Consider the following 114,470-nt stretch of genomic DNA (forward strand, 5'->3'; position numbering starts at 1 on the left):
GCATCGCCCGGCACGAAAGACTTGTGAAAACCTTGCGCCGCCTGCGCGGCGCGCACTCAGGTGCCGGTGAAGACCGGCGTGCGCTTCTCAGCGAAGGCACGCTTGCCCTCGCGATAGTCATTGCTTTCGAAGCACTCGAGCACCAGCCGCGTCATGGCATCCATGTCGACCTCCGGTCCGAGCGCCTGCATGGCGCGAATCATCTTCTTGCCGGCCCGCAAAGTGAGCGGCGCATTGGCCGATATCTGCGCCACGTACTCATCGAGCGCGGCGTCGAGGCCGCCGGGAGCGCAGACTTTGTGCACCAGGCCGCGCTTCTCGGCCTCGGCGGCGGTGTAGCGCGCGGCCGTCAGAAAGATCTCCAGCGCCCCCGCGGGCCCGGCGGCATGCACCAGATTGCGGATGGCGGTCATGCGATAGCCGAGACCGAGCTTGCCGGCCGGAATGGCGAAACTGCTGTCTTCGGAGGCCAGCCGCAGGTCGCAGCACAAGGCAATGTTGAGTCCGCCGCCGATGCAATAGCCCTTGATGCGCGCCACCGTGGGCTTGTCATAGTCGTAGAGCGCAAGCTGGGCGGCCTCGGCGACTTTTTCGTAGGCCTGCACCGCTTCTTCGCCCGAACGCAGCGTGTCGAACTGCGAGATGTTGGCGCCGCTCACGAAGGCCCGTTCGCCCGCGCCGGTCAGCACAACCACGCGGATCCGCGGATCCGCCGCCAGCGCTTCCAGCGCCAGCGGAATGCCTTCCCACATCGCGTACGACACGGCATTGTGGCGAGCAGGGTCGTTGAAGGTGATCCAGCCCGCGCCGTCGCGCTTCTCGACGATGAGGTGTTCGGTGATGCGATCCTGCAGAATGCGTTCGGCGGTCATCGGTGCTGTCCTGAGCCCGGCGCCAGTGCGCCCGGGCGGTTCGGTGGATCAATCCGGGCCTGGGCCCGCTCGAGGTGAGGTCGCGGCCGCCGGCGCGGCGGCGCCGGTCTGCTGCAGCTGCGCCTGGCGCCGCTGCATGCCGTTGGTCAGATGCTCGCGCATCGCCGCGCGCGCCGCGTCGGCGTCGCGCGCCACGATGGCATCGAAGATGCGGTGGTGTTCGAGCTCGATCTGCGCCACGCGCTCGGTGCCGGTGCTGCAATAGCGCAGCGTGCGCACCGCATCGCCGATGGCACGGCCGAAGAGCGACAGCAACCGCAGAAAATACGGATTGTTCGCGGCCTGACAGACCGCCATGTGGAAGTCGAGCGCGCGATCCGCGCCCATGCGCCAGTCGTCGCTGGCCGCGTCCACCCGCGTCAGCGCGACACGCAGCTGCTCGATCTGCGCGTCCGTGCGGTGCTGCGCGGCCAGCGCGGCCGCCCCCGCCTCGATCTCGACCCGCAGCTGATAGACGTGTTCGAGTGCTTGCGCCTGCAACAGATCGGCCGGCAACAGCTCGAAGGCCTGCTGCCCCGCATCGGTGGCCACGAAGCTGCCGACCCCGCGCCGCGTCTCGATGTAGCCCGATAGCTTCAGGCGCGCGATGGCCTCGCGCACGACGTTGCGGCTCACGCCGAAACGCTGCGCGAATTCCTGTTCGGTGGGCAGACGCTGCCCCGGCTCGAACGCCTGGCTGACGATCTTCTGCCGGATCTGCTGCGCGATTTCGTCGGGCAGATTGTCGGGCCGGGCGAGGCTGCCGAACAGCGCATCGGACACGGGTTCAGGATGGGCCATGGAATTTCCGAAGGGTGGCGGGGAAGGCCACGATGGTGTCACACCGCCCCGGCGGCGCGCAAACGCTGGCGCGCCGCTTCATCCAGGCCCAGCCAGGCCAGGATGTCGTCGGTGTGGGCACCGGTCTCGGGCGCGGGCGACACGGGCGGCGGCTCGCCGCCGCCGAACGTCACGGCGGGCGCGATGATGTCGACGTCGCCACGCTGCGGATGCGTCACGCGGCGCGTCATGCGCAGGTGCCGCACCTGTTCGTTCTCGAAGGCCGTGTCCATGGACAGGATCGGCCCGCATGGCACACCGGCCTGGTTCAGGCGCTCGATCCAATCCGCGCTGTCGCGGGTCCGCGTGCGGGCAACGATCTCGCGATTGAGTTCGCCGCGGTTTTCCACGCGCAAGCCGGCCGACGCGAAGCGCGCATCGTCCTTGAGCTCGGGCATGCCGAGCACATCGCACAGCCGGGCGAACATGCTCGAGCCCATCGCCGCGATATTGATGTAGCCATCGGCCGTGGGGTAGACGCCCGTGGGCGAACTGGTCGGATGGTCGTTGCCCGACTGGCCCGGCACCTCGCCATCGATGAGCCAGCGCGTCGCCTGGAAGTCCATCATCCAGACCTGCGCCTGCAGCAGCGACGTGTGCACCCAGCGCCCCTGCCCGGTGCGCTCGCGGTCCAGCAAGGCCGTGAGGATGCCGATGGCGGCGAACAGGCCGGCGCTCAGATCGGCGATCGGAATCCCGGCGCGCATCGGCCCCCGGTCGGCTTCGCCGGTCACGGACATCAGGCCGCCCAGGCCCTGCGCGATCTGGTCGAGGCCGGGGCGGTCGGCGTAGGGGCCGTCCTGGCCGAACCCCGAAATGCTGGCGTAGACCAGCCGCGGGTTGACCTTGGAGAGCGACTCGAAATCGATGCCGAGCTTGGTCTTGACCGACGGCCGGTAGTTTTCGACCAGCACGTCGGCGCGCTTGACCAGCTCCATGAACACCGCCCGCCCTTCCGGCTGCTTCAGATTCAGCGTGAGGCTGCGCTTGTTGCGGTGGGTGTTCTGGTAATCGCTGAACTTGGCCGCGCCGCCCGGCTTGTCGTCCTTCACCTGAGTCGGCTCTTCGATCTTGATCACGTCCGCGCCCCAATCGGCAAACTGCCGCACGGCGGCCGGCCCGGAGCGCACGCGGGTGAGGTCCAGCACGACGAAGCGGTCCAGCGGCGCATAAATCATGACGAGGTGTCTCCGAATCGTTATTGGCGGGCGGACGTGGCCGCGACGCGACCGGCCGCGCGGGCCGGTCGGCGCACCCATCACCGCGGTGCCCGTCCATTTGTAGGATGTTGGACATCCTATGACTTGAAAGACCCCTCGCCTATCATCGGAAACCCCAGGTGGGGCCGGCCCTCCCCGCGCGGCCGGCGGCGGCGTCGCGCGCCAGCCTCTACAACACCTAAAACCGCCCCTGTCCTGTCAGCGGCCCGGGCGGCGTGGCAGCCACCCCTACAACACCAGAAACCGCCCTATCTTGTCGGCGGCCGCCTGCGCCGCCGGCAGGATTTCGCCGATCATTCTTTCCCGCGGCAGCCGCGACGCCTTCACGCTGACGTTGATCGCGCTCACGACCTGACCGCTGGCGCTGCGCACGGGCACGCCGATGGCGCACACGTTGAGCTCCAGCTCCTGATCGCCGATGGCGTAGCCGCGCTGCCGCACCTGTTCGAGTTCGGCGCACAGCTGCGCGCGTTGCGTGACGGTGTATTCGGTAAACGGCGCGAGCTCCACGTCGTCGAAGTAGCGCGCCAGCGCGGCGGGACCGAGCTGCGCCAGCATGACCCTGCCGATCGACGTGCAGTAGGCGGGCAGGCGGCTGCCCAGACCCAGCGAGGTGGCGAGGATGCGGTGCACCTCCGAGCGCGCCAGATACATCATCTCGTGGCCGGTCATGATGCCGAGCGCGCAGGTTTCGTTCACCGTTGCGCTCAGGTCGTCCAGCACCGGCTGCGCGAGCGACACGAACGGCGTGGATGCGAAGTACGCATGGCCCAGGCTCAGAATGCGCGGCGTGAGCACATAGTGACGCTCGTGCTGCTCGGCATACCCGAGCGCGACCAGGGTGTAGAGGCAGCGCTGCGTCACCGCGCGCGACAGCCCGGCGCGCCGCGCCAGCTCGGCCGCGGTCTGCGGTTGGCGGCGTTCGCCAAAGGCGCGGATCACATGCAGACCGCGTGCCAGGGTCTGCATGAAATCGGGATCGCCGCGCAGTTGCTCGGGATGCGCCTGCGTGGGCAGCGGCGCGGTGTAGGCCGGGGCAATCGAAGGCGGATAGATCATCGGTGATGGGCTCCAGGCGTAGAAACCTCGCAAGCCGGCAGGGCCGCGGCATCGGACGCGGGCGCCGCGTGCAGCGGCGCGTCGCTGAGCGCCTGCAGGCTTTCCAGCGTGACGCCGGGCGCCATGGCGCGCACGCAAAAGCCGGCGGGTGTCACGTCGATCACCGCGAGGTCGGTGTAGATGCGGTCGACGACGCCCCGTCCGGTGAGCGGCAAGGTGCAGCGGCGCAGCAGCTTGGCCGCCCCGCTCTTGCTGTTGTGTTCCATCAGAATGTAGACCCGGCGCGCGCCCACCGCCAGGTCCATCGCGCCGCCCACCGCCGGCGCCTCTCCGGGCCGCGCCAGCGACCAGTTCGCCAGGTCGCCGTTATCGGCGACCTGCATGCCGCCCATCACGCACAGATCGAGATGGCCGCCCCGCATCATCGCGAACGAGTCGGCGTGGTGAAAGTACGCCCCGCCGGGCACCAGCGTGGCGGGCAGTTTTCCGGCGTTGATCAGATCCGGATCTTCCTGGCCGGGCGCGGGTGGCGGGCCCATGCCGAGAATGCCGTTTTCGCTGTGCAGCACGACCTCGCGCTCCGGCGCGAGAAACCGCGCCACGTGCACCGGCATGCCGATGCCGAGATTCACGTAGCTGCCATCGGGAATGTCGCCGGCCACGCGCGCGGCCATCTCGTCACGCGTCCAGGGCCGATGGGAAGAGGATTTGGCCTGCATCGATACTCCTTCAACTCGAAAAGCCCGCGTGCTCGACGCGCGCGACCCGCTGCACGAAGATGCCGGGCGTCACGATCGCCTCGGGCGACAACGCGCCCAGCTCGACCTGTTCGCGCACCTGCACGATGGCGGTGCGGGCCGCCATGCACATCACCGGACCGAAATTGCGGGCGCTCATGCGGTAGGTGAGATTGCCCCAGCGATCGGCCTGATCGGCCTTCACCAGCGCGAAGTCGCCCGGCAGCGCGTGCTCGAACACGTACTCGCGGCCATCGATCACGCGGGTTTCCTTGCCCCGCGCCAGGTCGGTGCCCGCCCCCGTCGGCGTGTAGAAGCCGCCCAGGCCCGCGCCCGCGGCGCGCAGCCGTTCGGCGATGGTGCCCTGCGGCACGCACTCGAGCTCGATGCGCTGCTGACGATACAGCTCGTCGAAGACCCATGAGTGCGAGGCCTTCGGGAACGAGCAGATCACCTTGCGCACGCGCCCGGCCTTGATCAGCGCCGCCAGGCCGGTCTCATGGTTGCCGGCGTTGTTGCTCACCACCGTCAGATCGCGCGCGCCCTGTTCGATCAGCGCATGCAGCAGCTCGGTGGGCATGCCGGCGCCGCCGAAGCCGCCGACCAGGACGGTGGCGCCGTCATGCACGTCCGCCACCGCCGCGGCGGGATCGGCCACGAATTTGTCGATCATCGCCACCCTCCCCTCAGTTCACGGTGATGCCGGCATCCTTGATGATGCGAGCGTAGCGGGACGAATCGGCGCGCATGAGGGCATCGAACGCCGCGGGCGTGCCGCCGGCGGGCAGAAAGCCCACGTCCATGAACTTCTGTTTGACGTCGTCCTCTTTGACGATCGCGCTGATCTCGGTGGCCATCCGGTTCACGATGGCGGGGTCCGTGCCGCGCGGCGCCAGCAAGCCGACCCAGGAGGCGGTGACGAAGCCCGGCATGCCGGCCTCTTCGAGCGTCGGCACATCGGCCGCGGTGGCCCAGCGCGTCTTGCCGGTGAAGGCGAGCGCCTTGAGGCGGTTCTCCTTCACGTACTGCATGGGCACCAGCACCGGGTCGAACACCATAGACACCCGGCCGGCGAGCAGGTCGGTGAGAATCGGCGCGCTGCCCTTGTAGGCGACATGCGTCATCTTCAGCTTCGCGCGCAGCGCCAGCTCGGCGCCGGTCAGGTGCGCGCTCGACCCCGTGCCGCTCGAGGCGTACGTGAGCTTGTCGGGGTGAGCGTGACCGTAGTCCACCAGCTCCTGCAGCGAATTCACGGGCAGATCCTTGCTCACGAACAGAAAGAGCGGCAGATCCGCCATGTGCACCACGGGCACCAGGCTTTCCTGCGAGTAGGTCAGGTCATAGAGATGCGCATTGATCACGTAGGCCGGCAGGATGCTGAGAAAGGTGTAGCCGTCGGGCTCGGCGCGGGCCGCCGCCGCGGCGCCCACATTGCTGTTCGCGCCGGGGCGGTTCTCGATGATGATGGTCTGCTTCAGGCGGGTGGACAGCTTTTCCATCACCACGCGCGTGACGGTGTCGGTCGCGCCGCCCGGGGTATAGGGCACGATCACGCGCAGGGGTTTCTCGGGCCAGTCGGAAGCGGCTTGCGCGCCGCTCCAGCCGGCCGCCATCAAGACGGCGAGCGCCATCGTAGCCAGCGCGCGACGGCGCGGGCGGGTGTGCTGCTGTGCCATGGATTGTCTCCTCCATGAGTGGGCCGTTGCCGCCGCCGCGTCGTCTCCGGAAGACGCCGCGATGGCGGCCGATGTCAGTTGTCCTGACTATTGGTCGGTACCGTGGAAAAAGTATGGCACGCCACCCGGCGGGCTGAGACAGGCCTCACTGGCGATTGTGTTCGCTCATCGGACGCGGCAGCGCGCTCGTGACGCCGCGCCCTCCGGGGAGCGCTGGCCGATCATCGGCGGGGACGCCATGCTGCCGCCGGGACGAAAAAAAGCCCCGTGCGGGGCACGGGGCAGCATCATGAAAGCGAAGCAGCGTGAAGCGCCCGCGCCAGCGGCGGACGCTACGCATCACAGTCAGCGGGGGCGTTTGTCGATCACGCGGCGGGCCTTGCCCGTCAGGGTGCGCTCGACGAAACCCGCCTCGGCCACCTGCACGCGAGCCGACACGCCGATGTAGGACTTCACGGCATGCTGCAATTGCTTGCCGACGTTGGCGCGCTCGTCGTCCGAGAGGGCGCCGAACTCGGGCCGCAGCTCGGTGAGGATCTCGAGTTCGTCGAGATTGCCGCTGCGCGACAGCACCAGCTGATAGTGCGGCGCGAGCTGCGCGATCTTGAGCACCAGCTCCTCGACCTGCGTCGGGAACAGGTTCACGCCGCGCACGATCAGCATGTCGTCGCTGCGGCCCGTGATCTTGCCGATGCGGCGCATGCTGCGCGAGGTCGGGGCCAGCAGACGGGTGAGGTCGCGGGTACGGTAGCGAATGATGGGCATCGCCTCTTTGGTGAGCGAGGTGAACACCAGCTCGCCCTGCTCGCCATCGGCCACCGGCTCGCCCGTTTCCGGGTTGATGATCTCGGCGTAGAAGTGGTCTTCCCAGACCACCGGGCCATCCTTGGTCTCGACGCACTCGCTCGCCACGCCCGGGCCCATCACCTCGGACAGACCATAGATGTCGACCGCGTCGATCGCGGCTTCGTTCTCGATGTCGGCGCGCATCTGACCGGTCCAGGGCTCGGCGCCGAAGATACCGATGCGCAGCGACGTTTGACGCGGATCAATGCCCTGGCGGCGCTGCTCTTCCAGAATATTGCAGAAATAGGAGGGCGTGACCATGATGATGTCCGGACGGAAATCGTTGATCAGCTGCACCTGCTTTTCGGTCTGCCCGCCCGACATCGGGATCACCGTGCAACCCAGGCGCTCGGCACCGTAATGCGCGCCCAGGCCACCCGTGAAGAGGCCATAGCCGTAGGCCACGTGCACGATGTCGCCCGGCTTGCCGCCGGCCGCGCGGATCGAGCGCGCCACGAGATTGGCCCAGTTGTCGAGGTCGCGCGCGGTGTAGCCCACCACCGTCGGCTTGCCCGTGGTACCGCTCGAGGCGTGAATGCGCGACACGCGCTCGCGCGGCACCGCAAACATACCGTAGGGGTAGTTGTCGCGCAGGTCTTTCTTGGTCGTGAACGGAAACTTCGAAATATCCGACAACTGCTTCAGGTCGTCGGGATGCACACCCTTCTCGTCGAACGCGCGCTTGTAGTGCGGCACGTTCTGGTAGGCATGGCTCAGCGTCCACTTGAGGCGTTCGAGCTGCAGGGCCTGCAGTTCGTCGCGGCTGGCATGCTCGATCGGGTCCAGCCCCGGCTTGCTCATGGTGTTGGACATGGTGTCTCTCTCCTAAATTGCGGCGTGCACGCGCGGCGCGCACGATCCTGATTCCGTCCGGCAGTGCTCACGCCTCTTCGGGCGTGCCCACCACTTGTCCTTTGATGCGATACGAGCGGCCGCGGAACAGCGCCACGGTCTTGCCGTGCTGATTGGTCACGGTCACGTCGTACACGCCGGTGCGCCCGGCCAGCGAGCGCTCCTGCGCCTCGGCCGTGAGCACGTCGCCCTCGAAGCCCGGCGCGAGATAGTCGATCACGCAGCCCGAGGCCACGGTCGCCACATTGCGCGAGTTGCACGAGAAGGCAAACGCACTGTCGGCCAGCGCGAAAATGAAACCGCCATGGCAGGTCTTGTGCCCATTGAGCATGTCGGCCCGGATCGTCATGGTGAGCCGGGCAAAGCCCGGCGCGATGTCGGTCACGGCCATGCCGAGCGACTGCGTCGCCGCGTCTTCGGCATACATGGCCGTGCGCACGGCGTGGGCCAGCTCCTGCGGATCGGTCGGAACCGTCTCTACGGTGGCGTTCATCATTGCCCCTTGAACGACGGTTCGCGCTTGTCGAGGAACGCGGCCACGCCCTCGGCGTAGTCGGCGCTGCGGCCGAGTTCGCGCATCATGTCGCGCTCCAGATCCAGCTGCGTCGCCAGATCGTTCTGCAGGCTTTGCTGGATCGCGCGCTTGGTGAACGCCAGGCCCTTGGTCGGCGCCTTGGCGAAGTGCTGCGCCAGACGGTCGAGCGTGGCATCGAACTCGGCGTCGGCCACGCATTGCCAGATCAGGCCCCACTCCTGCGCCTGTTTGGCGGAGAGCTTATCGCCCAGCAGGGCCAGACCCAGCGCGCGAGCGCGCCCTACCAGACGCGGCAGCACGAAGGTGCCGCCGGTGTCGGGAATCAGGCCGAGCTTGCAGAACGACTGGATGAAATTCGCCGATTCCTTGGCGATCACGAGGTCGCCCGCGAATGCCAGGTTGGCGCCGGCGCCGGCCGCCACGCCGTTCACGCCCACCACGACCGGCAGCGGCAGCGCCTGCAGGCGCTTGACGAGCGGGCCGTAGAACTTCTCGACGGTCTCGCCCAGATCGGGCGGCGATCCGTCGGCGGCCGGCCGCCGCTCGCTGAGGTCCTGACCGGCGCAGAAGCCGCGGCCGGCGCCGGTCAGCACGAGCACCCGCGCGCCTTCGGTCTCGACGCGCGTGATGGCTTCGGCCACTTCGCCGTGCATGCGCGCGGTGAAGCTGTTGAGCTTGTCGGGGCGGTTGAGCGTCAGACGTGCGATGCCGCCGTCGAGCTCGAACAAAATATCCTGGAAGGCCATGGTGTCGCTCCTCAGACGTGACGGCGGGTCTGCACCACGCGGAAGCGGTTCGACACGAACGCGGTGTCCGACAGCGCGGCGTTGGCGGCCGGATTGGCGCCGGTGCCGTGGAAGTCGCTGAACGCGGCGGTCTGGTTCACGAACACCGCGCCGGTGAGGTTGAGCGAGAGCGACACGCCCGCCACTTCGGCGGCGTCCTGCACGGCCTCGGCCACTTCCGGACGCGTGGTGTAGGCCGAGAAGCTCAGCGCGCCATGACGGCTGACCGTGTCACGCGCGATCTCGATGCTCTGCTCGGTCGAGTCGGTCGCGACCACGAAGGAGATCGGGCCGAACCATTCACGCGCGATGGCGGGGTTGCCGGCTTCGGCGCGCAGCATCAGCGGGGTACGCACGCGGGCGCCCGCGAACTGCGGGTGCTCGAGCTCGCGCGAATCCGCCACGACCGGCAGGCCCAGCTTGCGGGCTTCGTCGATGCGAGCCGCGGTGGCCTCGCTCTGGATCGCGCCGGTGAGCTCGACGGCCTTGGCCGCATCGCCCGAGAGCTTTTCGACGGCCGTGCCCAGGGCCGCGACCACCTCGTCGAAGCTCTTGTGGCCTTCGGCCGTGTCGATGCCGCCGCGCGGCACGTAGATGTTTTGCGGCGCCGTGCACATCTGGCCCGAGTAGAGCGCCAGCGAGAACGCCAGGTTGCGCGCCACGCCCTTCAGGTCGTCGGCCGAATCGATGATGACCTGGTTGACGCCGGCCTTCTCGGTGTAGACCTGGGCCTGGCGCGCATTCTGCTCGAGCCAGTCGCCGTTGGCGCTGCTGCCGGTGAAGTCGATCAGCTTGACGGCCGGATCCAGCGCCAGCGTCTGCGCGGTGTCGTCGCCCGCGGCGTGCGCGGCCAGTTGCACCACATCGGGATCGAAGCCGGCTTCGGCCAGCACCTCGCGCGCCACCTGCACGGTGATCGCGAGCGGCAGGATCGCGCCGGGATGCGGCTTGACGATCACGGTGTTGCCGGTGGCCAGGCTGGCGAACAGGCCGGGATAGCCGTTCCAGGTCGGGAAGGTCGAGCAGCCGATCACCAGGGCCACGCCGCGCGGCACCACGGTGAAGTGCTTCTCCATCTTGATCGGATCATTCTTGCCCTGCGGCTTTTCCCACAGCGCCACGCCGGGGATGCGGGCCATTTCCTGCCAGGCGTAGGCCACGGCCTCGACGCCGCGGTCCTGGGCGTGCGGGCCGCCCGCCTGGAACGCCATCATGAAACCCTGACCCGTCGTGTGCTGCACGGCATGGGCGATCTCGAAACTCTTGCGGTTCAGGCGCGACAGGATTTCGAGCGACACGCCCACCCACACCTGCGGACCGGCGCGGCGCCATTCCTGCAGCGCCTTCTGGGCATTGGCCACGAGCTTGGCGGCGGAGAGCTTGGGATAGGTGATGTCGAGCGCGAAGCCGAACGGCGACACCTCGCCACCCACCTGGCCCTCGGCACCGTTCTGCTCGAGCGCGAACGGCTTGCCGCGCAGCGCCTCGAACGCGGCCTGGCCATCGGCCGCGGCGGTCTCGCCGTAGTTGCGCGGGCTGGGGGACTCGGCGAACGGGCTCCAATAGCCGCGTTCGGCGGCGGCCTTCACGGCCTGGTCGAGCAAAGGACGGTGGCGTTCAAAGAAATCGTTGGACACGCTGTTCTCCGATATATTTTTGAGATTCGCAAATAGGAATGAAACGGCAGCCGGACCGGGCCGGATACGGACATCGACGACTCAGGTTTCCTGGTCGAAATCCAGTACCAGCCGGTCGCTGACCGGAAAGCTCTGGCAGCTCAGCACGAAGCCGCGCGCCACTTCATAGTCTTCGAGCGCGAAGTTCGCATCCATGTCGACCTCGCCCTCCACCACCTTGCAACGGCAGGTGGAGCACACGCCCCCCTTGCACGAGTAAGGCAGCTCCACGCCCTGGGCCAGCGCGGCGTCGAGCACGCTGTCCTTGTTCTTGTCGATCGTGAAGGTGCGGCTGTGGCCGTCCTGCACGACGGTGACTTCGCATTGGCCCTTGCCCGGCGCCGTGGGCGCCTCGCGGCCGGTGCGCAGCGCACGCGGGCCCTTGGGCGCGCCGAACAGCTCGAACTTGATCTGGCTCTTTTCGAGGCCGCGGGCCTGCAGGTGCTCGACCACGCTTTCGATCATGGTCTGCGGACCACAGACGAAGGCATAGTCGATGTCGTCGGGGCTCATCCAGGCCCGCATGAGCTGCTCGACCTTCTCGCCGTCGAGACGACCGTTGAAGAGCTCGATGTCCTGGGTTTCGCGGCTCATGATGTAGACCAGCGAAAAACGCTCCATGTAGCGGTTTTTCAGGTCTTCGATCTCTTCGCGGAACAGCACCGACGACGACGCGCGGTTGCCGAAGAACAGCGTGAAGCGGCTGTCGGGCTCGGTGGACAGCGCCGTCTTGACGAGCGAGAACACCGGGGTGATGCCGCTGCCGACCGCGAAGGCCACGTAGTGGCGCTTGTTGCCCGGCGCGAAGTCCACCGTGAAATTACCGGCGGGGGCCATCACTTCGAGGGTCTGGCCGGGCTGCAACTCGTGATTGGCCCAGCTCGAGAACACGCCCTCGTCGACCTTCTTGATCGCGACGCGCAGCACGCCGTCGGTCGGCGCGGAACAGATCGAGTACGAGCGGCGCACTTCTTCGCCGTCCAGGCTCGTGCGCAGCGTCAGGTACTGGCCGGGCCGGAACGAAAAATCGTCGCGCAGGTCCGGCGGCAGATCGAAGGTCACGACCACCGCGTCGCGCGTGTTGCGTGCGACCGATGCGACCTTGAGCGTATGGAATTGGTTCTGGCTCATGATGTCACCAGCTTCAGTGAGGCTTGAAATAATCGAAAGGCTCGTGGCAGGCGGCGCAGCGATAGAGCGCCTTGCACGAGGTCGAACCGAAATGGCTGACCAGACGGGTGTTGTGCGAGCCGCAGCGGGGACAGGCGATGGCGGGCGCCGCGTGACGGCGGCTGATGCCCGAAATATCGACCGCGCGCTCGGCGGGCGCGGCGATGCCGTAGCCCTTGAGCGCCGTGCGGCCGCGTTCGGTCATCCAGTCCGTGGTCCAGGCGGGCGACAGGCGCGTCTCGATGCGCACCTCGTCCAGACCATGGGCCTGCAGGGTGCGCGTGATGTCTTCGCTGATCTCGCGCATCGCCGGACAACCGGAATACGTCGGCGTGATCGTGACCACGCAGGCGGCCTCCTCGAAACGCACCTCGCGCACCACGCCCAGATCCACCACCGACAGCACCGGAATTTCGGGATCGGGCACTTCCTGCAGCCAGGTCATGACCTGGGCGGGTTCGACGGAAACAGGCGTGGCGGGCGCGGACGTATTCACCATTTGGCTCCGGGGTAGGCACGCGGCAGGTGCTGCATTTCGGCCAGCAGAAAGCCCAGCGCCTCGGTGTGCCGCCCGCTGCGGCCGCCGCGATGCGCGGGATGGAAGGCGGCTTCTTCGGACGGCTGCGTCAGCGTGGCTTCGTCGAGCACCTCGCTCACATGCGCGAGCCAGGGCTGGCGCAGCGCGGCGAGCTCACAGCCGATGCCGCGGGCCGCGAGGTCCGTGTCGACCGCGTCGTCGACGAACAGCTCGCCGCTGTACGGCCAGATGGCGTCGAGCGCGTCCTGCATGCGGCGGTGGCTTTCGTCGGTGCCGTCGCCGAGCCGCACGACTAGGTCGGACGAGCGGCGCACGTGATACGTGACTTCCTTTTGCGCCTTGGCGGCGATCGCCGCCACGCGCTCGTCGCTCGACTGGACCAGCCGCTCGAGCAGGAAGTAGTGCCAGACGTCGAACAGGAACTGGCGCGCCATGGTGTCGCCATAGTGGCCGTTTTCGCGTTCGACGAGCAGCGGATTGCGGAATTGATGCGCGTCGCGCAGGTAGGCGAGCTGGTCCTCGTCGCGGCCGGCGCCCTCGATCTCGGCGGCCAGACTCAGCCACATGCGGGCCTGACCGAGCAGGTCGAGCGCGGTGTTGGTGAGGGCCAGGTCTTCTTCGAGGACGGGCCCGTGGCCGGTCCATTCAGACAGACGCTGCGACAGCACCAGCGTGGTGTCGCCCATGCGCAGCGCGAACTCGAACAGATTCTTGTCCATGGTGCCCACGCTCACATGTGCTTGATTTCTTCCGGCATCGGGAAGAACGTGGGATGGCGGTAGACCTTGCTATTGGCCGGCTCGAACAGCGGCTCTTTGTCGCTCGGGCTGCTCGCCACGATGTCGGCGGCGCGCACGACCCAGATGCTCAGACCTTCATTACGCCGCGTGTAGACGTCGCGCGCATGGTTGATCGCCATCTCGGCGTCGGGCGCGTGCAGGCTGCCGACGTGCTTGTGCGCCAGACCGTGCTGGCTGCGGATGAACACTTCCCAGAGGGGCCATTCTTTGCTCATGATGCGTCTCCGGCCCGGCGCGGCGGCGGCCGCGCGCGAGGGCGTAAGGGCTAGGGGCGATATCGGAATCGAGGATCGGGCGGCATGGCCGCCGGCGCCGGGCTTGGAAGCCCCTACCGGCAGGCCGCTCGCCTCAGGCGGCCTTGCGGCGGGCCTGCTTGTCGGCGTAGGCGGACAGGCCGTCGCGCACCCAGGCGCCGTCTTCGTGGGCCTTGACGCGCGCGGCGAGGCGGTCGCGGTTGCAGGGGCCGTTGCCCTTGATCACCGCATAGAACTCCGACCAGTCGATCTCGCCGAAGTCATAGTGGCCGCGCTCGGCGTTCCATTTGAGATCGGGATCGGGCACCTTCAGGCCCAGGTACTCGGCCTGCGGCACGGTCTGGTCGACCATCTTCTGGCGCAGCTCGTCGTTGGTGAAGAGCTTGATCTTCCATTGCATCGACTGCGCGCTGTTGGGCGAGTCGGCATCGGACGGGCCGAACATCATCAACGCGGGCCACCACCAGCGGTTGAAGGCTTCCTGGCACATGGCCTTTTGTTCGGGCGTGCCGTTCAGGCACATCTCGATCAGCAGGTCGTAGCCCTGGCGCTGGTGGAACGACTCCTCCTTACAGACCCGCACCATCGCGCGGGCGTAGGGGCCATAGGAACAGCGGCACAGCGGGATCTGGTTGATGATGGCCGAGCCGTCGACCAGCCAGCCGATCATGCCGATGTCGGCCCACGACAGCGTCGGGTAATTGAAGATGCTGGAGTACTTGGCCTTGCCGCTGTGCAGGTCGTCGATCAGGTCGTCGCGCGAGACGCCGAGCGTTTCGGCGGCGCTGTAGAGATACAGCCCGTGACCGGCTTCGTCCTGCACCTTGGCGAGCAGGATGGCCTTGCGCTTGAGGCTGGGCGCGCGGGTGATCCAGTTGCCTTCGGGCAGCATGCCGACGATCTCGGAATGCGCGTGCTGCGAAATCTGGCGCACGAGCGTCTTGCGGTAGGCATCGGGCATCCAGTCCTTGGCCTCGATGCGCACGCCGTCGTCGATGCGCTTCTGGAAGGCCGCTTCGGGGCCAGTGAGCTGATCCACGCCTTTGACCTGCTTGACGCCGGTCTCGACCAATTGAGCGTACATGGTTTGTCTCCTTGCGCGGCGGCGATCCCGGGGCCAGTGCGGCAGCCCGGGCGCAGTCCGCTCTCATAGATCCATTATTTAATACAGAAAAACCATTGTCAAACCGATTTCTGTATCACGTCGGATTTATGTATCATGTCGCACCCGCGATTTTTTCCTTGTGTCACAGGAGCTTAGCGCTGCACAACCAGCGCAGCTGCGCGACCTGGGATTTACCCTGATCCGACCCCATTCGCTGATATGGCCACCCTTTCCGACCCGATGGACCGCTTCATCGCCAAGCTCCTCAAACAGGACCCGCCGCGCGCCAAGTCGCTGTGCGTGAGCCTGCTGGGCGACGCGCTGGGTCCGCACGGCGGCGCCATTTGGCTGGGCGATCTGATCGAGCTGCTCGCCCCGGTCGGCATCAACGAACGGCTGCTGCGCACGAGCGTGTTCCGGCTGGTGTCACAAGGTTGGCTGCATTCCGAACGCCACGGGCGCCGCAGCCTGTATCTGATGTCCGAACAGGGGCAACGCAACACGGCGCGCGCGTCGCAGCGCATCTACGAAGGCCCGGCCTCCGAGTGGAGCGGCGAGTGGACGCTGGTGGCGCTGCCGCGCACCGGCGGCAACGGCCTGGCCGAACGCGCGGAACTGCGGCGCGAGCTCGAGTGGGAGGGATTCGCGCTGGTCGCGCCGGGCCTGTTTGCCCATCCGGCCACCGAGGCCCGCGCGGCCCACGACATCCTCGAGAAGCTCGGCATTCCCGACCGCGCGCTGGTGCTGTCGGCCCGCGATCTGGCCGGCGCGGGCGGGTTGCCCATCGCCAGCCTGGCGCCGCAGTGCTGGAATCTCGACGCCGTGGCGGAGCAATACCGCCTGTTCATCCGTCATTTCGGCCCGCTCGAAACCCTGCTCGACGCGCCGGACGCGGCCGAACCGGCCCAGGCCTTCGCCCTGCGCGTGCTGTTGCTGCACCACTGGCGCCGGATCGTGTTGCACGATCCGCAGTTGCCGATGCCGATGCTGCCGGCCCAATGGCCGGGCATTCCGGCACGCGAAATGTGCCGGCGGCTCTACTGGCGTCTGTTCGACGCCTCCGAAGCCCATCTGGACACGGTCGCGGGACGCGAGAACGCCGGCTATCGTCCGCTATCGCCGGAGATCATGGCGCGCTTCGGCGGGCGCCCGGGCACCCTGCCCGGCTGAGCGGCGCGGCAGGCGGCGCAGGCCCGCGCACCGGTGCGTCAGCGGCTCGCACTGGCCCTTTTATAAGGGCTGTTCGCAGCATGCCGCTGTCAAGTTTTCCACGTAAAATCAGACCGCCGCCGCGATGTATCGGCGCAATGCCTTTACGTCCTGGATGTACGTCGACCTCATCACTCTTTACCTACTCGCAGTCGGAACCCTGCTCGCCAGTGCAGGCATGACATTCTGGGAGCACAGGTCCAATCCCAAGCGCAGCCTGTCCCTGCGGATTCTGTCCGCCGGGTTTGCGACGCTGGCCGCCGGCTGCGCGCTGGCACTGATCCGGCGCGACTTTCCCGGCGCCCTCGGCTCGGCCATCGCCAACCTCACCGTGCTGTCGGGCTATCTGCTCATCTTCACGGGCGTGGCCTCGCTGAGCGGGCGCACGCACAAACGCATTTCGCTCGCCCTGCTCGCCGTGATGGCGCTCACCTGGCTCATCGGCGGCGTGCGCTACCAGGAAGTGATCTGGAATTACCTCAGCTCGATCCCGATCGCGCTCGCCAGCGGCCTGACCGCCTGGGCCATGCTGCGTTGCGACGCCATGAAGTCGATGCAGTCGCGCTATATCGTCGTGGCCCTGAGCAGCATCCACGCGCTGTGTTACGCGGGCCGGGCGCTGGTGCTGCCCTGGCTGGTGGGCGAACAGGGTCAGGCGATCCAGTCACTGGCCAGCAAGATCACGGTTTACGAGGGGGTGCTGTATTCGGTCGTGCTGCCGATGACCCTGCTCAAACTCATCCGCGACGAGTCGCATGGCCATCTGCTGCGCGAGTCGCAGACCGACTACCTGACGCGGCTGGGCAATCGGCGCTGGTTCTTCGAACAGGGCGTGGCCGCGCTCGAGGCCACCGCGGCCCGTTCGCCGATCGCCGTGCTGGCCTTCGATCTGGATCGCTTCAAGGCCATCAACGATCGATATGGCCATCAGGCGGGCGACGAGGTCTTGAAGTCGTTTGCCGACATCGCCCAGGGTGTATTTGGTCCGAACGCCATCCTGGCGCGCATGGGCGGCGAAGAGTTCGCCGGCCTGCTGACGGGCGACGACGCGCGCCGAGCCCAGATGTTGGGCGAGGCGATCATCGCGCGCTTCTCGCAGACGAGCGCGCTGCATGTGCGGCAGAACGGCCTGTCGGCCACCGTGAGCATCGGTCTGGCGCAATTCGACGAGCGCGCCCCGTCGCTGGTGGAGGCGCTGGCGGCCGCCGACCACGCGCTCTACCGCGCCAAATCGCAGGGCGGCAACCGGCTCGAGCTGGCCTCCTCGCCCGAACGCGGCTCCGTCGCGGCCTGATCCCTGATCTCTTACGCTTTGCACTGCCGGCTGCCTGACGTGAGCGGGCGTGGGCGCGCGCCCGCGCGGCGCGGGTGGCGAGCCTCGCGCGCCCCGGGCAGAGGTCAGGCGGCCGGGTCCGGCGCGGCGAACTCGCGCGACAGCCAGTCGGGCTCGAGCCCCAGCGTGTCGAGATGGGTTTCGCCCGCGGCGAGCCGTCCGGCGCCCTGAGCGAGGCCGGGCGACGTGGCGATGAACGACAGGGTCCAGCGCGCCCGCACCGGCTGACCGAGCGCCGCGCCATTGACGGCGGAGATTCCGCTGGGGATGTCCAGTGCCAGGACGGGCACCTGCCAGGCGTTGACGGCATCGACCGCGGCCTGCCACTGCGCGGAAAGCTTGCGGTTCAGCCCGATGCCGAAGAGCCCGTCGATCACGACCTGCGGCGCCCGCAGCGGCAGTGCACGATCTTCGATGCCCCCGGCCGCGCGCCAGCCCGCGTAGGCGTGCGCGGCGTCGGCCGGCAGCGCCGCCGGATCGCTCAGCATCACGACCTGGGTCTCGTAGCCCCAGCGGCTCAGCCAGGTGGCGGCAACCAGCGCATCGCCCCCGTTGTTGCCCGGGCCGGCCAGCGCGAGCACGTGGGTTTCGGGGCCATGGCGGGCCGCGATGAAATCGGCGGCGGCGCGTCCGGCGCGCGCCATCAGGTCCAGGCCTTCGGCGCGGGCCTGCGCTTCGGCGCGCCGGATGCCATCGAGCAGAAATGAACTCACGGGGAGAACGGCGGGTGCCGCCTGTGCAAACAAGATGTCCCAGCGTAATGCACGCCGGGACCCCGCGTCACCCGCCGGGTTTTACACCTTGAGGAAATGCTCGCGGTAGTACTTGAGCTCGTCGATCGACTCGTAGATGTCCGCCAGCGCCTCGTGGCGGCTCTTTTTCTCGAAGCCCTTCAGGAGCGCGGGCGACCAGCGGCGGGCCAGCTCCTTGAGGGTGCTGACGTCGAGGTTGCGGTAGTGGAAGAAGCGCTCGAGCTCGGGCATGTACGCGAACATGAAGCGGCGGTCCTGGCTGATCGTGTTGCCGCACAGGGGCGACTTGCCCGCCGGCACGTGCTGCGCCAGGAAGGCGATCAGCTGGGCCTCGGCCTCGGCTTCGGTCAGGGTGGACGCGCGCACCTTGTCGATCAGGCCGCTCTTGCCGTGCGTGGACTTGTTCCAGTTGTCCATGGCGTCGAGCAGGCTGTCGGGCTGATGGATCACCAGCACCGGGCCTTCGGCGACCACGGTAAGATCGGGCTCGGTGACCACCACCGCCACCTCGATGATGCGTTCTTTCTCGGGATCGAGCCCGGTCATTTCCATATCGAGCCAGACCAGGCGGTTTTCGTTGGCAGCCATATAATTTCGTTTGCTGTGTAAAACCGCGATTTTCGCATACCAGACCCGTGCCAGACGCCGCCTCCGCCTTTGCTGTCCTGTTCGTCGTGTTGCTGCTGGCCGATACCGGTCTGCGCTTGTGGCTGGCCGCGCGCCAGATCCGGCACGTAGCCGCCCATCGGGGTGCCGTCCCCGACGAGTTCGCGCAGCGCATCAGCCTCACCAGCCATCAGCGCGCCGCCGACTACACCGTGGCGCGCATCCGCCTGGGCATGCTCGAGCGCGTGTTCGACGCGGTCGTGTTGATTGCGCTCACCCTGATGGGCGGGCTGCAGGCGCTCGACCTGCTGGTGAGCTCGCTCACCGATCACGACATGCTGCGCCAGCTGGGCCTGCTGGTGGCCCTGCTGCTGGTGCTGGGGCTGCTGAGCCTGCCGTTCACGCTGTATCGCCAGTTCCGCCTGGAGGCGCGCTTCGGCTTCAATCGCATGACCCCCGGGCTGTTCGCGGCCGACATGGTGAAGGGCATCGTGCTCAGCATGGCGCTGGGCCTGCCGCTGGCGGCCGCCATCCTGTGGCTGATGGCCAGCGCGGGATCGCTGTGGTGGCTGTGGGCCTGGGTGGTCTGGAGCGCGTTCCAGCTGCTGATCAACTACATCGCGCCGGTCGTGATCGCGCCGATGTTCAACAAGTTCACGCCCCTGACCGACGCGCAGCTGGCCGGCCGCATCCGCGCCCTGGGCGAGCGCTGCGGCTTCACGGTCAATGGCATGTTCGTGATGGACGGCTCGCGCCGCTCTGGCCACGGCAACGCCTATTTCACCGGCTTTGGCCGGACCCGCCGCATCGTGTTCTTCGACACCCTGCTCAACAAGCTCAATGCCGACGAGATCGAAGCGGTGCTCGCGCACGAGCTCGGTCACTTCGCGCGCCGCCACATCGTGCGCCGCCATGCGATCAGCATCGTGATGGCGCTCGCCTTCTTCGCGGTGCTCGGCTGGCTGGCCAATCAACCCTGGTTCTACGTGGGCCTGGGCGTGCTGCCGCAACTGGGCGCCCGCAACGACGCGATGGCGCTGATTCTCTTCTTCCTGGTCATTCCGGTCTTCACTTTCATGTTCACCCCCCTCGCAAGCTGGTTTTCGCGCCGCGACGAGTTCGAGGCCGACCGCTATGCGGCGGGCCAGAGCTCGCCCGCGTACCTGATCTCGGCCCTGGTCAAGCTCTACGACGACAACGCCGCCACCCTCACCCCCGACCCGGTGCACTCGGCCTTCTACGACAGTCATCCTCCGGCCGCGATCCGGATCCGCCACTTGCTGGCGGCCGCATGACGGGCGCGCTCGAAGGCCGCATCATCGCGGCGCACGGCCGCCATTACACGGTGGAGCTGCCCGATGACAGCGTGCGCAAGTGCTTCCCGCGCGGCAAGAAAACCGGCCCGGCCGTGGGCGATCTCGTGCGCATTTCGCCGCAAGGCAAGGACGAAGGCGCGATCGACGCCGTCCTGCCGCGGCGCAATCTGCTGTTCCGCTCCGACGAAATGCGCTCGAAGCAGTTCGCCGCGAATGTGGATCAGCTCCTGATCGTGATCGCGGTCGAGCCCACGTTTTCCGATGACCTGACCGGGCGGGCCCTGACCGGCGCCTGGAGCGCCGGCATCGAGCCGCTCATCATCCTGAACAAGATCGACCTGGTCGCCGGCCTGCCAGCCGCCCGCGCGCGGCTGGCGCCGATCCAGGCGCTGGGCGTGCCGGTGGTGGAGCTGTGCGCGCAGGATCACGACAGCGTGCGCGAACTGCTCGCGCCGCGGCTGACCGGCCGCGTCAACCTGCTGCTGGGCCAGAGCGGCATGGGCAAGTCGACCCTGCTCAACAGCCTGATCCCCGATGCCCGCGCGGCCACGCGCGAGCACTCGACCGCGCTCGACATGGGCCGGCACACGACCACCAGCACCCGGCTCTATCACCTGCCCGCGCCGGGCGGCGACCTGATCGACTCGCCCGGATTCCAGGCCTTCGGCCTGCAGCACCTGAGCGGCGAGGACATCCTGCGCGGCTTCCCGGAGTTCCAGCCGCACATCGAAAGCTGCCGGTTCTACAACTGCACGCATCGGCACGAACCCGGCTGCGGCGTGGTGGCGGCCCTGTCGGCCGGCAAGATCGACCCGAGCCGCTACGCGCTCTACGAACGGCTCCTGGCCGAAAACGAAGCGACTCGTCACCGGTACTGACAAGTCGCTTGCGCACGGGCGCTACACTGGAGGCCATGCGCGTCTCGTTATGAGACATATGTCATAAGGACCGCGCCCGCCATGCCGGGCCGCGGCCATGCCTCAGAGGACTGTTGCAATGCCTCGTTTTGCCGCCAATCTGACCACCATGTATGGGGAATTGGAATTGCCCGAACGCTGCACCGCGGCCGCGCGCGACGGCTTCCGCGCCGTCGAGATGCAGTTTCCCTATGCGCACCCTGCCCGCACCTGGCAGGCGCAGTTGAACGCGTCGGATCTCGAAGTCGTGCTGTTCAACACGCCGCCGGGCGACGCCGAGCGCGGCGAACGCGGGCTGGCCTGCCTGCCGGGCCGCGTGGATGATTTCCGGGCCGGCCTGGACCAGGCACTCGACTACGCCGCGGTGCTGCTGTGCCCGCGCATTCACGTGATGGCCGGCTGCCCGCCGGCGGACGCCGATCCCGCGGCCGTGCGCGGCACCTACATCGAGAATCTGGCCTACGCGGCCGAGCAGGCCGCGGCCATGAATGTCGACATCATGATCGAGCCGATCAACACCCGTGACATTCCGGGCTACTACCTCAATCATCAGCAGGTCGCGCACGACATCGCCGCCGCCACCGGCGCCGACAACGTCAAGGTGCAGATGGATCTGTATCACTGCCAGATCGTCGAAGGCGACGTCAGCACCCGGCTGCGCACCTACATCCCGCAGGGGCGCGTCGGTCACGTGCAGATCGCGGGCGTGCCGCTGCGCCAGGAACCCGACCACGGCGAGCTGAACTACCGCTATCTGTTCCAGATCCTGGACGAGCTGGGCTACAACGGCTGGGTGGGCTGCGAATATCGGCCCCGCGCCGACACGCGCGCCGGCCTGGGCTGGCTGCACGCCGCCCGCCGCGCCTCGTCGCACTGAAACGGGCGCGGCCCGTCCAGGGGCTCAGGCGCCGGCGGGCCCGTGCGCGAGGGTGCGGTAGAGGTTACGCAGAATGCCCGCCGTGGCGCCCCAGATGAAGCGGTCGCCGAACGGCATGGCGTAGTACTGGCGCACGCGGCCATCGGGCAGCTGCGCCTGGTAGAGGCGGTGGTTGGCCGGGTCCATCAGAAACGACAGTGGCACTTCAAAGAGCTCGGCGACTTCGAAGGTGTCGATGGACGGCGCGAAGTCCGTGCGGACCAGCGACACCACGGGCGTGATCGAAAAGCCGGTCGAGGTCAGGTAGTCGGGCATGCTGCCCAGGACTTCGACGCGGTCGACAGGCAAGCCGGTTTCTTCTTCGGCCTCGCGCAGCGCCGCCGCGACCGGCGTGCCATCGCTGGTCTCCACCCGGCCGCCCGGAAAACTGATCTGCCCCGCGTGGTCATGCAGATGCGCCGCGCGCTGGGTCAGCATCACGCTGACGCCCTCGGGGCGCATCATCATCGGAATCAACACGGCCGCCAGCACGGGCGCCCCGTCGCGGCCCGGATAGGGATCGACCTCGAGGTTGAGCGGATCGAGCGTCCAGCGGCCGCTCGCGAACTCAGGCCGCCGCAGTTGGTCGCGCAGCCGCTCGGGCGTCAGCACCGATGCGGGCAAGGCCGACAGGCCGCGATCGGCGGGCTGCCAGGGTTGTGCCATCGGGTCGAAGAGCGGGCGCACTGCCGGACGGCGGGCCCGCGGCGGATTGGATTCGGGCATAGTCCCAATAGATACAAAAAAGGCACCGTGCAGTGACCTGCAGGTGCCTTTCTTTTAACCCGGAAAACCGTTCGGGGATGCAACCATGAGCGTACTCATGAGACCGCTGTTCCCCGGAACGGCTGCCGTCTGCGATCAAGCCGCCTTGGCTTGCTTGCTGACGAGCTTTTCCTTGATGCGCGCCGACTTGCCCGAGCGGTTGCGCAGGTAGTACAGCTTGGCGCGGCGCACGTCGCCGCGGCGCTTGACTTCGATGCTCGCGATTTGCGGCGAGTAGAGCTGGAACGTACGTTCCACGGCTTCACCCGACGAGATCTTGCGCACGATGAAAGCAGAATTCAGACCGCGATTGCGCTTGGCGATGACCACGCCTTCGAAGGCCTGGACGCGCTTGCGGGTACCTTCCACGACGTTGACGTTGACCACCACGGTGTCGCCGGGGGCGAACGAGGTAACGGTCTTGTCGCCGGTCAGGCGGGCGATTTCTTCCTGCTCGAGGATAGCGATGAGGTTCACATGAACTCCTAGATCATCTTGCCTTTGCGGGGTGAAGCTTTGCCGAGAGATAAATCCGCAGCAGACAGAGGCCAGACCCGTGGGATCGAAAACCACGCACCAAAGCGCGGGCCCCGACCTCACCGGCTGCCGAGTCGGCCGCGGCGTACATTGTTGTACTCGTGCCGCAAGCAGAGGATGAGATTTGGCAAACCCAGCATTCTACATCAGGGTGCGATGCTCGGCCAGCAAAACTGCGCATTATTTGCGCAGGACCGGCAGCCATGCCGGGGACAACGCCAGGCGAAAAACCAGGGACGCAGCTGGGTGCGCGGCAGCACGAACGCAACCTGCCCGCGATCCAGCCCGGCATGGCCGTAGCCCCTGACTCACCGAGACCGATCATAGCCGCGGCCGGAGCCCCTATCTGCATCGAGACCGCTCGTAGCCGCGGCCGGCCCCCGTATCTGCATCGGGACCGCTGATAGCCGCGGCCGTAACCCCTATCTGCACCGCGACCGATCATAGCCGCGACGCGACCCGATACAGCGCAGCCGAATCGTGGCCGATCCGCCACACTTTCGGCGGCCGTCATGCCTCTGCAAACATCTACCCTGCCGCGCGCCACCGTACCGTGCGACGCGGCGCGACGCCCGGCAGGCGCGGCCGAAAGCCCCGCTCCCGCCACCACAATTCATCTATACCTTTTGCTGTCAAGCCGCATGTTTGCTGGCTCGCCAACTATGACAAAACGCTGCACCGCCGCGCCGGTTGCAGTAATCTGCTTGGCTTTCCTGCTGCTGCGATCGCCCGCCCGGGCGTCTCCCGATGTCTGCTACATCCCTGCTGTTGGTCGTCCTCGCCGCCGTGGCGCATGCCAGTTGGAACCTGCTCGCCAAGCGAGCGGCCATGGTCGGCCCGATGTTCGTGTTCGCGTACGGCCTGGCGGCCAGCGTGCTCTATGCACCCTGGGTCATCTGGGTGCTGCTGCACGAAGGCATGGTGTGGAACTGGCCCGTCGTGCTCTGCATCCTGGCGTCGAGCCTGCTGCATCTGGGATACAGCCTCTGCCTGCAGCGCGGGTATCAGGTGGCGGACCTGTCGGTGGTGTATCCCATCGCGCGAGGCACCGGCCCCCTGCTCTCGACCTTCGGCGCCTTTCTGCTGCTGAGCGAGCCCGCGTCCGCGAGTGGCATCGCCGGCATGCTGTGCGTGGTCGGCGGTGTGCTGCTGATCGCCACCCAGGGCAGGCTGAGTCTGTTTCGGCAACCGCATGCCTGGGTTGGCGTGCGCTGGGGCGTGATCATCGGCCTCTTTATCGCGGCCTACACCGTCGTGGACGCGTACGGGGTGAAGGTCTTGCTCATCATGCCGGTGTTGTTCGACTGGTTCACGTGCGTGACCCGCACCCTCATGATGACGCCCCACGTGCTGAAACGCCGGGCCACGTATGTGCCCGCCATGCGCGGCTACTGGCACCTGGCCATCGCCGTGGGGTTTTTGTCGCCGCTCGGCTACATCCTGGTGCTGTATGCCTTGCGCAATGGCGCGCCGCTCAGCCTGGTGGCGCCGGCGCGCGAGATGTCGATGATGCTGGGCACCCTGGCCGGCATGATGCTGCTGCGCGAAAAGGTCGGCCCCGGCCGGCTCGCGGGCTGCGCGGCCATCCTGGCGGGCGTCGTTCTGCTGGGGTCGTCGTGAGAAAGCTCGACGAGCGTCGGATCGCCGCGCGACGCCTTGTCGTTCAGAAGCCGACCGCCGCACCCACCCACATCACTGCGGGAATCATCACGCCCCACGCGAGCACCAGCGCGACATCGAGCACCTGACGGCGGCGCCACTGCTGGCGCAGCCCGGCGTCGGACGCCAACATCGCCGCGAACGCCGCGCTCGACACGCCTGCCATCGAGGCGCCCGGCACATGGGCAGCCTGGGTGGGAGCAGGATCGGGCAGATCGTGCGGCACATCGAGCGGCGCGCCGGGCGACGCCGGCACGGCCGAGAACGGCCAGCGACGCGCCCCCTGCGTGGCGGTGGCGAGGTCGGCAGCGGTCGCGGTGGCGGTGGCGCTAACGGTGGCAGCAGCGGCAGCGGCAACGGCACTGGTAGCAGCAGCGGCAACGGTGACAGTGGCGGCACCGGCAGCGGCAGTGGCGGCACCGGCAGCGGCCGCATGGCGTTGGTCCGCCTGCCGCGCGTGTCCGGCGGCAGCCGCGGGTGCCCGCAGCGGCAACATCAGGCGCGCCGCGCCCTTCAGACCCGCACCCATGCCTCGCATGCTCGCGGCGACGGCCGTACGCAGGCCGGTCGGGACGACACGGCGAACCGACATCGGGCCGCGGACGTCAGCGGCATCGAACTCGTCAAGCACATCGGTGGAAAGCATTACGCTGCTCATGATCACTCCTAGATCGTGATGCCCGAACCCTGCAGGTCGGAGCATCTGGCCGAGATTCGGCAGTTTTGGCGGATATCTCGCCATCGGACCGCGGTCTGTGCCTCCAGACTGCGGCGAGCTCGCCGGCCGGAACCCTCAGGTGAGGCTGAGAACCCAGGCCTGGCGCCGAACTCGGCCAGATTCGAGAGCCACGGCACCCACCGGCGCCGCGACCAACCATCGCCGTGCAACGGCACGGCAAAACCAGACAACAAAAACAGAAGACAACAACGACGAAAACAACGGCCGACGGGCAGACCACGAGCGGACCACTGGCGGACTACTGACGGACCACTGCCAGACCATCCGCACGCCACTAGCACGTCAACAGCACCCCCCCCCGCACGTCACCAGCACCGCACCAGCACCCCACTCGCACAGGGTGCTAGCCCCGCCTGCAAAGCGCGGTCAGAAGAGATCGAGCTGCCCTTCGCGGCGCGCCTGCTCGACCTGCTCGCGCCGCGACACACGCGGCGCCTGCTGCGGGGGCACGAAGTGCTCGCACGACAGCACCGGCCGCTCGGCGCGAAACGACAGGCGCCGCATCGCGACCTGAAACCGCTGCTTGATCAGATCTGCCCAGATGCCCGTGCCGCGCATGCGCGTGCCGAAGTCGGGGTCGTTGAGGCGGCCGCTGCGCATGTCTTCGATGCGATGCAGAACGCGCTGGGCACGATCCGGAAAATGCGCGTGCAGCCAGGCTTCGAATACGTCTTTGACTTCCCAGGGCAGCCGCACGACGGTGTAGCTTGCCGAACGCGCGCCCGCGGCCGCCGACTGCTCGAGAATCTGCTCGAGCGCGTCGTCGTTGATGAAGGGGATCACCGGCGCGACATTCACGCTCACCGGGATGCCGGCACGCGCCAGGGTGCGCACGGTCTGGATACGCCGCCACGGCGCCGACGCGCGCGGCTCGAGCGTGCGCGACATGGCGCTATCGAGCGTGGTGATACTCATGTACACCGTGATCAGATTGCGCTCTGCCAGACGCTGAAGCACGTCGAGGTCGCGCTCGATAAGAGAATTTTTGGTGACGAGCGTGGCGGGATGGCCGGTTTCGTCCATCAGCTCGAGCAGACCGCGCGTGAGCTTCCAGGTGCGCTCGATGGGCTGGTAGACATCCGTGGCCGACCCGATATTGATCGGGGAAACCTTGTAGCCCGGCTTGGCCAGTTCGGCCCGCAACGCCTCGACGGCATTGGCCTTGGCGATGAGTCGGGTTTCGAAATCGAGACCGGGCGAATAGCCCAGGTAGGCATGCGTGGGACGCGCGTAGCAATACACGCAGCCGTGTTCGCATCCGCGATAGGGATTGACCGCCTGATCGAACGGAATGTCGGGCGAATCATTGCGCGACAACAGCTTGCGCGCCTGCTCCGCCTTGACGGTGGTCTTGAGGGCGCCGCCGGTGGGCAGGATGCTGGGCCGGCCCAAGGCTGCCGGATCGCCTGCACCCACGGCCTCGCGATTGCCCGCGGCACCCGGCCGGGTCAGCCCGGCCGCGTTGTCCGCCGCATCCGTATCGAGACCGCCCGAGGCCGAACCCGGGGCATCCATCGGGGCGGCATCGGCGCCAGTGATGAAGGCACGGCGAGGAAAAAACACCACCGGCGCCTCGTTGGGATCGCCACCGCAGGCCTCGTTGGCCGCGCGAGCGGCCGCCTGCAGCGCCTCGGTGAGCGCGCGCGCGGCGCCGGCGTCGGCACCGGTATAAGGCGGCATGCCGTCGTGCGCCGCGGCGGCGGTGAGCGAACTCGCGCCGGACGCGACCAAGCTGGACGAAGCCAAGCTGGCAGAACCCGGATCGACCGACAGGCCGGAGGCATTCAAGCCGGACGCGTTGAAGCCGGACGCGTTAAAGCCGGATGCGTCAAAGCCGGATGCATTAAGGCCGGAGGCATTCGCCGCGGCCGACCTGAGACTGGGCGGCACCGGCGGATACGCCACCGGATAGACCACGGTGGTGCGCGCGGCACGCTGCTCCAGCGCGGCCCGGCCCTGCGGCTGGCACTGCGGTGCCGCCGGTGACTGTGACTGTGACTGTGACTGTGCCACCGCCTGTGCCACTGATAGCGACTGACGCGGCCCCCCCTCGCCCGGCGCCGCAACGGCGCGGCTGCGCATGCCGGACGCCAGACCGCGATCCACCGGCACCCGGTCCCAGAAACCCGCGCGGCGCGCCGCGGAGCCTACCTGCCCCGCGGGCGATGCCGCCGAAGACGGTTCGTCGAAGCGCTCGGCGCGGCGTGCGCTGCGCCCGGCGTGCGGGAAATCATCGGTGGGCACATCATCGGTGGGAACATCATCGGTGGGGGAATCAAGGCCCTGAGCGGCCGGATCGATGTCGAGATCGGAGAAATCGTCATCGACAGCCAGATCGTAATCAGGGACGGGCTCGGAGACGAGCGACTCGACCGCATCGTGGCCGCCCTCGTCGGCGGACCGATAGGAGATGTCGTCGATGAAATCGGCGACATCGGATACATATTCGCCAGGCAAGCCATCCAACGCGTCGGTTGCGCTGTGCGATGCAGCATCCAGCGCCTCGCTGTGCCAGCCATCATCGATACCTTCTCGGTCGGATTGCTGGAAGCGATGCGGAACATTAGTAACCGCACCCCGACCGCGCGAGGCGGCGGGGGCGGCAGCCGGGGACCCATAACCGGCGGAAAGCGAATGTTCGGTGCTAGCCATGGAAGTACTGTACAAAAAACCAGTACTTTGTGCAAGCCCCGAACCGCGATCCCAATTTAACGCAAGTCGTGCCGAGGTGGTCACGGCGTTCCGGGAAAAGTTGTTAAATCGCCGGGAGACCCGCGCCAAATAAGGATTTAGCCGAAAAACAACAAGGCTCGGCCACGCCCTTCTTGACCTTCAGCGCAACATGCCGGCGGCCGCCGTCTGGTGCGTCGCCTCGTCGATCAGGATGAATGCGCCATTGCTCGGAATGTCGTCGTACGCATCGACCGCGAGCGACTCGCGCGTGATGAGTGAGACGCGTCCGATGTCGTTCATCTGCAGCACGCCCGCCTCGTTCGGAACCTCCTGCAATTCGTGAATATCGCGGCGCGTGTGCAGCGCACGAATCTTGGCCGACGTCAGGCGCGTGCCATGCTTGAGCAGGTAGCGACGCGCGGGGTTGAGCGCTTGCGTATCGAGCCAGCACAACTCCGCATCGAACTCGCGCCCCACGCGCGCGGGCGCATCGGCATGCACGATCACATCGCCACGCGAAACGTCGACGTCGCGATCGAGCACCACGGTGACCGAGTCGCCCGCATACGCGGCCTCGAGCGCGCGATCGTGCAGACGCACTTCGCGCACGACGGCACTCACCCCCGATGGCTGCACCTGTACCGTATCGCCCGGCCGCAGCACGCCGCTGGACACCCGGCCCGCGTAGCCGCGGAAGTCGTCGGCGCGGTCGCCGCCTTCGCGCGACACCCATTGCACCGCCAGCCGCAGCGGCTGGTCGCTGCCGTTGTCATCCACGGCCAGCCCTTCGAGCAGCGTGAGCAGCGGCTCGCCGCGATACCAGGGCGTGCGCGGCGACAGCGTGACGACGTTGTCGCCGTTGAGCGCCGACAGCGGCAGGATCTGGAACGACGCAATGCCGAGCCGCTCGGCCAGTTGCGCGTACGACGCATGGATGCGCTCGAACACCGCCTGATCCCAATCGACCAGATCCATCTTGTTGACCGCGACCACGATGTGACGCAGGCCCAGCAGCTTGGCGATCGTGCTGTGGCGCTTGGTCTGCGGCAGCAGCACGCCGTCGGCCGCGCGCGTGGCGTCGATCAGGATGATGGCCGCGTCCGCCGTCGAGGCGCCCGTGACCATGTTGCGGGTGTACTGCTCGTGGCCGGGCGCGTCGGCGATGATGAACTTGCGCGCGGGCGTGGCGAAGTAGCGATAGGCCACGTCGATCGTGATGCCCTGCTCGCGTTCGGCCTCGAGGCCGTCGGTCAACAGCGAGAAGTCGATGCCCTCGCCCGCGACGCGCTTGTACTTGGCGCGCGCGATCGCGTCGAGCTGATCGGCGAACACGCCCTTGCTGTCATAGAGCAGACGTCCGATGAGGGTGGACTTGCCGTCGTCGACCGAGCCGGCGGTGATGAGGCGCAGCACACCGTTGTCGGCGCCGCCCAGAAATGATTCGTTCACTGCGTTCATGATGTGTCCCTGTGTTCGATTGCGCGGCGCGATCAGAAGTAGCCTTCGCGTTTGCGGCGCTCCATCGAGGCCTCCGAGGTCTGGTCGTCCATCCGGGTGGCGCCGCGCTCCGTGATGTCCGTGACGGCGGTCTCCGCGATGATGTCGGCCGTGGTGCTGGCCTCCGAGGCCACCGGGCAGGTGCACGAGATATCGCCCACCGTGCGAAAGCGCACCTGCAGCCGCTCGACCGTCTCATCCTCGCGCGGCGGCGTGAGCCGCGTCACCGGCACGAGCAGCCCCTTGCGCCGGACCACCTCGCGTTCGTGGGTGTAATAGATGGACGGCAGCGCGAGCTGTTCGCGCTGGATGTACTGCCACACGTCGAGCTCGGTCCAGTTCGAGATCGGAAACACCCGCATGTTCTCGCCCGCGTGCACGCGGGTATTGAAAATGTTCCAGACCTCCGGACGCTGGGCCTTGGGATCCCACTGACCGAACTCGTCGCGGAACGAAAAGATGCGCTCTTTGGCGCGGGCCTTCTCTTCGTCGCGGCGCGCGCCGCCGATGCAGGCGTCGAGCTGCAGCTCCTCGATCGCCTCCAGCAGCGTCACGGCCTGGGCCGCATTGCGCGAGTCGGTCTCGCGGCGCAGCACCACGCTGCCCCGCTTGATCGAATCCTCGACACTGCGCACCAGCAGGGTCTCGCCCAGCTCGGCCGCACGTGCGTCGCGGAACGCGATCACCTCATCGAAATTGTGACCCGTGTCGATGTGCAGCAAGGGGAACGGAAACCGGCCCGGGCGAAACGCCTTTTCGGCCAGGCGCAGCAGCACCACCGAATCCTTGCCGCCCGAGAACAGCAGCGCGGGCCGGGCGCACTCGGCCGCGACCTCGCGCAAGATATAGATCGCTTCCGCCTCGAGCCAATCGAGATGACTGCGGTTGATGACGACAGACATGGTGAATCCTCAATGCGTGGGGGGTGCGCCCGCGGGCACGATAGAAATGATCTGGCTGCGAGGCGCGGGCGACGCGGCGTTGCCCGCGTGCAGCCCGCACTCCTTGGAGTCCGACGACTCCCACCACCAGCGGCCCGCGCGCAGGTCTTCGCCGGGGCGGATGGCCCGCGTACAGGGCTCGCAGCCGATCGACGGGTAGCCCTGGTCGTGCAGCGGGTTGTAGGGAATGCCCAGCTCGCGGATCGCCAGCCAGACATCGGCCTCGGTCCAGGCGGCCAGGGGATTGAATTTGTGCAGGCCGAATACCGGATCGTGCTCGTCGAACGGCAGCTCGCCGCGCGTGACGGCCTGCTCGCGCCGCTGGCCCGTGATCCAGGCGCTGCGGCCGGCGAGCGCGCGCTTGAGCGGCTCGACCTTGCGGATCTGGCAACAGGCCTTGCGCAGGGCCACGCTCTCGTAGAACGCGTAGGCGCCATGCTCGGCCACATGGGCCGCGACGGCGGTCGCATCGGGGCGCCACACCTCGATCTCCCGGCCGTAGTGCTCGTGTACGGTATCCAGCATGGCGAGCGTTTCGGCGTGCAGGCGGCCGGTGTCGAGCGAAAACACGCCCAGCGGCACGCCGCCGCCGAAAATGGCGTGGGTGAGCAACATGTCTTCGGCGGCGAGCGAAGACGCGAGCACGGCGTCGGGGTGCGACGCCGCGATGCCGGCCAGCCGCGCCTGCAGCTCGTGCCAGAGCTGGGCCACGCGGGGGTCGGAAAGTGCGGATTGCGTCATGGATCAGGCCTGTGCGGCGAACACCCGGGCGCGGCGCGGCCGCGCCAGCAGGGGTTCGCCTTCTTTCAGATTGAGTTCGCGGAACAGCCGCTCGGGCACCTCGGCCTCGATCAGCGCGTCGGCGTCTTCGCGCGCGAGTTCGAGGTAGGCACTCGGGCCGGCCAGGTAGGCATGCGCCAGCCGCACCGGCACGCCAGCCGCGCCGGCCCCCGCGTCGGCGACGCGCAGCACCTCGACCTCGTGCGGCCGGACGTAGGCGATGGCGCCGACGTCGTGTCCCTGCTCCAGCCCCGGCGCCGGCAGCGCGACGCCATGGGCATGCCACTGGCCGTCGCGGGCGTGACCGTGCAGCTGGTTCACGTCGCCCAAAAAGCCATAGACGAACGGCGTGGCCGGGTTCTCCCAGACCTCGCGCGGCGTGCCCACCTGTTCGATCTTGCCGGCGTTCATCAGCACCACCCGGTCGGCCACCTCGAGCGCCTCTTCCTGATCGTGGGTGACGAACACGCTGGCCACGTTGAGCTCGTCGTGCAGGCGGCGCAACCAGCGGCGCAGCTCCTTGCGCACCTTGGCGTCGAGCGCACCGAACGGCTCGTCGAGCAGCAGCACGCGCGGCTCCACGGCCAGCGCCCGGGCCAGCGCGATGCGCTGGCGCTGACCGCCCGAGAGCTGCGAGGGATAGCGGTCGGCCAGCCAATCGAGCTGCACCAGTTGCAGCAGTTCGTGCACCTTGGATCGGATGTGCGCCTCGGACGGGCGCAGCGAGCGGTGCTTCACGCGCAGACCGAAGGCGACATTCTCGAACACCGTCATGTGCTTGAAGAGCGCGTAATGCTGGAACACGAAGCCGACCTGGCGGCGGCGCACGTCCACGGCGGTGGCATCCTCGCCCGCGAACAGCACGCTGCCCTGGTCCGGCGCTTCCAGCCCCGCGATGATGCGCAGCAACGTCGTCTTGCCACAGCCCGACGGCCCCAGCAGCGCGACCAGCTCGCCGGTCTCGATCGAGAGCGACACGTCGTCCAACGCACGGAAGTCGTTGAAACGCTTGGACAGATTGCGAACTTCGATACTCATGCCTTATCTCCTTCAGGCCACGGCGGCCGAGGTCGCCGGCGACGGGGCCACCGGGCGCTCCACCGGCAGCGATGCGTCGCGCAGCAGCTTGTGGTTGCGCCACTCGACGAGGTTCTTGATCAACAGGGTCACGAGCGCCAGCAGCGCCAGCAGCGACGCCACCGCGAACGACGCGGCGAACTGGTACTCGTTGTAGAGAATCTCCACGTGCAACGTCATCGTGTTGGTGAGGCCGCGCACCTGGCCCGACACCACCGACACCGCGCCGAATTCCCCCATCGCCCGCGCGTTGCACAGAATGGCGCCGTACAGCAGGCCCCACTTGATATTGGGCAGCGTGATGCGCCAGAAGATCTGCCAGCCGCTCGCGCCCAAGGTGAGCGCGGCCTGTTCTTCCTCGCTGCCCTGGGCCTGCATCAGCGGAATCAGCTCACGCGCGACAAACGGAAAGGTCACGAACAAGGTGGCGAGGATCACGCCCGGCACGGCATACACGATCTTGATGTCATGCGCCTGCAGCCACGGGCCGAACCAGCCCTGGGCGCCGAACAACAGCACGAACACCAGACCGGCCACCACCGGCGACACGGAAAACGGCAGGTCGATCAGGGTGATCAGCACCTGCTTGCCGCGAAACTGAAACTTGGTGATGGCCCAGGCCGCCGCCACGCCGAACACCAGATTCACCGGCAGCGCGATCGCGGCCACCAGCAGCGTCAGCTTGATCGCCGACCAGGCGTCGTCGTCGGTGATGGCGGCCACGTAGACTTCCCAGCCGCGCTTGAACGCCTCCGTGAACACCGCCACCAGCGGCACCAGCAGAAACAGCGCAAGAAAGCCCAGACCGAGCGTCAGCAACAGGCCGCGCACCCAGCGCGGCTCGGTCAGATGGTCGGGACGAATGTCGGCGCTCATGCGAGCCTCCCGTTACGGCGGGTCTGCCAGCCTTGCAGCAGGTTGATGAGCAGCAGCAATGCGAACGACATCAACAGCATCACCGTCGCGATCGCCGCGGCGCCCGCATAGTCGAACTCTTCGAGCTTGGCGATGATGAGCAGCGGCGTGATTTCCGACACCATGGGCATGTTGCCGGCAATGAACACGACCGAGCCGTACTCGCCCACCGCCCGGGCGAAGGCCAGCGCGAACCCCGTCAGCAGCGCCGGAAACAAGGCGGGCAGCAGCACGCGGCGCACCGTCTGCCAGCGGTCGGCGCCCAGGCTGGCGGCGGCCTCCTCGATCTCGCGCTCCACGTCTTCGAGCACCGGCTGCACCGTGCGCACCACGAACGGCAGCCCGATGAATATCAGCGCGATCACGATGCCCAGCGGCGTGAACGCCACCTTGAGATCGAACCAGCGCAGAAGCGGCTCGCCCAGCCAGCCGTTCTTGGCATAGAGCGCGGTGAGCGCGATGCCGGCCACGGCCGTGGGCAAGGCGAACGGCAGGTCGACCAGGGCATCCACGACCTTCTTGCCCGGAAAGCGGTAGCGCACGAGGACCCAGGCGACGATGGTGCCGAACACCAGATTCACGAGCGCCGCGATCAGCGACGCCCCGAACGTCAGTTTGTAGGAGGCGACGACGCGCGGCGCGGTCACCGTGTCCCAGAAGCCCTCCCAACCCAGCCCGGCGCTCTTGATCGGCAGCGCGGCCAGCGGAATCAGCACCAGCAGGCTGAGATACAGCACCGCGAAGCCCATGGAGATGCCAAAACCCGGCAGGACGCCGGGGCCGTTGCGTCGGCGGGGCAACGCAGCGCCCCCCGCGGAAATGGAGACCGAACTCATCGTGTCGCTTCCGCTATCGCCGCTTATTTCTTCTGCGGCTGGTACACCTGGTCAAAGGTGCCGCCGTCGCTGAAGTGATCCTTCTGGGCCTTGCGCCAGCCGCCGAAGATCGGATCGTCGATCGTCACCAGCTTGAGCTTGGGGAACCGGCTCTCGTACTTGGCGGCGACATTCTTGTCGGTCGGGCGGTAGAAATTCTTGGCGATGATTTCCTGTGCGGCCGGGGTGTACAGAAACTCGAGATAGGCCTGCGCCGCGGCGCGGGTGCCCTTCTTGTCCACGACCTTGTCCACGATGGCCACCGGGGGCTCGGCCAGGATCGAGAGCGACGGCACGATGATGTCGAACTTGTCCGGACCCAGCTCTTCCTGGGCCAGGAAGGCTTCGTTCTCCCAGGCCAGCAGCACGTCGCCCACGCCACGCTCGACGAAGGTCGTGGTCGAGCCCCGGGCGCCGGTATCGAGCACCGGCACGTTCTTGAGCAGCGCGCCCACGAACTCACGGGCTTTGTCGGTGCTGCCGTTGTTCTTCTGCAGCGCATAGGCCCAGGCGGCCAGATAATTCCAGCGCGCGCCACCCGAGGTCTTGGGATTGGGCGTGATGACCTCGACGCCCTGCTTGATCAGGTCGTCCCAATCCTTGATCTGCTTGGGGTTGCCCTTGCGCACCAGGAACACGATGGTCGAGGTGTACGGCGAGCTGTTCAGCGGCAGACGCTTTTGCCAGTCCTGCGGCAACAGGCCCTTGTCGGCGATCGCGTCGATATCGTAGGCCAGCGCCAGCGTGACCACGTCGGCATCCAGACCGTCGATCACCGAGCGCGCCTGACGACCCGAACCGCCATGCGACTGGCGAATCGTGAGATCGGTGTTGGCCTTTGCCTTGTATTCCTTGATGAAGGCATCGTCCACCGCGCGGTACAGCTCGCGGGTCGGGTCGTACGACACGTTCAACAGCGTCTGCTTCTGCTGGGCTTGCGCCACGGGCAGACCCAGGGTGAACGTCATGGCGAGCGCGGCGAGCGCGGTCAGGAATCCGGCATTACGGGCAGGCATCTGTGCATCCTTGGTTTGTTTGTAGTGAGTGGATGCAAGTGTGCGTGCGGCACGTTGTGAACGGAACGAATCATTAATTGATTGTTCATCGCCGCAAGGCATAAGAAAAACCGGGACGCCACGCAATGAAAAAAGGCCGTTTTCCCGGGGAAAAACGGCCTTTTTTCATAGAGGGCAGCCAGCGACTGCCCCTCCGCGCACGGGCTCGAAAATCGAGCCGCCGCTACAGAAAAGTCATTTACTTATTCGGTTGCGGCGTGATGCGCAGATACGGACGCACGGCCTTGTAGCCCTTGGGGAACTTCTCTTTGATCACCGCTTCGTCTTTCAGCGACGGCACGATGATGACGTCATCGCCGTCATTCCAGTTCACCGGCGTGGCCACGCTGTGGCTGTCGGTGAGCTGCAGCGAATCGATCACGCGCAGGATCTCGTTGAAGTTGCGGCCGGTGCTGGCCGGATACGTGATGATCAGACGCACCTTCTTGGCCGGGTCGATGATGAAGACCGAGCGCACGGTGGCCGTGGCGCTGGCGTTCGGGTGGATCATGTCGTAGAGCTCGGAGACCTTGCGATCCTCGTCGGCCAGGATGGGGAAGTTGACCTGGGTGGACTGGGTCTCGTTGATGTCGCCGATCCACTGCTGGTGCGAATCGACGCCGTCGACCGACAGGGCCAGCACCTTGACGTTGCGCTTGGCGAACTCATCGGCCAGCTTGGCCGTGTAGCCGAGTTCGGTGGTGCACACCGGCGTGAAGTCGGCCGGATGCGAAAACAGCACGCCCCAGCTGTCGCCGAGATAATCGTAGAAACGCAGCGTGCCCGTGGAGGACTTTTGTTCGAAATCGGGGGCGGTGTCGCCCAGACGGAGTTGACCCATCGCTATCTCCTGACGGCAAGTTGTGAGGCCAGATGATTCTTGCATCAAACCTGGCCACGGGGAAATAAGGAACTTATATAACCTTATGCAATATCGGCGAGCGCGGCGCTGGCGTCCGTGACCTCGCCCGCGCGCACGGTGGCGGACAGCCCCAGCGCACGCGGCAGCAGCTGCGCGCCGTAGAACAGCGCCGTGCCCAGCTTGTTGCGATAAAAGGGATCGCTGCTGCCATCGGCCAGATAGCGGCGGCTCACCAGGGCGGCGCGCGCCATCTGCCAGCCGCCGTGCACGATGCCGGCCAGCATCAGATACGGCACGCTGCCGGCATACACCGCACGCGGGTGGGTGCTGGCGTGCTGCAGCAGATAATCGACCGCCGACTCATAGGCCTGGATCGCCTGATCGAAGTTGTCGCGCAGCAGGCGCAGGCCATCGCGCTCCGTGGCGTCGGCGCGCGCCGCGTCGCCCTCCAGCGCCTTGAGCGTGTCGCGCATGGCGGCGATCGAGGCATACGCAGTGGCGCCGCCGTCGCGCAGGGTCTTGCGTCCGACCAGATCGTTGGCCTGGATCGCGGTCGTGCCTTCGTAGATCGGCAGGATGCGGGCGTCGCGGTAGTGCTGCGCCGCGCCGGTCTCCTCGATGAAGCCCATGCCGCCGTGCACCTGCACACCGAGGGACGCCACCTCGACGGCCGACTCGGTCGAGAAGCCTTTCACGATCGGGACCAGGTATTCGTAGAACGCGCGGTTGCGCGCCCGCACCTCCGCGTCCGGATGATGCGTGCCCTTGTCGTGCGCCGCGGCCGCCACGTAGGAAATCGCACGCGCGGCTTCGGTCAGTGCGCGCATGGTGAGCAGCATGCGCTGCACGTCGGGGTGATGCGAGATCGTGACCGGCCCCGCCGAGCCTTCGATGGCACGGCCCTGCACGCGGTCGCGCGCGTAGGCCTGCGCCAGCTGGTAGGCGCGCTCCGACAGCGCGATGCCCTGCTGCCCCACGGAATAACGCGCCGCGTTCATCATGATGAACATGTACTCGAGGCCGCGGTTCTGTTCGCCTACCAGATAGCCCACTGCGCCTTCGCCCACATCGCCCTTGCCGGAGCCATACAGCAGCACGGCCGTCGGACTGCCGTGAATGCCGAGCTTGTGCTCGAGCGAGGCGCACCAGACATCGTTGCGCGCGCCCAGCGAGCCGTCGTCGTTGACGAGGAACTTCGGCACGATGAACAGCGAGATGCCCTTCACGCCCGCCGGCGCATCGGGCGTGCGCGCCAGCACCAGATGGATGATGTTTTCGGCGAGATCGTGTTCGCCATAGGTGATGAATATCTTCTGGCCAGACAGGCGGTAGCTGCCGTCGTCCTGCTTGACCGCGCGCGTATTGACCAGCGCCAGATCGGAGCCTGCCTGCGGCTCCGTGAGGTTCATCGTGCCGGTCCATTTGCCGCCCAGCAGATTGGGCACGTAGGCACGGCGCTGCGCCTCCGAGCCCACGGTCAGCAGGGCCTCGATCACGCCATCGGTCAGCATGGGACACAGCGAGAAAGCGAGGCTCGCCGCCTGGATGTTCTCGCCCGCCGGCGCGGACACCAGATGCGGCAGGCCCTGCCCGCCCCATTGCTGCGGGTGCTGCAGGCCCTGCCAGCCGCCCGCCGCGTAGTCGGCGAAGGCCTGGGCGAAACCGGGCGTGGTCGTGACCTTGCCGTCCTGCCAGACAGGCGGCTTCGTATCGCCCGCCACGTTCAGCGGCGCCACCGCCTGCTGCACGAATCGCGCGTTTTCTTCGAGGATCGCTTCCACCAGGTCCGGCGTCACCTCTTCGAACCCCGGCAGCTTCAGGATCTCGGCCAATCCGGCCAGCTCGTTCAGGGCAAAGCGGATGTCGCGTGCGGGCGTGGTGTAGGTCATGTCGTCTCCGTTGATATAAGCGCGGCGGACAGCGTGCTGGCACGCCATCCGCGGAAAAACTCAAACGTTGAACCGCTAGCTTGCATGGTAGGCCAGCGCCACGATGAGTGGCCCCAGCACGGGCAGAAGCACGTTGGCGATCGCGTACGTGACGGTGTAGCCCAGGAGGGGAATGGGGCTGCCCGCCTTCGCGATCACCGCGCTCACGGTGGGCGTGCTCACGTGCTGGCCGGCGATCGCCCCCAGCAGGAGCGGCCCTTCGATCTTGAGGATCTTGTGCCCGATCCAGAGCGATGCGCATGCCGGGCCCAGCGATACCAGAAGCCCGAGCAACGGCAGTACCAATCCGTGCTCTTTCAAAAGCGTAATCGCCTGCGGACCTGCGGACAACCCCACGCACGCAATGAAGATCGCCAGACCCAGCTCCTTGAGCAGGCTCAGGGCCGGCGCCGGGATATGACCCACGCCCGGGCGCTTCGCCGCGATCCAGCCGCAGATGAGCCCGCTCACGAGCGCCCCGCCCCCACTGCCGAGCGACAGAGGAATGCCGCCGAGCGTGACCGCGAGGCTGCCGATCAGCAGGCCGGCCAGAATGCCGGCCGACAGGAACACGAGGTCCGTCATGCCGTCGCGGCGCAACTCGCCGCCCAACCGCTGCGCGGCCTCGCCGAGCTCGGGGTCGGTGCCGACCAGGGTCACCACGTCACCGTACTGCACCGTGGTCGACGGCAGAATGGGCAGATCCAGACCGCCGCGCTCCAGGTTCACGAGGAACACGCCGCGCGCCGCCGCGTTGGCCTCGGCGCGGCGGCCGAGTTCGGCCAGCGTCTGCCCATTGACGCGCTTGCGGTTCACCACGACCTGCTTTTCGCGCAGGTTGAGGGCTTCCGCGTGCGCGGCGGGAATATCGATCTCGGGGCCCACCAGCGCATTGGCGCGCAAGGCGAAGCCGCGCAGGCCGAGCACGACCACGATATCGCCCGAGCGCAGCGTCTCGGCACGGCTGGCGGGCACCGCCTCGCCATTGCGCAGGATGCGCGTGATCACGGTACGCCCGCCCAGTTCGGCCTCGATCGCGCCCACATCGCGGCCATCCGCCTCGCGCACGAGGTGCGTGCGCCCGACCAGCCGCGGCAGCGCCGGCAGGTTGTCTTCGTCCTTGTCCGGCACGCCACCGAGCTTTTCTTCCAGCGCCTTGGACGCCTTGCGCAGGTCGATGCCGAGCAGCACGGGCGCGACCTGACTGGTGAAGATCACGATGCTGATCATGCCGACCAGATAGGTGAGCGAGTAGGCGATGGCGATGTTGGCTTCCATCTGCTGCACCTGGGCGGCGTTGAGCCCCAGGTGGCGCAGCGCCTCTGAGGCCGTGCCCACCACCGCCGACTCCGTCGCGGCGCCCGCGGCGAGGCCCGCCGTCGTGCCAGGATCGAAGCCGAACAGGCGTGCCGCCATCAGTGCGATGCTCAGCACCAGCACGGCCTCGACCAGCGGCAGCACCATGAAGCGCAGGCTGGAACGATTGAGGTTGGCGAAGAAGCCCGGGCCGCCGGAATAGCCCATGGCAAAGATGAACAGCGCGAAGGCGATGTCCTTGACCTGGAAGCTCGCCTGGCACCCCGTCTGCCCCAGCAGCAGGGCGACGATCAGCGTGCCACACACGCCGCCGAGCTCGACGGGTCCGATGCGTAATCGCCCGACCAGAAAGCCCAGCCCCACCGCGAGAAAGACGATCGCGATCGGGACGCTATTGAAAAAACCCACCGAGCAGGAGAGGTCTCTCATCGGAGCACCTCGCCACGCAGCCACACGGGATATCGCCGAGCCATGCCCATCTCCTTTGCCGGTCCAGGAACGCGATGAAGGGTGTTGCGACATGCGGTGATGCGAACGACGCGCCATGGCCGGTCATGCGGCCCCGAACGCGCGTCCGGGAGACATTAGCACCAAACTTGCGAGCATGGTGGGGTGGCGATGCGCGCGCGCTCGCCGCCCTCGCGGGCGCCCGCATGAAGCCGTGCATGGGGCCGCGCAAGGACGAAAAAAAACCGCAGGCCGAAGCCTGCGGTTTTTTGGGGATGGGCGGCTTGCGCGGCCCGGCCCCTGACTTACAGCGCGGAGGTCAACTCCGGAACGACCTGGAACAGATCGCCCACGAGGCCGTAGTCGGCCACGCCGAAGATCGGCGCTTCGGGGTCTTTGTTGACCGCGACGATGACCTTCGAGTCTTTCATGCCGGCCAGATGCTGGATCGCACCCGAGATGCCGACCGCCACGTACAGCTGCGGTGCGACGATCTTGCCGGTCTGGCCGACCTGCCAGTCGTTGGGGGCGTAGCCCGCATCGACGGCGGCGCGCGAGGCGCCCAGGGCGGCGCCCAGCTTGTCGGCGAGCGGATCGAGAATCTTGAAGTTCTCGGCGCTGCCCAGACCACGGCCACCCGAGACCACGACGCGCGCGCCGGCCAGTTCGGGACGGTCGCTCTTGGCGACTTCGCGGCCCACGAACGAGGACAGGCCCGAATCGGCCACGGCTTCGATCGTTTCGACGGCAGCCGAGCCACCTTCGGCGGCCACGGCGTCGAAGCCGGTGGAGCGCACGGTGATGACCTTGACCGAGTCGGCCGACTGCACGGTGGCGATCGCATTGCCCGCGTAGATCGGGCGTTGGAACGTGTCGGCGGATTCGACGGCGGTGATGTCGGAGATCTGGGCCACGTCGAGCTTGGCGGCCACGCGCGGGGCGATGTTCTTGCCCGAGGCGGTCGCGGGGAACAGGATGTGGCTGTACGAGCTCGCCACGGCCAGGACCTGAGCGGCGGCGTTCTCGGCCAGCGCGTCGGCCAGTTGCGGGGCGTCGGCCAGCAGGACCTTGCTCACGCCGGCGATCTTGGCGGCCTGGTCGGCCACGGCGCGCGCGTTGCTGCCCGAAACCAGCACGTGCACGTCACCACCGATCTTGGCGGCGGCGGCAACGGTGTTCAGGGTAGCGCCCTTCAACTGGGCGTTGTCGTGTTCGGCAATAACCAGCGTCGTCATCACACCACCTTCGCTTCGTTCTTGAGTTTGTCGACCAGCGCGGCGACATCGGCCACCTTGATGCCGGCCTTGCGTGCCGGCGGCTCGCTGACCTTCAGCGTCTTCAGGCGCGGCGCGGCATCCACACCCAGGTCATCGGGCGTGAGGGTGTCGAGCTGCTTCTTCTTGGCCTTCATGATGTTGGGCAGCGTGACGTAACGCGGCTCGTTCAGGCGCAGGTCGGTGGTGACGATGGCGGGCAGCTTGAGCGCGACGGTTTCGAGACCGCCGTCGACTTCACGCGTGACCGTGACCTTGCCGTCGGCAAGCTCGACCTTGCTGGCGAACGTGGCCTGGGGCCAGTCGAGCAGCGCGGCCAGCATCTGGCCGGTCTGGTTGGCGTCGTCGTCGATGGCCTGCTTGCCCAGGATGACCAGCTGCGGCTGTTCCTTGTCGACCACGGCCTTGAGCAGCTTGGCCACGGCCAGCGGCTGGAGTTCGGCGTCGGTCTGCACCAGCACGCCGCGGTCGGCGCCGATGGCCATCGCGGTGCGCAGGGTTTCCTGGCTTTGTGCAACGCCGCAAGAGACGGCGATGACTTCCGCAACGCTGCCCTTTTCCTTCAGGCGCGTCGCTTCCTCGACGGCGATTTCATCGAAGGGGTTCATCGACATCTTCACGTTGGCGATGTCCACCCCGGTTTGATCGGACTTCACGCGTACCTTGACGTTGTAGTCAACGACACGCTTGACGGGTACCAGCACCTTCATCCAGCAGCCTCCTAATAAACAATCATTGCCCGGCATGGAGCCGGGCCCGCATTGCACAAATTTCTTTCGATTCTACAGCTTTGAAAGGGATCGTATGTGCGCAACAACACTTCGGCCCAATGCCGACAGGTTGTAACCCCCCTCCAGCATGCTGACGACGCGGCCCTGCGCGTGCTTGTCGGCCAGCGCGACGAGTTGGTCCGTGATCCAGGCATAGTCGGCCTCCACCAATCCCATTTGCCCCATGTCGTCTTCGCGGTGGGCATCGAAACCCGCGGAGATCAGCACCAGCTGGGGCCGGTGCGCCTCCAGTCGCGGCAGCCAGGTGTCGCGCACGATGTCGCGCACCGCCGCGCCGGCGGTGTAGGCGTCCACCGGCACGTTGACCATGTGGTCGGCCGGATGATCCGTCCCGCTATTGGGAAAAAACGGGTGCTGGAAAAAGCTGCACATCAGCACGCGCTCGTCGCCGGCGAAAATCTCTTCGGTGCCGTTGCCGTGATGCACATCGAAATCCACGACCGCCACCCGCTCGAGCTTGTGGAATGCGAGGGCATGCGCCGCCGCGATCGCCACATTGTTCAGAAAGCAGAATCCCATGGCCCGCGCCGACTCGGCGTGATGCCCGGGCGGGCGCACCGCGCAGAACGCCGTGCTCGCCTCGCCGCCCATCACCGCGTCGACCGCCGCCACCCCTGCCCCGGCGGCATGCAGCGCCGCCTCGTAGGTGTACGGATTCATCAGGGTATCGGGATCGATCGTGGCGTAGCCCACGTCGGGCTGGCGCGCGCGCAGGTTATCCAGATAGGCCACGGTGTGGACGCGCAGGATGTCGGCGCGCGAGGCTTCGGGCGCCTGCCGTTCGTTGACGTAAGGCGCCAGCCCGCTGGCCAGCAGCTGGTCGGAAATGGCATCCAGCCTCTGTGGGCTCTCGGGGTGCCAGCTGCCCATTTCATGCATGCGGCATGAGGGGTGGGTAAGATACATGGTCTCCATAAGGAAGATTATGTTCATCAGTGGTCGTTTCCTGCAAATCACCGCGCTAGCCGCCGCCCTCGCCACCTCCCTCGCCGGGTGCGCCACCCGCGCGCCCCAGGCCGCTCCCGCCGCGGCCGCCGCCCCCGAAATCGCCCCCGCGGCCGCCCGTGGCACGCCTGGCGCGGTTCGGATCGGTCCGACCGAACCGCCCGCCGAGCCCTCCGCCACGCTGGATCCGAGCGGCAAGCTGCGCCCCGAGGTGCGCGCTTTCGGCGAACAGCTCGCGCGCGACCGCAGCCTGCCGCTGAATCAGGTGCTCACCACGCTGGAGTCGTCCCGCTATAACGCCACGGTCTCGCGTCTGATCGCGCCCTCGCCGCCGGGCAAGAAGGTATGGCGCAGCTGGAACACCTATCGCGCACGCTTCATCGAGCCCAAGCGCATCGGTTGGGGCGTGGACTTCTGGCAGGCCAATGCCCCCCTCCTCGACCGCGCGGCGCAGCAGTACGGCGTGCCGGCGTCGATCATCGCGGCCATCATCGGCGTGGAGACGCTCTACGGCCGCAATATGGGCAATTTCCGCGTGCTGGACGCGCTGGCGACCCTGGCCTTCGACTACCCGGATCCCGCCAAGCCCGAGCGCGCCGAGATGTTCCGCGGCCAGCTGGCCGACTTCATCACGCTGTCGTATCAGGGCAAGCTCGAAATCGACGCCGTGGGCTCATTCGCGGGCGCCATCGGCATGCCGCAGTTCATGCCCGGCTCGATCGCGCGCTATGCCGTCGACGGCGACGGCGATGGCCACATCCACCTCGAGAGCAGCGTCGAAGACGCCGTGATGTCGGTGGGCAATTTCCTGGTGCAGCACGGCTGGCAGCGCGGCCTGCCGGTGTTCGCGCCCGTTACCCTGCCGGCCGATCCCGCGCCGCTGGTGGCGGGCGGCCTGCAACCCACGCTCGACTGGCCCGCCCTGCAGCGCGCGGGCGCGCGTCTGGCGCCGGGTGCCGCGCCTGCCAGCTGGCAGACGCATCCGCTGGGTGTGATCGACCTCGCCGAAGAAATGCGCGGCACGGCGGTCTATCGCACCGCCACGCCCAATTTCTTTGCCCTCACCCACTACAACCGCAGCTACTTCTACGCCACGGCGGTCGCCGACCTCGCGGCCGAGCTGCAAAGCCGCATGAACCGCCAGTCCGCGGCCGGCACGGCCGCGCCGGGCACGACGAAGCGCAATTAGTTGAACACGCCGGTCGACAGATACCGGTCACCCCGGTCGCAGACGATGAACACGATGGTGGCGTTCTCGACGCGCTCGGCGACGCGCAGCGCGCCGACCAGCGCGCCGGCCGACGAAATGCCGGCGAAGATGCCTTCTTCGGCGGCCAGCCGGCGGGCCATCTGCTCGGCATCGGCCTGCACGATCGACTCGTACGCGTCGACCAGGCTGCGATCGAAAATCTTGGGCAGGTAGGCTTCGGGCCACTTGCGGATGCCCGGGATCGACGAGCCTTCGGCGGGCTGCGCACCCACCACCTGCACGGCGGGGTTGCGCGACTTGAGGTAGGTGGACACACCCATGATCGTGCCGGTGGTGCCCATGGCGCTCACGAAGTGCGTGATGCGGCCGCCGGTCTGGGTCCAGATTTCGGGACCGGTACCTTCGATGTGGGCGCGCGGGTTGTCCGGGTTGGCAAACTGATCGAGCACCTTGCCCTTGCCTTCGGCCTGCATCGCCATGGCCAGGTCCCGGGCGTATTCCATGCCGCCCTTGTCGGCCGGGGTCAGGATCAGCTTGGCGCCGTAGGCGGTCATGGCGGCGCGGCGCTCGACCGAGAGGTTGTCGGGCATGATCAGGATCATGCGATAGCCGCGCATCGCCGCCGTCATGGCCAGCGCGATGCCGGTGTTGCCGCTCGTGGCCTCGATCAGCGTGTCGCCCGGCGCGATCTCCCCGCGCTCCTCGGCGCGCAGGATCATCGACAGGGCAGGACGATCCTTGACGGAACCCGCGGGGTTGTTGCCTTCCAGCTTGGCCAGGATCACATTGCCACGCGCCTCGCCGGCCGAGCCGGGGATGCGCTGCAGGCGGACCAGCGGCGTGTTGCCGACGGTCTGTTCGATGGTGGGATAGGTGACTTTGCTCATCGGCTGATCATACCCGCGCGGACGGCGGCGGGGGCGAAAGCCCCGAATGGGCTCAGGGCCTCCACGACAGGCGGCCGTCAGGTGCGTCGGGACCGGGCCGCTGGCACGGCGCCCGGCAAGCCCCTCGGGCAGTGGCGGCGACAGGGAGTGGCGGGGTCCACGGGCGGTGGCGGCCCCACGCAGGGACGCGGGCCACCGGCAGTGGCGGCCCCAGGCAGGGACGGAGGCCACCGGCAGTGGCGGCCCCAGGCAGGGACGGAGGCCACCGGCAGTGGCGGCCCCAAGCAGGGACGCGGGCCACCGGCAGTGGCGGCCGCAGGCGTGGTGGGTGCCACGGGCAGTGGAAGCGGTCGCAGGCAGGGGCGGCGGCCACGGATACCGGTGCGCTGCCGTACCGCCCTGCCCGAGCCCTCGGGCTCAACGGCCCGCCGCCGCGCCGGACTGGGACCGGCCACGGCCGGCCGGCGCCGCCGTGCCGCCCTCCTTGCCCGGCTGCGGGGCACCGGCGGAGCTCGCCCCCGCGGCGGGCGGCGAAGCCGCGGGCGCCGCGCTGGCACGAGAGGCGCCCTGCTCCGCACCCGCGGACAGGCCGGCCTCGCGCAGCGACTGCAGCGTCTTCTCGCCGATGCCCCGCACGCGCTCGCGCAACGCGTCGAGCGTGGCGAACGGACCATTGCGATCCCGTTCGGTCAGGATGCGCTGCGCCATGCTGGGACCGATACCGCGCAGGGTTTGCAGCTGGGAGGCGTCGGCCCGATTGACGTCGAGCGCGCGGGCATTACCGGCGGGCAGCGCCAGACCGCCCATCAACGCCACGCCGAGCAGGGCAGCCCGCGCACGGCCACCCAGCGCGAGCCACGCGCGGCTCGCGGCGCGGCCGGACGGCACGGCGGGTGGCACGGAAGACGACGGCGCGACGCGACTCGGCGGCGCCGGTCGAAGATGCGTCGGGCGGATCGGTGCGGCGGGTGTGCGGGAATGAAAGCCGTGAAAGACGGGGAAATGGAAAGACGTCGGGCGGGACATGGCAGGCTCCTGGGAAGGATGACGGCCGATACGGCCGCCACACCTCATGGTCGGCCCGCGCGGCCCCGCGTGCACGGGGAGTGCACGCGATTGCCCCTGCGGAAGCCCCGCAGGGCGAGCGCGACACCCGCCCTGCGATTGGCCATCATCGACTTGCCGTCCGCGACTAGCCGTCCGCGACTAGCCGTCCGCGACTAGCCGTCCGCGACTAGCCGTCCGCGACTAGCCGTCCGCGACTAGCCGTCCGCGACTGGCCGTCCGCGACTGGCCGTCCCGCCTCTCCGACCGCGACTCGCCTTCTGCCTCAGCCCTGCGAACGCCAGTAGCGGACGTATTCCGTCACGCCGGTCTGGACGTCCCGCATGGGAGCGACGAAACCCGTTGCGCGCAGGTTGTCGACGTTGGCCTGCGTGAAGCTCTGATAGCGCCCCTTCAGATCGTCGGGGAACGGCACATAGCGGATCAGTCCCTGCTCGACCTGCTGCGCCAGCGTGAGGGCCGCCTCGCCGCGTTCGGCGCGCAGCGCGTTGACCACGGCATGCGCGATGTCGTTGAAGGGCTGCGCCCGGCCGGTGCCGCAATTGAACACGCCGGAAATCTGCGGATGGTCGAGGAAGTGCAGGTTCACGGCCACGACATCCTCGACCGAGATGAAGTCGCGGCTCTGACCGCCGTCGGCCCAGCCGTCCCAGCCGCCGAACAGGCGCACATGTCCTTCGGCCAGGAACTGGTTCATGTTGTGGAACGCCACCGAGGCCATGCGGCCCTTGTGCTGCTCGTGCGGACCGTAGACGTTGAAATAACGCAGGCCCACGACCTGCGCCGTGAGGCGGTCCATGCGGGTGCGCAGCACCTGATCGAACAACAGCTTGGAGTAGCCGTAGACGTTGAGCGGCTTTTCGTTGGCCGGCTCTTCGACATACACCGACGAGCCGCCATAGACCGCGGCCGACGAGGCGTACAGGAAAGGCACGCGCTGCGCCTGGCAGTACTCGAACAACTCCAGCGTGACGCGGTAGTTGTTGTCCATCATGTAGCGGCCGTTGCGCTCGGTCGTGTCGGAACACGCGCCCTGATGAAACACGGCGCGCAGCTTGGGCAGACGCCCTTCGCGCACGCGCTCGCGGAAGTCATCGTGGCCGATGTAATCGGCGATGCGGCAATCGACCAGATTGCGGAATTTGTCGCCGTCGGTCAGATCGTCGACGACGATCACGTCGTTGATGCCCCGGCGGTTCAGGCCGCGCACGAGGTTGCTGCCGATAAAGCCGGCGGCGCCAGTAACCACGATCATGGTGTCTCTCCTGCAAGTTCGGCGGCCGTCACCACCGAGGTACCGAGTTTGCCGACCACGATGCCGCCGGCACGATTGGCCCAGCCCATCGCGTCGGCCCAGGGCAGGCCCGCGGCGCGCATGACGGCCAGGGTGGCCAGCACGGTATCGCCCGCGCCGGACACGTCGAAAACCTCATGAGCCTGTGCGTCCACATGCTCGCGGCCTTCCTGGGTGAAGAGGGTCATGCCCTGCTCCGAACGCGTGACCAGCAGCGCGTCGAGATCGAGCTCGCCGCGCAGGCGCTGCGCGCGCTCTGTGAGCTGGGCCTCGGTCGTCCAGCGGCCCACGGCCTGCTGCATCTCGGAACGATTGGGCGTGACCAGGGCCGCGCCGCGATAACGCGTGTAGTCGTCGCCCTTGGGATCGACCAGCACCGGGATGCCCGCGGCACGCGCCATGGAAATCAGATGCCCGACACGCTCCAGCGTGCCCTTGGCGTAGTCGGACAGAATGACGATGTCGTGCCGGCCGAGCTGACGCGCGAACGCGGACTCGACGCGGTCCAGCGCGGCGGCGTCGGGTTGTTCTTCGAAGTCGACACGCAGCAACTGCTGCTGGCGGCCCAGCACGCGCATCTTGAGCGTGGTGTGACGCTGCGGATCGCGGACCAGCTCGGCCTGGACGCCATCGGCGCCCGCCAGGGCCTGGATGCTCGCGCCGGCTTCGTCGTCGCCGATCACGCCGATCAAGGTGACCTGAGCGCCTAGCGCGGCGATGTTGCGCGCCACGTTGGCCGCGCCGCCGAGACGATCTTCGCGGCGCGCCACGCGCACCACGGGCACGGGCGCCTCGGGCGAAATGCGGTCGACCTCGCCGAACCAATACCGGTCGAGCATCACGTCGCCCACGACCAGGATGCGGGCCCCGGCGACTTTATCGGAGGGAAAACGATTCATTCGGATTCTTCCAGACGACGCGGCGCGTAGGTCTCCCAGGCATTGCAGCCGGGGCACTGCCAGTAGAAGCGCCGCGCCTGAAAGCCGCAATTGCGGCAGGCATAACGGTCGAGACGCTGCGTGTGCTTGTGGATCAGGCTGCGCAGCAGGGTGAGATCCGCGCCGGGCACGGGGCTCTCTTCGCCCGCGCCGGCCGGGCTGGCCAGCTCGGCCTCGAGGAGGCGATCCAGGCCCAGCAGCGAGGGGTGGTGGCGCAGCGCATTGCGGGCGAATGCCCAAGCCGTCGCGCTGCCCTGCTGCACACGCAGCTCGCGAAACACCACGTTGAACAGATCGAGCGAGGCATGGCGCTCGTATTGCTTGTGCAGCAGCTCCAGGCCCACGGCGGGCTGGCCCGCCTGACGATAATTGTTGAGCAGCGTCTCGGCGACCAGGCCCGCGAACTCGGGCGCGTCGCTCAGCACCGACTCGAGATGCAGGCGCTCGCTCTTGGTGTCCTGGGTGGCGGCCGCGAGGCGCGCGCGCAGCATCGCGGTGCGCACCTTGGAGGCTTTGCTCAGGCCCCCGCTCTTGCCGGCCAGCTCGGCGGCGTGGTCGGCGGCGTCGAGGGCCGTCTGTGCCGCCTCGATGGCGGGCGGCTTGGCCGACAGCGCCGTGTGGGCCTCTTCGCAGTAGTAATGCACGATCTGCGGCACCGGTTCGTCGACCAGGCCATGCAGCGTCTTGACGGCCTCGATGGCGCGCGGCCAATCGTGCTCGGACTCGTAGATGCGGATCAGCGAGCGCAGCGCCGGCAGCGCGTAACGCGTGTCTTTGAGCGATTCGAACGTGGCCTCGGCACGATCCAGCATGCCGGCCTTGAGAAAGTCCTGGGCCAGCTCGTGCTGCGCGTGTTCGCGCTCGGCCGCGGGCAGGTCGGACCGCGCCAGCAGGCTCTGGTGCACGCGGATCGCGCGCTCCATCTCGCCACGGCGCCGGAACAGGCTGCCGAGCGCGAAGTGCAGTTCGGTGGTTTCGGGGTCGAGCTTGGCCACTTCGACGAACGCGTCGATGGCGCGGTCGGGCTGCTCGTTGAGCAGAAAATTCAGGCCCCGAAAATACGAGTCGGGCAGCGTGCGCGTCTCGCGCAGCATTTGGCGGAAGTCAAACCGCGCCGCCAGCCATCCCAGGGCAAACAGCACGGGCACGAAAATGAGCCACCAAGGTTCAAAATCCACAGTGTGGGCACTCGCAGGGTTGCATAAATAACAACGATACCGTCAGCCTGGCGGAGACGGTATCGAAAAAATCAAGAAAAACGGCCGAACGCGGGATGAATGAACCCGGATCAGAGCGGCGACATGGGCGCCACGGCTTCGGGCACCACGGGCTGCGGGGTGCCGTTGGCGGCGGCCTGCAGGCGCTCGACCTCGCGGCGCAGGCGCTGGGCCTCGCGGCGGCGGCGCATGGAGGCCGGAACGGTCAGCAACAGGCCGAACAAGGTACCGAGCACGAAGGTCACCAGCATTACCACGATGAGCGGCACGTCGTGCACCACGTAGTCGGCATAGAACTTCACGGCAACCGGGTCGGTGTTCTTGAGCGCGAACATCAACACCGCAACGAACACGAGCAATCGCAGTGCCCAGACAAGGTAGCGCATGACGCATGCTCCAAATAGAGAAACTCAACGCGGGTGATTGTAAGCGAGAAGCGTCCCCTGCTCCGCTTCGCCAGGCCGCGGCGTCGCAGCTCGCCTGAAATCCGGCACGGGCGCCAAAAAAACAAAGCCCCTCGATCACTCGAGGGGCTTTGTGGGTCGAGACGACCGTGCAGCGCGCCGTACGCGCCCGCCTTGCTCAATGCATGGCGTGCAGGTCCAGCACGGACTGCAACGGGTCGGACGATCCATTGGAGGAATCGCCACCCTGTTCGCTACCAACCAGATCCACGCGTTCGCGCAATTCCTTGCCGGCCTTGAAGTGCGGCACCTGTTTACCAGGCACCAGCACCTGTTCACCCGACTTGGGATTGCGACCGACGCGGGGCGACCGCTGGGACAACGAGAAGCTGCCAAAACCGCGGATCTCGATGCGCTGACCCGAGGCCAGGGCCTGAGTCATCGCGTCGAGCATGGTCTTGACGGCGTAATCGGTGTCGCGGGCGGCCAGCTGGGGATAGCGGGCCGCCAGAGCGGCGATCAGCTCCGACTTGGTCACGTATTAACCGTCGTTGCGCTGTTGGTCCAGCTTGGCCTTGAGCAGAGCACCCAGGTTGGTGGTACCCGAGGAGGCGCTGGCTTCGGACATGCGCTGAATGGTATCGGCGGTCTCGGCGTTGTCGCGAGCCTTGATCGACAGCTGGATCGAACGCGCCTTGCGGTCGATGTTGATGATCATGGCTTCGACGTTGGTGCCAGCGGACAGAACCGTGGTGGCATCTTCGACGCGGCCCGAGGAGATCTCGGAAGCGCGCAGGTAACCTTCGACGTCGACGGACAGCGTCACGACGGCACCCTTGGGTTCGACCGACTTGATCGTACCGGGGACCACGGCGCCCTTGTCGTAGGTGGCCACGAAGTTGTTGAACGGATCGCCTTCGAGCTGCTTGATACCCAGCGAGATGCGCTCCTTGTCGGTGTCGATACCGAGCACAACGGCTTCGATCTCGTCGCCCTTCTTGAAGTTGCGCACGGCTTCTTCGCCGGTTTCCGTCCACGACAGGTCGGACAGGTGAACCAGACCATCGATGCCGCCGGGCAGACCGACGAACACGCCGAAGTCGGTGATCGACTTGATGGCGCCGCGGACCTTGTCACCACGCTTGAAGTTGGTGGCGAACTCTTCCCACGGGTTCTGACGGCACTGCTTCATGCCCAGCGAGATACGACGACGGTCTTCGTCGATTTCCAGGACCATGACTTCGACTTCTTCGCCCAGGGTCACGACCTTGCGCGGATCGACGTTCTTGTTGGTCCAGTCCATTTCGGAGACGTGCACCAGGCCTTCGATGCCGGCTTCGACTTCAACGAACGCGCCGTAGTCGGTCAGGTTGGTCACCTTGCCGAACAGACGGGTGCCCTGCGGGTAGCGGCGAGCGAGGCCGACCCACGGATCTTCGCCCAGCTGCTTGACGCCCAGCGACACGCGGCTCTTTTCCTGGTCGAACTTGAGGACCTTGGCTTCGACTTCCTGACCCACTTGCAGGACTTCGGAAGGGTGACGCACACGGCGCCAGGCCATGTCGGTGATGTGCAGCAGGCCGTCGATACCGCCGAGGTCCACGAACGCGCCGTAGTCGGTGATGTTCTTGACCACGCCCTTGACCACAGCACCTTCGTGCAGGGTTTCGAGCAGCTTCTGACGCTCTTCGCCCATGCTGGCTTCCAGCACTTGGCGGCGCGACAGCACGACGTTGTTGCGCTTGCGGTCGAGCTTGATGACCTTGAACTCGAGGGTCTTGCCTTCGTACGGGGTCGTGTCCTTGACCGGACGCAGGTCGACCAGCGAACCCGGCAGGAACGCGCGGATGCCGTTGGTCATGACGGTCAGGCCGCCCTTGACCTTGCCCGTGATGGTGCCGGTAACCAGCTCGCCATTCTCCAGGGCCTTTTCCAGCTGCAGCCATGCCGACAGACGCTTGGCGCGGTCACGCGACAGGATCGTGTCGCCGTAGCCGTTTTCGAGCGAGTCGATCGCCACCGAGACGAAGTCGCCAGGTTGAACTTCCAGTTCGCCCTGGTCGTTCAGGAACTCTTCCAGGGGGATGAGCGCCTCGGACTTCAGGCCGGCGTTGACGACGACGAAATTGTGGTCGACGCGAACGACTTCGGCGCTGATGACCTCGCCGGACTTCATGTCCTGGCTCTTGAGGCTCTCGGCAAACAGGGCGGCAAAGCTTTCGCCGCCGGCAGCTTGAGTGGAAATGGAAGACATTAGGTTGGAATCCATTAGGCCAAAATGGCCGTTGAAAACACACCGCAACGGATTGCCCGCCACAGTGGAGTGAAAAAACCTGGCGATTGCGCCGGCTCTTGCGGGGTGGTCCCGTGGGAGCGCGGTCTGGCCGTCAGGGCGGTAAAACCATCCCGTGCGCAAACATCCCGCACGGGGTACAAAATCGAGTCAAACCAATCGGCCTGGGCCGGCGGTGCCTGTGAGCATCCCGCACACCATTCGCGGGATATTCTCGCCGGCATTCGGGTCACATTCGGGTCACGTTCGGGTCACATCCGCAAGGATCAGGCCTGCCGGGCGCGCCACAGATCGAGCACCGCGGCAACGGTCTGCTCGATCGTGAGACTGGACGAATCCAGCTCCACGGCGTCGGGTGCCGCGGCAAGCGGCGCCACCGCTCTCTGGGTGTCGCGGGCGTCACGCTCGCGCATATCCTTCAAGAGGTCGGCTAGGTTAGCAGAAATTCCCTTTTCGATCAACTGCTTACACCGCCTCTCGGCGCGGGCCTCGACGTCGGCGATCAGGAAGATTTTCAGGGACGCGTCGGGGAAGACGACGGTGCCCATATCGCGGCCGTCTGCCACGAGTCCGGGCGGGAGCCGGAAGGCGCGCTGGCGCTCCAGCAGCGCCTGGCGCAGGGCGGGATAGCCCGCGATGCGCGACGCGAAATTGCCCACGGCCTCCTGGCGGATGTCATGCCCCGCGTCACGGCCGGCCAGATACATATGCGGCCCCTCGAAGCGCACGTCGAGGTTCTGGGCCACGGCGACCACGCCCGCCTCGTCGTCGGGATCGATGCCCGCCTGACGCGCGGCGAGCGCCGTCAGGCGATACAGCGCGCCGCTGTCGAGCACCGTGAAACCCAGCGCCTTCGCCACACGGTGCGCGATCGTGCCCTTGCCCGAAGCGGTCGGGCCGTCGATGGTGATCACCGGCGCCTGGGCGCCTGCGGCTGCGGGAGTGCTCATGTGTGCTTCCAGTAATGAGGCCCGCGGCAGGCGGGCCGGCCGGCGGGGCCGGCAATGGGATGTTGCGGTCGATGCGAACGTCGGTGACACGGGACGGCGGCAGGCACGGCGTCGCGACGACCCCGCTCCCGCAGCCCTCCGTGGCCGTCAGGCCCTGACCAGCCCGGCGTAGACGTCGAAGTAGTCGGGGAAGGTCTTGCTCACGCAACCGGGATCGAGAATGCGCACGGCCGCCGGCCCGAAGGCGGCGAGCGAGAAGCACATGGCCATGCGATGGTCGTCGTAGGTGCCGATATGCGCATCATGCCACTGCCCCGCCGCCGGCGGCACCACCTCGAGCCAATCCGGCCCCGAACTGACGGTGGCGCCAAGCTTGGCGAGCTCGGTGTGCATGGCGTGGATGCGGTCGGTTTCCTTGACGCGCCAGCTGCCGATATTGCGCAGGCGGCAGGGGCCATCGGCGTAGAGCGCCAGCGCCGCGGCCGTCATGGCGGCGTCGGGGATCAGGTTGAAGTCGGCGTCGAACGCCTTCAGGCGCGCGCCCTGCGCAACTTCCACGCCACTGACCTCGATCCAGTCGGGCCCCTTCTCGACGCGCGCGCCCATGGCGGCCAGCGTGTCGGCAAAGGCCACGTCGCCCTGGATGCTGTCGGCACCGACCCCGGTGACGCGCAACGGCCCGCCGCCAATGGCGCCCAGCGCCAGGAAGTACGACGCCGTGGAGGCATCGCCCTCCACCGCGATCTTGCCCGGGCTACGGTAGCGGCTGGCGGCCGGCACCGTGAACCGTTGCCAGCCATCGCGCTCCACCTGCACGCCGTAGCGCGCCATCAGGTTCAGCGTGATCTCGATGTACGGCTTGGAGATCAGTTCGCCCACCACCTCGATCACCACCGGCTGGCCGCTGGCGGCGCAGTGGATCGGCGCGGCCAGCAGCAGCGCGGTGAGGAACTGGCTCGACACCGAGCCCTGCACACGCACGGGGGCGTCGGTCGCGATGGCGCCCTGCCCGATCCGCAGCGGCGGATAACCGGGCTGGCCCAGGTAATCGATGCGGGCGCCCCACCCGCGCAGCGCGTCGGCCAGATCGCCGATCGGCCGCTCGTGCATGCGCGGCACGCCCGAGAGCGTGTAATCGCCGCCCATGAGCGCGAGCGCCGCGCACAACGGCCGGAACGCGGTACCGGCGTTACCCAGGAACAGTTCGGCCTGCTGCACGGGAAAGCGCGTCACGCCCTCGACCGCCACATGCCCCGTACCCAGGGTCTCGACCGTCACGCCCAATTGACGCAGCGCGGCCAGCATCACGCGCGTATCGTCGGAATCGAGCAGCCCGGTGATCTCGGTGCGGCCCTCGGCCAGCGCGGCCAGCAGCAGCACGCGATTGGAAATGCTTTTGGATCCGGGCAGCGCCACCACGCCCTGCGCGTGACGGACCCGCGGCAGATCGAGATAAGCCTGGGCGTTCATTCAGTGAGACTCCTTGCGCCAGCCGCGGCGCGCATCGGCGGCCTCGGCGAGCAGGTCGTGCATGGCGTCGCCATCGCGCGCGCGCAGCGCGGCCTCGGCGGCGTCGAGCACCGCACGCACATCGGCCAGCTCCGCGAGCATGGCGTCGCGATTGGAAAGAAAGATATCCCGCCACATTTCGGGCGAGCCCGCGGCGATGCGGGTGAAGTCGCGAAAGCCCGAGCCGGCCAGCGCCAGCCGCGTGGCGGCGTCGTCGGCGCGCGCCACCTGCGTCATGTACACCGACGACAGAAAGTGCGGCATGTGGCTGATCGAGGCCAGCACGCGATCGTGCACGACCGCGTCCATGTCGAGCACGCGGGCGCCGCAGGCCTGCCAGCTGGCGCGGACCCGTTCGAGGGCCGCCGCGCCGTTCTCGGGCAAGGGGGTCAGGATCACGTCGCGCTGCTGATACAGGCGGGCGTCGGCCGCCTCGGGTCCGGTGCGCTCGGCCCCCGCGATGGGGTGGCCGGGCACGAACTGGCCGATGCGATCGCCCAGCGCCGCGCGGGCGGCATCGATCACTTCGGCCTTGGTACTGCCGCCATCGGTGAGCACCGTGTCGGCCCGCAGATGCTCGCGCATCTGCGACAGCACGGCACCCAGGCCGCCTACCGGCGTGGCCAGCATGATGAGATCGGCCTGGGCGGCCGCCTCCGCCGGCGTGGCGACGGCATCGATGAGACCCAGCTCGCGGGCGCGCTCGAGCGACTGCGGATTGCGCCCCACCCCCAGCACGCGGCCGACGTGGCCGGCCTGGCGCAGCGCGGCGGCATACGAGCCGCCGATCAAGCCGACACCGACCACCGCCAGCACGCCGATCGCGGGCGCCTGCGCGCCGCCGGGCTTGGCGGTGAGACTCATGCCGACAGAATCTCGGTCAGGGCGTCGATGAAGCGGGCGTTCTCGGCCGGCAGACCCACCGTGACGCGCAGCCACTCGGGCAGGTCATCGCCCGCCACCGGACGCACGATCACGCCGCGCTTGAGCAGCGCGAGGTTGACGCCCGGCGCGTCGCCGACATGCACCAGCACGAAGTTGCCATAGCCGGGCACGTAGCGCAGCGACAGCGCCTCGAACGCGCGGTAAAGCTGTTCCTTGCCGGCCTTGTTGGCTTCGTAGGCACGCTGCAGATACTCGGCATCGGCCAGCGCGGCGATCGCGGCGGCCTGCGCCAGCGTATTCACGTTGAAGGGCTGACGCACGCGATTGAGCAGATCGGTCAGGGCCGGCTGCGCCACCGAGAAACCGACGCGCAGGCCTGCCAGGCCGTAGGCCTTGGAGAAGGTGCGCGAGACGATCAGGTTGGGGTGCCGGCGCACCAGCGCCGTGCTGTCGAAACGCAGTTCGGGATCGAGATATTCGTTGTACGCCTCGTCGAGCACGACCGTCACACGGGTGCCGTGGGCCTGCTCCACGCGCTCGAGGAAGCGCGCGATCTCGTCGCCGGGCACGAAGGTGCCGGTGGGATTGTTGGGGTTTGCAATGAACACCACGCGCGTATCGGCCTCGATGGCGTCGAACATCGCGTCGAGGTCATGGCCGTAGTCGCGCGCCGGCACGACGATGTGACGGGCGCCGCGGGCCTGGGTGGCCAGGCGGTACACCGCGAACGAATGTCGCGCGTACACCGCCGAGGTGCCCGGCTCGAGCAGCGCGAGCGCCACGATCTCGAGAATGTCGTTGGAGCCGTTGCCCAGCGTCAGCCAGTTGGCCGGCACGCCATAGCGCTCGGCGAGCGCCGCCTTCAGGTCGAAGCCATTGGGATCGGGGTAGCGGGCCAGCGACGCGGCCGCGGCCAGCATCGCCTGGCGCGCCGACTCCGGCATGCCCAGGGGGTTTTCGTTGGAGGCCAGCTTCACGATGCCGGCCGGATCCAGCCCGAACTCACGAGCCAGCTCCTCGATGGGCTTGCCGGCCTGGTACGGGGCGATAGCGCCGACGTGGGCGGGCGCGACGAGAGTTTTTTGTGCGGTCATGGTGACGAACGAGGGGCGAAACGTTGAACGGACGGCAGCGGGACGGGTTGCAGCGGAAAGAAAACCTGTGCGCGGAGAAAGCAGGACAGCGGCGGGCAGGCGTCCTGCCCGCGCGCCGATCACTGTGCCGGGTAGGATCCCAGAATCTTCAGGAAAGCGGCCTGTGCCTGCAATTCGGTCAGGGCGGCCACCACCTGCGGATCGCGCTGGTGACCCAGCACGTCGACATAGAAGTAATACTCCCACTGACCCGTGCGTGCCGGACGCGATTCGAAGCGGGTCATGGAGACGCCGTTGGCCGCCAGCGGCTTGAGCATCTCGTAGACGGCGCCGGCGCGATGCGGCACGGCCAGGATGAGGCTGGTCTTGTCCTTGCCGCTGGAGAGCGGCTCGATGTGGCCGATGGCCAGGAAGCGCGTGCGGTTATACGGGTCGTCCTGGATGCCGGCCTCGACCACGCGCAGCTTCCAGGCCGGCGCCGCGACCTCGCCCGCGATCGCCGCGACCGCCGGGTTTTCGGAGGCCACGCGCGCGGCTTCGGAATTGCTCGCGGCGGCGACGCGCTCCAGATTCGGGTAGTGGCGAGTGAGCCAGCCCTGGCACTGGGCCAGCGCCTGCGGATGCGCCGAGATGGTCGTGATGCCGTCCATCGTGCCCGATTGCGTCATCAGGCAATGGCGGATCAGCAGCGAGCGCTCGCCCATGATCTTGAGCGGCGTGTTCAGCAGCAGGTCCATGCTGCGATTGACGGCGCCTTCGGTCGAATTCTCGACCGGCACCATGCCCACGTCGGCCTGGCCCCCTTCGATCGCGCGGAACACGTCATCGAACGAGGCGCACGGCAAGCCCTGCACGGAATGGCCGAACTGCTCGAAGGCCGCCTGCTCGGAAAACGAGCCCTGCGGGCCCAGATAGGCGACGGTCATGCCACGCTCCAGGCCACGGCAGGCCGACATGATTTCGGTCCAGACGGAGGCCACCGCGGCGTTGGGAAACGGCCCCGGATTGCGGGCCTGCAGACCGCGGATCACCTCGGCCTCGCGCTCGGGGCGCAACACCGGGCCATCGGCCTGGGCCGCATGCTTGACCACGCCCACTTCCTGCGCGGTCAGGGCACGCTGCGACAGCAGTTCGAGAATCTGTGCATCGATCGCATCGATGCGCGCGCGCAGCGGCGCGAGCTGGGCCTGCAGCGACTCATCCATGGCGGCGCTCGAATTCCTTGAGGTACTCGACCAGCGCCTGCACGCCGGCCAGCGGCATGGCGTTGTAGATCGAGGCGCGCATGCCGCCCACGCTCTTGTGGCCCTTGAGCTGAGTGAGGCCGGCCGCGTCCGCGCCCTGCAGGAAGGCGTCGTTGAGCGATTCGTCGCGCAGCACGAACGGCACGTTCATGCGCGAGCGCACCGGCGCATGCACGGGGTTGCGATAGAAGCCGCTGCTGTCGAGGAAACCGTAAAGCAGGTCGGCCTTGGCACGATTGGCGGCTTCCATGCCGGCCACGCCGCCATTGGCCTTGACCCACTTGTAGACCAGGCCCGCCACATAGATGGCGAACGTGGGCGGCGTGTTGTAGCGCGAATGCTCGGCGGCCACGTTGGCGTAGTCGAAGGCCGACGGGCAGATGGGCAGCGCCTTGCCGATGAGGTCACGGCGCGCGATGACGACCGTCACGCCGGCGGGGCCTGCGTTTTTCTGGGCACCGGCGAACACCAGGCCGGCGCGCTGCACGTCGAGCGGACGCGACAGGAAGTGCGAGGACGCGTCCACCACCAGCGGCACGTCGGGCGCGCCGAGCGCGGCCGTATCGGGCCACTCGGTGAACTCGACGCCACCGATGGTTTCGTTGCTGCACAGGTGCAGGTAGGCCGCTTCGGGACGAACCTGCCAGCTTTCGACCGGCGGCACCCACGAGAACGGCGCCTGCTCGACACCGTCGAGCCTGGCGGCCACGCCGCTGCTGGCGGCGATGCGCGCATCGCCGTAGCGCCCGGCTTCCTTGTGCGAACGGGTCGACCAGTGGCCGGTGACCACGAAGTCGGCCGCGGCGGCGCCGCGGCGGCCGATCAGGTTCATCGGCACGATCGCGTTTTCGCCCAGACCGCCGCCCTGCATGAACATCACGGCATAGTCGGCCGACACGCCGAGCAGTTCACGCAGATCCGCTTCGGCTTCGTCGCAGATCTGCACGAAGTGGCGCCCCCGGTGACTCATCTCCATCACTGACATGCCACTGCCATGCCAGTCCAGCATCTCGGCAGCGGCCTGCTGCAAGACGGTCTCCGGCAATACCGAAGGACCGGCCGAGAAATTCCAGGGGCGGGCCATTTTTACTCCGTAGGTTCTGTCGTGTCGGTTGCGGCATCGGGCTTGGCATCGCCCTCGCCATTGTCATCGGCGGCCGCGTCGGCGCCGTCGGCATCGTCTTCGGCGCCTTCGTCGGCGTCGCTTTCGACCACGCGGCGCACGCCCGAGAGCGAGCTGCCATCATCGACGCTGATGAGCGTGACGCCTTGCGTGGCGCGGCCCATTTCGCGAATCTCGCCCACGCGGGTACGCACCAGCACGCCGCCCGTCGTGATCAGCATGATCTCGTCGGTCGGGGTGACGAGCACGGCGCCCACCACCTTGCCATTACGCGAGCTGGTCTGGATGGCGATCATGCCCTTCGTGCCGCGGCCGTGGCGCGTGTACTCGACGATCGAGGTGCGCTTGCCGTAGCCGTTTTCGGTGGCGGTCAGCACGCTCTGGCTTTCGTCGCCGGCCACGAGCAGCGAAATCACGGTCTGGCTGTCTTCGAGCATCATGCCGCGCACGCCGCGGGCGTTGCGGCCCATCGGACGCACGTCGTTTTCGTCGAAACGCACGGCCTTGCCTGCGTCGGAGAACAGCATGACGTCGTGCTTGCCGTCGGTCAGGTCGGCGCCGATCAGGTAGTCGCCATCATCGAGGTCGACCGCGATGATGCCGGCCTTGCGCGGATTGGAGAAGTCGGACAGCGGGGTCTTCTTGACCGTGCCGCGCGAGGTCGCCATGAACACGAAGTGATCTTCGCTGAATTCCTTGACCGGCAGCACCACGGTGATCTTCTCGCCGTCGGCCAGCGGGAACATGTTGACGATGGGCTTGCCACGCGAATTGCGCGTGCCTTGCGGCACTTCCCAGACCTTGAGCCAGTACACGCGGCCGCGGTTCGAGAAGCACAGCAGATAGTCGTGCGTATTGGCGATGAAGAGCTGGTCGACCCAGTCGTTTTCCTTGGTGGCGGTGGCCTGCTTGCCACGTCCGCCGCGCTTCTGCGAACGGTACTCGGACAAGGGCTGGCTCTTGATGTAGCCGCCGTGCGAGAGCGTCACCACCATGTCCATGGGGGTGATCAGGTCTTCGGTGTCGAGTTCGGTCGCGTTGACTTCGATGTCGGAGCGACGCGAATCCTTGGCCGAGGTGGAGAACTCCGCCTTGATGGCCTGCAGCTCTTCGCTGATGATCGACGAGATGCGCTCCGGCTTGGCCAGGATGTCGAGCAGATCGGCGATGGTGGCCATCACGTCCTTGTACTCGCCAATGATCTTGTCCTGCTCCAGCCCGGTGAGGCGTTGCAGGCGCATGTTCAGGATTTCCTGGGCCTGGGTGTCGCTCAGGCGGTACATGCCGTCGCCCTGCAGACCGAATTCGGCCGCCAGGTCGTCGGGACGGAACGCCGCGCGGCCACCGGCCGCATCGCCATCCACGCGCGACAGCATCTCGCGCACCAGCGACGAATCCCAGGTGCGGGCCATCAGTTCCTGGCGCGCCACCGGCGGGGTCGGCGCGGCCTTGATGATCGCGATGAAGTCGTCGATGTTGGCCAGTGCCACGGCCAGGCCTTCGAGCACATGACCGCGCTCGCGCGCCTTGCGCAGCTGGAATACCGTGCGACGCGTCACCACTTCGCGGCGATGCTGCAGGAAGTATTCGATCATCTGCTTCAGGTTGAGCAGACGCGGCTGACCGTCGACCAGCGCGACCAGGTTCATCCCGAAGGTGTCCTGGAGCTGGGTGTTTTTGTAGAGGTTGTTGAGCACGACCTCGGGCACTTCACCGCGCTTGAGCTCGATCACGAGACGCATGCCGTCCTTGTCGGACTCGTCACGGATGTCGGAGATGCCTTCGATCTTCTTGTCGTTGACCAGCTCGGCGATGCGCTCCTGCAGGGTCTTCTTGTTGACCTGATAGGGAATCGCGTCGACCACGATGGCCTGACGGTTGCCCTTTTCGAGGTCTTCGAAGTGGGTCTTGGCGCGCATGATGACGCGGCCGCGGCCCGTGCGGTAACCCTCGCGCACACCGGAGATGCCATAGATGACGCCACCGGTGGGGAAATCAGGGGCCGGAATCAGCTCGATCAGTTCGTCGATCGTGCAGCCGGGGTTGCGCAGGCAATACAGGCAGCCGTCGACGACTTCCTGGAGATTGTGCGGCGGAATATTGGTGGCCATGCCCACCGCGATACCCGAGCTGCCGTTGACGAGCAGGTTGGGCAGACGCGACGGGAGCAGGAGCGGCTCTTGCTCGCTGCCGTCGTAGTTGGGACCGAAGTCGACCGTTTCCTGGTCGATGTCGGCCAGCAGCTCGTGCGCGATCTTGGCCAGGCGGATTTCGGTGTAACGCATCGCCGCGGCGTTGTCGCCGTCGATGGAGCCGAAGTTGCCCTGGCCGTCGACGAGCATGTAGCGCATGGAGAAATCCTGCGCCATGCGGACGATGGTGTCGTAAACGGACTGGTCGCCGTGGGGATGGTACTTACCGATCACATCGCCGACGATACGAGCCGACTTCTTGTACGCGCGGTTCCAGTCGTTGTTGAGTTCGTGCATCGCGTACAACACGCGCCGGTGCACGGGCTTGAGGCCGTCTCGCACATCCGGTAGCGCCCGACCCACGATCACGCTCATTGCGTAATCGAGGTAACTGCGGCGCATCTCTTCTTCCAGCGATACCGGAAGCGTCTCCTTGGCAAAGGAATCCATATATATAACGACTGAATCGTGTTTAAGAAGGAACCCAGGCCGGGTAAACGCGAAATTCTATCATCCGAACGTCGTAGGCACCCCGGGGGCGCCTCAAGGAGGCCCCGGAGTCGGCGGACGAGATGCCGCCATCGGCTTGCATTGCGCCGCTTCTCGGCCTGTTGCCAAAAACCAACATGAAGAACGCGCCGACCCGCTAAATGGTCATATCCTGAGCCAATGGGGGGCACCAAGGAAGCCAAAGGTCCCCAAATGCCTTAAGATTGTTTCCAGCACGCAGGAGACCCAGTGGCGATCCTTTGAACCTGTTCTTAGCGTTGCTATACTGGCCCCGTTTTCCTGATATGCGGCGGGGGTTCGCTGCGAGTCACTTATCCAGCTTCAAGCTCAACGAGGAGAAACATGAACAAACCCTCCAAATTCGCTCTGGCGCTCGCCTTCGCCGCCGTTACGGCCTCTGGTGTAGCCTCGGCCCAGTCCTACCCGCAGACGGTGGACAACTGGCGTAATGCGTTCGGCGACGTGTGGAAGAACGGCACGAACGAACTGTGCTGGCGCGATGCGTTCTGGACCCCGGCCACCGGTATCCCCGGTTGCGACGGCGTGCCGGTCGCTCAACAAAAAGACAAGCCGGCTCCGATGGCTGCCAAGGTCGTCTTCAACGCTGACACGTTCTTCGACTTCGACAAGTCGGTTCTGAAGCCCGAAGGCCGTCAACTGCTGGATCAAGTGGCCCAGCAAGCTGGCACCATCGATCTGGAAACCATCATCGCCGTCGGCCACACCGACTCGATCGGTACCGAGGCTTACAACCAGAAGCTGTCCGAGCGCCGTGCCGCTTCGGTCAAGGCCTACCTGGTCAGCAAGGGCATCGACCCCAACCGTGTCTACACGGAAGGCAAGGGCGAGCTGCAACCGATCGCCACGAACAAGACGGCCGAAGGCCGTGCGCGCAACCGTCGCGTGGAAATCGAAATCGTCGGCAGCCGTCGCAAGTAATTGCTTCGTCAGTCGTACTGAAAAAGGCCTCGCTCATGCGAGGCCTTTTTTTATGCCCGTCTCGAGCGACTCGGCGGCCGGATGCGGCCATACCCCCCTGATTTTTCAGGCACAATCTAGGCTGAGGGCGGCCCAGACCTGCCCGCCGCTGCTCGCGATCCTGACGCAGGATCCGCCAGCGCTCCCTTTTCGTTTGCGCACGCATCCGGCCTCGCGCGCGCCACAGCCAGCCACGCCCATGACCGTAGATACCCCTACCCCCTCCCGCCCCGTCAACGCCGACCAAGCCGAACTCGACAAGTTCGCCGCCCTGGCCTCGCGCTGGTGGGATCCGGAAAGCGAGTTCAAGCCGCTGCACGCCATCAACCCGTTGCGCCTGGAATGGATCCAGGAAGTGGCGGGCCCGCTCACCGGACGCCGGGTGCTGGACGTCGGCTGCGGCGGGGGCATCCTGTCGGAGAGCATGGCGCGCGCCGGCGCCGACGTGACCGGCATCGATCTGGCCGACAAATCGCTCAAGGTGGCGCGGCTGCACGGCCTGGAATCGGGCGTGAAGGTCGAGTACCGCAAGGTGCCGGTCGAAGAGCTTGCCGCCGAGCAGCCCGGTCAGTACGACGTCGTGACCTGCATGGAAATGCTGGAACACGTCCCCGACCCCGCCTCCATCGTGCGCGCCTGCTCGGCGCTGGTGAAACCGGGCGGCTGGGTGTTCTTCTCCACGCTGAACCGCAATCCGAAGTCGTTCCTGTTCGCCATCGTCGGCGCCGAATATGTGCTGCGGCTCTTGCCGCGCGGCACGCACTCGTATGCGCAGTTCATCAAGCCGAGCGAACTGGCCACCTCGGCCCGTCAGGCTCAGCTCGAGCCGGTGGGCATGCGCGGCATGGAATACAACCCCATTACCCAGGTCTACACCCTGAGCGGCGATACCTCGGTCAACTACCTGATGGCGACCCGCAAATGAGCGCGCTGGTTCTGTTTGATTTTGATGGCACCCTGGCCGACACGGCGCCCGACCTGGCGGCGGCCGCCAACCAGCAGCGCGTGCGCCGCGGGCTCGCCCCCCTGCCCTACGAAACGCTGCGGCCGGTGGCCTCGCAGGGCGCGCGCGGATTGTTGCGTGTAGCGCTCGAACTAACGCCCGGCCATCCCGACTACGAACCCACGCGACTGCAGTTTCTGGAGGACTACGCGGCGGGTTCTACGGTGCACAGCCGGCTCTTCCCGGGCATCGCGGCACTGCTCGAAAAGCTGCGCGATCGGGGGCTGTCGTGGGGGATTGTTACCAATAAAGTCACGCACCTCACGTTGCCCATTGTTGCTTACCTGGGCCTGAATGAGCACAGTGCAGTGTTGGTTTGTGGCGACACTACGGCTCATGCGAAGCCGCACCCGCTCCCGCTGCTCCACGCCGCCGAACAGGCCGGTTTCGCACCGGATCGGTGCGTTTATGTGGGCGACGATCTCCGCGACATCCAGTCGGCCCATGCGGCCGGCATGCCCGCCATTGCTGCGGCTTACGGGTATGTCGGTCAGGATGAGGACTGCACGACCTGGCTTGCCGAAGCCACGGTGCATACGCCAGACGCGCTCTGGCCGGCAATCGAATCTTTGCTACCGGACGATCTGCACTGATTCGAGGCCGTTGGCAATGCTGCTTACGGCCTCTTTCAAATGTGTCTCGTATGTGAGACTTTAATACGCAGGATTAAGCATCTTGCTATATCCTGCCACGCAAATATTCTAGTTTTCAGATTATTGCGAGGCTTATCGCCCACGCAGAATCTGCGCTCGGGGCCACTCATTCTTTGACTGGTGCGTCCGATGAAAATCCTGTCGATCTTTGGTACCCGGCCCGAGGCCATCAAAATGATGCCGCTGGTTCGGGCATTGCAACAGGAACGCACCGTCGAGAGCGTCGTGTGTGTCACCGGCCAGCATCGCCAGATGCTGGACCAGGTGCTGCAGCTGTTCGAGATCCAGGCCGATCACGATCTGGATGTGATGGTGCCCAACCAGACGCTCAACGGCCTCTTCGCCCGCATCATGACGCGCGTGGACGCGCTGCTCGAAGAGGTGAAGCCCGACGTCGTGCTCGTGCACGGCGATACGAGCACCGCCACCGCCTGCAGCCTCGCCGCCTTTCATCGCCGCATTCCGATCGGCCACGTCGAGGCCGGTCTGCGCACCGGCGATCTCGCACAACCCTTTCCTGAAGAAATGAACCGCCGCGTCGTGGATGTGGTGGGACAGTGGCTGTTCGCACCCACGCTGACCTCGCGTGCGAACCTGCGCCAGGAGAATCTGCAGGGCCGCATTTACGTGACCGGGAACACCGTGATCGATGCGCTGGACCTGACCTTGACAAAGCTTGACAGTGATCGGGCCCTCAATAATGCGCTATCGACGCGCTATCACTGGCAGAATCCGGACCGCCGACTACTGCTTGTTACGGGGCATCGTCGCGAAAGCTTCGGAGAGGGCTTTCGCAACATCTGCGCCGCCCTCGCCACCCTCGCGAAACGCGATGACCTGGATATCGTCTATCCGGTGCATCTGAATCCGCAGGTGCGCGAGGTCGTGATGGGCACGTTGTCGGGACTGTCGAACGTCCACCTCATCGATCCGCTCGATTACCTCGATTTCGTTTGGTTCATGCGCCGCGCCCACATCATTCTCACCGACTCTGGTGGTGTCCAGGAGGAAGCCCCTCACCTGGGCAAGCCCGTTCTCGTCATGCGCGATGTGACGGAACGGCCGGAGGCCCTGGCCGCCGGCACGGTGGCGCTGGTCGGCACGGAATCCGACCGCATCGTGCGGGCGGTCAATGCACTGCTCGATGATCCCGCGCATTACGAACGCTTCGCCCGGGGCGTCAATCCCTACGGCGACGGCAACGCAAGCGCGCGCATCGTGTCTGCCCTGCTGGGTCGCGCGGTGCAAGAGTTCGATCCCAGCCAGCCTGGCCTGGCCGTCCCTCACTCCTTGGTCGCCTAAAACCCCATCATGGTCATCACTTCTACCCGCACTTTCCGCCTCCATGCCGCGCGCCGCGCGCTGCTGCTGGCCTGCCTCGCCGGTCCGGCAGCCGTCATGGCCAGCCCGGCCAGCGACGCCCTGCTCGAGCTGGGACGTGACGGTTTGATCCAGCGCAGTCTGTCTCTGAAGGACCTGGGCATCGGCAATCCTGTTGTGCTCGACCAAAGCGATAACCGCCAGGAATTCTTCCTGCCGGTGCCGCGCGGCGTGACCTTGACCGATGCCGCGCTGACGCTGGAAGGCAATTACCTGAAGGGCGAGGACGTGCCCGCCACGCTGAACGTGGCGATCGATGGACGTCCTCAGGTCGCGCAGCGCGTCGTGGATCGCGAAGGCAATCTGCATCGCGCCCTGCCGATCGAGCCGCGTGCGCGTGAATCGGGCTTCGTGCAACTCACCGTGAACTGGAGCTCGCCGATCGGCCTGCGCCTGTGCGAGTCGGACCGCCTCACGGCCAATGTGCTGACGCTGTCGCCCGACACGCGCCTGACCTACCGCTATCCCGCCCAGGCCGTGCGCGGCCTGGACGACACCTGGCACACGCTGCCGGGCCAACCAGTCCTGCTGGTGGCCGGTGGCAAGCTCGACAAGCAGAGCTTCGACGCGGCGTGGCGCGTGGGCGTCGCGCTCGAGCGCACCGGCAAGCGCGCGGTCGTGAAAAGCCTGCCCGCCGTGGGCGACGAGATCCGCCTGGCCGGCCTGCAGGTGCCCGCCGCGCTGAGCAGCATCCCGGCCTTTGCCGCCTTCGCGGGCAAAGACACGCACAAGATCGCCGACCCGGCCGAGGTCGGCGCCTTGATCGTGCTGGGCGGCGCGCAAGGGGATCTGGCGATCACCGATAGCGCGCTGACCGGCCAGATCGATCAGGCGCTGGATGCGCTCGCCGGGCAGTTGCAGAACGATGCCGACGCGGCCCGCGAACTCACGCAATGGCGTGAGCGCCATGCCACGCTCGCCAGCGACAAGCCGGCCGCGCAGCAGGTCAAGGTGGCGCTGCTCGGGCATCAGCCGATGATCTCGATCTCGCCGGACGCCGGCGCGCAAGCCGCCGGCATCTTCGACAGCATCTGGCGCCGCGTGCTCACGTCGCGCCAGGCCACGGTGTTCCAGGCCGGCCAGAACGCAGCCAGCCTGGGTGACACGACGCGCCTGACGGCGCTCGGCGCCTCCACCACGGTGTTCGATGTGGTGACGCGCGGCGACTGGAACATGACGTTCCCGCTGGCCGCCATCTCCAGCGATGGCCGCATTCCGGGCGAACTGGTGCTCGACCTGGCCGCCGCGCCCGGCGCGTCCATCACGAAGCCCGTGGCGTCGGTCATCTGGAACGGCGTGCTGCTCAATGCCAAGCAACTCGACGCGGACGGCCACCCGGAGCGGCTCGCCGCGCGGGTGCCGGGCTATGCGCTGGGCGTGACCAACAACCTGCGCGTGTCGTTCCAGCGCCAGCCCGTGTCGCCCAACTGTGCCGAAACGCCGCAGGGCTATCCGGTGAACGTGCTGCCTTCGAGCTTCGTGCGTGCCGGCAGCGCGCAACCGGACGGCACCTTCGTGGGCATCCTGCCGCTGCTGGCGGGCACGCCGCAGGTGCTAGTGCCGCAGACCGCGCTCGACGCGCCGGTGACGCCGCTGCGCAACCTGATCGCGCTGGCCAACGCCAGCGCCCTGTCGCCGGTGCGCGCCGAACTCGTGCTGGCCGACGGCGCACAGGCCGTCAAACCGACGAAGCCGTTCCTGTCGATGGGTGTGCCTGTCGACGGCGTGGCACCGGTCATCAATGTGGTCGACGGCAAGCGCCTGACCGTCCGTGGCAAGGCGCAGAACGACCAGCCCTGGCTCGACGTCGAAGGCCCGGACCGTCTCAGCACGGCGTCGGTGGTCAAGTCGGGCACGCAGAACGGCATTCTCTGGCAGGCACTCGGCGAGCATCCCGCGCGCTTCGCGGAGTCGTTCGTGCTGACCCGCGGCAACGCCGTGGTGCTGGGCGAACAAGGCGCGCTGGCCTGGATCGACACCACCGACCCCGGCCTGAGCCAACCGCCGGGCATGGGTGGCGGTCCGTTCTATGAATGGCGTCAGTATCTGGGCTGGGGTGTGCCGCTGCTGGGCGCCCTGATCCTGCTGGCGCTGGTGCTGGCCGTGATGGCGCGCCGCGCCCGGGCCCGCAGCGAGAAGAAGTAAGGACGGCGGGCGATCATGTCCTCGCTCTACCTGCCCTATCTGGTGGCGGACTACTATCGCGGCCTGGAGATCATGGCCGCGATCGTAGGCGTGCTCATCATGCTCTCGAGCCTCGATGATCTGTTCATCGATCTCTGGTACTGGGTGCGCGAAGCCTGGCGATCGGTCACGATCAAGCGGCGCTACAAGGCCCTGACGGCCGAGGAGCTGCGCGCCAAGCCCGAGCAGCCGCTGGCGATCATGGTGCCGGCCTGGCTCGAGTACGACGTGATCGCGCCCATGCTCGAGAACATGGTCGCCACGCTCGAGTACAAGAACTACATGATCTTCGCGGGCACCTACCAGAACGACGCCCGCACGATCCAGGAAGTCGAGCGCATGAAGCTGCGCTACCGCCAGCTCGTGCGCGTGGAGGTGCCGCACGATGGCCCGACCTGCAAGGCCGATTGTCTGAACTGGATCGTGCAGGCGATCTTCGCGCAGGACGCCAAGCAGGACGAGCCGTTTGCCGGCGTGATCCTGCACGACAGCGAAGACGTGCTTCACCCGCTCGAGCTGAAGTACTTCAATTACCTGCTGCCGCGCATCGACTTCATCCAGCTGCCCGTGACCTCGCTCGAACGTCACTGGCACGAGTTCGTTGCCGGCACCTACATGGACGAGTTCGCCGAGTGGCACACCAAGGATCTGGTGGTGCGCGAGAGCATGTCGCGCATGGTGCCGTCGGCCGGTGTGGGCACCTGTTTTTCGCGCCGCGCCCTGCTCGATCTGGCGGCCCAGACCCACAACCAGCCGTTCAACACGGATACCCTGACCGAGGATTACGACATCGGCGCGCGGCTATCGCAGCGCGGCATGAAGCAGATCTTCGGCAAGTTTCCGGTGGACTACGTCGCCAAGCGCCGGGGGCTCTTCGGCTGGGGCAAGGAACGCATGGTGGCGGTGCACATGCCGCTGGGCGTGCGCGAGTACTTCCCGAACACCTTCCGCACCGCCTACCGCCAGAAGGCGCGCTGGACGCTCGGGATCGGGCTGCAGGGCTGGCAGCAGGTCGGCTGGACGGGCTCGTTCGCGACCAAGTATCTGCTGTTCCGTGACCGCAAGGGCCTCTTCACGTCGTTCATCGCGATCGTGGCGTACCTGCTGCTGGCGCAGTTCGTCCTGTTCATGTTCATCAATGCGATGGGCTGGTGGACCGTGTTCTTCCCGTCGGCATTCGGGCCCAGCAGCTGGGTGCTGAACCTGATGTGGATCAACACGATCCTGCTGGGGCTGCGCCTGACGCAACGCGCGTATTTCGTGGGCCGCCTCTACGGATGGGAGCACGCCCTGCTGTCGGCGCCGCGCATGATCGTGGGCAACTTCATCAACGCCATGGCGGCGGCGCGCGCGTGGCGCCTGTACCTGGGCCACCTCATCTTCCGCAAGCGCCTGGTCTGGGACAAGACCATGCATGACTTCCCGTCGGCCGACCAGCTGACGCAGCAGCGTCTGCGTCTGGGCGATCTGCTGCTATCGTGGCGCGCCGTCGACGAGAACCATCTGCGTCAGGCGCTGGAAGCGCAGGCGACCGAACACCGCCCCCTCGGGCAAATCCTGCTCGAGCGCGGCTGGCTCGACGAGCCGACGCTGAACGAGGCGATCTCGTATCAGCACGGCAACGCCGCACCGAATCACCCCCCGTCGGCCTCGCCCCAACAAAGATCGAACCCAACATGATTGCATTCACGCGCCCCCTGCTGCTGGCCGCAGCCTTGTGCGCCGTTACCGGCGCCAGCCTGGTCCCCGCCGGCCCTGTCCTGGCGGCCGAAGAAGTCCCGCTGAGCGGCGAGGCCTTCGAGCTGGCCGACCAGGCCTACAAAAGCTACAACGCCGGCAAGTTCGCCGACGCGCTGACGCAGGTCAACGGCGCGCTCAAGACGCGTCCGGACGTCGCGCGGCTGCAGCTGCTGAAGGTCTACACGCTGCAGAAGCTCGGCCGCATCAAAGAGGCGCGCGAGGCCGCGCAGGCCGCGCTCAAGCAGGGGGTGGACGATCCGGGCCTGCGCGCCGCGGTGACCAACCTGCGCCAGGGCCCGGCCCCCGGCGCCGGCGCCGGCAATGGCCGCAGCGCCGCCTACAACCGCGCGTTCCCGATCGCCACCAAGGCCTACGCCGACTACAACCGCGGCGAGATGCAGGCGGCGGCCGCCGGCGCCGAGCGCGCGGTGCGCATCGATCCCTCGCAAGGCGAGTGGTCGATCCTGTGGGTGGACTCGTTGCAGGCGCAACAAAAATTTCCCGAGGCCGAGAAGGCGGCCACGGCCGCCATCGCACTGGGCGCGCCCAACAAGGGCGACCTAGAAGCGCGCCGCGCGGCCATCAAGCGCCGCATCGCCATCGATCCGGTCGCGGCCGCCTACCGCGAACTCGCCGTGGATCGGCCCGCCGCGGCCATCCCGCTCGCGCGCGAAGCCGTGGCGCTCGCGCCCGATGTCTCCAGCTACCGCCTGCTGCTGCTCACCACGCTGATGCTGGCCGACCAGCTCGACGCCGCCGAAGCCGCCGCCAGCGACGCGCTGGTGCAGGACGACGAAAACACCGTGGCGCTCGTGCTGCGCGGCTATCTGAAGCAGCGCCAGGGCAAGACCGCCGAAGCGAACGCCGATTTCGACGAAGCGCTCAAGCAGGACTGGCTCGACGACGATCAGCGCCGCAACATCCGCCTGATCGCCATCGACGGCGCCATCGCCGCGGGCGACTACGCGCGGGCGCGCAGCATCATCGAGCCCATGGACGCCAAGGACGAAGGCGTCGCACGGCGCCAGAAGCTCATCCGCGCGGGCAAGTCCGCGCCCATGCTGACGGCATCGAACTATCCCCCGCCGGCGCAGGCCTGCCGCGACACGCCGTACGGCACGCAGTGCGAGCTTGCGCCCTCGGACGAAGCCGGCGGCGGCAACAGCCCGGCCGCGCTGGCCTACGCGGCCTATGGCCGCCAGCACTACCAGGAAGCGATCGAGCAGGCCCAGCGCGCGGTCGCCGCGTCGCCCGATGACCCGGCCCTGCAGCAATTGCTGACGACCGCGCTCGCTTCGGGCAATGCCGCCCAGGCGGCGCAGGCCGAGCAACGGCTCGATGCCGCGCTGGCCAAGACCCCGCAGGATCCGTCGCTGCTGATGCAGCGCGCCTACCTGCGCCAGCGCACCGGCCGGCCCGAACTGGCGCTGCAGGATTTCCGTGCCGCGCGCGACACCGGCAAGGCACCGCCCACGGTGATCCTCGACGAGGCGTATGCGCTCTCGGCCACCGGCGATAACCGCCAGGCCGTCGAGAAGCTCAAACAGGCCATCGATCTGGACGACACCGGCAATCTGAAGCTCGATCCCCAGCAACGCGAGAACACGCGCGGCGCCATCGCCGGCCTGTCGCGAGAATGGGGCGCCATCGCCTCGATCGGCTATCGCGGCGCGCGCCCCGCCTCGAGCAGCCTGGACGGCGCGGCCATCAGCACCCCCGGAGACGCCGCGTTCAGCACGGCCGAAGTGTTCTGGCGTCCGCCCGCGACCAACAACCAGTACGGCACGCTGGAAGCCTACGCCCGCCTGTCGAACACGATCTACGAGGGCAGCAGCAAGTTCCAATCCACCCGCTTCGTGGATCCCTGCGGCATTCAGAACGACGTGGAAGTGACCGGTCCCGACGGCACCCTGCGCTCCCGCTCGGCCACCGGCTTCCCGAGCACCATCGGCTCGCTCGGCCTGCGCTACGCCTTGTCTGACACGGGCGTGTCGTTCGGCCTCGAGCGGCGCTTCTTCCTGGGCAGCGCCACGCGCCAGGGCTCGCTGAACCCGGCCTCGCGTCAGCTCCAGTGCGACATCCGCCAGCAGTTCGATCCGCGCCTGCAGAACGCGACCGCGTCGTACAAGCTGAACGGCGACGCGGGCGGCTGGATGACCTACCTGACCTACGGCTACTACTACGGCAACAGCCTGCGTTCCGACGTGCCGAGCTGGCTCACGATCGAAGGCTACTCGCAGCTGGGCTATGCGTGGGACAGCAACAGCGCGCGCTTCGACGTGCGCGGGATCGACTCGAATCTCAACACCGCCGACCGCTACCAGTCCCGCGGCAAGCTCTCGCGCGACCAGGCTTTTGCCTCCGCCGAGTTGCGCGTGGGTCAGAGCTTCCGCCTCGACCGCATCAGCAACAAGCTGGTTGTGTTTCCGCACGCGGTGCTCGCGACCGACTGGCTGTGGCAGAAGAGCCGTGTCAGCGGCGTCGATTACGGCGACCCGCTGGGCACGCAAAGCTACGCCCTGTCGGGCAACGGCAAGAGCTGGTCGATGGGCGTGGGCCCCGGTATCGACGTGCGCTACTGGTTCCGCGAAGACCACTACAACGCGGCCCGCTCTTATTTCAATGTGTCCATGCAGTACCGCACCCCTATCGGTGGCGGCGCGACCGAGCGCGCCAAGGGCTTCTTCATGAACATGACGATGTACTACTAGGCCGAGCCCGCCACTTATCACCAGGAGAATCGCTTGAGCACCCTCTTTCGCACCCTGACCGCCCTGCGCCGCCCCGCGGCCGCGGTTGCCCTCACCCTGGCCGGCCTCGGCGCGGCGCACGCGCAGGCCACCACGTCGTCGATCGTCTTCATGGGCAAGGACGGCTGGCTCTTCCCCGGCTGGGGCAGCCTGACCCAGGTCGACACGGCCGGCATCGACGCCTCGACCCAGCTCATCAAGGACACGCGCGACGCGCTGGCCAAACGCAACATCCAGCTCGAAGTGCTGGTGCTGCCGGACAAGACGCGCTTCTACGGCGACAAGCTGCCCGCCGACAAGTCGTTGAGCCCGGCCGTGCAGGGCCGCTACCAGACCATTCTGGGCAAGCTCAAGCAGGCGCAGATCCTCGCGATCGACGACGAGGCGGTGCTGCAGAAGGTCAAGCAGGGCGGCCAGGACGTGTTCTACCGCAGCGACCAGCACTGGACGCAGCCGGCGGCCGACGCCACCGCGGTCGCCGTGGCGGCCCAGATCAAGCAGAACGTCAAGCAGCTCGCGGGCAAGCCGGGCACCGGCATGCCGCTCGGCACGGTGTTCAACGAGCGTCGCTATGGCGACCTGGCCGAGCTGTTCCTGACGGCCGAGCAACGCAAGCAGATCGGCCGCGACACCTTCACGGTGCGCCGCCAGGCCGAAGGTCAGAGCCTGCTGGAGGATGCGCCCGCGCCGGTGCACGTGACCGGTCACAGCATGGTGCAGCCGTACTTCGGCTTCCCGCAGAAGCTGTCCAACGAGCTCGACCGTCCGGTCAGCGTCAACTGGAAGCCGGGTAACGTCGGCCACTGGACCATGCTGCTCGAGTATCTCGAGTCCCCCGCGTTCAAGCAGAACCCGCCGCAAGTGCTGGTGTGGCAGATGTTCGAGCCCGCCTACTCGCAGGGCCCGAACGCGCAAGGGCTGTGGGATAACGCCTCGATCATGAGCCCCGACACCTTCCGCAGCCGCATGCGCCGCGCACTGGGTCAATGAGCATGAGCACGCCGCAAGAGCCCGGCGAATCGGGCGCGCAGACCGCGCCCGGCATGGCCGCGGGCAAGTTGGCCGCGAAGGCCGGGGCGCCCGGTATCAAGAAGGCGGGTTCGCCCCCGCCGGATACCGGGCCCGAGCCGTCGCACCGGCTGACCGCCATCGTGGTCGCGAGTCTGCTGACCGTGGGCGGGCTGTCGGGCATGTGGATGCTGGCCAACGCCAAGGTCAGCGCCGATCAGCTCACGCCGTCGTCGTGGGCCGATGGTCACGCCGGGAATGCGCTCAATGCGGCGTTGCGCCTGCCGATTCAGGCAGAAATGGATACCGCCACCGCGGCCGCCCGCTATCGTCTGCTGGGCGATCTCGGCCCGCAGGTGACGATGGGTTGCCCCGACTGGCTCTATTACCGCGACGGCCTGCGTCCGCAACCCGGCGTGCGCGATGCCTATGAAGGCCGCATCACGCTGATGCGGCACTGGGTCGACCGCCTGCGCGAGCGCGGCGTGCAGGTGCTCGTGGTGCCGGTGCCCGACAAGTCGCGCATCCAGGCCGACGGACTTTGCGGCCTGCCCTACTCGCAGGCCATGCGTGACCGCCTGGACGACTGGCAGCGCGTGCTGGGCAGCTACAAGGTGCCCTATGTGGACCTGCGGCCCGCGCTCGCGCAGGGCACGGCGCCGCGCTTCTTTCATACCGACGTACACATGACGTCGGTGGGCGCGCAGGCGGCGGCCAACGCCGTCGCGCAGGCCGCCTTGCCGCTGCTGGGTGGACGCGGTCCTCAGGCTTTCAAGGTGGATCCGCCCGGGCCCGCCGTGCCGCGCATGGGCGATCTGATCGTGCTGGCCGGTCTGGAGCATGCGCCGCCGGCCTGGCGTCCGCCGCTGGACAAGGAACCCGAACAGACCATCGCCCCGGTGCGTGGCGGGGGCCTGCTCGACGACACGCCGCCCGTCGAGGTGCTGCTGGCAGGCAGCTCCAACGGCCGGCGCAGCCTGTTCGCCGAACGCCTGGGCGAAGGCCTGGGTCGCGAAGTCTGGAATCTGAGCCTGGATGGTGGCCAGTTTTCCGGCGCCCTGCTCGCGGCATTCCAGCAGCAGGACAAGTGGCCGAAGAGTCTGAAGCTGGTGATCTGGGAGTTCTCGGAAATGGCGCTTTCGCTGCCGCTCACGCCCGAAGAACGCAAGGCGCTTGCCGCGCTCAAATAACAACGACGACGCCGCGATGCTCTTCAACTCCTATCTCTTCCTGCTGGTCTTCCTGCCCATCACGCTGGCCGTGCACTACGCCGTCGGCTCGGTGAGCCTGCGCCTGGCCGCGCTCTGGCTGTGCATCACCTCGATCGTTTTCTATGGCTGGTGGAATCCGCAGTTCGTCGTGCTGCTGTCGGGCTCGATCGCCTTCAACTACATCGTCAGCCAGATCATCTTGAGCCTGGGCTCGCGGCCCAAGCTGCAGCTGCTCGTGACCGGCCTGGGCGTGGCGGGCGACCTCGCCCTGCTCTTTTATTACAAGTACTTCACGGCGCTGCTGGGCTTTCTGCATGGCATGGGCATGGGCAGCGGCGGCCCGATCGACGACATCCTGCTGCCGCTGGGCATCTCGTTCTTCACGTTCACCCAGATCGGCTACCTGCTGGACTGCCGCGCCGGCGTGGTCAACGAGCGCAGCCTGCTCTCGTACGTGCTGTTCGTGACGTTCTTCCCGCACCTGATCGCCGGCCCGATCCTGCATCACAAAGAGATGATGCCGCAGTTCGCGCAGCGCGATAACTACCGCTTCCGCTCCGAAAACCTGTCCATCGGCGGCATGCTGTTCCTGATCGGCCTGACCAAGAAGGTGGTGCTGGCCGACTCGATCGCGCCGTATGCCGACGCGGGCTTCGCCGAACCGGGATCGCTGCAGTTCTGGGCCGCCTGGGGCGCGAGCATGAGCTACGCCCTGCAGCTCTATTTCGATTTTTCGGGCTACTCGGACATGGCCCTGGGCCTGGCCAAGATGTTCGGCATCCGCTTCCCGCTGAACTTCAATTCGCCCTACAAGGCAACCAGCATCATCGATTTCTGGGCGCGCTGGCACATCACGCTGACCCGATATCTGACCGCCTATCTCTATTACCCGGTGGCCATGGCGGTGTCGCGCTGGCGCACCGACCGCGGCAAACCCGTGGGCGCGGCGGGCGTCGCGACCGCCGGCGGCTTCGCCTCGACCATCGTGCTCCCGACCGTCTTCACCATGGGGCTCGCCGGGATCTGGCACGGCGCCGGTCTGCAGTACCTGGTGTTCGGCCTGTTGCATGCCGGGTATCTGTCGATCAATCACGCCTGGCGCATCTTCGTGGTGGGCCGCCAGGCGGCCGTGTCGCGCAACCCCGGCCGCCTCGCCAAGATCTTTTATCTGCTGCTGACCTTCGCCGCGGTCCTGGTGGCCCAGGCCTTCTTCCGTGCGCACAGCACCGCGGATGCCTGGCTGCTGGTGCAGGGCATGATGGGCCTGCGCGGCTTCGAAGGCATGGAGACCTTCTCCTACCTGTCGGGCGTCTCGTTCGCGGACGGCTGGCGCATGCTGGCGGGCCGCCACATTCAGCTGCTGTACGTGATCGTGCTGCTGGCCATCGTGTGGTTCACGCCCAACGCGCACCAGATCATGGGCCGCTACTCGCCCGCCCTGGTGCGTCCGAATCCGGCGCCCACGCCGTGGATGCGCTGGCGGCCCAACCTGGCCTGGCTGGGCGTGATGCTGCTGATGCTGGCCCTGTGCCTGCTGAATCTGCACAAAGAAACCCGCTTCCTCTACTTCCAATTCTGACCTCACTGGAGCCGTCATGGACATGCAAGAACTCGAACAGCAAGTTGCCGACATCATCGAAGGCGTCATCCTCACCAAGGTCGATGCCGATACGCTGCTGGTGGAATCCGGCCTGATCGATTCGCTTTCGGCGGTGGACGTGGCGCTCGCCGTGGAACGCAAGTTCGGCGTCAAGATCCCGCCGACCGAGATCGACGTGCATCTGGAATCGGTGCAGGCGCTGGCGCAGTTCATCGCCGAAAACAAGCAAGGCTGATCGTTCACTCGCGCCGCCGCGCGCATCCGCAGCAGGAGTTCCGACATGCGCTTCGATTTCGATCTTTACGACTTCGCCGATACCGATGTCGCTGCGGAGGCGCCCGCCATCCAGGATGCCAGCGGCACGATGAGCTGGGGCGCGCTGCGCCAGGCGACCGACGCGTGGATCACGCGCGCGCGCGCCGCGGGTGTCGCCCCCGGCTATGCCCTGGTGATCTCGGGCCACAAGGAAGCCGGCTTCCTGGTGGCCATGCTCGCCTGCCTGCGCATGGGCGTGACCTACGTGCCGGTCGACACCATCAATCCGCAGCAACGCATCCAGCGCATCGGCGATATCGTGCAGGCGCCCGTGCGTTACGACGCGACGGCCGACCGCTTCGAGCCGGCCTGCGCCGACCCGCAGCCGCTCAGGCAGACCGGCCTGGCCTACATCATGTTCACCTCGGGCAGCACCGGGGATCCCAAGGGCGTGCAGATCGGCCGCGAAAGCGTGGCGCTGTTCGCCGGCTGGATCCGCGACTGCCTGAATCTGGGTCCGGCGCCCGCGTTCATGAACCAGATGCTGTTTTCGTTCGACTTCTCGTTGTTCGATATCTGCGGCGCGCTGGTGCTAGGCGGCGTGTGCGTGCTGTGCCCGCGCGAGGTGATCGGTCAGCGCGACCAGTTCGTGGGCTATCTGGCGCAGAACAAGATCGAGGTGTGGGCGTCCACGCCTTCGTTCGTGCGTCAGCAGCTCATCAACCCGGAGTTCAACCACGAACACCTGCCGGCACTGAAGGTGTTCGTGTTTGGCGCCGAATCGCTCACGCCGACGCTGGCCGAGGAGCTCTGGACGCGCTTTCCGTCGGTGCGCATCATCAACTCGTACGGGCCGACCGAAGCCACCTGCTCCACCACCTGGGTCGAGATCGACCCGGCCCTGCGTGCCCGCGCGCCCAATCCGTTTCCGATCGGCCGCGCCAAGCCCTACGCCGAGGTCTTCCTGGTGGACGGCGAAATCTGCATGTCGGGCGATCACGTCATGTATGGCTATCTGAACCGGCCCGATCTCGACCAGAACGTGCTGTTCACGCACAACGGCAAGCGGGCCTATCGCAGCGGCGACCTGGGCGTGATCGATGACCAGGGCCTCGTGACCTTCAAGGGCCGCAAGGACGACCAGATCAAGATGCACGGCTACCGCATCGAGCTGGCCGAAGTCGACGCCGCGCTCGCCACCCTGCCCGGCGTGCGCGCCGGCGCCACCGTCGCATTGCGCCGGCCGGACGGCACGCTCGTGCGCATGATCGGCTTCGTCGAGCTCACCCAGACCGCCGCGCCCGGACTGGGTCCGCTGCCCGACGCGCTGGCGAGCTGGAAAGACCTGCTGGCGGTGCGCATGCCGCCCTATATGATCCCGTCGGAACTGCTCGCCTGCGACGCGTTCCCGACGACCAACAGCGATAAAGTCGATCGCAAGAAACTCGAGCGCATGTACCTCGATGCGCGCACCAGCCGATCCTCGGAGAAAGCATGAACACCCTGTCGTCCCGCCTCCTGGCTGCCGCGCTGGCCGCCGCCGCCCTGAGCGCCACCGCCCCCGCCGCGGCCCAGGCCCAGGCCGAAGGCGCCTTCGCGCAGCTGTACGCGCCGCGCCCGCCCGCGGGCTCCTCCTTCGTGCGCGTGGTCAATCCCGGCACGGCGCCGATCAAGGTCAAGCTCGCCAGCGGCCCCGAGCAGGAAATCGGCCCCAAGCAGCGCGCCAGCAGCTATGCCATCGTCAAGGGCGGCCAGTCGTTCGAGATTCGTATCGACGGCAAGGTGGCCGGCTCGCTGCAGGTGCAACCGGACAGCTTCAACACGCTCGTGCCCACGCCGGGCGCCGCGCAGCCGTTCAAGGCGCTGGATGATTCCAATGGCAACCAGGATGCGCTGAAAGCGGAGATCCGGTTCTACAATCTGGCTCAGGATTGCCCCGCGGGCAGCCTGACGGTGGCCAATGGCCCCACGCTGTTCGCCGATGTGGCGCCGGCCAGCGCCAAGGCTCGGGCCATCAACCCGGTCACGGCGAGCCTCATGGCCACCTGCGGCCAGGCCGTCACCGCCGCCTGGCCCCTGCCCGCCCTGCAACCCGGCGACCATTACAGCCTGTTCCTGACCGGCAGCGCCGCCTCCCCCCAACTTTCGGGCCAGACCGGCCAGACCGACCCGTACACCCGCTAGGCAGCACCGCATGCGCACCGTATTTCGCGACGACCACGAGCTGTTTCGTGACCAGGTTCGCCGCTTCATCGCCGAAGAGATCAAGCCGCATTACGAGCAATGGGAACGTGATGGCGTGACGCCGCGCAGCCTGTGGCGCCGCGCGGGCGAAGAAGGTCTGCTGAATTGCGCGCTGCCCGATCCGTATGGGCTGGGCGGCGACGACGGGCATTCGGCCTGCGTCATCGAAGAGCTGGCGCGCGCCAATTATCTGGGCATCGGCTTCTCGATCCACTCGGATATGGTCTCGCCCTACATCATGCGGTATGGCACCGATGCGCAACGCGAACGCTGGCTGCCGCGCATGACCCGGGGCGAGCTGATCGGCGCGATCGCCATGACGGAGCCCGGCGCGGGCAGCGATCTCAAGGCCATCCGCAGCCGCGCCGTGCGCGAAGGCGATGGTTATGTGCTGAACGGCCAGAAGACCTTCATCACCAACGGCACGAACGCCGGCATCGTGGTGCTGGCCGCCAGTACCAATCCCGATCTCGGCGCGCGGGGCCTGTCGCTGTTCGCCGTGGAAGAAGGCACGCCCGGCTTCACCAAGGGCCCGCCCATCGCCAAGATCGGCCAGCATGCCCAGGACACCTGCGAGCTCTTCTTTACCGACGTGCGCCTGCCCGCCGACGCCCTGCTCGGCGAAGAGGGGCGCGGGTTCGAATACATGAACGAGCAGCTGGCCGGCGAACGCATGGCCATCGCATTGCGCGCGGCCGCCTCGGCCGAGGGCATGTTGCGCGAAGCCGTCACCTACACCAGCGAGCGCAAGGCCTTCGGCCGCCGCGTGCTGGACTACCAGAACAGCCGCTTCAAACTGGCCGATGCGCAGGCGCAGCTCACGATGTTGCGCGTGTTTCTCGACGACTGCCTGGCGCGCCAGATGGCCGGCACGCTCGACGCGCTGACGGCCGCCGTGGCCAAGCTCAACGCCACCGAGATTCAGGGCAAGGTGCTCGACGACCTGCTGCAACTCTACGGCGGCTATGGCTACACCACCGAGTACGGCATCGGCCGCGCCTGGGCCGACGCCCGCGCGCTGCGCATCTTCGGCGGCACCAGCGAAATCCTGCGCGAGATCATCGGCCGCTCGCTGTAAGGCGTCGCGTCCACCACTACAGGCGCGACGGGCACCGTCCGGGCAGCACGGCCGGACGGGCCGCCTTCAACCGCGGCGTGCCGCCTCGATCGCGGCGATGTCGATCTTGCGCATCGTCATCATGGCCTGGAAGGCGCGTTGCGCGACGCCCGGGTCGGCGTCCATGATCGCGTCGGTCAGCGCGCGCGGCGTGATCTGCCACGACACGCCCCACTTATCCTTGCACCAGCCGCAATCGCTTTCCTGACCGCCGTTGCTCACGATGGCGTTCCACAGGCGATCGGTCTCGGCCTGATCGTCGGTGGCGATCTGGAACGAGAACGCCTCGTTATGCCGGAACGTCGGCCCCCCGTTCAGGCCCAGGCACGGAATGCCCGCCACGGTGAATTGCACCGTCAGCACGTCGCCCTGCTGGCCGGCCGGATAGTCGCCGGGCGCATGCATGACACGGCCGACGCTGCTGTCGGGAAAGGTCTGCGCATAGAAACGCGCGGCGTCGAGCGCGTCGCGGTCGTACCAGAGGCAGATGGTGTTTTTGCTGAGCATGGGCGTCTCCCTGAAAATCCGGGCAGCTCGCGGGGCGCGTTGCGGACACGACGATGCAGAGGCCCCGGCGCGGCATCCGGCAGAACCAGCTTAGCCGCGTCGGCGCGTCAGATGCGTGACCAACGGTATGCGACGGCGCGGCCCGGCTCAGGCAGGCGCGATGCCTGCGGCGTTCCGACGCGACGGTTGCGTGGCGGTTGCGTGGCGGTTGCGTGGCGGGCCCGGCGCGGCGCCCGTTCAAACGGGGTCAGAAGTACGAGCGGCGCCAGTTGCGGCGCAGCGCCCGCGCCCGCTCGTCTTCGTTGGTGACCCACGGATCCACCGCAAAGCCCACCACCTTTTCCGCCCCGGTCTGCCGTGCCCACTCGAGCTGGCGCTGCACGCGCGCCCAGTCGGCCGAGCGCGCCTTGAAATCGGTGCCGTCCTTCTTCTCGGAGGGCAGCTCCTCGAACAGCTCGATGATCACGTCGAACGGCACGCCGCGCGCGCGCAGCATTTCGATCAGCGGCGCGAGCTTGGCCAGATTGGGCCAACCGGCCACGCCCACGCCGTCCTGCACCATCGGGCGCACCGGCGCGCGTTCGAGGATGCGGGTCCAGAGCTGGGTCAGTGTGCCGGGGGTTTCGAGCTGACTGAAGTAAGTGGAGACCGCGGGCGCGCCACGGTTGGCCGCCTGCGCGCCTTGCGCCAGCGCCTGCAGCCAGCCGCTCAGCATGTCCTGCCGCGTCGGATCCGCCCAGTGGTACTGCTCGATCTCATAGGGGATATACCAGCCGGCGAAGCGGCGGCGCTGCGGCCACGGGGACGCCGCCATGAAGGCCAGCGCCGCCTCGCGCGACTGCGTGAAGAAATCCTGCAACACGCGCGGGTCCTGCGCACCGATGGCGCTCCACCAGCGATTGTCGAACGGCAGGCCCACCCTCACGTTCATGCCCTGCACGCCGGCCGTCTCGAAGATGGTCTCCATCACCTCGTCGGGCACCAGCCAGTCGGGATCCTTGCCGCCCACGAGCCCCACCCACTGCAGCACCACCTCGCGGCAGCCCAGCGCATGCATCTCACCCATGCGCCGCCGCCACTGCGTGCGCGACAGCTCCAGATGGCTTCTCCAGGGCTGCAGAAAGCTGGCCTGCAGGCCGGGCGTAGTCGCACACCCCGCAAGGGCGCCAAGCCCCAGCACAGCCGGCGTGGACAGGGCCAGGCGCAACAGCCTGCGGCGGGTCGGGTTGAGGGAATTGGACGAATCCAGGACAGACGAATCGACGGGCATCGCTACTCACGCAATCGTGGCGGACCCGCGGCAACGCGCCGCCGGGCCTCGTTGCTAGATTATGCCCTCCGGACCCGATTTTGGGGCTCGCGCGGCGGAAGTATCCGGCATCGCCCCGTGAGAGGCATGGACCCAGACGGAAAAAGGTGCGTTGGGGCACTGGAGCCGGGTTCAGGCGTCGCGTCGTGGCACCTCGCGCTTCGCGACAGCGCGAGGGTTCAGAACATCGGGCATCCCGGGGTGAGGCCGCGGCTGCCATCGGAAAAGACATACCGCACGCAGGTCAGGTCGGGGCCGTTCTCGTCATGGCTTTCCCAGGTGCTGACGCCCACGCCGGTTCGCCATTGAATATCGCCGGCGATATAGCTGCCCTGCGGAATGTCGAATCGCTGATAGCGATTGTCCGCCAGGCCCGCCAGCGAGAACTCGAGACTCACCCGCTTGCCGCCCGCTTCTTCGAGCATCAGACGCGCCTTGCCGGGATTGATGCGGGCATGCGTGCCGAATCGGATCTCGATCGCGGTCAGCGCGTGATCCCGGGACATTGCGATCAGGTCCTTGTCGATGTGCAATTTGATGCGCCGGGTCTTTTCGAGCGCCGGGCTGGCCACCAGCCGGCGCGTGCCGGGCACGCGATACCGCTCGAACCCGCGCAGCAGGTCCTTGCGCACGTAAAAGGGCCTGTCGGGCACCTGCAGATAATTTGAGTCGATCAGGGCCTGCACGCAGCTCGCGTAGCTGTCCCACGGAAACTTGTCCCAGACCTTCCACTTGTTGATATACATGACCTTGGGCGCGGCCTGCCGGATCTGCCCGCAAGCATCGATGGCGATCCCGAACTTCGGCTGCTCGTTGTATTTTTCTTGCCAGGGCAAATAGAAGAAATGGCCCGACGCAGGCAAGCGGTGCGATACCAGGTATTCGATGTTCATGAACGAATAGGCGATGATCCGATCACCCTCGTCGGTGAAATCCGCCACCAGGCGCGAAAATTCCGTCTGCACCGGTACCGGCTGCGATTCGATCTTCTGCTGGTCTCCGGGCAGCAGCAGAGAGACCTTCGCCAGACACAGCAGCAAGAACGCCAGCAGCAGCGGCCGGGAGGCAGGCGACTTGGTATCGACCGCGCTCAGGCTCAGCCCGATCAGGGGCAGGATCGCGTAGAAGTACGGCATGCCGTGCACGTCCGCGCCGCGCATCAGCAAGCTGCACAAACCGGCGAGCACCAGCAGCGTCCGCCACGGAAAGCGCGCGTCTTTCCTGGCCAGCATCGAGGCGCTCAGCAGCACGGCGACGAGCGACAGTACATGCGCGAAGTCGGCGGTGGCGACGGATAGCGCGTTCCAGATCAGCGCCATGCCGGGCTGCAGTCCAGAATAGAACGGCAGCACCTTCGCATTCAGATAAAGATGAAAGGCCATAAAGCCCGCGAAAGACCCGTATACCCCCAGAAAAACCACATTCGCCAACACACCCAGCGAGGCGCCGATCACGGCAGCGCGCAGGCTTTTTTGCCTCAATGACGCGATAAACAGCAGCCCCGCGATCGGCAGATACGTGACGGCCAGGAACGGAAGCGAAGCGATCAGGGCGGCTGCCGGGATCACCCGCGACGCCGTCAGCGCCGCGGGACAAAGGATCGCAGGGATCGTGTACTGCGCCAGAATCATGACCAGCAAAATGCCCGCAAGGGTTTGATACTGGTACATATGCCCGTATATCTCGGGCAACAGTATGAGGATGATCGTCTTGGCGGCGACCGACGCCATGACGCGGTGCGCGCCATGCTTCAAGGCGGGCGATGTGGTGATGGACAGTACGGCCAGCACCTGCAGCAGCGCGATGAATGCGCGGTGGCCGGCGATCCCGACGTCGCCGAGCTTCTCGAGCACCAGCCCCGGCAAGAACGTAAGTGGACCGTGATGATTGAAAATGTCGGCATAGAGCCGCATCCCTGCCGCCATCATCTTCGCGGTCACGATGGTCTCGGACTCGTCACCCCACTCCCGATAATCGAGCAGCAGGTATTGATAGCGCAGACTCAGGCCGGCAAACAGAAGCAGCAACAGCGCGAACAGCCACGCGTAAATACGGCGCCCGTGGGTCAGGAACATTTTCTCAAGGCATCCCGACATCGCCCCGACCTTATGCCACATCGTATTTACCCAGGCAGGCTCGAAAAAGAATGGTCAGCACGGCCCAATTGCCCTTGAAGCCGTTGATCTTGGTCGGGACTTCGCCGACCGGATAGCGCCTGGCCGTCGGCACCTCGCGGCACACGTAGCCGAGCTGCGGGACCCGGCATGACAGATAGGCCAGCAGCTCGTAGGTCATGAAGACATCGCGGAACGGGGCGATCCGGGGATCCAGCAACATCCGGCGGCTGTAGGCGCGGAAGCCCTGCGTGGTGTCTGTCCAGCGGAATCCCGAAGCGATGCTCAAGCACGGCGCATGGATACAGCGGATCGCGAAAGCGCGTGACGCCGGCGTGTTCACGGCCACCCCGCCCGGCAGAAAGCGCGACCCTTGCGCAAAATCGACGCCGTCCTGCAGCGCGTCGATAAAGCGCGGTATGGCTTCGGGATCGTCCTTGTCGTTGCCATCGAGGGTGATGATGCCCTCGTAACCCTGATCCAGCGCAAAGGCATAGGCACATCGAAGCTGGGCGCTCAGCTTTCCGGGGCCGGTTTTGATCAGCAAACCGCGCACGCCCAACTGGCGCAGCATGTCCGTTGCCAGCGAGCCATCGGTGCTGCCCCCGTCGACGATGACGATGTCCGCGATCGCAGGAATATGCTGGTGTTGCATACGCCCGAGCAGGCGTTTGATTCGCTCGCCTTCGTTGATGACGGGAATCACGACGCAATAGGGATGGCGCCTGCCCGACCACAGGGGGATGTCCATGGCGGGCACGCGCCAGGCGGCCCGGCCCGCGGGAGAGATCTCGTGTCTGGTGTTCATGTTTTATGCAAGCCGTGCCGTGATGAGTGCCACCCCTGCCATCACAAGCAGGATGCCGACGCCCGTGCTCCATTGAAACGGCTCACGGAACAGCACGACGGACGCGCAGGCGACCGTGGCGATCGCACCGGCCGTCAGGATCGGGTGCGCGACGTGCAGGGGAAGCCTGGCCAACGCCGCGGCATAGAGCAGAAAGGCGGCGCCGTACAGGCCCAGGCCCAGCCAGAACGGCCAGTTGACCAGCGCGGCGACGGGATCGGTGAGAGAGGGAAACTTTCTGGGTGCCGTCATGGCCAGCTTGACCAGGACGCTCGCCGACGCGTTGGCGACGATGCCGAGCAACAGAATCAACCACTTCATCCGGCTGCCCCCGGTGCGGTGCGATAGCACGCGAGCGCGCAGGTCAGCGCCCGCTCGATCGCCTGAAGATGAGGCTCATCGCGTGCCGCGAGCATTTCGATCGACACCACGTGATCGGGAAGATGGCGCCGCAATGCGGCGTGCATCCGCCGATGGTCGGTGCCCCCCTCGCCCAGGGGCAGCAGGTCGGGCTCACTGGCATGCACATGCCCGATCAGGCCGGCGCTGCGCAGCAGCAGGTCTTCGGGCGACTCCTGGTTGATCGTCAAGGCGCCGGTGTCGAACTGCATGCGGATCGACGCGTGCCCCACTGCGTCGACGACCTCGACCGTCTCGGCGCTGGTGGTCATGAAGTTGCAGCCGTAACGCGCGGGATTCGGCTCCAGGCATACGAGGACACCGTGCTCCCGCGCCACGGCGCCCAGGCGGCGGAAGAAGCCGACGGCGTGATCGAAGGCGTCGGCATCGCGCCAACCCGTGCGGTCACGGTTCTTGGGAGACCCGAACACCAGGCGCGTGGCGCCCAGGCGCGCGCCGATGCGGCACACGGCCCGCAGATGCGCCAGCATCGCTTCCTGACGCTCGCTCGCGCCGAACAGATTCAGCCCCGTCGTGCCGAACAGCAGCGCCTGCATGCCCGTCAGCGCGATGCCGCGGTCGGCCCACCATCGGCCGACGTGATCGATGTCGTGGTCGGTGGCCCTGGCGGGATCCGGGAAGTACTTGCCGGGCGCGATATCGATGGCGTCCACGGCGAACCGGGCCAGCAGGCTGGCGACGCAGGCGTCCTCGGTGGTATCCCAGGCGATGTTGGAGATCGCGAGCCTCACGATGCGTCTCCGGGGCCGGTCTGCACGGTCAGCGGTTCGGACTGGGCATAGGCCCGGATCGCCTGGATGGTTTCGCGCGCGCTGTACTGATACGGGCCGGGCGACCCGAAGCGTGGCGCATGCCGGCTTGTCATGTCGTAGCGTGCGGGCGGCGCATCCAGTGTCTGCGCGAAGCGCCGTCCGAATCCATGCAGCGCCACGTCCGCCACGCTGATGGGTTCGGCGGTCAGATGCACCAGGGACAGGCCCGCCGCCAGCGCGGCCTGGATGTCATACCAGAGGTTGATCATGGGATAGAACTGGAATATCCCGCGACTCTCGATGGCCTGGAGATTGTTGTGGTTCAGGAAATCGAAAATCACGTTCTTGCGTAATCCCGGCCCGACCAGACCCGGCAAGCGGACGATCAGAGGCCGGGCAAACGTCTGCTCGACGAAGGTTTCGAGCTGCCGGCGATGCAGGCCGTAAGGATGCAGTCCCCGCTCATCGACCCGTGTGGCTTCGTCGACGTTGGCCGGCTGTTTGAAAACATCCACCGTGCTGATCAGGATGAAGGTCTTGCACGTGATCGTTCGGAGGTGGTCCGTCAGGCCTTCGATACGCGCACGGTCGGCGGCGGGATCGCGATTGGCGAGCCACTTCTGTGCCGGGGCGCCCGCGCACACGACGACATCGAACTCCCGATGCGCGATCTCCGCGATATTGGTCGAACGATAGAGCGCGGCAAACCGCGCCTGCCTGAGCAGCGTGGTGCCGACAAAACCGGAGCATCCGATCAGAGCGTTTTGATTCATGACGCCAGCGCCACCGTGAAATCTTCCGTCTCGAGCTTTTCGAGCACGTCGTAAATGTTGTCGATTTTTCCGCCCAGCACCGAATAGCAGCCGGGCAGGTCCGCGTGTTTTTCGAAGAGAATGGGCCGGCCGTCGTCCACTTCGTTTTTCATCAGCACCGTCTTTACCTCGAAGAGCGATTCCACATACTTCGCATCGCTCACCGCCGGCAGATAACGGCCCACGTCTCGCACCATCCGGTCGACCCGCGTGACGCGGTCGTAGTGACCGAGCCGCTCGTAGGGGTCGGCACCGCGCTGGTCCTGCCACTGGCAGTGCGGGGTATAACGGACGTGTGACAGGGTGTGCAGGCCGCGCGCGGGAAAGGGCATCATCGAAAAGAACGGGCCGTCCATTACGGTCACGCCGATGTCCTCGAGCACGGCGGGCACCTGCATCAGCGCCATCTCGGTCACTTCCTGCTTGAGGCGCGTCTGCGTGCCGGGAAAATCGCCGGAGAATTGATTGAGCCCGCTGTAGGTGCAGTTGAAAACGTAGCGGCAGCGGATGGGCGAGCGCTCGCCCGACTTCGCCTCGGTCGCGACGCTCAGGCGCGGGTCGGTCGCCGACCGGAAGATCGCCAGCGCGCGGTTGGAGGTCTGGATCTCGACGCCCGCCTCCCGCAGCGCATCGACGGCCCACGCCGCCAGCCGGGTCGCGTCGAAGGCGTACTCCTCGACCAGAAACACGTCTTCGATCAGCCTCGGCTCGAACAGCCTTTTCAGGCCGGGCTCCGCAGGCTTGATGCTGGCGCCGATCTCGCGGCAGAAGCGCTCGAACTGCCTGGCCGTGACCTTGGAATTGCGTCTTGCGATCGCGTACAGCTTGACGAAGTCGCGCTTGACCGCCTGCGGCCAGTCGTGCACGAAGCGCGGCATGTTGATCCGGCTGCGGAAGGCCGTCGTGAAGCTTCGGGGATAGTGATAGCCGTTGTGCACGCGCGCCTGGTTGTTGTACGACGCGCGTGACAGCAGCGTGCGCTCGCGCTCCAGCAGAACGACGCGCCGCATGCCGCGATGTCTGGCTAGGTAGATGGCGATCGCGGCGCCGTAGAAGCCGCCGCCGATGACGACGGCATCCGCGTCCGAATCCGGAAACGACACGTTCATGCCGCGGCCTGATCCGAGGGGCGGGAATCGCGCGCCGCCGTTGGCGAAACACTCTCGATATTCAGCTTTTCGCGGCGGCTGATGCGCGTGCTCGTGAACTCCTGGCCCACGTGATAAAGCGGCCCCTCGTTACTGAGGCTCGCCATATGCAGCACATATTCGCCCAGCACCAGCAGCACGAGCGAAATCAGGAAAAACATGCCCGACAGCTGGGAAGACAGGCTGACCCAACCGGGCGCCACGTCGGATTTGAACAGCGCGACGGCGACCACGTACAGCGAATAAACCAGATTGGCGAGCGCGCCGAACAGCGACAGCGAGGTGACGAGCCGCATCGGCGCATGCGTCGTGGAAACCAGCAGCCGCGTGCCGCGATCGATGCTTTCGCGAAGTTTTTTGGTGTTGTTGGCGCGCGGCGGGGTGCTGTACTCGAGATTGATGCGCGCGAATCCCGCGGTGGCCGGCAGGTGCCGATAAGACACGGCCGGCTGGGGATGCTGCATGATGAAGTTCACGACGCGCTTGCTCAGCAGACGATACTGGGGCGCGTCCTTGGCCAGATGAATGCCGTTGAAGACCTTGTACAGAAAGTTAAAGGCGGCGCACGCGGCGCGATACGCCAGGCTGCGGGGCGGCTTCTGGCGGTTGTTGGCGAACACCACGTCCGCCCCCAGCACCGCCTTATCGAGCATTTCGGGCAGAAAGCCGATGTCGTCGAGCATGGGATCGATCACCGCCACGAAATCGCCCAGCGCATTTTCCAGCCCGACCCACGACGCGGTGTCGCCATCGACCTCTTTGGTGAGCGCATACACCTGCATGTCCGGGTAGCCCGAATGCCCGGTCAGGTTTTTGAGGACGCAGATGCTGTCGTCATCGGACGCGTTGTCGACGATGATCAGCTCGCACGCGGGCACCAGCGATGACAGTTTTTCGGTGGCGTTCCGGACGATGCTCTCCAGCTGATGGGCCTGGTTGCGCACCACATAGACGACCGATAGAAATACCGGGAAAAATGCCATTCTCTTGGTCCCTTCCGAGCCTGCGATCGCTATGCAATCGCGCATATCCGCAAAATTTTTTCATCCTAAATTTCGCGAGGGCCGAAGACTCACACACATCCTCGCAATGAATGGAAGAAACGCCATTGCGGCGGCGCGGTTGCGGCAGCGCGGTTGCGCCGACGACGAGGCGCGCCCAGAGCGGCGCCGGCGCAGAACCACCCAGGCGGCGCGGGCGCATGTCAGGACGGGATCGGTGTGGCGGGAAGCGAGCGCGACGCCGGTTCAGGGCGGGGCGACTCGGGCGCGTCGGGCCGGAAAGAATGGAAAGGAATACGCGCGGGCGTCGTCGCGTGGGGCGGACGCGGGCTACCCATAGGGTGGCCCGGCATGCGCCGGGGAGATTGCCGAGCGCGTGACGGGCGAGAGGAAGCCCAAAAGAAAAAACCCCAACCGCGAAGGGTTGGGGTTTTGAATAGTGGTGGAGCCGGGGGGAATTGAACCCCCGTCCGCAAGCCCTCCACAGTCAGTTCTACATGCTTAGTCGATCTATTTGGATTTAACCCTGGACTTAGCCGATCAACGGGCCGGACCAGGGCGATTCACGTAATTTAAACCTACGCCGTGTGACCCCAGCGCAGACCGATTCCTTGTGAATGTCGCTGCTGCGGTTCGGGGGTTACCCCCCTAAAGAGTTGCCTCTTCCCGCCTGACCCAAGGACAGATCAGTGCAGCGGCTCACCGCTTAAGCGGCGAGAGCGAAACGCTCGTCGTTGGCGTTTAGTTTGTTTCCAGTGGTTTTACGAGCGTACTGGTGCTCGGCATGCCCTGAGCTGCTTCATGACCCACGTCGAATCCGGATCGGCCCCAGGTGATCTCTATTGTACGCCAAAAGCGGGACGGGTTTTCGCGGGGCGCTGCCCCGGCGGCGCGAAGGTCAGCGGCCGGCGGTCGGGCGGCCGGCGCCCCGGCGGCTGGCGTTACGAAGCCCGGCGTCCCGCCGGCCGGAGCCCCGGCGCCCGTGAACGAGCGCCCCCCTCTCCCTCAGCCCCGGCCTTCCGCGCAGGACGCGGGCGTGGGGCACGTCAGCGCGTGGGCCTCGGCCGATCCCCGGGCATCGCGGGCGCGGGCCCGGCGCGTGGCGCCCATCAGCGCCACGCCCACCGCGATCGCCGCCGCCACGATCAGGGCGGAGGTCCAGCCCAGCGCGGCCAGGCCCAGCCGGTCGATGATCGCGCCGCCGATCACGGCGCCCACGCCGATGCCGATGTTGGCGCCGGAGATGTTCAGCGAGGCGGCGAAGGCCGGCGCCTGCGGCGCGGACTTCATCACGCGCACATGGCACACGAGGAACAGCGCGGCCTGCGCGATGCCCCAGGCGCCCAGCGCGATGGCCAGCAGCACGGGCGCGTCCATCACGGCGGTGACGAAGGTCAGCCCGAAGGCCATCAGGGCGGCAAAAAACAGCGTGGTGCCGAGCGGGCTTCGGTCGACCAGCCGGCCGCCGATCCAGTTGCCCAGGATGCCGATACCGCCGAACGCCATCATGCTCCAGCCCACGACCTTGCCGTCGAAGCCGCCGAGACGCTCCAGCATGTCGGCCAGATAGGTGTAGGCGGTGAACATGCCGGTAAAGATCAGCAGCGACAGCAGCACGTGGGTGACCACGACGGGGTCGCGCACGATGCGAAGCTGCGTGGCGAAGCGGATGGTCTCGCCGGCCATGCGCTTCTGGGGGAAATACACCATCAGCAGCAAGGCTTTGGCGAACGCCACGGCCGCCAGCACGCCGAAGGCGGCGCGCCAGCCGAACGCGTCGGAGATCAGCACGCCGATCGGAATGCCGAACACCGTGGCCGCGACGATGCCGAAGGCCACGGTGGAAATGGCGCGGCCCGCGTAGGCCGGGCCGACGATCTCGACCGCGGTGGCGCTGGCGAGCGACCAGAACACCGGCAGCGTGAGCGCCGGAATGAAGCGCGCCACGGCCATGACCCAGATGTTGGGCGCCAGCGCGGCCGCCACGTTGGACAGGCCGAACACGATCAGCACGCCGATGAACAGGCGCTTGCGCTCGATGTTGGCCATCAGGGCGGTCAGGAACGGGCCGGCGGCCGCCACCGTGAAGGCGAACAGCGACACCAGCAGGCCGGCCTGCGACACGGTGACCTGAAGGTCGCGCGCCATGGGCGGCAAAAGGCCGATGATGAGAAATTCGGTGGTCAGGATGGTGAATCCGGCCGCCGACAGCAGCAGAATGGGCAAAAGCATGGTGTTCCCTGCGCTGCGCAAAAAGGCAACGCGGACTGGCCCGGTCAACGGGCTATGGACTAGGTGATATCGGAGCTTGACGCGAGGTCAGGTGGCGCGCCGCGGTGGACGATCGAAGCGGCGGCTTGTCGAGGCGCTACTGTAGAACGGATTGCTCGCCGAATAAAGCCGGACGACTGGAAATGACTATCCGGCAGAACCGACAGAACGGGTAGGACCGGGAGAACCGACCGAACAGAGTGAACCGGGAGGAGCCGGGAGAATCGGGAAGAGCCGGGAGGGGCCGGGAGGCGCCGGGGGGACCGGGGGACCGGGGGGACCGGGGGGACCGGAGGCGCCGGGGTACCGGAGGCACCGGAGGCATCGGGAGAACCGGAAGGAGCCGACCGAAGAGCGGATGACGGGCACAAAAAAAGTGCCAAAGGCGGCGCCTTCGGCACAGGACCGCCGGAGGAACGATGCGCGGGCACTGGGCCCGCGACTCGTGCGGTACGCGCCAGCCGGTTCGTTGAGGGGTAAACAGGCCGACGCGAGCCCTGTTTATAAGTCGCCATCGCCGCCTCCATCCTCCCGAATACACGCGCCCGCGGCTTCGCCCGCCCTGGTCGCACCGTGTGCGCGCCGACGAAGGAAGCGACGAATGAAGCAGGAAAGCAGGGAAGCAAGGAAGGAACGAACGAAGGAAGGAACGAACGAAGGAAGGAAGGAACGAAGGAAGCAACGAAGGAAGGAAGCAAGCAAGAGAGGCAGCCGACAGAAACCCTGAGACCTGCGCCGGCCACCAGGCTATTTCGCAATTCTTCTATTCGCTTGCCACCCGGATTCGCCCCTAATTACAGGAGTGCGACGAGGGCCGCTAGCGGTCATTGCCGCGTCGGCATCCTCGAGCCGGTGCCACAGGGTTCCGGCACGTCGCTCCCCCTTCCGCCGACCCCGTTTCCGATGCGCATCCTCATTGCCGAAGACCACCCCGAGTGGGGCCACATTCTCCAGACCCACGTCGCACAACTCGCCTACAGCAGCACCCTGTGCACGAGCTGCGAAGAGACGTTGACCGCCCTGAACGAAACCGGCCCCCAGATCCTGCTGACCGACGCGTTGCTCAGCGATGGCGACATCCGCGACGAGATTCCGGGCATCCGGCAGCGTCTGCCCGGCCTGGGCATCATCGTGCTCACCGCGCGCACGCATTTCGACGATCAGATCCGCGCCCTCACCGATGGGGCCGACTACTACCTCATCAAGCCGATCAAGCTGCCGATCCTGACGGCCACCCTGACCGCGCTGGCGCGCCGCCTCGCGGCGCAGGCGCGCCACGCCTGCGCGAAAGCCGCGCCCGGATGGGTGTTCGACCGCGCGGCCAGCCTGCTGCTGCGGCCGTCCGACGGCGCATCGATCAAGCTCACCGACCGCGAAGGCACCGTGTTCTCGCTGCTCCTGCAGAACCCTACGTTTCCGGTGCGCCATCAGGCGCTGTGCCATGCGCTCGGCATCCCCGACTACGCGTTCGATCCTCACCGCATCGACAGCCTGATGTATCGCGTGCGCAAGAAGCTGTTGCAGGTCGCGGACTCGCCGTTTTCGATCCGCAATGTCTACGCCGAGGGCTTTTTGCTGTCCACGGGCGGGGCCAGCGTGCAGTTCAGCAGCGAAACCTGACCGCGCGCAGCGCGCACCTGCCCTCAGCTCGCATCCACGCTGCCACCGCCACCCAGGAAGTGATTCGGGCGGCGCAGCGCCGGGTCGAACGGGTTGATGCGCGCGCCGATCTGCTGGGCCTCGCGCCGCAACATTTCCACGATCATCGGCACCCGTTCCGGCGTCATGCGTTCCGACGGCGCGGCCACGCTGAGGGCTGCGACCACCGTGCCGTTGCGGTCGGTGATCGGTACGGCCAGGCCCATGGTCCCGGGATACAGCGCCGGCCCGGAGCTGAGCGCGTAGTCTTTCTCCAGGCACTCTTTCAGCAGAACGCGCACCGAGATCTCGTCCATGAAGCCGAGGTGGCGCAGACGCGGAATATTGAATCGGATCACTTCCTCGCGCTCGGCTTCGGGCAGCCGGGCGAGCAGGATCAGACCCGCCTGGCCCAGGCCGAGCGGCATCTTGCCGCCGATATCGCCCGTGTGCGAACGCACCGGAAACGGCCCGTCGATACGATCCAGGCACACCGCATCGAAGCCGTGGCGCACCAGCACGAACACGGTGTCGTTGAGCATGCCTGACAGGCGCAGCAGCGCCGGCCGGCACACATCGCGCAGCGTGGAGTGGCGGTTGCCCGCCGACGCGGCCAGCGCGAAGAACGCCACGCTCAGCTGGTAGGCCTTGCTCTGCGCCGGCTGCTCGACCATGTCTTCCTGGATGAGGGCCTGCAACACGCGGTGCGCCGTCGCCGGCGCCTGGCCGGTGCGCGCCGCGATCTCGGTCAGGCGCAGGCGCTCGCCCTGTGCCTCGGCGAGTACGCGCAACACGCTGAAGGCCCGCTGCAGCGATCCGGGCGCGCCGGACTCGCCAGCCCCTTTTTTATCCGCCATTCGTTTTCCTTGATCGGAAAAAATAAGCACTCTTAAAAACCTTCGTTCCATTTTACGGAATTTATTCAAGAAAAATTCACGTGTACGGAAAAACACCCTTGACCCGCCAAATGACGCCCTCCTAGACTGCGCTGCATCGAATGACGGCCCCGGCCACCACCGGGGTGGTCGCGAGGTCAGTCAGCACAAGGCCGCAAGCACGGCCAAACGGGGCGGAAAATGGCTTTTCTCAGACTGGAGCACGTCTCCAAGTACTACGGCGACCTGTGCGTGGTCTCCGACATGAACCTGAGCGTGGAGCAGGGAGAATTCGTCTCGCTGCTCGGGCCCTCGGGCTGCGGCAAGACCACCACGCTGCAAATGATCGCGGGCTTCGCGGACGTCACGCGCGGTGCCATCACCCTGGCGGGACGCGACATCACGCACGCCAAAGCCAATACGCGCGGACTGGGCATCGTGTTCCAGAGCTACGCCCTCTTCCCCCACATGACCGTGCAGGACAACGTGGCCTTCGGCCTGGCGATGCGCAAAGTGGGACGCGCCGAGCGCGACGCCCGCACGCGGGACGCGCTGGCGATGGTGCGGCTCGACAAACATGCCGAGCGCTATCCCCGCGAGCTCTCCGGCGGACAACGGCAACGCGTGGCCCTCGCGCGCGCGCTCGTCATCCGGCCGCCGGTGCTGCTGCTCGACGAACCCCTGTCCAATCTCGACGCACAGCTGCGCGAGGAAATGCAGTTCGAATTGCGCGATATCCAGCGCAAGACCGGCACCACCACGATCATGGTCACGCACGATCAGGCCGAAGCGCTCTCGATCAGCGATCGCGTGGTCGTGATGCAGGACGGCCGCGCGACCCAGATCGATGCGCCCTACCGCATGTACGAGCATCCGGAGACCCACTTCATCTCGCGCTTCGTCGGCAAGACGAACATGCTCGACGGCACGGTCGATCGGATCGATGCCGAGGGCGCCGATGTGCGCGCCGGCACCCTGGCGCTGCGGGTGAGCGCGGCCGGCATGCGGCCGGGCAGCGTCCGCGCGGGCGACCGGGTGAGCGTGTCGCTGCGGCCCGAAAAGCTCGTGGCGGTGGCGCCGGGCGCGGGCAAGCTGGACGGCCGCGTCACGATCCGCTACTTCCTGGGCAGCCAATGGCAGTACGAGCTCGACACCGCCGCCGGCCCCCTGCTGATGCTCGCGCCCAACGACGGGCGCGCGCCGCACGGCGATGGCGCGACCGTGGGCCTGGACTGGCCGGCCGAAATCGTGCGGGTGCTGCCCGCCGCCGCCGAGGCCTGACATGAACAGCCCCTCCCACACCCTGGCGGCGCCGGCCGCACCGCGGCCCCGCACCGATGGCGCCGCCGCCATTCTCGGTTCGATACCGCTGGCCCTGCTGTTCCTGACGATGGTGCTGACGCCGCTGGCGCTCACGCTGCTGCTGTCGTTCGCCCAGTTCGACTACAACACCGGCATCCAGCCGGGCTACACGCTCTCGCAATACGGCGAGGTGCTGACGGACTCGTACTTCCTCGAGATCTTCTGGCGCACGTTCTGGATCTCGGCGCTCACCACGCTGATCTGCGCGGCGATCGGGCTGCCCGAGGCCTACATCCTGAGCCGCATGCGCAAGCCCTGGCGCTCGATTTTCCTGCTGGTGGTGCTGTCGCCGCTGCTCATCTCGCTGGTGGTGCGCGCCTTCGGCTGGAGCCTGCTGCTCGGCCCGAATGGCCCGATCGGCGCAGCATCGGACGCGATGGGACTCGGCTCGCTGCTCTACACGCCGACCGCGGTCATCATCGGCCTGGTGCACGTGATGCTGCCCTTCATGGTGATTCCGGTCTGGACCTCGCTGCAAAAGCTCGATCCGACCGTCGAACAGGCCGCCTATTCGCTCAACGCCTCGCGCACGCAGACCTTCCTGCGGGTGATCCTGCCGCAGGCCACGCCCGGTCTGCTGTCGGGCAGCCTGATCGTGTTCGGCCTCGCGGCAAGCTCGTTCGCCATCCCGGCGCTGCTGGGCGGACGCCGTCTCAAGATGGTGGCGACGATCGTGTACGACGAGTTCCTCACCGAGCTGAACTGGCCGCTGGGCGCCGCCATCGCCGTGCTGCTGCTGCTGGCCAATCTGATCATCATGCTGAGCTACAACCGCATCGTCGAGCGCAGCTATCGCCGCAGCCTGGGCTGAGCCGGAGAATCCCATGCAAAAGAACGGCGCCATCGCGCTCGCCTTCAACGCGCTGGTCGTGGCCTTCGTGCTGGCCCCGCTGGCCATCGTCTGCCTGGTGGCTTTCACGCCCGGCTCCACACTTTCGATTCCGACCACGGAGTTCTCGCTGCGCTGGTTCCGCGCGGTCTTCGCGCACTCGGATTTCATGCAGGCGTTTCGCAATAGCCTGTGGCTGGCCTTCTGCGCGGCAAGCATCGCCTCGTGTCTGGCCGTGCCGGCCGCCATCGCGATCACGCGCTACCGCTTTCCGGGCCGCGACGTGCTCAACGGCCTGTTTCTTTCGCCGCTCATGATTCCGCATCTGGTGCTGGGGGTCGCGTTGCTGCGCTTCTTCGCGCTGATGGGGACCACGGGCAGCTTCGGCTGGCTGATCCTGGCGCACGTGGTGGTGATCACGCCATACGTGATGCGGCTGGTGATCGGCGCGCTGGTGGGCTTCGACCGCTCGATCGAACACGCGGCGCTGTCCCTGGGCGCGAGCCGCGCAACGGTGTTCTTCAAGGTCACCCTGCCGCTGATCCTGCCGGGCGTATCGGGCGGCTGGCTGCTCGCCTTCATCAACAGCTTCGACGAGCTGACGATGTCGATCTTCATCACCGCGCCCAGCACGGTGACGCTGCCCGTGCGCATGTACATGTATGCGACCGAATCGATCGATCCGATGATGGCGGCGATTTCCGCGCTGGTCATCGCACTCACCGCCGTCACCATGCTGCTGCTCGACCGGGTCTATGGCCTGGACCGCGTGCTGGTCGGCCAGAAGTGATCGCACCTCATCCCATCAGGCAACCCCGGAGACCGGCAGCATCATGCCCTTGCTCAAACGCGTGGCCGAAATCGACCGGCCGGCGCTGACTTTCATGCTCGACGGCGAACCCGTCACGGCACTCGCCGGCGACACGCTGCTGACCGCCGTGCTCACCCACGGTGAGCGGCTGCGCCGCTCGGAGTTCAGCGGCGCGCCGCGTGCCGGATTCTGCATGATGGGGGCCTGCCAGGACTGCTGGATGCAGCTGGAGGACGGCACGCGCGTGCGCGCCTGCTCGACGCAGGTACTCGCCGGCATGCGTGTGCGGACCCGCCCGCTGACGGAGACGCCATGAGCCCGGCACTATCGCCTGTCATCGTGGGCGCGGGACCGGCCGGTGTGCGCGCGGCCCAGACCCTGGCGAACGCGGGACTGCGCCCCATCGTGATCGACGAGGCCCCGCGCGCCGGTGGACAGATCTACCGGCAGCCTCCGCCCGGATTCGTGCGCGACAAGCGCGCGTTGTACGGCTCGGAGCATCGCAAGGCCGACGCCGTGCATCGCGCCATGGAGGGCCTCGCGGCACGCATCGACTATCGCCCCGGCACGCTGGTATGGAACGGCGAGGACGGCATGCTCGACCTCATCCGCGACGGCGTGGGCAGCGAACTGCCGTATCGGCACCTCATCATCGCCACGGGCGCGACCGACCGCGTGCTGCCGTTTCCGGGCTGGCTCACGCCCGGCGTCTACACGCTCGGCGGATCGCAGGTGGCCCTCAAGTATCAGGGCTGTGCCATCGGCGAAGCGGTGGTGTTTCTGGGCACCGGCCCCTTGCTCTACCTCGTGGCCTATCAATACGCTCGCGCCGGCGCGCATGTCGCCGCCGTGCTCGACACGGCCGGCGCGGCGGACCGCATGCGCGGTCTGCCCGGCATGCTCGCCGCGCCCCTGCTGCTGGCCCGGGGCATGTATTACATGGCGTGGCTGCGCGCGCATGGCGTGCCATTGCACGGCGGCGTGAAGCCGCTGCGCGTGCTGGGCGCGGATCGCGTCGCCGGCCTGGTCTGGCAGGATGCGGCCGGCCGGCAACACCAGACCGACTGCGATGCCGTGGGCTACGGCCTCGCGCTGCGCGCCGAGACGCAGCTGGCCGCGCTGACCGGCTGCGAGTTCGACTTCAACGAGCGCGACCGCAACTGGCTGCCGCGCCGCGATGCCGCGGGCCGCAGCTCCGCGGCAGGCGTTTATCTGGCCGGTGACTGTGCCGGCATCGCCGGCGCCGACGCCGCGGAAATGGCGGGTGAACGCGCCGCACTGGCGGTGCTGCAGGACGCTGGGCTGCCCTTCGATTCGCGCCGCGCCGCCGCCCTGGAGCGGCGTCTGGCCCGAATCAGCCGGATCCGCGATGCCCTGGAACGCGCCTTTCCCTTCCCGGCCGACTGGGCCCGCGAGATCGACGACGAGGTGGTGCTGTGCCGCTGCGAGGAGATCACGGCCGGAACGCTGCGCGCCGCCGCGGCCAGCGGCGCCGCGCGCGAGATGAACCGCTTGAAGGCGCTGACCCGCGTGGGCATGGGCCGCTGCCAGGGCCGGATGTGCGGCGCCGGCGCCGCCGAGGTGCTGGCCCATGCGCTGGGCGTGGCCCCCGGCGCGGTGGGCCGCCTGCGCAATCAGCCGCCCATCAAGCCGATTCCGATCACGTTCGTGGCGCCGCCCGCGGCGGAGCAATCACGATGAACCGCCCCGAGAACGCGCCACGGAACACCGAGGTCGTCATCATCGGCGGCGGCATCGTCGGCGCGAGCGCCGCGCTGTTCCTGCGCCGCCGCGGCGTCGACGTGACCTTGCTGGACATGGGGGCGTGCGGCGCCAAGGCCAGCGGCGTGAATTACGGCGGCGTGCGCCGCCAGGGCCGGCCGCTGTCGCAGATGCCGCTCACCGCCCGCGCGCACGAACTCTGGCAGCAACTGCCCGCGCTGATCGGCACCGACGGCGAATATGTTCGCAGCGGCCATCTGAAGCTGGCGCGCACCGAGGCCGACCTGCACGCGCTCGAACAGTATCGCGACGCCACCCGCGGCTACCGCATGAATCTGCAGCTGATCGGCACGAATGAGCTGCGCCGCCGCTTCGGCTGGCTGAGCGCCGATCTGGCCGGCGCATCGCTCTGCCCCGACGACGGCCACGCCAACCCGCGACTCGTATCGCCCGCGTTCGCGCAGGCCGCCGCCGCGGCCGGCGCATGCATCCTCGAAAACACGCGGGTCACGCGCGCCACGCACGACGGCCAGCGCTTCGAGGTCGAGACCGAACAGGGCCCGCGCATCCGCGCGCGTTACCTGCTCAACTGCGCCGGGGCCTGGGCGGGCGACATCGCCGCCGGCTTCGGCGAACCCGTGCCCGAAGATGTCATCCATCCGCTCATGATGGTGACCGAGCCGCTGCCGCAGTTCATGGCCGTGAGCCTCGGCATGCAGGGCGGCGGCATCTACGCGCGCCAGGTCGACCGCGGCAACTGCGTGATCGGTGGCGGACGTGGCGTGATGCAGCCCGATGGCTACGCACGTCCCGCGCGCAGCGCCCTGCCCGCCCTGCTCGCCAGGGCCGCCGAGCTGTTGCCGCCGCTGCGCGGCGCGCACGTCATCCGGTTCTGGACGGGCGTGGAAGGCAGCATGCCTGACCACAACCCCGTGCTGGGCCCGAGCCGGCGCGTGCCCGGCCTGATCCATGCCTTCGGCCTCTCGGGCGCGGGCTTTCAGGTCGGCCCAGCGATCGGCGAGATCCTTTCTGAATTGGTCGTCGATGGCACGTCGACCATCCCTATCGACGCATTTGGCGTCGAACGATACGCGGTCCCCGCTCATGAGGCCGCGCATCGATCCGAGCTTTCTCGTGAGCAATCGCTGGAGTCAACATGATCAATCGGAATCGCGGCGCACAACAGCGCGTCAAAAAAATCGGGGGTTGGGTCGCGGGCGCACTGATGCTGGCAGCCTCGGCCGGGGCCGTCGCGCAGCAGAAGACGCTGTACGTGGGCATGAATGGCGGCGACATGGAACGCGCCTTCACGCAGCACGTATTCCCGGCATTCGAGAAGGCCAACAACGTGAAGATCGTGGTGGTGCCCGGCACCTCCACCGACGTGCTGGCCAAGGCCCAGGCCTACAAGGACAAGCCGCAGATGCACCTGATGTTCCTCGATGACGGCGTGATGGCGCGCGCGATCTCGATGGGCCTGTGCCAGAAAATGGACGACGCGCCGGTCTTCCAGGATCTGTACCCCACCGCCATCATGAAGGACCGCATGGCCGCAGGTATCGACATCGGCATGACCGGCCTGGGCTACAACACCAAGATCTTCGCCGACAAGGGCTGGGCCCCGCCCACCTCCTGGATGGACCTGGCGGATCCCAAGTACAAGGGCAAGGTCGTGTTCCAGTCGGCATCGGGCAGCACGTTCGGCCTGCACGCCTTTTTGATGTACAACCGCATCCTGGGCGGCGACGACAAGAATCCGGAGCCCGGCTTCAAGAAGTGGAGCGACACGATCGGCCCCAACGTGCTCGAGTACATTCCGAACTCGGCCAAGCTGGCGGAGATGATCCAGGGCGGCGAGGCGGCGATCTTCCCGCTCACGCCGACCGCGATCGCGCGTCTCAAGAAACGCGACATTCCGGTCGAGTATGCGCAGCCCAAGGAAGGCTCCGTGATTCTCATGGTGGGTGAGTGCGTGATCGCCAACAACACCGAGCCGGCCCTGTCGCAGAAGCTCGCGCAGTACCTGCTGTCGCCCGAGGCGCAGAAGGCCGCGCTGGAGTTCGGCGGTCACTTCCCGTCCAACCGCAAGGTCCAGGCCGACGCCGCCAATGCCGCCACGCTCAAGCAGTTCCAGGGCTATATGGAAAGCGCGAAGGTGCTGGACTGGGACGTGATCAACGCCAGCCGTCCGGCCTTCAACGCGCGCTGGAACCGCACGGTCGAACGCTGAAAGCCCGCGGCCGGTGTCGACGCCGCGTTGCGCGGCGCGGCGCCGGCCGCGCCAGCGGGATCGCGTGGTTGCGCGGCGCGGCTGCGCCGCCCCCTTCATTCTTTTCAAGCAACAAGGAAGTCGTTATGAGCAGCACCCAGTTTCACTTCGAGGGCAAGGTCGCCGTGGTCACGGGCGGCGCGCAGGGCATCGGCGCCGCGTGCGTGCGGGCCCTGGCCCGCGCCGGCGCCACCGTCTGCATCTGGGACGTGGCGGACGCGCCCGGCGAGGCCCTCGCGCGTGAACTGGACGGCGCCGGCACGCGCGTGCATTACCAGCGCTGCGACGTGTCCAGCAAAGCCGACGTCGACGCGGCGCTGGCGCAAACGCTCGCGCAGTGCGGGCGGGTCGATCAGCTCGTCAACAACGCCGGCATCGTGCGCCCCTGCGATTTTCTCGACATCACCGAAGCCGATTGGGATCTCGTGATGGGCGTGAACCTCAAGGGCGCCTTTCTGGTGGGCCAGGCCGTGGCCCGCGCCATGGCCGGCGCCGAAGGCGGCGCGATCGTGCACATGAGCTCGGTGAATGCCGTCATGGCCATCCCGACCATCGCGTCGTACAACGCCAGCAAGGGCGGCATCGCCCAGCTCACGCGCGCGATGGCGCTCGCGCTGATCGACCGCGGCATCCGCGTGAACGCGGTGGCACCCGGCACGATCGCCACCGAGCTCGCGCAGAACGCCGTGATGTCCGATCCGGCCGGCCGCGCGCGCCTGTTGAGCCGCACCCCCATGCGCCGTCTCGGCGAACCCGCCGAAGTCGCCGATGCCGTGCTCTATCTGCTGAGCGACGCCTCCAGCTACATCACGGGCGAGACGCTCTTCGTCGACGGCGGCCGCCTGGCGCTGAACTACACGGTCTGAGCATGCGCATCGCGATCGCTTCCGGCGGCCCGGCCGCCCTGCCCGAGTGGCAGGCACATTTCCAGGCGTTCGACCCCGCCATCGAGGTGCTGGGCTGGGAAGCGGCGCAAGCCGATCCGGCCGGCGTGCGCTATGCGCTGGTGTGGCAGCCCCCGCACGGCGGGCTGGCCGCGCTTCCCGATCTGCGCCTCATCATCAGCGCCGGCGCGGGTGTGGACGGCATTCTCGACGACCCGCTGCGCCCGGCCCACCTGCCGATCGCGCGCATGATCACCGACAGCACGCCCGACGTGATGGCCGAATACGTGCTGAGCGCGGCCCTGATGCTGTTGCGCGAGGGGCGCCGCATGGCGCTGAACCAGGCCGAACGGCGCTGGGACATCCTGCCCGCGCCGCGGCGCATGCAGGACACGCGCGTGGGCGTCATGGGCCTCGGGCAGCTGGGCAAGGCGAGCGCGCTGCTGCTCGCGCGGGCCGGGTTCCCGGTCTCGGGCTGGTCCCGTACGCCCACCGAACTGCCCGGCGTGCGCACGCATGCCGGCGTGGCGGGCTTCGATGCCTTTCTGGCCGACACCGACATCCTGGTGTGCCTGCTCCCCGCCACGCCCGCCACCCAGGGCATCCTGGGCGCGCGCACCTTCGAGCGCCTGCCCGCCGGCGCCGCGGTCATCAACGTGGGCCGAGGCAGTCACCTCGACGAGCCTGCCCTGCTGGCCGCGCTCGACGCGGGCCGGCTCTCGGGCGCGGTGCTCGACGTGTTCGAGACCGAGCCCCTGCCGGCCGCGTCGCCGCTCTGGTCGCACCCGGCCATCATCGTCACGCCGCATTACGGCGCGACGCCGTCGCGGCGCGATCGTGCGCAGCACGCCGTGCAGTTGATCCACCTCGCCGAGCGGGGCCAGCCGCTGCCGCATCTGTACGACGCCGCCCGCGGCTATTGAGGCGGGCTTGCGGGATAATGGCTGCATCATCACTCGCGAGCACAACCATGGAATGGCATCTCTACCGCACGGCCCCGATCGACGTGGGCTGGGATTTTCTGCTGACACTGGCGGAGGCCTTCGCGCTGCTCGAAACCGCCGAGGCGCGCGAAGAGCCGCTGGGCATCGACCACGATCTGTTGCGCGCGCAATTCAATGAGGTGCAGGAGCGCGCCGAGCAGCTCGGCTGGGAGGGCGACTTCCGCACCGAGCCGCACGTGCTCATGCTGCCCGACCCGGCGCAGGGCCGGCTCGCGCCCGGCTTCGTCTGGAAACAGGACAACGGCGGCCTGTGCTTCGTGGCCTCGCCGATCGCCCTGCCCTGGCTCGATCAGCCGGCCTGACGCTCAGTCTTGGCGCGCTGCCGCGCCGGTGCCGAGGTCGCTCGCCGGACGGCTGCCTGCCGCCGAGTACACATAAGCGCGGTCGCGCCCGGCCTCCTTGGCGTCGTACAGCGCCTCGTCGGCATGCTGAAACACGATCTCGCTGGTCTTGCCCGACGACGGGAAGTGCGCCACGCCCACCGAGATCGTCATCGGCCGCCCGCCCTCTACCCGCAGCCGCGCCACGCACTCACGCAGGCGCTCGGCGAACACGGCGCCGCCCTCCAGCGGCACGCGGGGCAGCACGATCATGAACTCGTCGCCGCCCAGGCGCGCCACGGCATCGCGCCGGCGCGCCTGCTGCTCGATCGCGCGTGCCACCTCCTGCACCGACAGATCGCCGATGTGGTGGCCGAAGGTGTCGTTGATGGTCTTGAAGCGGTCGATGTCGAAGGTGACCACCGAGAACGGCACGTCGGCGCGCTCCAGCGCCTCTACCACGTTCTGCAGACCGCGCCGGTTGAGCAGTTCGGTGAGCGGGTCGCTCTCGCTCTCGCGCCGCAACGACCGGATCCGGCGCAAGGTGGCGGTCAGGCCGATCAACAGCCCCCGCCTGAGATCGGCCGCCTCCTGATACCAGGCGCGGATCGTTCGCACGTCGTTGGGGGTGGCCGGATCCTGCATGGCCGTGGCGGCCCGGGCCAGTTGGCGCAAGGGCCGCGTGATGAGGCCCGACAGCCACCAGATGCCCAGCAGGCTCAGGCCCACCAGCGGCAAGGCGTACATCAGGGTGCGCCATAGCGCGGCGTCGACCCGGTCGAGCGCGGCCTCGGTGGGCTTCTGGATGATCACGCCCCATCCGGCCGACGGCACCGGGGCATAGCCGCCCAGCATGTCCACCCCCTCCTGATTGACGAAGCGCATGGCGCCGCGCTCGCCGCGCCGGGCGGCGGACTCGGCCGCATTGCTCACCACTTCGCCCTCGCGCGTGGTGGTGGGGTGGTAGATCAGCGCGCCGCTTCGGTCCACCACATAGCCATAGGTGCCGTCGAGAAACGTGTGCTCGTCGAGGATGGCCTGCAGGATGGCGGGCTCATGCAAATAGATGAGACCGGCGACGAAGCCCAGGGCGCTGCCGTCGGCGGCCCGTATCGGCTGGGACAGCATCACCGCCCACAACCCGTTCGGGCGGCGATAGGGCTGACCGGTCAGCGGGCCGTGCGCCTCGAGCGCCGCCCGCGCCTGCGGGCTGTCCACCCGCGTGCCGACGAGGTCCGCCGTGGCGTCGGTGCCGGCCAGCACGACGGAACGGGTGTCGACCACGACCAGCGCATTGAACAGATCGCTTGCGCGCAGCATGTGCTCGACGGCGGCCTGCGCCCGCGCGGGCGTGAGCGGCTGGCCGCCCAGGTCGTCGCCCAGCGTGGTCAGCAGCTGACGGCAGCTGCGCAGGTAGTTTTCGGTGACGCGCGCGAGCTTCTCGGCGTAGACGCGATGCGAGGCGAGGATGTCCTGCAGCAGTACGTCGCGCTTGACGATGTAGGTGGCGTAGAACGTGTTGGCGAAGACGGCCACCACGAAGAACACGCAGATCCCCAGGATCAGGCTGCGCAGGTGCACGCGTATGGGAAGTAGCATAGGCAGGCAGCAGGACGGGCAAGCTACCTATGATAGCGACACACCATGGCAACGGCGAGCGCATGCCATGGCCGGAACAAGCGCCGTCTCACGCGCGCCACGTCTGTGCGTATGGCCGGGCCATAGGCCGCCTGCCCGCCAGACCCCGCCGCTCGGTCTGGCTGCCGGGTCAATCGGGATTCTGCGCGGAGCACACCCGATTGCGGCCGCTGGCCTTGGCGCGGTAGAGCGCCTGGTCCGCGCGCGCCAGCGTCTCGGCCAGCGTGGCGCCATCCTGCGGATAGGCGGCCACGCCGATCGACACCGTGCGCGCGCCCTGCGGGATGGCCTGGAATCCCTCGATATCCACGCGGATCCGTTCGGCCACGCGCAGCGCCACATCGTGCGGCGCGCCGGGCAGCAGCATGACGAACTCCTCTCCGCCCAGCCGTCCGACGATGTCGTGGCTGCGGGCGCGCTTGCTCAACAAGGCCGCGATGCCTCGCAGCACCGTGTCGCCCGCGGCGTGGCCGTGCTCGTCGTTCACCGACTTGAACAGGTCGATGTCGATCGCCAGCACCCCCACCGGCGCGGCCAGCGTAATCTCATGCTGCAGGTATTCGTCGAGCCCGCGGCGATTGAGCGTGCCGGTCAGCGGGTCGGTCAGGCTCTCCTGACGCAGGCGGTCGAACTTGTTGCCGATGCGGCGCCGCGCGGCGGCCAGCGAGCGCTTGATCTGATCGGCTTCGCGGTACCACGCGCTGATGGCCTCGATCCGGCGCGGCGCGCGGAACTGGTCCAGGTCGACCGCCACCGCGGCCAGGCGCGAGAGCGGGCGCACGATGCGGTTGGCCAGCCACCACACGAACAGGATGGACAGGCACAACCACGGCAGGGAGATCTGAAGCGTGCGTTGCACCAGCTGGGGCGAGCGGGCCAGCACGGTATCGACCGGGCGCTGCACGACCAGCCCCCACCCCGCCGTGCGCACGCGCGCGTAGCCGGCGAGCATCTCGCCGCCTTGCGGCGCCGTCAGCCGCTGGGATCCCTCTTCGCCACGCATCAGCGCGGCCACGGCCGGATCGTCGACCAGATCCGCCCCGACCGTCTCGAACCTCGGGTGATACAGCACCACCCCTTCGGCGTCGACCACGTAATGCTCGGTGCCGTTGCGGTGCACCTGCTCGCCCAGCAACTCGCTCAAGCCATTGGGCTCGTGCAGATACAACACGCCGGCCACCATGCCGCCGTAGCTGCCATCCTCGAGAAACACCGGATGCGAAATGGAGACGACCCACCGGCCCGTCGGCGATACGAAAGGCGCGCTGATGCGGGGCTCGCGGCTGGCGAGCGCCCGGGCGCTTTCGGAGGAGGTCACCCGGCGCGGCAGGACGCCCGAGGGCGGCGCCTGGGCGGCGATCATGCCGTCGGCCCGCACGTAGATCACGGTGTTGAAGTCGGTGCCGAGGCTCTGCATGCGGCGCAGCTCGGCTTCGACCACGTCGGGCCGGCCATCGGCCTCGCCGATTTCCTCGGCGCCATAAGCCAGATCGGACAGCGCCTTGCGCAGAAACACGTCGGCCGTGTGCGCGAGCTTCTGCGCGAACACGCGGTTGTCTTCGAGGGTGCTGCTGGTGAGGATCTCGCGCTGTACGACGGTGCTCGAATAGAGGGCGCCCGCCAGGCCAAGCAGCAGAGAAAGGACGCTCAACCCGAGAACCAGGTGACGTAGATCGAGTTGGCGCATGAGACGCTAAGGGCCGGGCAACACACAAACCTTCGATCATAGCCCCGGGGGGCTCACTATGGTTAGTCCTGCGTCGATGAAACCGCAAAACTGTGGGGCGCCAGCCTCCTTTTGGGGGATCCGTCTCTGCTTTGCGCAGGCTTGCACCGCCCCGCCGAACGCACGATAGTTAGGGGACAGCGCCGTCCCGCGGGCCCCGCCCGCGCCGCGACCAGGAGAAGGCCATGAAACACGTCATCGCCTGTATTGCAGACACCCCTCGGGCCGAGGATGTCTGCGATCACGCCATCTGGGCCGCGCAGCGGCTCGACACCGATCTCGAGTTCCTGCACGTGCTCGAATACCAGCCCGAAACGGCGCCGATCTCCGATCTGGGCGGCGGCATCTGGATCGGAGCGCAAGAAACCCTGCTCCTGGAACTCGCCGAGCTCGACAAACGGCGTTACGAACTGGCCCGGCAACACGGGCAGCAACGCCTCGAGGCCGCGATCCAGCGTGCCCGCGACGGCGGTGCGCTACGTACCGATGGGCGCCAGCGCCAGGGGCTGCTGGTGGATACGCTGCTGGAGCTCGAGGCCGACACCCGGCTCTTCGTGATGGGCCCGCACAGCGGCCCGCCGCGCACGTCGCGCCTGCTGCCCGACCACAAGCTGGAGGCCTCGGTGCGGGCGCTGCGCCGGCCGGTGCTGGTGGCCAACCGGCCATTTCAGCCGCCCGCGCGCTTCATGGTCGCCTTCGACGGCAGCGAGACGTCGCGGCACACGGTCGAGGCCGTCAGCCGCAGCCCGCTGCTGGTGGGGCTGGAATGTCATGTGGTGGTCGTGCACGCCGATCGGGGCGTGTGCGCCGAGGCGCTGCAGTGGGCGCGCTCGGCCCTGACCCAGGCGGGCTTCGCCACCGAAGGCGTGCAGCGCCAGGGCGAGCCGGCCGCCGCGCTGGTCGCGCATGCGCGCGAGGCCGGCATGGACCTGCTGGTGATGGGCGCCTATGGCCACTCGCGCATCCGGCAGTGGGTTTTGGGCAGCACCACCACCGCCCTGCTCAATCAGGCGCCGACCAACCTGCTGATTCTGCGCTGACGCGTTCAGCCGGCCTGGCCGCGCCCGTCGAGCAGACCCGCCAACGAGCCGAGCAGTTTGGCGGGATCGAGCCCCTGGCCGGCGCCCAGCGCGCCGTCGGGCGTGGCCTGGTCGACCAGCTTGGGCAACAGGGAGGTGAGCGACTCCAGCACCGAACCGCGCTCCTGGCCGGTACGGGTCGCGACGGCGTCGACCATGCCGGGGTCCAGCACGCCGTCGAGCTGCTGCGCCGAGACCGGCAGATTCGGGCCGGTACCAACCCACGAGCTCACCACGTCGCCCAGGCCGCCCTTCTGGAAGCGCTCGACGAGCCCGGAAAGACCACCGGGATACTTGTTGATCTGTTCGATGAGCGCGGGGATCAGGGATGCGGCGCTGCCGGCCTGGCTGCCCGCCAGCGTGGAAAGGGTGTTCAACAGACTCATCACGCACTCCTCATCAAGGGGGGACACGCCCCGGACTCAGGCAGTCTAGCGTGAGGGGCCGGCATCGCGCCGGCCCGGATTTGCTGCAATTGCAACGAATCGTGCAACAACGCCGGGGATGGCGGAGAACTCCGCCCACCCCGGCGCGGGCCTTACTTGGCTCGCATGGCGCGCAAGGTTTTCTGGCCGGCGCGCCCGTCGTCGGGCAGCCCGAGCTTGCGCTGCTCTTCCTGCAGCGCCTGGCGGGTGCGGGTGCCGATCACGCCATCGGGCTTGCCGATGTCGTAGCCGCGCGCCACCAGCAGCTCCTGCAGTTCGCGGCGCTCGGCGCGCGACAGGCCCGGATCATCGGTGGGCCATGCGCGGGCGAACGGCATGCCGCCGCGCAGGCGATCCGACAGGTGGGCGATCGCGAGCGCGTAGCTCTCGGCCGCGTTGTACGAATAGAGCGCATCGAAGTTGCGCGTGACCAGGAAGGCCGGCCCCTGCACCCCGGCCGGCAGCAGCAGGCCCACCTGCTGATCGCCGGACGGCAAGGCGCGGCCATCGGCGCGCTTGATGCCCTGCGCGGCCCACTGCGACATGGGCTTCTTGTTGCGGCGACCCGCGCCGCTGGTGTCCATGCCGGCGGGCACGGTGACCTCGAAACCCCAGGTCAAGGCGGGATTCCAGCCGGCCCGCTTCAGGAAATTGGCCGTGGACGCGAGCGCGTCGGGCTTGCTGTCGACCAGATCGCGGCGGCCATCGCCGTCGAAGTCGACCGCCAGCCGCAGATAGGTGGACGGCATGAACTGCGTCTGGCCGAAGGCGCCGGCCCACGAGCCGTTCAGGCGTTCGGGCTTGACGTGTTCGTCCTGGATGATCTTGAGCGTGGCGTAGAGCTCGCCGCGGAAATAGGCCTGGCGCCGGCCGAAGCACGAGAGCGTCGAGAGCGAGGTGAGTAGCGGCCGGCCACCGAGATTCTGGCCGAAGTTGCTCTCCACGCCCCAGACGGCCACCACCGTGGCAGGATCCACGCCATATTGACGCTCGATCTGCGCCAGCTCCTTGGACCATTCTTCGAGGCCCTGCTGGCCGTCGTGGATGCGCTCCTCGTCGACCAGGCTCGCCAGGTAATCCCAGATCGGCGTCTTGAATTCGGGCTGGGCGTCGAGGAAGCCGATCACGGCCATGTCGGGCGTGAGCGACTTCGTGTGCTGGTCGAACGTGGCGCCGCTCACCCCCGCCTTGATGGCCTCGGGCCGCAAGGTGGCCAGGCAACTGGCATAAGTTTTGAGGTCGGCCTCGCTGGGCGCCTCGGGCGTGGCCTGGGCCTGGACGGCGCCGGCGGCGGTGAGCGCCGTGATGGCGGCGAATTGAGACAGGAATCGGCGGGTCGTGATGGCGTGTCGGTTCATGCGGAGATTCTAAACGCAGCCCCGCGGACACGGTGTCACAAGCCGTCACCTTGCAGTCGCCGGGTCCAGTCTTCGGCCAGGCCGGCGTCCCGCCGCTTGGCGAACAGCGTCCGCCACCCTGGCGACAGCTCCGGCATCTCGGCCAGCTCGGCCAGCGCGTCGCCTTCGACCAGACGACGATTGAGCACGTCCTGGATCCGCGCCAGGGGCCAGTTCGGCCGCGGCCGCTCGGCGAGCACGAGCGTGGCGCCGGGTGCGAGCATCCCCTCTTCGAGCACGCGGTAATACCAACCGGTGCGGCCGCCCTGCTGCACCTGCGCGGCCATGCCCTTGTGGTCGAACCGCACATCGAGCTTCCAGCAGGGCTGACGCGCCTGCGACACCTGCAGCACCAGGTCGCCACAGCGGTACACATCGCCGATGCAGACCTCGTGTTCGGTCAGGCCGCGGGTGCTGATGTTCTCGCCGAAGGCGCCGGGCTGACGCAGCACCGCGCGCTCGCCGAGGCGCTCCCGCCAGGCCGGATAATGGTCGTAGGCGTAGTGGTGCACCGCTTTCTCGGGGCCACCATGAAAGCGCGGATCGGCCTGCTCGTCGCCCGCGAGGCCGAGGCGGCCCACGCGCACGGGGCCGCTCAAGGCCGTCTTGGCGATGGCGCTGCGTTTGCCGCTATCGCCCAGCGGCGCCACGGCGCCGGTCAGCACCGCATCGATGATCCAGCCACTCATGTCGTCTCCTGGGGCGTTCCGGCGACCAGCGCCGCCAATTCCTCGTCGTCGAATCCGGCCGCGCGGCGCGCCTCGACATTGAAGGGTCCGCGCTGACGTGGCGCGCCATAACGCGCCGCCAGCTCGGCGTACTGCGCCACCGGCGCCAGACCGCGCTCGGCGCAAACCTGCCGGTACCAGCGATTGCCGATCGCCACATGGCCGATCTCGTCGCGCAGAATGATATCGAGGATGGCCGCCCCCTCGGCGTCGCCGGCGCGCGCCAGCTTGTCGCGGATGAGCGGTGATGCGTCGAGCCCGCGCGCCTCCAGCGTGCGCGGCACCAGCGCCAGCCGCGCGAGCAGATCATCGCGGGTGCGGTCGGCCATGTCCCACAGGCCGTTATGCGCCGGGAAATCGCCGTAGGCATGGCCGAGCGTGCCGAGATGGCGATTGAGCAGGTCGAAGTGATAGGCCTCTTCGCGGGCGACGAAAAGCCAGTCGCGGTAAAAGGCCGCCGGCAGCCCCCGGTAGCGCCAGATCGCGTCGAGCGCCAGATTGATCGCGTTGAACTCGATGTGGGCCAGGGCATGCAGCAAGGCGGCGCGCCCCTCGGGCGTCTGGACCGAGCGCTGCCGCACCTGCACGGGCGGCACCAGCTCGGGCGCACGCGGGCGTCCCGGCAGGCCGGCCGGCTCGGCGAGCACGGCGTCGGCGCCGGGCGGCAGGTCGTTGCCGATCGCCGCCACGGCCGCCAGCTTGGCCGGCCATTCGGCGGCGCACAGCGCGTTCAGCGCCAGGGAGCGCAGCGTGGGCTGCGGCGCAACTGCATTCATGTCCATATCCGCAAGAGCGAGCCCGGCGCGGTGGCCGGGCGATGCAATAACCTCGGCCCGCGCACGGCTACCCCGGCACGGACACCGGCAGACTTTATCATTGCGCCATGGACCCCGCGTATCGCCTTTGCATCGAATCCTCGCTCGCCGCCATCGATCCCGACGCGTGGAACGCCCTGACGGACGGTCACCCCTGTCTGCAACATGCCTATCTGCATGCGCTGCACGAGACGGGCTGCGCCACGCCGCGCACCGGCTGGACGCCGTACTACCTGACGCTGCGTCATGACGAGGCGCTGGCCGGCGCGGTGCCGCTCTACCTCAAGACGCACTCCCGCGGCGAATACGTGTTCGACTTTGCCTGGGCCGATGCCTACGAGCGTCATGGCCTGCGCTACTACCCGAAGCTGCTGGCCGCCGTGCCGTTCACGCCGGTGCCCGGCCGCCGCCTGCTGGCGCGCACGCCCGCCGAGCGCGACGCGCTGGCCGAGGGCCTGGTCGGGCTCGCGCGCGCCCTCAAGGTCTCGTCGCTGCATGTGCTGTTTCCGGATCCCGACGAGCGCGATGCGCTGGCGCGCGCCGGCTGTCTGGTGCGCGAAGGCGTGCAGTTCCATTGGCAGAACGCGGGCCATCCGGACATGGCCGCCTTTCTGGCCGCGTTCAATCACGACAAGCGCAAGAAGCTGCTGCAGGACCGCAAGCGGGTCGCGGCCGCCGGCGTGCGGTTCCGTCGCCTCGACGGTCCCGACATCACCGCCGACAATCTCGATTTTTTCTATGCCTGCTACTGCCGGACCTACTTTCAGCACGGCAATCCGCCCTATCTCACCCGCGCCTTCTTCGAACGGCTGCATCGCGAGATGCCCGGGCAGCTGATGCTGGTGCTGGCGGAACGCGAGGGCGAACCCGAGCCGGTCGCCGCGGCGCTCAATCTGCGCGGCGACGATGTGCTCTACGGCCGCTACTGGGGCACCCGCGAATTCATTTCGGGCCTGCACTTCGAGACCTGCTACATGCAGGCGATCGAATACTGCATCGCGCACGGGCTGCGGGCCTTCGAGGGCGGCGCGCAGGGCGAACACAAGATGGCGCGCGGGCTGATGCCGGTGCCGACGTGGTCGGCGCACTGGATCGCCGATCCCCGCTTCGAGGCGGCGATCGACGAATTCCTGACTGATGAAACGCGCTCGGTGGATGCCTACCGGGATGCGCTCGCGCACCACACGCCGTTTCGGCGCGAACGCTGAGCCGCGCCGGCCCGCCTCAGAGAAAGCGGTCGAGCAGCTTGCGGCTGTGGCGATCGAGGGCCAGCGCGTCGCGGATCAGATAGTGGATCCCGTGGCTGTCGGAGATCAGCAAGGTGTGGCCGGTCAGCCGGCGAATGTCTTCTTCGCCGCGCAGCACGAACGACACGTCGCCGCGATCCGTCGAGACCTTCCAGGTCGAGGGCGTCGCGTAGGTGGACACCGCCACGATGCGCTTGATCTCGGGCATGAACTCGCGCCCGGCCAGCTCCGCATCGAGCAGCTCGCGCGCCGCTGGCGCCAGCGCGGCCATGTCGCCGATCCACACCAGCTCGTGACCATCTGCGCTCATGAGCGACAGGCCGCCGCGCGGATCGCTCACCGGAAACGCGCGCACCGGATAGACGCCCTCGTGCACCGCGCCCGACTCTTCCTGGAAGACCAGGCGGCCCATGGCATTGCGCTGCAGCCGCAGATTGGAAAGTGAATGCGCCATGGCGTTATGCGACGGCGACGATGTCGTCATCGTCTTCGCCGTTTTCGGAATCGTTGTTGCGGGCCTGGGCCTGATAGAGGCGGTAGTACGCGCCCTCGCGCGCCATCAGCGCCTCGTGCGGCCCTTCTTCGATCACCTGGCCGCGATCCAGCACCACCAGCCGGTTGGCGCGGCGCAGGGTCGACAGACGGTGGGCGATCGCGATGGTGGTGCGGCCACGCACCAGATTGTCGAGCGCCTTCTGGATTTCTTTCTCGGTGGTGGTATCGACCGAGGACGTCGCTTCGTCGAGGATCAGGATGCGGGGGTCGATCAGCAATGCGCGGGCGATCGAGATGCGCTGCCGTTCGCCGCCCGACAGGGCCTGGCCCCGCTCGCCCACGAGCGAATCGTAGCCATGGGGCAAGCGCAGAATGAAGTCGTGCGCATGCGCGGCGCGCGCCGCGGCGATGATCTCTTCGCGCGTCGCCTCGGGCTTGCCGTAGGCGATGTTGTCGGCGATGGTGCCGAAGAACAGGAACGGCTCCTGCAGCACCAGCCCGATATGCCGGCGGTAATCCGACACGCGCAGCGAGCGGATGTCGGTGCCGTCGACCAGCACCGAGCCCTCCGAGACGTCGTAGAAGCGGCAGATCAGGTTGATCAGCGTGCTCTTGCCCGAACCGCTATGGCCGACCAGGCCGATCATCTCGCCGGGCGCGATGTCGAGGTTCAGGCCACGGATCACCTGGCGGTTGCCATAGCGGAAGCCGACGTCACGCAGCTTGATGTGCCCCTGCACGTGCGGCAGCGCGACGGGCCGCGCGGGCTCCGGCACGCTCGAGACGTGATCGAGAATATCGAAGATGCGCTTCGCGCCCGCCGCCGCCTTTTGCGTGACGGACACGATGCGGCTCATCGAATCGAGCCGCGTGTAGAAGCGCCCGATATAGGCCAGGAAGGCCGCGAGCACGCCCACGGTGATCTGATTCTGCGAGACCTGCCAGATGCCGAAGATCCACACCACCAGCAAACCGATCTCGGTGAGCAGCGTGACGGTCGGCGAAAACAGCGACCACACGGTGTTCACGCGATCGTTGACTTCGAGGTTGCGGTTGTTGGCCTCGCGAAAGCGCTGCACTTCGCGCTTTTCCTGGGCAAACGCCTTCACCACGCGGATGCCGGGAATCGTATCGGCCAGGACGTTGGTGATCTCGGACCAGATGCGATCGACCTTCTCGAAGCCATGCCGCAGACGATCGCGCACCACGTGGATCATCCACATGATGAACGGCAGCGGCACCAGCGTGACCAAGGCGAGCCACGGATTGATCGTGAAGAGGATGGCCGAGGTCATGACGATCATCAGCACATCGTTGGCGAAATCGAGCAGGTGCAGCGACAGGAACACGCAGATGCGGTCGGTCTCGCTGCCGATGCGCGCCATCAGATCGCCGGTGCGCTTGCCGCCGAAATACTCGAGCGACAGGTGCTGCAGATGCTCGTAGGTGGTCGTGCGCAGATCGGCGCCGATACGCTCGCTGACCCAGGCCAGGATGTACGTGCGGGCCCAGCCCAGCGCCCACGCCAGGATGGCCGAGGCGAGCAGACCACCGAGATACAGCCGCACCTTGTTGTAGTCGATCACCTCGCCGTTCTGGTAGGGGATCAGCACCTCGTCCATCAGCGGCATGGTGAGGTACGGCGCCACCAGCGTGGCGGCGGTACCCAGCAGCGTGAGCAGGAAACCGACCAGGAGCGGCAGGCGGTAGGGCCGGGCGAAGCGCCACAGGCGCAGCAGCGCCCAGGTCGACGGCGCCTCGGCGGGTTCGCCGTCGCAGTGCGGACACTCCTCCTGGTCGGCGCTCAGCAGCGCCTGACAGGTCGGGCAGACATGGACGTCGGCGTCGGCGGCCGGCCTGTTGGACAGGCGCAACGCCTGCTGGCTTTCGAATTGGCCCAGCAGACGCAGCGCGGCGGGATTGCGGCCCAGCGTGAAGCGCCAGAGCCCGAGACGCT

Annotated in this window: 103 protein-coding genes, 1 other RNA gene and 1 pseudogene (1 of these 105 cut by a window edge); 34 read left to right on the forward strand and 71 right to left on the reverse strand. The window is 67.3% G+C overall.

Annotated features, from left to right (window positions below):
- Positions 1–56: 56 nt before the first annotated feature.
- The 16 genes from CAL25_RS13800 to paaA all read right to left on the reverse strand — a co-directional run bounded on the left by CAL25_RS13800 (position 57) and on the right by paaA (position 14,983).
- Positions 57–872, reverse strand: a complete 816-nt coding sequence (locus CAL25_RS13800; RefSeq protein WP_094800909.1) for an enoyl-CoA hydratase — start codon at positions 870–872, stop codon at positions 57–59.
- A 48-nt stretch (positions 873–920) separates the two neighbouring features.
- Entirely contained in the window at positions 921–1,712 is a 792-nt protein-coding gene (locus CAL25_RS13805) for a FadR/GntR family transcriptional regulator (protein ID WP_094800911.1), read from the reverse strand.
- A gap of 38 nt (positions 1,713–1,750) precedes the next feature.
- A complete protein-coding gene (locus CAL25_RS13810; RefSeq protein ID WP_094800913.1) occupies positions 1,751–2,929 on the reverse strand; it encodes a CaiB/BaiF CoA transferase family protein in 1,179 nt (392 codons plus the stop codon).
- 270 nt (positions 2,930–3,199) lie between these two features.
- Positions 3,200–4,030 (reverse strand): IclR family transcriptional regulator domain-containing protein, encoded by an 831-nt coding sequence (locus CAL25_RS13815; RefSeq protein ID WP_094800915.1) that lies wholly within the window; start codon positions 4,028–4,030, stop codon positions 3,200–3,202.
- Positions 4,027–4,749, reverse strand: coding sequence for a 3-oxoacid CoA-transferase subunit B (locus CAL25_RS13820; protein ID WP_094800917.1), 723 nt, complete (start codon positions 4,747–4,749; stop codon positions 4,027–4,029). The genes CAL25_RS13815 and CAL25_RS13820 overlap by 4 nt, the downstream gene beginning before the upstream one ends.
- Before the next feature lie 10 nt (positions 4,750–4,759).
- Positions 4,760–5,440, reverse strand: a complete 681-nt coding sequence (locus tag CAL25_RS13825; protein ID WP_094800919.1) for a 3-oxoacid CoA-transferase subunit A — start codon at positions 5,438–5,440, stop codon at positions 4,760–4,762.
- Positions 5,441–5,453: 13 nt separating this feature from the next.
- The gene (locus CAL25_RS13830; RefSeq protein WP_094800921.1) at positions 5,454–6,443 is read right to left on the reverse strand and encodes a Bug family tripartite tricarboxylate transporter substrate binding protein; all 990 of its coding nucleotides are present in this window, start codon (positions 6,441–6,443) and stop codon (positions 5,454–5,456) included.
- Positions 6,444–6,788: 345 nt separating this feature from the next.
- A complete protein-coding gene (gene paaK, locus CAL25_RS13835) occupies positions 6,789–8,102 on the reverse strand; it encodes a phenylacetate--CoA ligase PaaK (RefSeq protein ID WP_094800923.1) in 1,314 nt (437 codons plus the stop codon).
- A gap of 67 nt (positions 8,103–8,169) precedes the next feature.
- A complete protein-coding gene (paaI, locus tag CAL25_RS13840) occupies positions 8,170–8,634 on the reverse strand; it encodes a hydroxyphenylacetyl-CoA thioesterase PaaI (RefSeq protein WP_094801173.1) in 465 nt (154 codons plus the stop codon).
- Positions 8,634–9,422, reverse strand: coding sequence for a 2-(1,2-epoxy-1,2-dihydrophenyl)acetyl-CoA isomerase PaaG (gene paaG, locus CAL25_RS13845; RefSeq protein ID WP_094800925.1), 789 nt, complete (start codon positions 9,420–9,422; stop codon positions 8,634–8,636). Before paaG ends, paaI begins: the two co-directional genes overlap by 1 nt.
- Positions 9,423–9,433: 11 nt before the next feature.
- Positions 9,434–11,098: a phenylacetic acid degradation protein PaaN gene (gene paaN / locus CAL25_RS13850; protein ID WP_094800927.1), complete on the reverse strand. Its 1,665-nt coding sequence runs from the start codon at positions 11,096–11,098 to the stop codon at positions 9,434–9,436.
- Positions 11,099–11,179: 81 nt separating this feature from the next.
- Positions 11,180–12,268 (reverse strand): 1,2-phenylacetyl-CoA epoxidase subunit PaaE, encoded by a 1,089-nt coding sequence (gene paaE, locus CAL25_RS13855; RefSeq protein WP_094800929.1) that lies wholly within the window; start codon positions 12,266–12,268, stop codon positions 11,180–11,182.
- Between the two features lie 13 nt (positions 12,269–12,281).
- Positions 12,282–12,806, reverse strand: a complete 525-nt coding sequence (gene paaD, locus CAL25_RS13860; RefSeq protein ID WP_094800931.1) for a 1,2-phenylacetyl-CoA epoxidase subunit PaaD — start codon at positions 12,804–12,806, stop codon at positions 12,282–12,284.
- The gene (gene paaC, locus CAL25_RS13865; RefSeq protein ID WP_094800933.1) at positions 12,800–13,564 is read right to left on the reverse strand and encodes a 1,2-phenylacetyl-CoA epoxidase subunit PaaC; all 765 of its coding nucleotides are present in this window, start codon (positions 13,562–13,564) and stop codon (positions 12,800–12,802) included. The genes paaD and paaC overlap by 7 nt, the downstream gene beginning before the upstream one ends.
- 11 nt (positions 13,565–13,575) lie before the next feature.
- Positions 13,576–13,860 carry a 1,2-phenylacetyl-CoA epoxidase subunit PaaB gene (paaB, locus tag CAL25_RS13870; RefSeq protein ID WP_094800935.1) on the reverse strand — a complete coding sequence of 95 codons (285 nt, stop codon included), beginning with the start codon at positions 13,858–13,860 and terminating at the stop codon, positions 13,576–13,578.
- A 133-nt stretch (positions 13,861–13,993) separates the two neighbouring features.
- Complete coding sequence (paaA, locus tag CAL25_RS13875; protein ID WP_094800937.1) at positions 13,994–14,983, reverse strand: 1,2-phenylacetyl-CoA epoxidase subunit PaaA; 990 nt, start codon at positions 14,981–14,983, stop codon at positions 13,994–13,996.
- A gap of 240 nt (positions 14,984–15,223) precedes the next feature.
- Here paaA and paaX point away from each other — a divergent pair, with 240 nt between their 5' ends.
- Entirely contained in the window at positions 15,224–16,174 is a 951-nt protein-coding gene (paaX, locus tag CAL25_RS13880) for a phenylacetic acid degradation operon negative regulatory protein PaaX (protein ID WP_094800939.1), read from the forward strand.
- 154 nt (positions 16,175–16,328) lie between these two features.
- A complete protein-coding gene (locus CAL25_RS13885) occupies positions 16,329–17,507 on the forward strand; it encodes a GGDEF domain-containing protein (protein WP_094801175.1) in 1,179 nt (392 codons plus the stop codon).
- Between the two features lie 104 nt (positions 17,508–17,611).
- Here the strand turns inward: CAL25_RS13885 and CAL25_RS13890 are convergent, their stop codons facing one another.
- Together CAL25_RS13890 and orn are read right to left on the reverse strand one after the other, a co-directional pair.
- Positions 17,612–18,259: an NAD(P)H-hydrate epimerase gene (locus CAL25_RS13890; protein ID WP_249279075.1), complete on the reverse strand. Its 648-nt coding sequence runs from the start codon at positions 18,257–18,259 to the stop codon at positions 17,612–17,614.
- 81 nt (positions 18,260–18,340) lie between these two features.
- Entirely contained in the window at positions 18,341–18,886 is a 546-nt protein-coding gene (gene orn, locus CAL25_RS13895) for an oligoribonuclease (RefSeq protein WP_094800941.1), read from the reverse strand.
- A 47-nt stretch (positions 18,887–18,933) separates the two neighbouring features.
- On the opposite strand from orn, the gene CAL25_RS13900 reads away from it, so the two are divergent.
- From CAL25_RS13900 to otnI, 3 genes are all read left to right on the forward strand, one after another.
- Positions 18,934–20,199 (forward strand): M48 family metallopeptidase, encoded by a 1,266-nt coding sequence (locus tag CAL25_RS13900; protein WP_094800943.1) that lies wholly within the window; start codon positions 18,934–18,936, stop codon positions 20,197–20,199.
- Positions 20,196–21,098: a ribosome small subunit-dependent GTPase A gene (gene rsgA, locus CAL25_RS13905; protein WP_094800945.1), complete on the forward strand. Its 903-nt coding sequence runs from the start codon at positions 20,196–20,198 to the stop codon at positions 21,096–21,098. Before CAL25_RS13900 ends, rsgA begins: the two co-directional genes overlap by 4 nt.
- Positions 21,099–21,216: 118 nt before the next feature.
- On the forward strand, positions 21,217–22,014 hold the full coding sequence (gene otnI, locus CAL25_RS13910) for a 2-oxo-tetronate isomerase (protein WP_094800947.1): 798 nt from the start codon (positions 21,217–21,219) through the stop codon (positions 22,012–22,014).
- A gap of 24 nt (positions 22,015–22,038) precedes the next feature.
- Here otnI and CAL25_RS13915 read toward each other — a convergent pair whose 3' ends face one another.
- Together CAL25_RS13915 and rplS are read right to left on the reverse strand one after the other, a co-directional pair.
- Complete coding sequence (locus CAL25_RS13915; protein ID WP_094800949.1) at positions 22,039–22,779, reverse strand: CoA pyrophosphatase; 741 nt, start codon at positions 22,777–22,779, stop codon at positions 22,039–22,041.
- A 135-nt stretch (positions 22,780–22,914) separates the two neighbouring features.
- Positions 22,915–23,295, reverse strand: coding sequence for a 50S ribosomal protein L19 (gene rplS / locus CAL25_RS13920; protein WP_094800951.1), 381 nt, complete (start codon positions 23,293–23,295; stop codon positions 22,915–22,917).
- An 807-nt stretch (positions 23,296–24,102) separates the two neighbouring features.
- On the opposite strand from rplS, the gene CAL25_RS13925 reads away from it, so the two are divergent.
- Entirely contained in the window at positions 24,103–24,975 is an 873-nt protein-coding gene (locus tag CAL25_RS13925) for a DMT family transporter (RefSeq protein WP_094800953.1), read from the forward strand.
- A 43-nt stretch (positions 24,976–25,018) separates the two neighbouring features.
- Here the strand turns inward: CAL25_RS13925 and CAL25_RS13930 are convergent, their stop codons facing one another.
- The 16 genes and pseudogenes from CAL25_RS13930 to CAL25_RS13995 form a co-directional block, all read right to left on the reverse strand.
- A complete protein-coding gene (locus tag CAL25_RS13930) occupies positions 25,019–25,672 on the reverse strand; it encodes a hypothetical protein (RefSeq protein ID WP_094800955.1) in 654 nt (217 codons plus the stop codon).
- A 447-nt stretch (positions 25,673–26,119) separates the two neighbouring features.
- Positions 26,120–27,268, reverse strand: a complete 1,149-nt coding sequence (locus CAL25_RS13935; RefSeq protein ID WP_094801179.1) for a PA0069 family radical SAM protein — start codon at positions 27,266–27,268, stop codon at positions 26,120–26,122.
- Between the two features lie 960 nt (positions 27,269–28,228).
- A pseudogene (locus tag CAL25_RS24585) lies at positions 28,229–28,405 on the reverse strand (PA0069 family radical SAM protein); the annotation flags it as partial.
- A 180-nt stretch (positions 28,406–28,585) separates the two neighbouring features.
- Positions 28,586–29,884: a sulfate adenylyltransferase subunit 1 gene (locus tag CAL25_RS13940; protein ID WP_094800957.1), complete on the reverse strand. Its 1,299-nt coding sequence runs from the start codon at positions 29,882–29,884 to the stop codon at positions 28,586–28,588.
- Positions 29,885–29,916: 32 nt separating this feature from the next.
- On the reverse strand, positions 29,917–30,825 hold the full coding sequence (cysD, locus tag CAL25_RS24410) for a sulfate adenylyltransferase subunit CysD (RefSeq protein ID WP_249279076.1): 909 nt from the start codon (positions 30,823–30,825) through the stop codon (positions 29,917–29,919).
- 9 nt (positions 30,826–30,834) lie between these two features.
- Positions 30,835–31,605, reverse strand: coding sequence for a phosphoadenylyl-sulfate reductase (locus CAL25_RS24415; RefSeq protein ID WP_249279077.1), 771 nt, complete (start codon positions 31,603–31,605; stop codon positions 30,835–30,837).
- 3 nt (positions 31,606–31,608) lie between these two features.
- Positions 31,609–32,682 (reverse strand): sulfate/molybdate ABC transporter ATP-binding protein, encoded by a 1,074-nt coding sequence (locus CAL25_RS13950; protein ID WP_094800959.1) that lies wholly within the window; start codon positions 32,680–32,682, stop codon positions 31,609–31,611.
- 12 nt (positions 32,683–32,694) lie between these two features.
- A complete protein-coding gene (gene cysW, locus CAL25_RS13955; protein ID WP_094800961.1) occupies positions 32,695–33,597 on the reverse strand; it encodes a sulfate ABC transporter permease subunit CysW in 903 nt (300 codons plus the stop codon).
- On the reverse strand, positions 33,594–34,472 hold the full coding sequence (gene cysT / locus CAL25_RS13960; RefSeq protein ID WP_094800963.1) for a sulfate ABC transporter permease subunit CysT: 879 nt from the start codon (positions 34,470–34,472) through the stop codon (positions 33,594–33,596). The genes cysW and cysT overlap by 4 nt, the downstream gene beginning before the upstream one ends.
- Positions 34,473–34,495: 23 nt before the next feature.
- The gene (locus CAL25_RS13965; protein ID WP_094800965.1) at positions 34,496–35,527 is read right to left on the reverse strand and encodes a sulfate ABC transporter substrate-binding protein; all 1,032 of its coding nucleotides are present in this window, start codon (positions 35,525–35,527) and stop codon (positions 34,496–34,498) included.
- 238 nt (positions 35,528–35,765) lie between these two features.
- Positions 35,766–36,407, reverse strand: coding sequence for a peroxiredoxin (locus CAL25_RS13970; RefSeq protein WP_094800967.1), 642 nt, complete (start codon positions 36,405–36,407; stop codon positions 35,766–35,768).
- Between the two features lie 83 nt (positions 36,408–36,490).
- On the reverse strand, positions 36,491–38,317 hold the full coding sequence (locus CAL25_RS13975) for an acyl-CoA dehydrogenase (RefSeq protein ID WP_094800969.1): 1,827 nt from the start codon (positions 38,315–38,317) through the stop codon (positions 36,491–36,493).
- A 75-nt stretch (positions 38,318–38,392) separates the two neighbouring features.
- Entirely contained in the window at positions 38,393–40,102 is a 1,710-nt protein-coding gene (aspT, locus tag CAL25_RS13980; protein WP_094800971.1) for an aspartate-alanine antiporter, read from the reverse strand.
- Positions 40,103–40,425: 323 nt separating this feature from the next.
- The gene (locus tag CAL25_RS13985) at positions 40,426–41,355 is read right to left on the reverse strand and encodes an electron transfer flavoprotein subunit alpha/FixB family protein (RefSeq protein WP_094800973.1); all 930 of its coding nucleotides are present in this window, start codon (positions 41,353–41,355) and stop codon (positions 40,426–40,428) included.
- Positions 41,355–42,104: an electron transfer flavoprotein subunit beta/FixA family protein gene (locus CAL25_RS13990; RefSeq protein ID WP_094800975.1), complete on the reverse strand. Its 750-nt coding sequence runs from the start codon at positions 42,102–42,104 to the stop codon at positions 41,355–41,357. Before CAL25_RS13990 ends, CAL25_RS13985 begins: the two co-directional genes overlap by 1 nt.
- Positions 42,105–42,176: 72 nt before the next feature.
- Positions 42,177–43,100 (reverse strand): histone deacetylase family protein, encoded by a 924-nt coding sequence (locus CAL25_RS13995; protein ID WP_094800977.1) that lies wholly within the window; start codon positions 43,098–43,100, stop codon positions 42,177–42,179.
- A 10-nt stretch (positions 43,101–43,110) separates the two neighbouring features.
- On the opposite strand from CAL25_RS13995, the gene mltB reads away from it, so the two are divergent.
- Positions 43,111–44,319 (forward strand): lytic murein transglycosylase B, encoded by a 1,209-nt coding sequence (gene mltB / locus CAL25_RS14000; RefSeq protein ID WP_094800979.1) that lies wholly within the window; start codon positions 43,111–43,113, stop codon positions 44,317–44,319.
- Here mltB and cysM read toward each other — a convergent pair.
- From cysM to gyrA, 15 genes are all read right to left on the reverse strand, one after another.
- Positions 44,316–45,227, reverse strand: coding sequence for a cysteine synthase CysM (cysM, locus tag CAL25_RS14005; protein WP_094800981.1), 912 nt, complete (start codon positions 45,225–45,227; stop codon positions 44,316–44,318). The two genes, mltB and cysM, sit on opposite strands and share 4 nt — an antisense overlap.
- A 417-nt stretch (positions 45,228–45,644) precedes the next feature.
- On the reverse strand, positions 45,645–46,253 hold the full coding sequence (locus CAL25_RS24420; protein ID WP_249279078.1) for a ComEA family DNA-binding protein: 609 nt from the start codon (positions 46,251–46,253) through the stop codon (positions 45,645–45,647).
- A 304-nt stretch (positions 46,254–46,557) separates the two neighbouring features.
- Positions 46,558–47,547 (reverse strand): ADP-glyceromanno-heptose 6-epimerase, encoded by a 990-nt coding sequence (gene rfaD, locus CAL25_RS14015; protein ID WP_094800983.1) that lies wholly within the window; start codon positions 47,545–47,547, stop codon positions 46,558–46,560.
- Complete coding sequence (gene rfaE1 / locus CAL25_RS14020; RefSeq protein ID WP_094800985.1) at positions 47,544–48,485, reverse strand: D-glycero-beta-D-manno-heptose-7-phosphate kinase; 942 nt, start codon at positions 48,483–48,485, stop codon at positions 47,544–47,546. Before rfaE1 ends, rfaD begins: the two co-directional genes overlap by 4 nt.
- Entirely contained in the window at positions 48,482–49,702 is a 1,221-nt protein-coding gene (gene lapB, locus CAL25_RS14025) for a lipopolysaccharide assembly protein LapB (RefSeq protein WP_094800987.1), read from the reverse strand. Before lapB ends, rfaE1 begins: the two co-directional genes overlap by 4 nt.
- Before the next feature lie 110 nt (positions 49,703–49,812).
- Positions 49,813–50,127 (reverse strand): lipopolysaccharide assembly protein LapA domain-containing protein, encoded by a 315-nt coding sequence (locus CAL25_RS14030; RefSeq protein ID WP_094800989.1) that lies wholly within the window; start codon positions 50,125–50,127, stop codon positions 49,813–49,815.
- Positions 50,128–50,323: 196 nt separating this feature from the next.
- On the reverse strand, positions 50,324–50,683 hold the full coding sequence (locus tag CAL25_RS14035; RefSeq protein ID WP_094800991.1) for an integration host factor subunit beta: 360 nt from the start codon (positions 50,681–50,683) through the stop codon (positions 50,324–50,326).
- Positions 50,684–50,686: 3 nt separating this feature from the next.
- The gene (gene rpsA / locus CAL25_RS14040) at positions 50,687–52,399 is read right to left on the reverse strand and encodes a 30S ribosomal protein S1 (RefSeq protein WP_170948495.1); all 1,713 of its coding nucleotides are present in this window, start codon (positions 52,397–52,399) and stop codon (positions 50,687–50,689) included.
- A gap of 305 nt (positions 52,400–52,704) precedes the next feature.
- Complete coding sequence (gene cmk, locus CAL25_RS14045; RefSeq protein ID WP_094800995.1) at positions 52,705–53,388, reverse strand: (d)CMP kinase; 684 nt, start codon at positions 53,386–53,388, stop codon at positions 52,705–52,707.
- A 147-nt stretch (positions 53,389–53,535) separates the two neighbouring features.
- Positions 53,536–54,858 (reverse strand): 3-phosphoshikimate 1-carboxyvinyltransferase, encoded by a 1,323-nt coding sequence (gene aroA, locus CAL25_RS14050; RefSeq protein ID WP_094800997.1) that lies wholly within the window; start codon positions 54,856–54,858, stop codon positions 53,536–53,538.
- Positions 54,859–55,761, reverse strand: a complete 903-nt coding sequence (locus CAL25_RS14055) for a prephenate dehydrogenase (RefSeq protein WP_094800999.1) — start codon at positions 55,759–55,761, stop codon at positions 54,859–54,861.
- Entirely contained in the window at positions 55,758–56,876 is a 1,119-nt protein-coding gene (hisC, locus tag CAL25_RS14060; protein WP_094801001.1) for a histidinol-phosphate transaminase, read from the reverse strand. Before hisC ends, CAL25_RS14055 begins: the two co-directional genes overlap by 4 nt.
- 119 nt (positions 56,877–56,995) lie before the next feature.
- Complete coding sequence (gene pheA / locus CAL25_RS14065; RefSeq protein WP_094801003.1) at positions 56,996–58,081, reverse strand: prephenate dehydratase; 1,086 nt, start codon at positions 58,079–58,081, stop codon at positions 56,996–56,998.
- A complete protein-coding gene (serC, locus tag CAL25_RS14070) occupies positions 58,074–59,204 on the reverse strand; it encodes a 3-phosphoserine/phosphohydroxythreonine transaminase (RefSeq protein WP_094801005.1) in 1,131 nt (376 codons plus the stop codon). Before serC ends, pheA begins: the two co-directional genes overlap by 8 nt.
- Positions 59,205–59,206: 2 nt before the next feature.
- Positions 59,207–61,885: a DNA gyrase subunit A gene (gene gyrA / locus CAL25_RS14075; protein WP_094801007.1), complete on the reverse strand. Its 2,679-nt coding sequence runs from the start codon at positions 61,883–61,885 to the stop codon at positions 59,207–59,209.
- A gap of 402 nt (positions 61,886–62,287) precedes the next feature.
- Here gyrA and ompA point away from each other — a divergent pair, with 402 nt between their 5' ends.
- The 14 genes from ompA to CAL25_RS14145 all read left to right on the forward strand — a co-directional run bounded on the left by ompA (position 62,288) and on the right by CAL25_RS14145 (position 80,029).
- A complete protein-coding gene (gene ompA / locus CAL25_RS14080) occupies positions 62,288–62,884 on the forward strand; it encodes an outer membrane protein OmpA (protein ID WP_094801009.1) in 597 nt (198 codons plus the stop codon).
- A gap of 238 nt (positions 62,885–63,122) precedes the next feature.
- Positions 63,123–63,848, forward strand: coding sequence for a bifunctional 2-polyprenyl-6-hydroxyphenol methylase/3-demethylubiquinol 3-O-methyltransferase UbiG (gene ubiG / locus CAL25_RS14085; RefSeq protein WP_094801011.1), 726 nt, complete (start codon positions 63,123–63,125; stop codon positions 63,846–63,848).
- The gene (gene gph, locus CAL25_RS14090; RefSeq protein ID WP_094801012.1) at positions 63,845–64,519 is read left to right on the forward strand and encodes a phosphoglycolate phosphatase; all 675 of its coding nucleotides are present in this window, start codon (positions 63,845–63,847) and stop codon (positions 64,517–64,519) included. Before ubiG ends, gph begins: the two co-directional genes overlap by 4 nt.
- A gap of 189 nt (positions 64,520–64,708) precedes the next feature.
- Entirely contained in the window at positions 64,709–65,881 is a 1,173-nt protein-coding gene (wecB, locus tag CAL25_RS14095; RefSeq protein ID WP_094801014.1) for a non-hydrolyzing UDP-N-acetylglucosamine 2-epimerase, read from the forward strand.
- 9 nt (positions 65,882–65,890) lie between these two features.
- Positions 65,891–68,104, forward strand: coding sequence for a hypothetical protein (locus CAL25_RS14100; protein WP_094801016.1), 2,214 nt, complete (start codon positions 65,891–65,893; stop codon positions 68,102–68,104).
- Between the two features lie 15 nt (positions 68,105–68,119).
- On the forward strand, positions 68,120–69,823 hold the full coding sequence (locus CAL25_RS14105) for a glycosyl transferase family protein (protein ID WP_170948496.1): 1,704 nt from the start codon (positions 68,120–68,122) through the stop codon (positions 69,821–69,823).
- Positions 69,820–72,594 carry an NfrA family protein gene (locus CAL25_RS14110; protein WP_094801020.1) on the forward strand — a complete coding sequence of 925 codons (2,775 nt, stop codon included), beginning with the start codon at positions 69,820–69,822 and terminating at the stop codon, positions 72,592–72,594. The genes CAL25_RS14105 and CAL25_RS14110 overlap by 4 nt, the downstream gene beginning before the upstream one ends.
- 33 nt (positions 72,595–72,627) lie before the next feature.
- Positions 72,628–73,623, forward strand: coding sequence for an alginate O-acetyltransferase AlgX-related protein (locus CAL25_RS14115; protein ID WP_432759239.1), 996 nt, complete (start codon positions 72,628–72,630; stop codon positions 73,621–73,623).
- Positions 73,624–73,625: 2 nt separating this feature from the next.
- A complete protein-coding gene (locus CAL25_RS14120; protein ID WP_249279079.1) occupies positions 73,626–74,831 on the forward strand; it encodes an alginate O-acetyltransferase AlgX-related protein in 1,206 nt (401 codons plus the stop codon).
- Positions 74,815–76,431, forward strand: a complete 1,617-nt coding sequence (locus tag CAL25_RS14125; protein ID WP_249279080.1) for an MBOAT family O-acyltransferase — start codon at positions 74,815–74,817, stop codon at positions 76,429–76,431. Before CAL25_RS14120 ends, CAL25_RS14125 begins: the two co-directional genes overlap by 17 nt.
- Before the next feature lie 16 nt (positions 76,432–76,447).
- Entirely contained in the window at positions 76,448–76,687 is a 240-nt protein-coding gene (locus tag CAL25_RS14130; RefSeq protein WP_094801024.1) for an acyl carrier protein, read from the forward strand.
- 45 nt (positions 76,688–76,732) lie between these two features.
- Positions 76,733–78,205, forward strand: coding sequence for an AMP-binding protein (locus CAL25_RS14135; protein ID WP_094801026.1), 1,473 nt, complete (start codon positions 76,733–76,735; stop codon positions 78,203–78,205).
- Positions 78,202–78,891, forward strand: a complete 690-nt coding sequence (locus CAL25_RS14140; protein WP_094801028.1) for an alginate O-acetyltransferase AlgF — start codon at positions 78,202–78,204, stop codon at positions 78,889–78,891. The genes CAL25_RS14135 and CAL25_RS14140 overlap by 4 nt, the downstream gene beginning before the upstream one ends.
- A gap of 10 nt (positions 78,892–78,901) precedes the next feature.
- Positions 78,902–80,029, forward strand: a complete 1,128-nt coding sequence (locus CAL25_RS14145) for an acyl-CoA dehydrogenase family protein (protein ID WP_094801030.1) — start codon at positions 78,902–78,904, stop codon at positions 80,027–80,029.
- 66 nt (positions 80,030–80,095) lie between these two features.
- On the opposite strand, the gene CAL25_RS14150 is transcribed toward CAL25_RS14145, so the two are convergent.
- The 11 genes from CAL25_RS14150 to CAL25_RS14200 all read right to left on the reverse strand — a co-directional run bounded on the left by CAL25_RS14150 (position 80,096) and on the right by CAL25_RS14200 (position 91,210).
- Complete coding sequence (locus CAL25_RS14150; protein ID WP_094801032.1) at positions 80,096–80,575, reverse strand: VOC family protein; 480 nt, start codon at positions 80,573–80,575, stop codon at positions 80,096–80,098.
- Between the two features lie 247 nt (positions 80,576–80,822).
- Entirely contained in the window at positions 80,823–81,845 is a 1,023-nt protein-coding gene (locus tag CAL25_RS14155) for a DUF4434 domain-containing protein (RefSeq protein WP_094801034.1), read from the reverse strand.
- Positions 81,846–82,063: 218 nt separating this feature from the next.
- Positions 82,064–83,959: a hypothetical protein gene (locus CAL25_RS14160; protein WP_094801036.1), complete on the reverse strand. Its 1,896-nt coding sequence runs from the start codon at positions 83,957–83,959 to the stop codon at positions 82,064–82,066.
- A gap of 31 nt (positions 83,960–83,990) precedes the next feature.
- Positions 83,991–84,806, reverse strand: a complete 816-nt coding sequence (locus tag CAL25_RS14165) for a glycosyltransferase family 2 protein (RefSeq protein ID WP_094801038.1) — start codon at positions 84,804–84,806, stop codon at positions 83,991–83,993.
- A 3-nt stretch (positions 84,807–84,809) separates the two neighbouring features.
- A complete protein-coding gene (locus CAL25_RS14170) occupies positions 84,810–85,166 on the reverse strand; it encodes an SMR family transporter (protein ID WP_094801040.1) in 357 nt (118 codons plus the stop codon).
- Positions 85,163–85,996, reverse strand: a complete 834-nt coding sequence (locus CAL25_RS14175) for a sugar phosphate isomerase/epimerase family protein (RefSeq protein ID WP_094801042.1) — start codon at positions 85,994–85,996, stop codon at positions 85,163–85,165. Before CAL25_RS14175 ends, CAL25_RS14170 begins: the two co-directional genes overlap by 4 nt.
- Positions 85,993–86,790, reverse strand: a complete 798-nt coding sequence (locus tag CAL25_RS14180) for an NAD(P)-dependent oxidoreductase (protein ID WP_094801044.1) — start codon at positions 86,788–86,790, stop codon at positions 85,993–85,995. Before CAL25_RS14180 ends, CAL25_RS14175 begins: the two co-directional genes overlap by 4 nt.
- Positions 86,787–87,938, reverse strand: coding sequence for an NAD(P)/FAD-dependent oxidoreductase (locus CAL25_RS14185; RefSeq protein WP_094801046.1), 1,152 nt, complete (start codon positions 87,936–87,938; stop codon positions 86,787–86,789). The genes CAL25_RS14180 and CAL25_RS14185 overlap by 4 nt, the downstream gene beginning before the upstream one ends.
- Entirely contained in the window at positions 87,935–88,960 is a 1,026-nt protein-coding gene (locus tag CAL25_RS14190; RefSeq protein WP_094801048.1) for a glycosyltransferase, read from the reverse strand. The genes CAL25_RS14185 and CAL25_RS14190 overlap by 4 nt, the downstream gene beginning before the upstream one ends.
- Positions 88,961–89,418: 458 nt before the next feature.
- Positions 89,419–89,808: a transfer-messenger RNA gene (gene ssrA, locus CAL25_RS14195) on the reverse strand.
- A gap of 175 nt (positions 89,809–89,983) precedes the next feature.
- Positions 89,984–91,210, reverse strand: a complete 1,227-nt coding sequence (locus CAL25_RS14200) for an MFS transporter (RefSeq protein ID WP_094801050.1) — start codon at positions 91,208–91,210, stop codon at positions 89,984–89,986.
- Positions 91,211–92,152: 942 nt separating this feature from the next.
- On the opposite strand from CAL25_RS14200, the gene CAL25_RS14205 reads away from it, so the two are divergent.
- Entirely contained in the window at positions 92,153–92,869 is a 717-nt protein-coding gene (locus CAL25_RS14205) for a response regulator transcription factor (protein WP_094801052.1), read from the forward strand.
- 23 nt (positions 92,870–92,892) lie between these two features.
- On the opposite strand, the gene CAL25_RS14210 is transcribed toward CAL25_RS14205, so the two are convergent.
- Positions 92,893–93,744 carry an IclR family transcriptional regulator gene (locus CAL25_RS14210; protein WP_094801053.1) on the reverse strand — a complete coding sequence of 284 codons (852 nt, stop codon included), beginning with the start codon at positions 93,742–93,744 and terminating at the stop codon, positions 92,893–92,895.
- 219 nt (positions 93,745–93,963) lie between these two features.
- On the opposite strand from CAL25_RS14210, the gene CAL25_RS14215 reads away from it, so the two are divergent.
- From CAL25_RS14215 to CAL25_RS14260, 10 genes are all read left to right on the forward strand, one after another.
- Complete coding sequence (locus CAL25_RS14215; RefSeq protein ID WP_094801055.1) at positions 93,964–95,043, forward strand: ABC transporter ATP-binding protein; 1,080 nt, start codon at positions 93,964–93,966, stop codon at positions 95,041–95,043.
- Position 95,044: 1 nt separating this feature from the next.
- On the forward strand, positions 95,045–95,935 hold the full coding sequence (locus CAL25_RS14220) for an ABC transporter permease (RefSeq protein ID WP_094801057.1): 891 nt from the start codon (positions 95,045–95,047) through the stop codon (positions 95,933–95,935).
- A gap of 13 nt (positions 95,936–95,948) precedes the next feature.
- A complete protein-coding gene (locus CAL25_RS14225) occupies positions 95,949–96,743 on the forward strand; it encodes an ABC transporter permease (protein ID WP_094801059.1) in 795 nt (264 codons plus the stop codon).
- A gap of 43 nt (positions 96,744–96,786) precedes the next feature.
- Positions 96,787–97,080, forward strand: coding sequence for a (2Fe-2S)-binding protein (locus CAL25_RS14230; RefSeq protein ID WP_094801061.1), 294 nt, complete (start codon positions 96,787–96,789; stop codon positions 97,078–97,080).
- On the forward strand, positions 97,077–98,465 hold the full coding sequence (locus tag CAL25_RS14235) for an NAD(P)/FAD-dependent oxidoreductase (RefSeq protein ID WP_094801063.1): 1,389 nt from the start codon (positions 97,077–97,079) through the stop codon (positions 98,463–98,465). Before CAL25_RS14230 ends, CAL25_RS14235 begins: the two co-directional genes overlap by 4 nt.
- A complete protein-coding gene (locus CAL25_RS14240; RefSeq protein ID WP_094801065.1) occupies positions 98,462–99,646 on the forward strand; it encodes an NAD(P)/FAD-dependent oxidoreductase in 1,185 nt (394 codons plus the stop codon). Before CAL25_RS14235 ends, CAL25_RS14240 begins: the two co-directional genes overlap by 4 nt.
- Positions 99,643–100,716 (forward strand): ABC transporter substrate-binding protein, encoded by a 1,074-nt coding sequence (locus tag CAL25_RS14245; RefSeq protein WP_094801067.1) that lies wholly within the window; start codon positions 99,643–99,645, stop codon positions 100,714–100,716. Before CAL25_RS14240 ends, CAL25_RS14245 begins: the two co-directional genes overlap by 4 nt.
- A gap of 125 nt (positions 100,717–100,841) precedes the next feature.
- A complete protein-coding gene (locus CAL25_RS14250) occupies positions 100,842–101,621 on the forward strand; it encodes an SDR family NAD(P)-dependent oxidoreductase (protein ID WP_094801069.1) in 780 nt (259 codons plus the stop codon).
- A gap of 2 nt (positions 101,622–101,623) precedes the next feature.
- Positions 101,624–102,562 (forward strand): 2-hydroxyacid dehydrogenase, encoded by a 939-nt coding sequence (locus CAL25_RS14255; RefSeq protein WP_094801071.1) that lies wholly within the window; start codon positions 101,624–101,626, stop codon positions 102,560–102,562.
- 47 nt (positions 102,563–102,609) lie between these two features.
- Positions 102,610–102,945: a hypothetical protein gene (locus CAL25_RS14260; protein ID WP_094801073.1), complete on the forward strand. Its 336-nt coding sequence runs from the start codon at positions 102,610–102,612 to the stop codon at positions 102,943–102,945.
- A gap of 3 nt (positions 102,946–102,948) precedes the next feature.
- Here CAL25_RS14260 and CAL25_RS14265 read toward each other — a convergent pair whose 3' ends face one another.
- Positions 102,949–104,562, reverse strand: a complete 1,614-nt coding sequence (locus CAL25_RS14265) for a GGDEF domain-containing protein (RefSeq protein WP_094801075.1) — start codon at positions 104,560–104,562, stop codon at positions 102,949–102,951.
- 169 nt (positions 104,563–104,731) lie between these two features.
- Positions 104,732–106,252, reverse strand: a complete 1,521-nt coding sequence (locus tag CAL25_RS14270) for a sensor domain-containing diguanylate cyclase (RefSeq protein WP_249279081.1) — start codon at positions 106,250–106,252, stop codon at positions 104,732–104,734.
- Between the two features lie 260 nt (positions 106,253–106,512).
- Here CAL25_RS14270 and CAL25_RS14275 point away from each other — a divergent pair, with 260 nt between their 5' ends.
- Positions 106,513–107,367 carry a universal stress protein gene (locus CAL25_RS14275; protein WP_094801079.1) on the forward strand — a complete coding sequence of 285 codons (855 nt, stop codon included), beginning with the start codon at positions 106,513–106,515 and terminating at the stop codon, positions 107,365–107,367.
- Positions 107,368–107,372: 5 nt separating this feature from the next.
- On the opposite strand, the gene CAL25_RS14280 is transcribed toward CAL25_RS14275, so the two are convergent.
- The 4 genes from CAL25_RS14280 to CAL25_RS14295 form a co-directional block, all read right to left on the reverse strand.
- A complete protein-coding gene (locus CAL25_RS14280; protein ID WP_094801080.1) occupies positions 107,373–107,792 on the reverse strand; it encodes a YidB family protein in 420 nt (139 codons plus the stop codon).
- Positions 107,793–107,944: 152 nt separating this feature from the next.
- On the reverse strand, positions 107,945–109,189 hold the full coding sequence (locus tag CAL25_RS14285) for a lytic murein transglycosylase (RefSeq protein WP_094801082.1): 1,245 nt from the start codon (positions 109,187–109,189) through the stop codon (positions 107,945–107,947).
- A 35-nt stretch (positions 109,190–109,224) separates the two neighbouring features.
- Entirely contained in the window at positions 109,225–109,917 is a 693-nt protein-coding gene (locus CAL25_RS14290; protein ID WP_094801084.1) for an MOSC domain-containing protein, read from the reverse strand.
- Positions 109,914–110,738, reverse strand: a complete 825-nt coding sequence (locus CAL25_RS14295; RefSeq protein ID WP_094801086.1) for a ferritin-like domain-containing protein — start codon at positions 110,736–110,738, stop codon at positions 109,914–109,916. The genes CAL25_RS14290 and CAL25_RS14295 overlap by 4 nt, the downstream gene beginning before the upstream one ends.
- A gap of 101 nt (positions 110,739–110,839) precedes the next feature.
- Here CAL25_RS14295 and CAL25_RS14300 point away from each other — a divergent pair, with 101 nt between their 5' ends.
- Positions 110,840–111,979, forward strand: a complete 1,140-nt coding sequence (locus CAL25_RS14300; RefSeq protein WP_094801088.1) for a GNAT family N-acetyltransferase — start codon at positions 110,840–110,842, stop codon at positions 111,977–111,979.
- Positions 111,980–111,995: 16 nt separating this feature from the next.
- Here CAL25_RS14300 and CAL25_RS14305 read toward each other — a convergent pair whose 3' ends face one another.
- Both CAL25_RS14305 and CAL25_RS14310 read right to left on the reverse strand, forming a co-directional pair.
- Positions 111,996–112,472, reverse strand: a complete 477-nt coding sequence (locus CAL25_RS14305) for a DUF1854 domain-containing protein (protein ID WP_094801090.1) — start codon at positions 112,470–112,472, stop codon at positions 111,996–111,998.
- 4 nt (positions 112,473–112,476) lie between these two features.
- Positions 112,477–114,470 carry the 3' portion of an ABC transporter ATP-binding protein gene (locus CAL25_RS14310; RefSeq protein ID WP_094801092.1) on the reverse strand. 289 nt of this gene lie beyond the right edge of the window, so only the last 1,994 of its 2,283 coding nucleotides appear in the window; the start codon falls outside the window, past its right edge — the gene reads right to left on this strand; its stop codon occupies positions 112,477–112,479.

It is taken from the genome of Bordetella genomosp. 5 (assembly GCF_002261315.1).
Lineage (GTDB): Bacteria > Pseudomonadota > Gammaproteobacteria > Burkholderiales > Burkholderiaceae_B > Bordetella.

Excerpts from the sequence above, each read along its gene's own strand:
- CAL25_RS14030 (WP_094800989.1), bottom strand. The coding sequence starts at position 50,127 with ATGCGCTACCTTGTCTGGGCACTGCGATTGCTCGTGTTCGTTGCGGTG.
- mltB (WP_094800979.1), top strand. The coding sequence starts at position 43,111 with ATGTTCATCAGTGGTCGTTTCCTGCAAATCACCGCGCTAGCCGCCGCC.
- CAL25_RS14260 (WP_094801073.1), top strand. The coding sequence starts at position 102,610 with ATGGAATGGCATCTCTACCGCACGGCCCCGATCGACGTGGGCTGGGAT.
- rsgA (WP_094800945.1), top strand. The coding sequence starts at position 20,196 with ATGACGGGCGCGCTCGAAGGCCGCATCATCGCGGCGCACGGCCGCCAT.
- rpsA (WP_170948495.1), bottom strand. The coding sequence starts at position 52,399 with ATGTCTTCCATTTCCACTCAAGCTGCCGGCGGCGAAAGCTTTGCCGCC.
- pheA (WP_094801003.1), bottom strand. The coding sequence starts at position 58,081 with ATGGATGAGTCGCTGCAGGCCCAGCTCGCGCCGCTGCGCGCGCGCATC.
- CAL25_RS14305 (WP_094801090.1), bottom strand. The coding sequence starts at position 112,472 with ATGGCGCATTCACTTTCCAATCTGCGGCTGCAGCGCAATGCCATGGGC.
- cysD (WP_249279076.1), bottom strand. The coding sequence starts at position 30,825 with ATGTCTGTCGTCATCAACCGCAGTCATCTCGATTGGCTCGAGGCGGAA.
- CAL25_RS14280 (WP_094801080.1), bottom strand. The coding sequence starts at position 107,792 with ATGAGTCTGTTGAACACCCTTTCCACGCTGGCGGGCAGCCAGGCCGGC.
- CAL25_RS14290 (WP_094801084.1), bottom strand. The coding sequence starts at position 109,917 with ATGAGTGGCTGGATCATCGATGCGGTGCTGACCGGCGCCGTGGCGCCG.
- hisC (WP_094801001.1), bottom strand. The coding sequence starts at position 56,876 with ATGACCGCACAAAAAACTCTCGTCGCGCCCGCCCACGTCGGCGCTATC.
- cysT (WP_094800963.1), bottom strand. The coding sequence starts at position 34,472 with ATGAGTTCGGTCTCCATTTCCGCGGGGGGCGCTGCGTTGCCCCGCCGA.
- CAL25_RS14155 (WP_094801034.1), bottom strand. The coding sequence starts at position 81,845 with ATGCCCGTCGATTCGTCTGTCCTGGATTCGTCCAATTCCCTCAACCCG.
- CAL25_RS13985 (WP_094800973.1), bottom strand. The coding sequence starts at position 41,355 with ATGACGACGCTGGTTATTGCCGAACACGACAACGCCCAGTTGAAGGGC.
- CAL25_RS14265 (WP_094801075.1), bottom strand. The coding sequence starts at position 104,562 with ATGCTACTTCCCATACGCGTGCACCTGCGCAGCCTGATCCTGGGGATC.
- CAL25_RS14185 (WP_094801046.1), bottom strand. The coding sequence starts at position 87,938 with ATGAACGTGTCGTTTCCGGATTCGGACGCGGATGCCGTCGTCATCGGC.
- CAL25_RS14210 (WP_094801053.1), bottom strand. The coding sequence starts at position 93,744 with ATGGCGGATAAAAAAGGGGCTGGCGAGTCCGGCGCGCCCGGATCGCTG.
- aspT (WP_094800971.1), bottom strand. The coding sequence starts at position 40,102 with ATGAGAGACCTCTCCTGCTCGGTGGGTTTTTTCAATAGCGTCCCGATC.
- rfaE1 (WP_094800985.1), bottom strand. The coding sequence starts at position 48,485 with ATGAATCGTTTTCCCTCCGATAAAGTCGCCGGGGCCCGCATCCTGGTC.
- ubiG (WP_094801011.1), top strand. The coding sequence starts at position 63,123 with ATGACCGTAGATACCCCTACCCCCTCCCGCCCCGTCAACGCCGACCAA.
- CAL25_RS14255 (WP_094801071.1), top strand. The coding sequence starts at position 101,624 with ATGCGCATCGCGATCGCTTCCGGCGGCCCGGCCGCCCTGCCCGAGTGG.
- CAL25_RS14130 (WP_094801024.1), top strand. The coding sequence starts at position 76,448 with ATGGACATGCAAGAACTCGAACAGCAAGTTGCCGACATCATCGAAGGC.
- CAL25_RS13825 (WP_094800919.1), bottom strand. The coding sequence starts at position 5,440 with ATGATCGACAAATTCGTGGCCGATCCCGCCGCGGCGGTGGCGGACGTG.
- otnI (WP_094800947.1), top strand. The coding sequence starts at position 21,217 with ATGCCTCGTTTTGCCGCCAATCTGACCACCATGTATGGGGAATTGGAA.
- CAL25_RS14250 (WP_094801069.1), top strand. The coding sequence starts at position 100,842 with ATGAGCAGCACCCAGTTTCACTTCGAGGGCAAGGTCGCCGTGGTCACG.
- rfaD (WP_094800983.1), bottom strand. The coding sequence starts at position 47,547 with ATGATCGTGGTTACTGGCGCCGCCGGCTTTATCGGCAGCAACCTCGTG.
- CAL25_RS13965 (WP_094800965.1), bottom strand. The coding sequence starts at position 35,527 with ATGCCTGCCCGTAATGCCGGATTCCTGACCGCGCTCGCCGCGCTCGCC.
- ompA (WP_094801009.1), top strand. The coding sequence starts at position 62,288 with ATGAACAAACCCTCCAAATTCGCTCTGGCGCTCGCCTTCGCCGCCGTT.
- paaB (WP_094800935.1), bottom strand. The coding sequence starts at position 13,860 with ATGAGCAAAGAATGGCCCCTCTGGGAAGTGTTCATCCGCAGCCAGCAC.
- orn (WP_094800941.1), bottom strand. The coding sequence starts at position 18,886 with ATGGCTGCCAACGAAAACCGCCTGGTCTGGCTCGATATGGAAATGACC.
- aroA (WP_094800997.1), bottom strand. The coding sequence starts at position 54,858 with ATGAACGCCCAGGCTTATCTCGATCTGCCGCGGGTCCGTCACGCGCAG.
- CAL25_RS13805 (WP_094800911.1), bottom strand. The coding sequence starts at position 1,712 with ATGGCCCATCCTGAACCCGTGTCCGATGCGCTGTTCGGCAGCCTCGCC.
- CAL25_RS14205 (WP_094801052.1), top strand. The coding sequence starts at position 92,153 with ATGCGCATCCTCATTGCCGAAGACCACCCCGAGTGGGGCCACATTCTC.
- CAL25_RS13800 (WP_094800909.1), bottom strand. The coding sequence starts at position 872 with ATGACCGCCGAACGCATTCTGCAGGATCGCATCACCGAACACCTCATC.
- CAL25_RS13915 (WP_094800949.1), bottom strand. The coding sequence starts at position 22,779 with ATGCCCGAATCCAATCCGCCGCGGGCCCGCCGTCCGGCAGTGCGCCCG.
- gyrA (WP_094801007.1), bottom strand. The coding sequence starts at position 61,885 with ATGGATTCCTTTGCCAAGGAGACGCTTCCGGTATCGCTGGAAGAAGAG.
- CAL25_RS13995 (WP_094800977.1), bottom strand. The coding sequence starts at position 43,100 with ATGGAGACCATGTATCTTACCCACCCCTCATGCCGCATGCATGAAATG.
- CAL25_RS14055 (WP_094800999.1), bottom strand. The coding sequence starts at position 55,761 with ATGAGTCTCACCGCCAAGCCCGGCGGCGCGCAGGCGCCCGCGATCGGC.
- CAL25_RS13950 (WP_094800959.1), bottom strand. The coding sequence starts at position 32,682 with ATGAGTATCGAAGTTCGCAATCTGTCCAAGCGTTTCAACGACTTCCGT.
- cmk (WP_094800995.1), bottom strand. The coding sequence starts at position 53,388 with ATGAGCACTCCCGCAGCCGCAGGCGCCCAGGCGCCGGTGATCACCATC.
- CAL25_RS13940 (WP_094800957.1), bottom strand. The coding sequence starts at position 29,884 with ATGAACGCAGTGAACGAATCATTTCTGGGCGGCGCCGACAACGGTGTG.
- paaK (WP_094800923.1), bottom strand. The coding sequence starts at position 8,102 with ATGTCCAACACCATGAGCAAGCCGGGGCTGGACCCGATCGAGCATGCC.
- CAL25_RS14110 (WP_094801020.1), top strand. The coding sequence starts at position 69,820 with ATGATTGCATTCACGCGCCCCCTGCTGCTGGCCGCAGCCTTGTGCGCC.
- CAL25_RS13925 (WP_094800953.1), top strand. The coding sequence starts at position 24,103 with ATGTCTGCTACATCCCTGCTGTTGGTCGTCCTCGCCGCCGTGGCGCAT.
- wecB (WP_094801014.1), top strand. The coding sequence starts at position 64,709 with ATGAAAATCCTGTCGATCTTTGGTACCCGGCCCGAGGCCATCAAAATG.
- CAL25_RS13830 (WP_094800921.1), bottom strand. The coding sequence starts at position 6,443 with ATGGCACAGCAGCACACCCGCCCGCGCCGTCGCGCGCTGGCTACGATG.
- CAL25_RS14180 (WP_094801044.1), bottom strand. The coding sequence starts at position 86,790 with ATGAATCAAAACGCTCTGATCGGATGCTCCGGTTTTGTCGGCACCACG.
- CAL25_RS13815 (WP_094800915.1), bottom strand. The coding sequence starts at position 4,030 with ATGATCTATCCGCCTTCGATTGCCCCGGCCTACACCGCGCCGCTGCCC.
- paaD (WP_094800931.1), bottom strand. The coding sequence starts at position 12,806 with ATGGTGAATACGTCCGCGCCCGCCACGCCTGTTTCCGTCGAACCCGCC.
- CAL25_RS13930 (WP_094800955.1), bottom strand. The coding sequence starts at position 25,672 with ATGAGCAGCGTAATGCTTTCCACCGATGTGCTTGACGAGTTCGATGCC.
- CAL25_RS14235 (WP_094801063.1), top strand. The coding sequence starts at position 97,077 with ATGAGCCCGGCACTATCGCCTGTCATCGTGGGCGCGGGACCGGCCGGT.
- CAL25_RS14100 (WP_094801016.1), top strand. The coding sequence starts at position 65,891 with ATGGTCATCACTTCTACCCGCACTTTCCGCCTCCATGCCGCGCGCCGC.
- CAL25_RS13820 (WP_094800917.1), bottom strand. The coding sequence starts at position 4,749 with ATGCAGGCCAAATCCTCTTCCCATCGGCCCTGGACGCGTGACGAGATG.
- CAL25_RS14190 (WP_094801048.1), bottom strand. The coding sequence starts at position 88,960 with ATGGCATTTTTCCCGGTATTTCTATCGGTCGTCTATGTGGTGCGCAAC.
- serC (WP_094801005.1), bottom strand. The coding sequence starts at position 59,204 with ATGGCCCGCCCCTGGAATTTCTCGGCCGGTCCTTCGGTATTGCCGGAG.
- CAL25_RS14170 (WP_094801040.1), bottom strand. The coding sequence starts at position 85,166 with ATGAAGTGGTTGATTCTGTTGCTCGGCATCGTCGCCAACGCGTCGGCG.
- CAL25_RS13810 (WP_094800913.1), bottom strand. The coding sequence starts at position 2,929 with ATGATTTATGCGCCGCTGGACCGCTTCGTCGTGCTGGACCTCACCCGC.
- CAL25_RS14140 (WP_094801028.1), top strand. The coding sequence starts at position 78,202 with ATGAACACCCTGTCGTCCCGCCTCCTGGCTGCCGCGCTGGCCGCCGCC.
- CAL25_RS14225 (WP_094801059.1), top strand. The coding sequence starts at position 95,949 with ATGCAAAAGAACGGCGCCATCGCGCTCGCCTTCAACGCGCTGGTCGTG.
- gph (WP_094801012.1), top strand. The coding sequence starts at position 63,845 with ATGAGCGCGCTGGTTCTGTTTGATTTTGATGGCACCCTGGCCGACACG.
- CAL25_RS14165 (WP_094801038.1), bottom strand. The coding sequence starts at position 84,806 with ATGAACACCAGACACGAGATCTCTCCCGCGGGCCGGGCCGCCTGGCGC.
- CAL25_RS14275 (WP_094801079.1), top strand. The coding sequence starts at position 106,513 with ATGAAACACGTCATCGCCTGTATTGCAGACACCCCTCGGGCCGAGGAT.
- CAL25_RS13990 (WP_094800975.1), bottom strand. The coding sequence starts at position 42,104 with ATGAAGGTGCTGGTACCCGTCAAGCGTGTCGTTGACTACAACGTCAAG.
- CAL25_RS14245 (WP_094801067.1), top strand. The coding sequence starts at position 99,643 with ATGATCAATCGGAATCGCGGCGCACAACAGCGCGTCAAAAAAATCGGG.
- CAL25_RS14295 (WP_094801086.1), bottom strand. The coding sequence starts at position 110,738 with ATGGACATGAATGCAGTTGCGCCGCAGCCCACGCTGCGCTCCCTGGCG.
- CAL25_RS14145 (WP_094801030.1), top strand. The coding sequence starts at position 78,902 with ATGCGCACCGTATTTCGCGACGACCACGAGCTGTTTCGTGACCAGGTT.
- paaC (WP_094800933.1), bottom strand. The coding sequence starts at position 13,564 with ATGGACAAGAATCTGTTCGAGTTCGCGCTGCGCATGGGCGACACCACG.
- cysM (WP_094800981.1), bottom strand. The coding sequence starts at position 45,227 with ATGAGCAAAGTCACCTATCCCACCATCGAACAGACCGTCGGCAACACG.
- CAL25_RS14300 (WP_094801088.1), top strand. The coding sequence starts at position 110,840 with ATGGACCCCGCGTATCGCCTTTGCATCGAATCCTCGCTCGCCGCCATC.
- CAL25_RS14120 (WP_249279079.1), top strand. The coding sequence starts at position 73,626 with ATGAGCACGCCGCAAGAGCCCGGCGAATCGGGCGCGCAGACCGCGCCC.
- CAL25_RS24420 (WP_249279078.1), bottom strand. The coding sequence starts at position 46,253 with ATGTCCCGCCCGACGTCTTTCCATTTCCCCGTCTTTCACGGCTTTCAT.
- CAL25_RS13975 (WP_094800969.1), bottom strand. The coding sequence starts at position 38,317 with ATGACCTACACCACGCCCGCACGCGACATCCGCTTTGCCCTGAACGAG.
- CAL25_RS14220 (WP_094801057.1), top strand. The coding sequence starts at position 95,045 with ATGAACAGCCCCTCCCACACCCTGGCGGCGCCGGCCGCACCGCGGCCC.
- paaA (WP_094800937.1), bottom strand. The coding sequence starts at position 14,983 with ATGTACGCTCAATTGGTCGAGACCGGCGTCAAGCAGGTCAAAGGCGTG.
- CAL25_RS24415 (WP_249279077.1), bottom strand. The coding sequence starts at position 31,605 with ATGACGCAATCCGCACTTTCCGACCCCCGCGTGGCCCAGCTCTGGCAC.
- paaX (WP_094800939.1), top strand. The coding sequence starts at position 15,224 with ATGGCCACCCTTTCCGACCCGATGGACCGCTTCATCGCCAAGCTCCTC.
- CAL25_RS13885 (WP_094801175.1), top strand. The coding sequence starts at position 16,329 with ATGTACGTCGACCTCATCACTCTTTACCTACTCGCAGTCGGAACCCTG.
- CAL25_RS14105 (WP_170948496.1), top strand. The coding sequence starts at position 68,120 with ATGTCCTCGCTCTACCTGCCCTATCTGGTGGCGGACTACTATCGCGGC.
- CAL25_RS14215 (WP_094801055.1), top strand. The coding sequence starts at position 93,964 with ATGGCTTTTCTCAGACTGGAGCACGTCTCCAAGTACTACGGCGACCTG.
- paaI (WP_094801173.1), bottom strand. The coding sequence starts at position 8,634 with ATGAACGCCACCGTAGAGACGGTTCCGACCGATCCGCAGGAGCTGGCC.
- CAL25_RS14160 (WP_094801036.1), bottom strand. The coding sequence starts at position 83,959 with ATGTTCCTGACCCACGGGCGCCGTATTTACGCGTGGCTGTTCGCGCTG.
- cysW (WP_094800961.1), bottom strand. The coding sequence starts at position 33,597 with ATGAGCGCCGACATTCGTCCCGACCATCTGACCGAGCCGCGCTGGGTG.
- paaE (WP_094800929.1), bottom strand. The coding sequence starts at position 12,268 with ATGAGCCAGAACCAATTCCATACGCTCAAGGTCGCATCGGTCGCACGC.
- paaG (WP_094800925.1), bottom strand. The coding sequence starts at position 9,422 with ATGGCCTTCCAGGATATTTTGTTCGAGCTCGACGGCGGCATCGCACGT.
- CAL25_RS13970 (WP_094800967.1), bottom strand. The coding sequence starts at position 36,407 with ATGGGTCAACTCCGTCTGGGCGACACCGCCCCCGATTTCGAACAAAAG.
- CAL25_RS13935 (WP_094801179.1), bottom strand. The coding sequence starts at position 27,268 with ATGGATGCCCCGGGTTCGGCCTCGGGCGGTCTCGATACGGATGCGGCG.
- CAL25_RS14240 (WP_094801065.1), top strand. The coding sequence starts at position 98,462 with ATGAACCGCCCCGAGAACGCGCCACGGAACACCGAGGTCGTCATCATC.
- CAL25_RS14150 (WP_094801032.1), bottom strand. The coding sequence starts at position 80,575 with ATGCTCAGCAAAAACACCATCTGCCTCTGGTACGACCGCGACGCGCTC.
- CAL25_RS14135 (WP_094801026.1), top strand. The coding sequence starts at position 76,733 with ATGCGCTTCGATTTCGATCTTTACGACTTCGCCGATACCGATGTCGCT.
- CAL25_RS14285 (WP_094801082.1), bottom strand. The coding sequence starts at position 109,189 with ATGAACCGACACGCCATCACGACCCGCCGATTCCTGTCTCAATTCGCC.
- CAL25_RS14200 (WP_094801050.1), bottom strand. The coding sequence starts at position 91,210 with ATGCTTTTGCCCATTCTGCTGCTGTCGGCGGCCGGATTCACCATCCTG.
- CAL25_RS14230 (WP_094801061.1), top strand. The coding sequence starts at position 96,787 with ATGCCCTTGCTCAAACGCGTGGCCGAAATCGACCGGCCGGCGCTGACT.